At 70.5% G+C, this 114,659-nt stretch carries 102 protein-coding genes, 1 tRNA gene and 1 pseudogene (1 of these 104 only partly in view); 58 read left to right on the top strand and 46 right to left on the bottom strand.

From position 1 onward, the window contains the following. The first annotated feature begins 317 nt into the window (after positions 1–317). From OOJ91_RS00250 to OOJ91_RS00265, 3 genes are all read left to right on the top strand, one after another. Positions 318–575 (top strand): hypothetical protein, encoded by a 258-nt coding sequence (locus OOJ91_RS00250; protein ID WP_266241186.1) that lies wholly within the window; start codon positions 318–320, stop codon positions 573–575. A gap of 327 nt (positions 576–902) precedes the next feature. After that, positions 903–1,328 carry a hypothetical protein gene (locus OOJ91_RS00255; protein ID WP_266241188.1) on the top strand — a complete coding sequence of 142 codons (426 nt, stop codon included), beginning with the start codon at positions 903–905 and terminating at the stop codon, positions 1,326–1,328. Between the two features lie 1,161 nt (positions 1,329–2,489). Beyond that, positions 2,490–3,572, top strand: coding sequence for a helix-turn-helix domain-containing protein (locus tag OOJ91_RS00265; protein ID WP_266245213.1), 1,083 nt, complete (start codon positions 2,490–2,492; stop codon positions 3,570–3,572). 894 nt (positions 3,573–4,466) lie between these two features. On the opposite strand, the gene OOJ91_RS00270 is transcribed toward OOJ91_RS00265, so the two are convergent. From OOJ91_RS00270 to OOJ91_RS00300, 7 genes are all read right to left on the bottom strand, one after another. Then, complete coding sequence (locus tag OOJ91_RS00270) at positions 4,467–5,003, bottom strand: FHA domain-containing protein (RefSeq protein ID WP_266241190.1); 537 nt, start codon at positions 5,001–5,003, stop codon at positions 4,467–4,469. Next, a complete protein-coding gene (locus OOJ91_RS00275; RefSeq protein WP_266241192.1) occupies positions 4,991–5,629 on the bottom strand; it encodes a 4Fe-4S cluster-binding domain-containing protein in 639 nt (212 codons plus the stop codon). The genes OOJ91_RS00270 and OOJ91_RS00275 overlap by 13 nt, the downstream gene beginning before the upstream one ends. Then, positions 5,626–7,482, bottom strand: coding sequence for an AAA family ATPase (locus tag OOJ91_RS00280; RefSeq protein ID WP_266241194.1), 1,857 nt, complete (start codon positions 7,480–7,482; stop codon positions 5,626–5,628). Before OOJ91_RS00280 ends, OOJ91_RS00275 begins: the two co-directional genes overlap by 4 nt. After that, complete coding sequence (locus OOJ91_RS00285) at positions 7,479–8,789, bottom strand: hypothetical protein (RefSeq protein ID WP_266241196.1); 1,311 nt, start codon at positions 8,787–8,789, stop codon at positions 7,479–7,481. Before OOJ91_RS00285 ends, OOJ91_RS00280 begins: the two co-directional genes overlap by 4 nt. Next, a complete protein-coding gene (locus OOJ91_RS00290) occupies positions 8,786–11,077 on the bottom strand; it encodes a protein kinase domain-containing protein (RefSeq protein ID WP_266241198.1) in 2,292 nt (763 codons plus the stop codon). The genes OOJ91_RS00285 and OOJ91_RS00290 overlap by 4 nt, the downstream gene beginning before the upstream one ends. A gap of 66 nt (positions 11,078–11,143) precedes the next feature. Then, positions 11,144–12,607, bottom strand: coding sequence for a toll/interleukin-1 receptor domain-containing protein (locus OOJ91_RS00295; RefSeq protein WP_266241200.1), 1,464 nt, complete (start codon positions 12,605–12,607; stop codon positions 11,144–11,146). A 2-nt stretch (positions 12,608–12,609) separates the two neighbouring features. Beyond that, a complete protein-coding gene (locus OOJ91_RS00300) occupies positions 12,610–14,676 on the bottom strand; it encodes a BTAD domain-containing putative transcriptional regulator (protein WP_323178396.1) in 2,067 nt (688 codons plus the stop codon). A 22-nt stretch (positions 14,677–14,698) separates the two neighbouring features. Between OOJ91_RS00300 and OOJ91_RS00305 the strand changes: the two genes are divergently transcribed. The 4 genes from OOJ91_RS00305 to OOJ91_RS00320 all read left to right on the top strand — a co-directional run bounded on the left by OOJ91_RS00305 (position 14,699) and on the right by OOJ91_RS00320 (position 18,397). Continuing rightward, the gene (locus tag OOJ91_RS00305; RefSeq protein ID WP_266241204.1) at positions 14,699–15,184 is read left to right on the top strand and encodes an HIT family protein; all 486 of its coding nucleotides are present in this window, start codon (positions 14,699–14,701) and stop codon (positions 15,182–15,184) included. A 218-nt stretch (positions 15,185–15,402) separates the two neighbouring features. Further along, positions 15,403–15,837, top strand: coding sequence for a hypothetical protein (locus OOJ91_RS00310; RefSeq protein WP_266241206.1), 435 nt, complete (start codon positions 15,403–15,405; stop codon positions 15,835–15,837). Positions 15,838–15,976: 139 nt separating this feature from the next. Then, a complete protein-coding gene (locus OOJ91_RS00315; RefSeq protein ID WP_266241208.1) occupies positions 15,977–16,900 on the top strand; it encodes a hypothetical protein in 924 nt (307 codons plus the stop codon). 696 nt (positions 16,901–17,596) lie between these two features. Further along, positions 17,597–18,397 (top strand): leucine-rich repeat domain-containing protein, encoded by an 801-nt coding sequence (locus OOJ91_RS00320; RefSeq protein WP_266241209.1) that lies wholly within the window; start codon positions 17,597–17,599, stop codon positions 18,395–18,397. 541 nt (positions 18,398–18,938) lie between these two features. Here the strand turns inward: OOJ91_RS00320 and OOJ91_RS00325 are convergent. Beyond that, positions 18,939–19,691, bottom strand: a complete 753-nt coding sequence (locus OOJ91_RS00325) for an SDR family NAD(P)-dependent oxidoreductase (RefSeq protein WP_266241211.1) — start codon at positions 19,689–19,691, stop codon at positions 18,939–18,941. A 63-nt stretch (positions 19,692–19,754) separates the two neighbouring features. On the opposite strand from OOJ91_RS00325, the gene OOJ91_RS00330 reads away from it, so the two are divergent. From OOJ91_RS00330 to OOJ91_RS00340, 3 genes are all read left to right on the top strand, one after another. Beyond that, positions 19,755–20,144 (top strand): winged helix-turn-helix transcriptional regulator, encoded by a 390-nt coding sequence (locus tag OOJ91_RS00330; protein WP_266241214.1) that lies wholly within the window; start codon positions 19,755–19,757, stop codon positions 20,142–20,144. 724 nt (positions 20,145–20,868) lie between these two features. After that, positions 20,869–22,044 (top strand): metallophosphoesterase, encoded by a 1,176-nt coding sequence (locus tag OOJ91_RS00335; protein ID WP_266241216.1) that lies wholly within the window; start codon positions 20,869–20,871, stop codon positions 22,042–22,044. Positions 22,045–22,801: 757 nt separating this feature from the next. Next, the gene (locus OOJ91_RS00340; RefSeq protein WP_266241217.1) at positions 22,802–23,296 is read left to right on the top strand and encodes a hypothetical protein; all 495 of its coding nucleotides are present in this window, start codon (positions 22,802–22,804) and stop codon (positions 23,294–23,296) included. A 43-nt stretch (positions 23,297–23,339) separates the two neighbouring features. Here OOJ91_RS00340 and OOJ91_RS00345 read toward each other — a convergent pair whose 3' ends face one another. From OOJ91_RS00345 to OOJ91_RS00365, 5 genes are all read right to left on the bottom strand, one after another. Continuing rightward, positions 23,340–24,140 (bottom strand): B3/B4 domain-containing protein, encoded by an 801-nt coding sequence (locus OOJ91_RS00345; protein WP_266241219.1) that lies wholly within the window; start codon positions 24,138–24,140, stop codon positions 23,340–23,342. 73 nt (positions 24,141–24,213) lie between these two features. Further along, entirely contained in the window at positions 24,214–26,373 is a 2,160-nt protein-coding gene (locus OOJ91_RS00350) for a hypothetical protein (protein ID WP_266241221.1), read from the bottom strand. Between the two features lie 54 nt (positions 26,374–26,427). Continuing rightward, a tRNA-OTHER gene (locus OOJ91_RS00355) sits at positions 26,428–26,556 on the bottom strand. A gap of 326 nt (positions 26,557–26,882) precedes the next feature. After that, positions 26,883–27,086 carry a transcription antiterminator/RNA stability regulator CspE gene (cspE, locus tag OOJ91_RS00360; protein ID WP_043326981.1) on the bottom strand — a complete coding sequence of 68 codons (204 nt, stop codon included), beginning with the start codon at positions 27,084–27,086 and terminating at the stop codon, positions 26,883–26,885. Between the two features lie 495 nt (positions 27,087–27,581). Next, the gene (locus tag OOJ91_RS00365; protein WP_266241231.1) at positions 27,582–27,854 is read right to left on the bottom strand and encodes a hypothetical protein; all 273 of its coding nucleotides are present in this window, start codon (positions 27,852–27,854) and stop codon (positions 27,582–27,584) included. A 76-nt stretch (positions 27,855–27,930) separates the two neighbouring features. Here OOJ91_RS00365 and OOJ91_RS00370 point away from each other — a divergent pair, with 76 nt between their 5' ends. Then, positions 27,931–28,224, top strand: a complete 294-nt coding sequence (locus OOJ91_RS00370; protein WP_266241233.1) for an NIPSNAP family protein — start codon at positions 27,931–27,933, stop codon at positions 28,222–28,224. 14 nt (positions 28,225–28,238) lie between these two features. Here the strand turns inward: OOJ91_RS00370 and OOJ91_RS00375 are convergent, their stop codons facing one another. Beyond that, entirely contained in the window at positions 28,239–29,081 is an 843-nt protein-coding gene (locus OOJ91_RS00375; RefSeq protein WP_266241235.1) for an aminotransferase class IV, read from the bottom strand. Positions 29,082–29,295: 214 nt separating this feature from the next. On the opposite strand from OOJ91_RS00375, the gene OOJ91_RS00380 reads away from it, so the two are divergent. Next, entirely contained in the window at positions 29,296–30,327 is a 1,032-nt protein-coding gene (locus tag OOJ91_RS00380) for a DUF1611 domain-containing protein (protein ID WP_266241236.1), read from the top strand. 4 nt (positions 30,328–30,331) lie between these two features. Here OOJ91_RS00380 and OOJ91_RS00385 read toward each other — a convergent pair whose 3' ends face one another. Together OOJ91_RS00385 and OOJ91_RS00390 are read right to left on the bottom strand one after the other, a co-directional pair. Further along, positions 30,332–33,901 carry a WD40 repeat domain-containing protein gene (locus OOJ91_RS00385; protein ID WP_266241237.1) on the bottom strand — a complete coding sequence of 1,190 codons (3,570 nt, stop codon included), beginning with the start codon at positions 33,899–33,901 and terminating at the stop codon, positions 30,332–30,334. 194 nt (positions 33,902–34,095) lie between these two features. Continuing rightward, entirely contained in the window at positions 34,096–34,869 is a 774-nt protein-coding gene (locus OOJ91_RS00390) for a gamma-glutamyl-gamma-aminobutyrate hydrolase family protein (RefSeq protein WP_266241238.1), read from the bottom strand. Positions 34,870–35,102: 233 nt separating this feature from the next. On the opposite strand from OOJ91_RS00390, the gene OOJ91_RS00395 reads away from it, so the two are divergent. Beyond that, positions 35,103–36,455 (top strand): hypothetical protein, encoded by a 1,353-nt coding sequence (locus OOJ91_RS00395; protein WP_266241239.1) that lies wholly within the window; start codon positions 35,103–35,105, stop codon positions 36,453–36,455. Positions 36,456–36,579: 124 nt separating this feature from the next. On the opposite strand, the gene OOJ91_RS00400 is transcribed toward OOJ91_RS00395, so the two are convergent. Further along, the gene (locus tag OOJ91_RS00400) at positions 36,580–37,899 is read right to left on the bottom strand and encodes an FAD-dependent oxidoreductase (protein ID WP_266241241.1); all 1,320 of its coding nucleotides are present in this window, start codon (positions 37,897–37,899) and stop codon (positions 36,580–36,582) included. On the opposite strand from OOJ91_RS00400, the gene OOJ91_RS00405 reads away from it, so the two are divergent. Then, on the top strand, positions 37,898–38,410 hold the full coding sequence (locus tag OOJ91_RS00405; RefSeq protein WP_266241243.1) for a MarR family winged helix-turn-helix transcriptional regulator: 513 nt from the start codon (positions 37,898–37,900) through the stop codon (positions 38,408–38,410). The two genes, OOJ91_RS00400 and OOJ91_RS00405, sit on opposite strands and share 2 nt — an antisense overlap. 77 nt (positions 38,411–38,487) lie before the next feature. Here OOJ91_RS00405 and OOJ91_RS00410 read toward each other — a convergent pair whose 3' ends face one another. Genes OOJ91_RS00410 through OOJ91_RS00420 form a run of 3 tightly spaced genes read right to left on the bottom strand, consistent with a single transcriptional unit; the run spans position 38,488 to position 40,880 of the window. After that, positions 38,488–38,970 (bottom strand): HIT family protein, encoded by a 483-nt coding sequence (locus OOJ91_RS00410; protein ID WP_266241245.1) that lies wholly within the window; start codon positions 38,968–38,970, stop codon positions 38,488–38,490. A gap of 8 nt (positions 38,971–38,978) precedes the next feature. Then, positions 38,979–40,247 carry a nucleotidyl transferase AbiEii/AbiGii toxin family protein gene (locus tag OOJ91_RS00415; protein WP_266241247.1) on the bottom strand — a complete coding sequence of 423 codons (1,269 nt, stop codon included), beginning with the start codon at positions 40,245–40,247 and terminating at the stop codon, positions 38,979–38,981. 3 nt (positions 40,248–40,250) lie between these two features. Continuing rightward, positions 40,251–40,880 (bottom strand): hypothetical protein, encoded by a 630-nt coding sequence (locus tag OOJ91_RS00420; RefSeq protein WP_266241249.1) that lies wholly within the window; start codon positions 40,878–40,880, stop codon positions 40,251–40,253. Positions 40,881–41,254: 374 nt separating this feature from the next. Between OOJ91_RS00420 and OOJ91_RS00425 the strand changes: the two genes are divergently transcribed. Beyond that, positions 41,255–41,899 carry a hypothetical protein gene (locus tag OOJ91_RS00425; RefSeq protein ID WP_266241251.1) on the top strand — a complete coding sequence of 215 codons (645 nt, stop codon included), beginning with the start codon at positions 41,255–41,257 and terminating at the stop codon, positions 41,897–41,899. Positions 41,900–42,022: 123 nt separating this feature from the next. Here the strand turns inward: OOJ91_RS00425 and OOJ91_RS00430 are convergent, their stop codons facing one another. Together OOJ91_RS00430 and OOJ91_RS00435 are read right to left on the bottom strand one after the other, a co-directional pair. Further along, complete coding sequence (locus OOJ91_RS00430) at positions 42,023–42,157, bottom strand: hypothetical protein (RefSeq protein ID WP_266241253.1); 135 nt, start codon at positions 42,155–42,157, stop codon at positions 42,023–42,025. Between the two features lie 277 nt (positions 42,158–42,434). Beyond that, a complete protein-coding gene (locus OOJ91_RS00435; protein ID WP_266241255.1) occupies positions 42,435–44,477 on the bottom strand; it encodes a HelD family protein in 2,043 nt (680 codons plus the stop codon). A gap of 880 nt (positions 44,478–45,357) precedes the next feature. On the opposite strand from OOJ91_RS00435, the gene OOJ91_RS00440 reads away from it, so the two are divergent. The 3 genes from OOJ91_RS00440 to OOJ91_RS00450 all read left to right on the top strand — a co-directional run bounded on the left by OOJ91_RS00440 (position 45,358) and on the right by OOJ91_RS00450 (position 48,395). Then, a complete protein-coding gene (locus tag OOJ91_RS00440; protein ID WP_266241257.1) occupies positions 45,358–46,110 on the top strand; it encodes an MBL fold metallo-hydrolase in 753 nt (250 codons plus the stop codon). A gap of 217 nt (positions 46,111–46,327) precedes the next feature. Beyond that, entirely contained in the window at positions 46,328–47,455 is a 1,128-nt protein-coding gene (locus OOJ91_RS00445; RefSeq protein WP_266241258.1) for a hypothetical protein, read from the top strand. A 97-nt stretch (positions 47,456–47,552) separates the two neighbouring features. Continuing rightward, complete coding sequence (locus OOJ91_RS00450) at positions 47,553–48,395, top strand: aldo/keto reductase (RefSeq protein ID WP_266241260.1); 843 nt, start codon at positions 47,553–47,555, stop codon at positions 48,393–48,395. An 18-nt stretch (positions 48,396–48,413) separates the two neighbouring features. On the opposite strand, the gene OOJ91_RS00455 is transcribed toward OOJ91_RS00450, so the two are convergent. Both OOJ91_RS00455 and OOJ91_RS00460 read right to left on the bottom strand, forming a co-directional pair. Then, complete coding sequence (locus OOJ91_RS00455) at positions 48,414–48,542, bottom strand: hypothetical protein (protein WP_266241262.1); 129 nt, start codon at positions 48,540–48,542, stop codon at positions 48,414–48,416. A gap of 87 nt (positions 48,543–48,629) precedes the next feature. Next, positions 48,630–48,800, bottom strand: coding sequence for a TMEM175 family protein (locus tag OOJ91_RS00460; RefSeq protein ID WP_266241263.1), 171 nt, complete (start codon positions 48,798–48,800; stop codon positions 48,630–48,632). A 145-nt stretch (positions 48,801–48,945) separates the two neighbouring features. Here OOJ91_RS00460 and OOJ91_RS00465 point away from each other — a divergent pair, with 145 nt between their 5' ends. Then, the gene (locus tag OOJ91_RS00465; RefSeq protein ID WP_266241265.1) at positions 48,946–50,124 is read left to right on the top strand and encodes a MalY/PatB family protein; all 1,179 of its coding nucleotides are present in this window, start codon (positions 48,946–48,948) and stop codon (positions 50,122–50,124) included. 37 nt (positions 50,125–50,161) lie between these two features. On the opposite strand, the gene OOJ91_RS00470 is transcribed toward OOJ91_RS00465, so the two are convergent. The 11 genes from OOJ91_RS00470 to OOJ91_RS00520 form a co-directional block, all read right to left on the bottom strand. Beyond that, positions 50,162–52,009, bottom strand: coding sequence for a glycoside hydrolase family 15 protein (locus OOJ91_RS00470; protein WP_266241267.1), 1,848 nt, complete (start codon positions 52,007–52,009; stop codon positions 50,162–50,164). 112 nt (positions 52,010–52,121) lie between these two features. Continuing rightward, positions 52,122–53,186 carry an LLM class flavin-dependent oxidoreductase gene (locus tag OOJ91_RS00475; protein WP_266241269.1) on the bottom strand — a complete coding sequence of 355 codons (1,065 nt, stop codon included), beginning with the start codon at positions 53,184–53,186 and terminating at the stop codon, positions 52,122–52,124. A 69-nt stretch (positions 53,187–53,255) separates the two neighbouring features. Further along, on the bottom strand, positions 53,256–54,491 hold the full coding sequence (locus tag OOJ91_RS00480; RefSeq protein ID WP_266241270.1) for a vanadium-dependent haloperoxidase: 1,236 nt from the start codon (positions 54,489–54,491) through the stop codon (positions 53,256–53,258). A gap of 59 nt (positions 54,492–54,550) precedes the next feature. Next, on the bottom strand, positions 54,551–55,612 hold the full coding sequence (locus tag OOJ91_RS00485; protein ID WP_266245214.1) for an aldo/keto reductase: 1,062 nt from the start codon (positions 55,610–55,612) through the stop codon (positions 54,551–54,553). Between the two features lie 24 nt (positions 55,613–55,636). Then, the gene (locus OOJ91_RS00490; protein WP_266241272.1) at positions 55,637–56,968 is read right to left on the bottom strand and encodes an LLM class flavin-dependent oxidoreductase; all 1,332 of its coding nucleotides are present in this window, start codon (positions 56,966–56,968) and stop codon (positions 55,637–55,639) included. Between the two features lie 2 nt (positions 56,969–56,970). Continuing rightward, on the bottom strand, positions 56,971–57,708 hold the full coding sequence (locus OOJ91_RS00495; RefSeq protein ID WP_266241274.1) for an ABC transporter ATP-binding protein: 738 nt from the start codon (positions 57,706–57,708) through the stop codon (positions 56,971–56,973). Next, entirely contained in the window at positions 57,684–58,520 is an 837-nt protein-coding gene (locus tag OOJ91_RS00500) for an ABC transporter permease (protein ID WP_266241276.1), read from the bottom strand. Before OOJ91_RS00500 ends, OOJ91_RS00495 begins: the two co-directional genes overlap by 25 nt. Further along, positions 58,517–59,581, bottom strand: a complete 1,065-nt coding sequence (locus tag OOJ91_RS00505; protein ID WP_266241278.1) for an ABC transporter substrate-binding protein — start codon at positions 59,579–59,581, stop codon at positions 58,517–58,519. Before OOJ91_RS00505 ends, OOJ91_RS00500 begins: the two co-directional genes overlap by 4 nt. Next, positions 59,582–60,094 (bottom strand): flavin reductase family protein, encoded by a 513-nt coding sequence (locus OOJ91_RS00510; RefSeq protein ID WP_266241280.1) that lies wholly within the window; start codon positions 60,092–60,094, stop codon positions 59,582–59,584. It abuts the gene before it with no gap. 363 nt (positions 60,095–60,457) lie between these two features. Continuing rightward, the gene (locus OOJ91_RS00515; RefSeq protein WP_266241281.1) at positions 60,458–61,117 is read right to left on the bottom strand and encodes a haloacid dehalogenase-like hydrolase; all 660 of its coding nucleotides are present in this window, start codon (positions 61,115–61,117) and stop codon (positions 60,458–60,460) included. Continuing rightward, positions 61,114–61,995 carry an oxygenase MpaB family protein gene (locus tag OOJ91_RS00520; protein WP_266241282.1) on the bottom strand — a complete coding sequence of 294 codons (882 nt, stop codon included), beginning with the start codon at positions 61,993–61,995 and terminating at the stop codon, positions 61,114–61,116. The genes OOJ91_RS00515 and OOJ91_RS00520 overlap by 4 nt, the downstream gene beginning before the upstream one ends. A gap of 79 nt (positions 61,996–62,074) precedes the next feature. Here OOJ91_RS00520 and OOJ91_RS00525 point away from each other — a divergent pair, with 79 nt between their 5' ends. Then, a complete protein-coding gene (locus OOJ91_RS00525) occupies positions 62,075–62,752 on the top strand; it encodes a uridylate kinase (RefSeq protein WP_266241283.1) in 678 nt (225 codons plus the stop codon). A gap of 33 nt (positions 62,753–62,785) precedes the next feature. Here the strand turns inward: OOJ91_RS00525 and OOJ91_RS00530 are convergent, their stop codons facing one another. From OOJ91_RS00530 to OOJ91_RS00540, 3 genes are all read right to left on the bottom strand, one after another. Further along, entirely contained in the window at positions 62,786–63,835 is a 1,050-nt protein-coding gene (locus tag OOJ91_RS00530; RefSeq protein ID WP_266241284.1) for an SMP-30/gluconolactonase/LRE family protein, read from the bottom strand. 99 nt (positions 63,836–63,934) lie between these two features. Then, entirely contained in the window at positions 63,935–65,443 is a 1,509-nt protein-coding gene (locus OOJ91_RS00535; RefSeq protein WP_266241285.1) for a family 43 glycosylhydrolase, read from the bottom strand. A 228-nt stretch (positions 65,444–65,671) separates the two neighbouring features. Next, positions 65,672–66,187, bottom strand: a complete 516-nt coding sequence (locus tag OOJ91_RS00540) for a GNAT family N-acetyltransferase (protein WP_266241286.1) — start codon at positions 66,185–66,187, stop codon at positions 65,672–65,674. A 182-nt stretch (positions 66,188–66,369) separates the two neighbouring features. Here OOJ91_RS00540 and OOJ91_RS00545 point away from each other — a divergent pair, with 182 nt between their 5' ends. From OOJ91_RS00545 to OOJ91_RS00555, 3 genes are read left to right on the top strand one after another with little or no spacing between them, the layout of a single operon-like run. After that, a complete protein-coding gene (locus tag OOJ91_RS00545; RefSeq protein WP_266241287.1) occupies positions 66,370–67,083 on the top strand; it encodes an alpha/beta fold hydrolase in 714 nt (237 codons plus the stop codon). 44 nt (positions 67,084–67,127) lie between these two features. Further along, positions 67,128–67,586, top strand: a complete 459-nt coding sequence (locus tag OOJ91_RS00550) for a GNAT family N-acetyltransferase (protein ID WP_266241288.1) — start codon at positions 67,128–67,130, stop codon at positions 67,584–67,586. 55 nt (positions 67,587–67,641) lie between these two features. Next, the gene (locus tag OOJ91_RS00555) at positions 67,642–68,238 is read left to right on the top strand and encodes a VanZ family protein (RefSeq protein ID WP_266241289.1); all 597 of its coding nucleotides are present in this window, start codon (positions 67,642–67,644) and stop codon (positions 68,236–68,238) included. A 74-nt stretch (positions 68,239–68,312) separates the two neighbouring features. Here OOJ91_RS00555 and OOJ91_RS00560 read toward each other — a convergent pair whose 3' ends face one another. Beyond that, positions 68,313–69,665, bottom strand: coding sequence for a PLP-dependent aminotransferase family protein (locus tag OOJ91_RS00560; protein ID WP_266241290.1), 1,353 nt, complete (start codon positions 69,663–69,665; stop codon positions 68,313–68,315). A 569-nt stretch (positions 69,666–70,234) separates the two neighbouring features. Between OOJ91_RS00560 and OOJ91_RS00565 the strand changes: the two genes are divergently transcribed. From OOJ91_RS00565 to OOJ91_RS00635, 15 genes are all read left to right on the top strand, one after another. Then, on the top strand, positions 70,235–71,533 hold the full coding sequence (locus OOJ91_RS00565; RefSeq protein WP_266241291.1) for an anthranilate synthase component I family protein: 1,299 nt from the start codon (positions 70,235–70,237) through the stop codon (positions 71,531–71,533). After that, on the top strand, positions 71,530–72,123 hold the full coding sequence (locus OOJ91_RS00570; RefSeq protein WP_266241292.1) for an anthranilate synthase component II: 594 nt from the start codon (positions 71,530–71,532) through the stop codon (positions 72,121–72,123). Before OOJ91_RS00565 ends, OOJ91_RS00570 begins: the two co-directional genes overlap by 4 nt. Further along, entirely contained in the window at positions 72,120–72,830 is a 711-nt protein-coding gene (locus OOJ91_RS00575) for an SDR family NAD(P)-dependent oxidoreductase (RefSeq protein ID WP_266241293.1), read from the top strand. Before OOJ91_RS00570 ends, OOJ91_RS00575 begins: the two co-directional genes overlap by 4 nt. Positions 72,831–72,895: 65 nt before the next feature. Then, positions 72,896–74,320 carry a phenylacetate--CoA ligase family protein gene (locus OOJ91_RS00580; RefSeq protein ID WP_266241294.1) on the top strand — a complete coding sequence of 475 codons (1,425 nt, stop codon included), beginning with the start codon at positions 72,896–72,898 and terminating at the stop codon, positions 74,318–74,320. Continuing rightward, on the top strand, positions 74,304–74,954 hold the full coding sequence (locus OOJ91_RS00585; protein ID WP_266241295.1) for a prephenate dehydratase: 651 nt from the start codon (positions 74,304–74,306) through the stop codon (positions 74,952–74,954). Before OOJ91_RS00580 ends, OOJ91_RS00585 begins: the two co-directional genes overlap by 17 nt. A gap of 84 nt (positions 74,955–75,038) precedes the next feature. Further along, positions 75,039–76,277, top strand: coding sequence for an amidohydrolase family protein (locus tag OOJ91_RS00590; protein WP_266241296.1), 1,239 nt, complete (start codon positions 75,039–75,041; stop codon positions 76,275–76,277). After that, entirely contained in the window at positions 76,277–77,566 is a 1,290-nt protein-coding gene (locus OOJ91_RS00595) for an MFS transporter (protein WP_266241297.1), read from the top strand. Before OOJ91_RS00590 ends, OOJ91_RS00595 begins: the two co-directional genes overlap by 1 nt. After that, complete coding sequence (locus OOJ91_RS00600; protein ID WP_266241298.1) at positions 77,563–78,351, top strand: B3/B4 domain-containing protein; 789 nt, start codon at positions 77,563–77,565, stop codon at positions 78,349–78,351. The genes OOJ91_RS00595 and OOJ91_RS00600 overlap by 4 nt, the downstream gene beginning before the upstream one ends. Continuing rightward, on the top strand, positions 78,348–79,583 hold the full coding sequence (locus OOJ91_RS00605; protein WP_266241299.1) for an ATP-grasp domain-containing protein: 1,236 nt from the start codon (positions 78,348–78,350) through the stop codon (positions 79,581–79,583). Before OOJ91_RS00600 ends, OOJ91_RS00605 begins: the two co-directional genes overlap by 4 nt. Further along, positions 79,574–80,794, top strand: a complete 1,221-nt coding sequence (locus OOJ91_RS00610) for an MFS transporter (protein WP_266241300.1) — start codon at positions 79,574–79,576, stop codon at positions 80,792–80,794. Before OOJ91_RS00605 ends, OOJ91_RS00610 begins: the two co-directional genes overlap by 10 nt. Positions 80,795–80,820: 26 nt before the next feature. After that, positions 80,821–82,125: a TrpB-like pyridoxal phosphate-dependent enzyme gene (locus OOJ91_RS00615; protein WP_266241301.1), complete on the top strand. Its 1,305-nt coding sequence runs from the start codon at positions 80,821–80,823 to the stop codon at positions 82,123–82,125. Between the two features lie 55 nt (positions 82,126–82,180). Next, positions 82,181–82,885 (top strand): flavodoxin family protein, encoded by a 705-nt coding sequence (locus OOJ91_RS00620; RefSeq protein WP_266241302.1) that lies wholly within the window; start codon positions 82,181–82,183, stop codon positions 82,883–82,885. Next, entirely contained in the window at positions 82,875–83,222 is a 348-nt protein-coding gene (locus OOJ91_RS00625) for a cupin domain-containing protein (protein WP_266241303.1), read from the top strand. The genes OOJ91_RS00620 and OOJ91_RS00625 overlap by 11 nt, the downstream gene beginning before the upstream one ends. Next, positions 83,219–83,584, top strand: a complete 366-nt coding sequence (locus OOJ91_RS00630) for a chorismate mutase (RefSeq protein ID WP_266241304.1) — start codon at positions 83,219–83,221, stop codon at positions 83,582–83,584. Before OOJ91_RS00625 ends, OOJ91_RS00630 begins: the two co-directional genes overlap by 4 nt. Next, entirely contained in the window at positions 83,584–85,044 is a 1,461-nt protein-coding gene (locus OOJ91_RS00635) for a UbiD family decarboxylase (protein ID WP_266241305.1), read from the top strand. The genes OOJ91_RS00630 and OOJ91_RS00635 overlap by 1 nt, the downstream gene beginning before the upstream one ends. Here OOJ91_RS00635 and OOJ91_RS00640 read toward each other — a convergent pair. Beyond that, the gene (locus tag OOJ91_RS00640; RefSeq protein ID WP_266241306.1) at positions 84,989–86,500 is read right to left on the bottom strand and encodes a PLP-dependent aminotransferase family protein; all 1,512 of its coding nucleotides are present in this window, start codon (positions 86,498–86,500) and stop codon (positions 84,989–84,991) included. The genes OOJ91_RS00635 and OOJ91_RS00640 overlap by 56 nt on opposite strands. A 113-nt stretch (positions 86,501–86,613) precedes the next feature. Then, entirely contained in the window at positions 86,614–87,108 is a 495-nt protein-coding gene (locus tag OOJ91_RS00645) for a MarR family winged helix-turn-helix transcriptional regulator (protein WP_266241307.1), read from the bottom strand. Between the two features lie 149 nt (positions 87,109–87,257). Here OOJ91_RS00645 and OOJ91_RS00650 point away from each other — a divergent pair, with 149 nt between their 5' ends. Together OOJ91_RS00650 and OOJ91_RS00655 are read left to right on the top strand one after the other, a co-directional pair. Further along, entirely contained in the window at positions 87,258–87,686 is a 429-nt protein-coding gene (locus OOJ91_RS00650) for a DUF6069 family protein (protein WP_266241308.1), read from the top strand. Between the two features lie 153 nt (positions 87,687–87,839). Continuing rightward, positions 87,840–88,067 carry a hypothetical protein gene (locus OOJ91_RS00655; protein WP_266241309.1) on the top strand — a complete coding sequence of 76 codons (228 nt, stop codon included), beginning with the start codon at positions 87,840–87,842 and terminating at the stop codon, positions 88,065–88,067. A gap of 153 nt (positions 88,068–88,220) precedes the next feature. Here the strand turns inward: OOJ91_RS00655 and OOJ91_RS00660 are convergent, their stop codons facing one another. After that, positions 88,221–88,661 (bottom strand): DUF6223 family protein, encoded by a 441-nt coding sequence (locus tag OOJ91_RS00660; protein WP_266241311.1) that lies wholly within the window; start codon positions 88,659–88,661, stop codon positions 88,221–88,223. A 220-nt stretch (positions 88,662–88,881) separates the two neighbouring features. Here OOJ91_RS00660 and OOJ91_RS00665 point away from each other — a divergent pair, with 220 nt between their 5' ends. The 3 genes from OOJ91_RS00665 to OOJ91_RS00675 all read left to right on the top strand — a co-directional run bounded on the left by OOJ91_RS00665 (position 88,882) and on the right by OOJ91_RS00675 (position 91,650). Further along, complete coding sequence (locus OOJ91_RS00665; protein ID WP_266241313.1) at positions 88,882–90,000, top strand: sensor histidine kinase; 1,119 nt, start codon at positions 88,882–88,884, stop codon at positions 89,998–90,000. Further along, positions 89,997–90,659 carry a response regulator gene (locus tag OOJ91_RS00670; RefSeq protein WP_266241314.1) on the top strand — a complete coding sequence of 221 codons (663 nt, stop codon included), beginning with the start codon at positions 89,997–89,999 and terminating at the stop codon, positions 90,657–90,659. Before OOJ91_RS00665 ends, OOJ91_RS00670 begins: the two co-directional genes overlap by 4 nt. 82 nt (positions 90,660–90,741) lie before the next feature. Next, a complete protein-coding gene (locus tag OOJ91_RS00675; protein ID WP_266241315.1) occupies positions 90,742–91,650 on the top strand; it encodes a hypothetical protein in 909 nt (302 codons plus the stop codon). A 372-nt stretch (positions 91,651–92,022) separates the two neighbouring features. Here OOJ91_RS00675 and OOJ91_RS00680 read toward each other — a convergent pair. Next, a pseudogene (locus OOJ91_RS00680) lies at positions 92,023–92,415 on the bottom strand (helix-turn-helix domain-containing protein); the annotation flags it as partial. A gap of 352 nt (positions 92,416–92,767) precedes the next feature. Here OOJ91_RS00680 and OOJ91_RS00685 point away from each other — a divergent pair. The 7 genes from OOJ91_RS00685 to OOJ91_RS00715 all read left to right on the top strand — a co-directional run bounded on the left by OOJ91_RS00685 (position 92,768) and on the right by OOJ91_RS00715 (position 103,055). Beyond that, positions 92,768–93,586: a basic amino acid ABC transporter substrate-binding protein gene (locus OOJ91_RS00685; RefSeq protein WP_266241318.1), complete on the top strand. Its 819-nt coding sequence runs from the start codon at positions 92,768–92,770 to the stop codon at positions 93,584–93,586. Positions 93,587–93,662: 76 nt separating this feature from the next. Beyond that, on the top strand, positions 93,663–94,457 hold the full coding sequence (locus tag OOJ91_RS00690; protein WP_266241319.1) for an amino acid ABC transporter permease: 795 nt from the start codon (positions 93,663–93,665) through the stop codon (positions 94,455–94,457). A 5-nt stretch (positions 94,458–94,462) separates the two neighbouring features. Beyond that, on the top strand, positions 94,463–95,302 hold the full coding sequence (locus OOJ91_RS00695; RefSeq protein ID WP_266241320.1) for an amino acid ABC transporter ATP-binding protein: 840 nt from the start codon (positions 94,463–94,465) through the stop codon (positions 95,300–95,302). Between the two features lie 234 nt (positions 95,303–95,536). Then, entirely contained in the window at positions 95,537–96,541 is a 1,005-nt protein-coding gene (locus OOJ91_RS00700) for a multicopper oxidase domain-containing protein (RefSeq protein ID WP_266241322.1), read from the top strand. 18 nt (positions 96,542–96,559) lie between these two features. After that, positions 96,560–100,507, top strand: coding sequence for a ThuA domain-containing protein (locus OOJ91_RS00705; protein ID WP_266241324.1), 3,948 nt, complete (start codon positions 96,560–96,562; stop codon positions 100,505–100,507). Between the two features lie 8 nt (positions 100,508–100,515). Continuing rightward, a complete protein-coding gene (locus OOJ91_RS00710; RefSeq protein WP_266241326.1) occupies positions 100,516–102,045 on the top strand; it encodes a cupredoxin domain-containing protein in 1,530 nt (509 codons plus the stop codon). Positions 102,046–102,077: 32 nt separating this feature from the next. Further along, positions 102,078–103,055 carry a hypothetical protein gene (locus tag OOJ91_RS00715; RefSeq protein ID WP_266241327.1) on the top strand — a complete coding sequence of 326 codons (978 nt, stop codon included), beginning with the start codon at positions 102,078–102,080 and terminating at the stop codon, positions 103,053–103,055. 218 nt (positions 103,056–103,273) lie between these two features. On the opposite strand, the gene OOJ91_RS00720 is transcribed toward OOJ91_RS00715, so the two are convergent. Next, the gene (locus OOJ91_RS00720) at positions 103,274–103,978 is read right to left on the bottom strand and encodes an SDR family oxidoreductase (RefSeq protein WP_266241329.1); all 705 of its coding nucleotides are present in this window, start codon (positions 103,976–103,978) and stop codon (positions 103,274–103,276) included. 113 nt (positions 103,979–104,091) lie between these two features. Here OOJ91_RS00720 and OOJ91_RS00725 point away from each other — a divergent pair, with 113 nt between their 5' ends. The 7 genes from OOJ91_RS00725 to OOJ91_RS00755 all read left to right on the top strand — a co-directional run bounded on the left by OOJ91_RS00725 (position 104,092) and on the right by OOJ91_RS00755 (position 111,018). Then, a complete protein-coding gene (locus tag OOJ91_RS00725; protein WP_266241331.1) occupies positions 104,092–104,469 on the top strand; it encodes a MerR family transcriptional regulator in 378 nt (125 codons plus the stop codon). A 136-nt stretch (positions 104,470–104,605) separates the two neighbouring features. After that, on the top strand, positions 104,606–105,664 hold the full coding sequence (locus tag OOJ91_RS00730) for a pectinesterase family protein (protein ID WP_266241333.1): 1,059 nt from the start codon (positions 104,606–104,608) through the stop codon (positions 105,662–105,664). A gap of 74 nt (positions 105,665–105,738) precedes the next feature. Beyond that, the gene (locus OOJ91_RS00735; protein ID WP_266241335.1) at positions 105,739–107,253 is read left to right on the top strand and encodes a cellulose binding domain-containing protein; all 1,515 of its coding nucleotides are present in this window, start codon (positions 105,739–105,741) and stop codon (positions 107,251–107,253) included. A 35-nt stretch (positions 107,254–107,288) separates the two neighbouring features. Next, positions 107,289–108,557: a cellulose binding domain-containing protein gene (locus OOJ91_RS00740; RefSeq protein WP_266241337.1), complete on the top strand. Its 1,269-nt coding sequence runs from the start codon at positions 107,289–107,291 to the stop codon at positions 108,555–108,557. Between the two features lie 71 nt (positions 108,558–108,628). Next, positions 108,629–109,714, top strand: coding sequence for a sensor histidine kinase (locus OOJ91_RS00745; protein WP_266241339.1), 1,086 nt, complete (start codon positions 108,629–108,631; stop codon positions 109,712–109,714). After that, the gene (locus OOJ91_RS00750; protein ID WP_266241341.1) at positions 109,711–110,367 is read left to right on the top strand and encodes a response regulator transcription factor; all 657 of its coding nucleotides are present in this window, start codon (positions 109,711–109,713) and stop codon (positions 110,365–110,367) included. Before OOJ91_RS00745 ends, OOJ91_RS00750 begins: the two co-directional genes overlap by 4 nt. A gap of 57 nt (positions 110,368–110,424) precedes the next feature. Continuing rightward, positions 110,425–111,018: a hypothetical protein gene (locus tag OOJ91_RS00755; RefSeq protein WP_266241342.1), complete on the top strand. Its 594-nt coding sequence runs from the start codon at positions 110,425–110,427 to the stop codon at positions 111,016–111,018. A gap of 159 nt (positions 111,019–111,177) precedes the next feature. Here the strand turns inward: OOJ91_RS00755 and OOJ91_RS00760 are convergent, their stop codons facing one another. Beyond that, positions 111,178–112,272 carry an ROK family transcriptional regulator gene (locus tag OOJ91_RS00760; protein WP_266241344.1) on the bottom strand — a complete coding sequence of 365 codons (1,095 nt, stop codon included), beginning with the start codon at positions 112,270–112,272 and terminating at the stop codon, positions 111,178–111,180. A gap of 41 nt (positions 112,273–112,313) precedes the next feature. On the opposite strand from OOJ91_RS00760, the gene OOJ91_RS00765 reads away from it, so the two are divergent. Then, a complete protein-coding gene (locus OOJ91_RS00765) occupies positions 112,314–113,537 on the top strand; it encodes an MFS transporter (protein ID WP_266241346.1) in 1,224 nt (407 codons plus the stop codon). Between the two features lie 16 nt (positions 113,538–113,553). On the opposite strand, the gene OOJ91_RS00770 is transcribed toward OOJ91_RS00765, so the two are convergent. Continuing rightward, a protein-coding gene (locus tag OOJ91_RS00770) for a serine hydrolase domain-containing protein (RefSeq protein WP_266241348.1) crosses the window boundary here: on the bottom strand, positions 113,554–114,659 show its 3' portion. It continues 277 nt past the right edge of the window; the window shows 1,106 of its 1,383 coding nt (coding positions 278–1,383); the start codon falls outside the window, past its right edge; its stop codon occupies positions 113,554–113,556.

Below are 114,659 nucleotides of genomic sequence, written 5' to 3' on the forward strand. Positions count from 1 at the left end.
AGAGCCAGAATCGCCGTGACATCTCACACCCGTCTCACGGACGACCCGGGAAGGCCCGATAAGGTTCGACGTGCCTCGGACCTCCACGTGGCCATTGACCTGCACGTCCGGCACGAGACGGCATCTTCCGGCAGCCGCCGGTATGCCCGCTAGTTCACTGGGGTCAACGGGTCGTCGGTTCGAATCCGGCCGTCCCGACTGGTATTCACCAGCGGATATACAAGATCATGTGTGATCTTGCGGTAACGCTGGCGGTAACGGAGATCGCTTAACGTGGGCTGGATCCCTCGATCCCGTTGCTGCGGAGGTGCAGCCGCATGGCCGTCTACAACTACCGCCTCGCCAACGGCAAGAACCGCTGGTTCTTCATCATCGACCTCCCGTCCGACGTGAACGGGCGCCGCCAGCACAAGCGGCAGGGGTTCCCCAATCAGGCCGCCGCGCAGGAGGCGGAAGAGGACGCACGCGCGGCCTACGGCGGTGCCGACCTCGGGGCCGACGGCAAGCGTCGCTGCGGAGAAGTGGGCAGGGTTGACCGCCCGAATTTGATCAACCGGCGTGTCGGTGATCGGTAGACAGCGAGGTCTCCGGTAGATGGTTCTTCGACCAAGAAGATGTGAACACCGGAGACCTCGTGGCCAGCGTGGCCGCAACGAGGCGGCACGACCTGACCGACGTACCGTGGGCGGCGTTGGAGCCGTTACTGCCCAAGGGTAAGAAGTCGGGTCGGCCGCCGAAGTGGAGTAAACGGCTGCTCATTACTCAGCTGATCCGTGCGCGGATCGTCAAGCACTCTACGCGCATCAACAACGACTTCCTGACCACCGGTCGGCACCCTGGTTCCAACAGGACGATGGGCGGAATCCCTGACCAAGGGCTCGCGGACAGGAAAGGACAGTTGCGTGAAGGTTCGCAAAACTCAAATCTCTGGGGCTAGTAGGGCGATGCTGGTGTTGATGATTGCGGTGGTGATGGCGTCGGCGCTTGCCACACCCGCGCAGGCCGGCACGGACGACACGGCATGCACGTACTACGGATGCTACAACTACCAAGGCTGGGGCTCCGGCTATGGGGAATGGAACCACTCTGGCGATGTGATGTGGGTTTGTGACGCCTACCCGGACGGCTGGTCCGTGGTCGTCATAGCCTGGTTGAACGGCGTCCGAGCCCCAAATAAGTGGGACACCAGCGGGGCGGGGGATGGTTGCACGGAGCGATCCTACGGAGACCTCCCAGAGGGCACCGAGGTTAAGTTCCAGGCATGCCTCGGCGACTACAGCGAGACGATCATTCGGAGCTGCGGATACACGAGATGGGCATACGCGTGACACCTTGGGCAGGCCGCGTCCGTTGAGTCACGGAAGCTGGCCGGGAGCCCTTCCGTGATGGGCCCCGAGAAGCGTCGGCCACCCTGAACCTCTACACCCGGCGCTTTGACCGACGGATCAACGACGGGTTCGCTGACGATCCGCTGAGTCCGACGACGACTAACGATGCAATCAGCAAGAGGCATCCTCTCGCGAGGGTGCCTCTTCTGCGCTTGAACTGTGGTGGACGAGGCAGGTTCAGCTGGTCGTAGTATTTGATCTTGCTGGCTCGGTGGGACAGGATGTTTCTCCGTACGCGCAATGTTGACCTTGACTGACTGTGACGAGATTCCCGTGGCCTGGCCGAAGGCCTGGAGCACAAGCAGATGGGGGCCTTGATCAGCCGAACCCGTCGGTGGTCTCGCGGGAGGTCGCCCGGCACGGCGGCCGGGCCGCGGCGGGGAGCCGACACCACGTGAGCGAGCACACACCGCAGCACGATCCCCGCAATCCCGCATCCACCTCCGACACCGGGCGCAGCCTCGGCGTCCTGCTCGCCGCCCGCCTGGTCGCCGCCTACAGCCGGCCGGGCGAGGCGGTCGTCGACGTCACCGACGGCCACTCACTCGCCCTACAGCCGGCCGGGCGAGGCGGTCGTCGACGTCACCGACGGCCACTCACTCGCCCTACAGCCGGCCGGGCGAGGCGGTCGTCGACGTCACCGACGGCCACTCACTCGCCCTACAGCCGGCCGGGCGAGGCGGTCGTCGACGTCACCGACGGCCACTCACTCGCCGAGGGTTGCGGGGCCGGGGGCCGGCGGCACCACCCGGCATGGTTCACCGACGCCGCCAGCGGTGCCGGTGGGTGCGGCACCGCCACCGCACCCGGCGTTCGCCGGTCCGGGCAGCGGCCCGGCGCCGGAACCTGGGACACCGACCAGCTCGACATCGCCGCCACCATCGTCGTCGTCGGCGTCGCCAAAGGCGTACCCCGCTGGGGTTGGGTCATCGCCCTCGCCACCGCCATGCAGGAATCCCGCTGCGCAACCTGCCGTACCGCGGCCACCACAACGACCACGACTCGATCGGTACTTGGCCCACGATGTGTGGGCGAACTAGGGCATCCACTAACCTTTTGGTTATTCACGGCTCCTCGTCGTTACGCGTTGATCTCGTCAAGATGACGCCTGCCGATATATTTGGCTTTGTGAGCCTAACGGCGCAGTGCGTTCTGCGGGTGCTCGGGCAGGGCAGCCACGACGGCGTCCAGACGACGGCGGAAGCGATGATCGAGACCGTACTGAACAGCGAGAACTACCCGATCAGCGAGCGACTGGACTGGTGGAACGAGGTGTGCTCCCGACTACTCGTGCCATGCGAGGTCAACTACGACGGGGCTGATGGGTTCTGCTCGCGGCTCGGCCTGCTGGATCTCGGCGGGATTACCGTCGCGACGATTTCTTACCCTTCGCTCCGGTCGCGCCGCACCTCGCGGCACGTTCGCCAGTCCGACCCGGAGTTGTACCAGTTCGCCGTTGCGCTGGACGGCCGACATACGTTCTCTCAGGAACGCCGGCACGTGTGCCTGGATGCCGGGGACCTGCTGCTGTACGACACGTCCCATCCGAACGACTCCCAGGCGTTCGCCGATGAGCGCGGCAGGGCCGGCGTCCTGGTCGTGAACGTGCCGCGCAAGGTCATGTCGCTTCCGCCAGCGAAGGTGGACAGCCTCATGGCTACCCGGATACCGGGCGACACCGGCGTCGGGGCACTGCTGTCCCGGTTCCTCACCGGCCTGGTCCGTACGACGGACTCCTACCGGCCACTCGATGCCGGCCGCCTCGGCGTCGTCGCCCTCGATCTGATCACCGCAACGTTGGCGCATCATCTGGACGCCCCCGCCCCGCACAGCCCCCGCCAAGCCCTGATCGCCGCCATCTACTCGTACATCGAACACAACCTGGGCGCCCCCGGCCTGGACCCCCCGGCCGTCGCCGCCGCCCACCACATCTCCGTGCGATACCTGCACCTGCTCTTTCAACAGCAGGACACCACCGTCTCATCCTGGATCCGGCACCGGCGTCTCGAACGATGCCGACACGACCTCGCCGAACCGCTGCTGGACCACCGCCCGATCGGCGCGATCGCGATGCGCTGGGGCTTCACCTCCTCGGCCGAATTCAGTCGGTCGTTCCGGAGCACCTACGGCCTCCGGCCCAGCGAGTACCGCGCCGACGTCCGGGGCTGCCGCCCGGAACGGTGATCGAGGGAGCCGCCTTCCCGCGCTACCGGCGAGGGTGCACTCGCTGTCAACGGCCGTGCACTTGCTTACAACGATGGGGCCCCGCGACCAACCACTTGCGATGTGGGGAGGGCTTCGGCTGCGTCGACGAGTCGCGCGACCCCCGGGTTGCGGTCGAAGCGCCTCCGGCGGGGGCGCTCCGGCTCCAGGATGGCCGGGGGCTGCGTCGGCGGGTCACGGACCGAAGGTGGTTACGGTAGGCCATCCCGCCCGCCATCGACCCGGGCAAGCCGAGCAGACCACCGCCCGACCCGCCAGCGTCCGTACGAGCCGTCAAGGTCCGCTTGACGTGGCGGGCCGGGCGGAGGCCCGCTCCCCAGGAGGGTGGGTCGATGGCAGACGGGATGGCAGGGTCCGCCGTGGTCGAGGCGTTGACGCCCGGCAGACTCAAGCGCCCTTGAGGATATGGCCAACGATCGAGGAGCAAGGCAGGCAACCCGGCAAGGAGAGCGTTCGTGCAACGTCCCGGTCGAGTTCCCATTATCGCGCTGACCGTTGTTGCCACGTTGGGGCTCATCGCGGCGACCGGCTGGTGGGCCGTGACAAGCTACGTCGATGCCTTTGTCTATCCCGGTGGCCCTTGCTCAGACGCAGAAGCACAGCTGACGGATGAGCTCAGGTCCGATCCCATGCTGGTTCAAGCTTTCCCAGATTCGAAGCTGCAGACGGCGGACAGCTTCGAACCCTGCAGGGGGTGGGGTAGCAACTACTGGGGCGGGGCGTTCGTTGCTCGCTGCGCTCAGGAAGGCGGCCGATGAGCTGCGCTGGTATCACGCCCGCCCCGCCCCTTGCCCCGTTCGGAAGGCCGGAAGTTGAGTATCCGCTGCGCCGGGGGGGGGGCGATTGGTCGGGTTGTCACTCGACCTGAAACGTCGCGGTCGATGCGAGTCGCAGGGCGGCCCCAGATCGAAGTGGGTGGCGTACGCCGGGTTCAAGCCGCCGTTGGTCCAGCCAGGTACCGTTCGTGGAGTACAGGTCGGTCACCGTCGCAGCCCCGTCCGGTGCCGTCGTGACAGCCGCGTGTCGTCGCGAGACAGCGTCGTGGCCGGACAGCGCGGCCGCCGCGGGCGAGCCGGGGTCCCGACCGAGGATCAGGGTTCCTCCGGCCTCGAGCACTGTCTGCCACGGCGGGTCGAGCAACGCGATCGTCAGGACGGTTTCGAGCACACTGAGGCAGTGCGGGCACATCCGGCTCCCCGGCGGACACGCCGTTCCGCACGACGGACAGGTGATGTCCATGGCGACCGGGTCGATCGGCCGCGGGGTGACGAGGTTGCCGGCCTCGATGACCGCCGAGACGGCGGTGAGGTTCGCATAGCAGTCCGGGTTCCCGCACACGATGTCATCGGAGCCGACCGGTTCGCCGCAGGCGCGGCAGATCAGCCGCTCCATGTCGATTCCCCGACGCCGATGCCGCGGGCTCTCAGATGATCGGCGATCTGGTCGAGCTCGCCGGGCCGGGGGATCCCGACCAGCCACAGCCGGCCGTCGAGTACGCCGGTCTGCAAGCCTGCCCGGACGAGCTGGGCGGCCTCGCCGTATCGCTGGTGGCCCAGCGGGCTGAGGGTGATGACGCGTTGGTTCGCCGAGCCACGCAGTGGGGTGTCGCCGTTGTTACGCCGCTCGACGTACCTACCCGCGACCACGGCGTCGCAGCTTGCGCGCAGCTCTGGCAGCCGTGCGGCACGCGACCAGCCGTATCCCGTGTAGAGCAGGATGTCGATCGGCCTGGTGTGCCGCCAGGTGGCTATCCCGCGGAGGAGCGCGGCGAGCGCGACCGGCTGCTGGAGCGGTTCGCCGCCGGAGATCGTCACACCGTCGATCCGTTGAGGAAGCGACGTAAGCCAGTCGAGCACCTCCTCGACGGGGACCGACCGGTCGGGGCGGCGAGGCCAGGTGTCCCGGGCGAGGCAGCCGGTGCAGGCGAGGGTGCAGCCTTGCAGCCAGATTCCGGCTCTCCTGCCGTATCCCAGGGTGGTGACCGGGTGGTGGAGGCGACTGATCTCGATGGTCGTCATGACAGCTCCACGGTGATGACGCCGGCCTGACGCCGCCAAGCCATCACGACGAGCGACGTCGTGTCGCCGGACGCCGGCGCGTCGCCCGCCGGTGCCGCCAGTCGGTCGAACAGGGCGCGGGCCAGCGGGTTGACGAGCGCGGTCTCCAGGGTGGAGCCGATGCCCCGGCCGCCTCGGGCCAGGTCGCGCGTGCACTCCCTGAGCACGCGCGCATGGACAGGCTGGTCGAGCGTGACCGACACGTGGTGTTCTTCGCTGAGGCGCCGAAGCACGTTGCCGAGTTGGAGTTCGAAGATCTGTTCGGCCGCTGCCGGCCCGATGAAGTCGAACACCACGATGTTGTCGCCGAGGCGGTTGAGCAGCTCGGGTCGACCGAGGACCCGGGTGAAGTGATCCTCGATCGCTGCCCGCACGATCGCCTCGACCTGGTCGTAGGGAGTGCCCGGCGTTGCCGTCGGCGTCAACTGGCCCGTGCCGTCGTCGACGTACATGCCGAGGTTGCTGGTGAAGATCAGGATGCATTCGGAGAAGTGGACAGTACCGCCGCGGCCGTCGGTGAGCCGGCCGTCCTCGAGGATCTGCAGGAACTTGTCGAGGATGCGCGGATGGCTCTTCTCGATCTCGTCGAACAGAATCACCCGAAAGGGTTGCTGACGCACGGCGTTGGTGAGTTCTCCGCCGGCTTCGAAACCGACGTAGCCCGGTGGAGCACCGATCAGCCGATCGCCGGCGTGCTCGGCGGAGAACTCGCTCATGTCGAACCGCAGGTAGGCCGCCTCGTCGCCGAACACCACATGGGCCACTGCCTTGGCCAACTCGGTTTTGCCCACCCCTGTCGGACCGGCGAAGAACAGAACTCCGCGCGGGCGTGACGATGCCCGTGCCGCATGGGCGCCAGACAGGCCGAGAGCGGCGCGTTTGAGGATGTCAAGGGTTTTGGTCACGGCTTGGCGCTGGCCGATGATCCGCTGGGGCAGGGACCGTTCCCCGTCTCGGATCCGGGTGGGCAGGTAGTCGCGGCGCCAGGGATTGTCCAATACCCCGAGCTTGAACGTTCGGGTCGCGTCGGGCCATTGCTCCGGGCTCAGCCCACGATCGCGTGCCAGCCTGGTCACTTCGATCATGCCCTGCAGGGTGAGTCCTTCGGACTGCTCGGCGAACGAGCGAGCCCGCTCGTGCAACGTCGCGTCGGGGATCTGGCTGTGCAGCAGCCGGCGGGCGCAGCGTTCGCGATCGCCGTAGTCCGGTCTGGGCAGGCTGATCACGCGGATCCGGTCCTTGCCCGCGGTCAGCCAGGCCGGCAGGTCACTTTCGTTCTCCACCAACCAAATCACCGGGTTGTACAGGCTCTGGGTCCGACCGGATTCGGCCGCGACCGGCCGCGCCGACCGGGCCAGCTTCTCCATGCGGCGCAGGAACTGCCGCTCGGCGTCGTCCGGATCGCTCGGATGCCGCAGCAGGTGCGCCGCTCGGACGATGGCTGCCGCCCGCACATTGGTGCGTGGCTGGGCGATCGCGGCGAGCTGGACGAACAGCGCACCCAGGTCGGGCGTCGGGCCGCCGGGGCGATACCCGTCGTCGAGGAGGGCACGGGTGGCAGTCGTCACGTCGCTTCTGCCGATCTGATGCACGGCACCAGAATCGATCAGATCATGATCGAGTACGAACGTGTAGCCGCTCCGGTCCAGCAGCTCACGTATCACGTCGGTGAGGGACAGCAGCCGCACCCCGCTGGGCGTGTCGATGAGGTACGAATCGTGGGCGTTGCCCCACAACACGTACTGCGACTGGGTCGGCAGTGTCGCGTGCAGTTCGCGGGCGAACGCCGGCCAGCCCGCGAGGTCGTCGATCACCGTACGTCTCCCTCCGCCTCGCGGCTTCTGAGCCGGCGCCGGGGCTCGGTGCGCTGCCGCGGAGCCGTGCGGGGCGTGGGTTCGGCGCCCGGGTGACGCAGCTCGGTGTGCGCGCACGGCAAGCCGGCCTCCCGGAGACTGGCCAGTGCCTGTTCCAGGTCGGCGCACCAGCGGTGCTCGGCTGCCGCGTCGGCGTGGGGGTTCTCGCCGGGTCCGGTCCGGTAGACCATCGACTGCATCCTGCGTGCCCCTGCGTCGACTTTCAAACGCACCAGGTGGTCCGCGTCGTCGGGTCGGCTCACCGCGAGCCTGCCCGTGCTGGGTTGCCCGACGCTGAACTCGGTGCCCACGCTGTAGCCCATCTCGGTCAGCGCGTCCGCCACAGCATCCTGGACCGCGATCGCCAACGCTCGCTCCTCCATCTCCGACCGCAGTTGCTCAACCTCGTTCAACAATTGGTCGTTGAGCTCCGCCCGGCCGGACACCACGTCGACGAGGCCCGCCCTGGCCCGGTGTAGGGCGCCGGCGTCAAGATCCTGCTGCGCCGCGTACGGTTCCATCGCGTCCAGCAGTTCCGCCGCGACGACGGCGTCCGAGCGACGGACCCGCGCCCGCTTGTTGGCCTCCTGCACCCGCAGTTGCACCTGCCGCAGGCGCGGCCGTCGCTCGTCGGGCCGGCGCCAGACGTCAGCGGCGGCGGCCTCGGCTCTGGCACGGTCCTCAGCGGCGGCCATCGGGTGCAGGCCCGCGAGGATGCGCACCACGGCGGCGGCGGGGTCCGAACCACCGCCGGGCAGCGGCTCCGGCTCGTCAATCTCGTCCGCCGCGGTCCGCAGCGCCGCGGCCGACACCGGTGGCAGCAGGTCCGCGAGACCCCGTGCCGCGGTGACCGCCCGGGCGGCGGAGGCCCGCCTGAACACTCCCTCCAGGACCCGGTCGACGTCGTCGCACCAGGCGTCCCAGACCGATTCGGGCGCCGAGTCGGAGGGCTGGGCCAGCGCGGGCTCCGCCGGCAGTCCTTGCTGTGCGAGGGCGGACGCCGCATACGCCGCGTCGACCCGGGCGGCCGCCCGGCGTTCAAGTCGCAGTTCCCAGGCGTGGACGGCCTGATCCCGCTGCGACTCCTGGGCGGCGACGGCTTGCCGCCGCGCGGTGGTGTGTGCCCGGATCCGCGCGTTGCGGGCGGCTGCCTCGCCTGGGCTCACCTCGAGTAGCCTGCCGAGTGCCGCCGTGGCGCGGATTCCGACGACGGTTGCGGTGCCGATCACGGCCCCCACCGGGAACACCACCACACTGCCAGCGCTCATTCCGCTTCCCTCCCGTTTCGCCGCTGAGTGAGTTCGCTGCCGAGCAAGTCACGGCTTCGTTGTCGACGGACCTGACCGAAACGCCATATCCGGGTGCCGGTCCAGCCGAGATGCACCACCGGCCCGATGAGCGCGACCATGGCGACGGCCAGTAGTCCCGCCGACCAGAGGAACGGAACGCCGCAGCAGCAGGCCAACGTCAGCACACCGAGCAGCAGCGGCGGAGCGCCGCCCCGGACGCGGTTGGCGCCCCTGCGAAGCGCTGCCCAGCCGGTGGGCACGCGCCGAGCCAGCCACCGCATTCGGTCGAGCACGGACCAGCGCGGATGGTAGAAGGATCCAGCCCGCACCGCGAAGCCGACCTCGGCCAGGGTGGGCACCAGCCATTCCGCGACGGGGACCGACCAGTGTCTGATCACGAGACGTGGGTCGGGAAGAAGATGGGGCAGGAACACGGGAGCGGCGACGGCCAGCGCCCAGATCAGGGAGGCCGCCGCGGCGAACAATAGGGCCTTCGGCCGTCCGGCCTTGAGCTGCTTCAGTTCCTCGTCGAGAACGCGCTGTCCCCGGGTACGGGCCTCGACGATGCCGGCGCACTCCTGCACGGCGGCGGGGACGACCGTCAACACACACAGCGCGCTGGCCACGTCGGTCACCGGAGGCAGTGCCTCGAACCAGTCCAGGTGCTCGGTAATTTCTCCGCGATCCCGAACCGCGCTGTCCAGCAGCGGTCGCAACCGATCCGGATCGGCGGCGACGCTGAGCAGGACGGCCCGGTGCTCGGTTCGGCGGGCCGCCAGCATCGACGAAGCCTGTGGTGGCAAATCGACCCGGGTGGCGAGCGCGTCGAGGTCCTGTGCCGAGCTCCGCCAGCGTGTGTCCACCTGCACGAGGGCCTGGCCGTCGCCGAAGTCGGCGAGCACCGGCAGGAGCGAGTATCGCCACAGGTCGCGGACCGCCGTGGCCGCGCGGCCGTCCGGCTCCCTCACCGCCACAGCCGCCGCATCGGCGAGGTGCTCCGACCCCACTCGCAGCCCCAGGTAGGTCGCCGGTTGCCCCCGGTCCAGCCAGCGCAGCAAATGCACCATTCGCACATCGGGGGTGTGATCCGGGTGGGTCAACGTCTGGTCGATCAGCCGGATCCGTTCGTCGACATCGTCGTCGAACTGCTCCAGCCAGGCGCGCAGCACGCGCCACCCCTCGCCTGGGTCTTTTCGCGTGCCGACGCGTCGCAGGAACGTGTCCGCCGCGTCGCTCCAGTGGGCCGCCATCGCGCGTGCGACCTGCGAGCGGGTGCGGTAGGGCACCCCCTTCAGGATCAGCGGCGCGGCACGTGACGTCGAGGCCGGACGGTGCACCTCGGGCGATCCGCCGGACAGCCACCGCCGGACCTGCGCCTCGCCCCACCGATGGTCTGGGTCGCTGACCAGGAGCCCTTCGCAGAGAAGCCGCAGCCGGTGGTCCGCGACACCGTCGACGGATGCGCCCCGGACCGTCACCTCGTGCTGGATGATTCGCTCGTCGAGACCCTCGAACGGGGCTTGGCCGGTGGCCAGTTGTCGGACCACCACACCGACGGCCCACCAGTCGCCCGCCGGGGAGTAGGCGCCGGCGAAACTCTCCGGCGCCGCGTAGGCGAACGTCACGCCGCGGCTGGTGAATCGCACCGATGCTGGACCGAGGTACCTGCTCAGTCCGAAGTCGGCCAGCGCCAGCCGGAGGTCCGGCGGAAGGCTCCGGACCATGATGTTCGACGGTTTGAGGTCGCCGTGCACGATTGTCGCCGAGTGCAGTTCGCCGAGCGCCTCGGTCAGCTCGGCGACCACGTGCCGCAGCAGTTCCGGCGGCATCGGGCGGGGGCCCTGGTCGACGAAGTCCGCCAGGGTGCCAGCCGGTAAATACTCGGTCAGCTCCCAGCGCCGACCCTCAGCGACACCGAAGTCGATGGGCGTCACCAACCTCTCGCTGCGCAGCCCGATCAGCCGGTCGACCGCGTCCTCGTCGATGACGATCCCCGGTCGGTAGATCTTCAACACCCGGTCGTGGCCCGCCGTGTCGCGCAGTAGAAAGACGTCGGCCTCCGCGCCCGCCGGCAACGCCGCGATCACCGACCAGCCCGACACCCGGTCGGGCAGCCGCAGCAGACCGGCGGTCACCGGTACGGCCACATCGGACTCGGCCGGGTGCTCCCGGCGTGTGGCGGGAACCTGTGGCCCGGGGTCGGCGGCCCGATCGGCCTCGCGGCGCGTCGGCGGCACGTCACCCTCGGCAGGCGGTCGCGGGTTCACCTGCCACCTACCGCCCGCTCGATCGCGTCGTGGCGTGGTGACCCGTCGCGCTCGCGCCAGCTCTGCTCATGGTGAATCCCCTACGGACAGCGGGTGCGAACCCGCGGACACCGACTGATGACCGGCGGCCAGCGTGGTCTCAAGCTCGCGCAGAAAGGAGTCGATCTCATCCGCGATCCTGTCGGTTCTCAGTCGTTTCACGCGCACGTACAGCACCCACGCCAACGGCCCGAGGATGGGGACAACAACAGCCACCACGACACCGCCCACGATCCAAACCGGGCTCGCACCGTGACGACTGAGTGCCCACGGAAGCAACAGGGAGGGGAGAGTGGCGGTCGGAAGTTCAAGCGAGATGAGGAAGATGAAGAAGCTTTCCATCGACTTGATCTGGTTGACCCAGCCTCGCCGAGTCTCCTCGCGCAGACCGTTCATCGCCTCCTCGAGGCGCCCGTGCAGCCACGCGGTCTGATCGCGCTCCAGGCGGGACAACGGCAAGGATCGGGAGGCCGAACGTTGCCGGTACTGTGCCATCACCCGGAGGGCGCGGCCGCCGGCGGCCTCACCGCGGACCGGGACAGCCGGCGGCCACTGCCGTGCAGCCTGCTCAAGGATGACGTAATAGCCACCCAAAATCGGCACGGCCATAAACACCAGGACAAATGAGATCAGAAAGCTGAGGCCGCCTTCCCCGGTCGCATTAGGGGCCACCACCACGCCAAGAATCAGTCCCAGGATGAACGTCATCGTCATGCCCTGCCCCAGCAGCATGGCTGCCGGGTTCGCTACCAAGAGGGCGCGTTCGAACCTGTTCAAGGATTCCGCCAGATGCAGCGCTGCAGCTAGTAGGACAACAGGCAACAGGCAGACGAGAAAGACAAACAGTGCGTAGGTCTGCAAAAACCCGAGAATTGAATCCGATTCTGATTCTTTTGCTTGTGAGTAGTACGGAACGGTGGCGAGGATCGCTGGTCCGACCGCACCGGCGAGAATCCTCGTCAGCCGTCCGGAGACTCCGGACTTCTTCGCGGGCTCCTCGGGCGGAATCCAGGTCGGGCGGACGTGCGCCTCCAGCGCCTCGATCAACCGGATGACGTCGAGGCGGAAGGTGCCGTGCCGGATACGCTGCGACTGGCGTGCCGAAAGGTCACGCATGTCCGCCGGAAGGTCATCCGCCACCGGGACAGGGGTCTCGCCCAGCAGGACCGGCACGACAACCATGCCCGGTAGCCGCAACGCCTCCGCGATCTCCCAGCGGACCCAGTCCTTTGCCGGCCGGGTCGCCCGATGCCGGGTCTCCGCCAGCCAGCCGGGACCGATGATGGCGATCAGCACCTCGGCGTCCCTCAGCCGGGCCCGGAGCTGGCTGGGGTACCGCTCGCCGACGGGGATTGACTCCACATCCAGGAACACCTCGGTGTCCCCGAAGTGCCGCCGGAGTCGGTCGGCGAGCGCCTCGACCAGAGCGGGTTCGCTGTCGTCGCCGGCCTCGCGGAAGTGGCGACGATAGTTCATGAAGATGCCGCTCATGCTCACCCGATCCGTCGGGTGGAATTGTCGGTCGGCTCAAGGCCGTACGCGTCGGCTCGTGCCGCCGGCGTCAGGACCTCGGTGAGCCGGGCGGTCAACGGTGCGACCGTGGGGTCCTGGTACCAGCGGGCCAGCAGCCGACGCAGTCGGCGCAGGTCGGTGCGGATGGTCGCCGAGTCGACCAGTTCGATGCCGTCAAGCACGTCCGGAGCGAGTTCCAGGGCCGCATCGAGGTGGCCGGCGCCGACGTGGGCGAGTAGTCGGCGAACGCCATACCGGGCGCGGGCCCGGCTCGCCGCCGGGCTGATCCTGAGCACCTCCCGATCGAGGATGTGCGCCGCCTCCCGGTACGACCCGAGATCGACAAGCCCCCACCCCTGCACAATCGCCGCCGGATCCGGCATGTTGCCCGACCCGAACACGGGCATCCCGCCGGCCACCTGTCGGTGCGCCCGACCCACCTCCACCACCGCCGCGTGGAAGTCGTCCGACCTGCCGATGAGGGCGGAGCCCTGAGCGACCCGTTCCAACGCCAGCCGCCGGAGTTGCGGCGGAGCGGCCGCGTCCCTCACCACTGGTGCGACAGCGATCAAGGTGCGTGCCGGATCGTCGTCGTAGAGGGCGATATCTGCCTGACGGATTGCGAACAACCGGCCGAAGTCCCCGTCGCCGCCAGCCGCGGCAAGAGCGACAGCAGTGCGGGTCCATTGGAGACAGGCCGCGTCATCGCCGGCCTCCTGTGCCATCCAACCGGTGAACTCGGCGTACCTGGCGGCCAGTCGAAGAATCTCCACGCGTTCGGCCAGCATGCTGACCTCGGCGAGCCCTCGCAGGGTCCGCACCTGCGCGGCGAGGGTCGGTAGCAACAGCCGAGGGCTGGTCGTCTGCGCCGCCTGCCGCATACGGCGCAGCAGTTCTTCGAACGGTGGCGCACCGTCAACCGGGTGGTCCGGCAGCGTCGGCGGAAGCCACGCCGCGGGCAGTGGGACCGGATTCGGGTCCGTTCCCCGGGACAGCGCCACGGCAGACCGGGCTCGCGGAGGCCCCGACGACTGGGAGCTGACCTCCAGGGCCGCGTCGTTGCGGAGGATCATCACCTGCAGCTGTCCCAGGTGCGGGTTGGGAGTCAGCCCCAGCTCGGCGAGCCGGTGGGCCAGATGCTGGTATTCCCGGAGGGCGTCTGCCTGCCTACCGCCGCGGTACAGCGCGACCATCAGTTGCCCGACGAGTCGTTCCCGCAGGGGGTGTTCGGCGACCAACCCCGTCAGTTCGGAGGCCATCGCCTGGTGGTGACTCAGTCGCAGGTGGACCTCCGCCCGCTCCTCCAGGCCGCAGATCCGGCGCTCGTCAAGCTTGGCCGCCCAAGCCTCGATCCAAGAGGTCCGCACCCCGTCGAGCGCCACCGCTCCCCGCCACAGGCTGAGTGCCTCGTCGTACGCGTCGATCGCCTCCTGGTCCTGGTGGCGCCCGCTGAGCCGACGAGCCTCGTCGAGGAGCTTGTCGAAGACCAGCGCGTCGAGATCGGTCCGGTCGACGTTGATCTGGTAGCCCTCCGGGGCTCCACTGATCCGCTCTCCTCCGACGTCTCCGTGGAGTTGGCGCCGCAACTGCCAGACGCAGTTCTGCAGTTGTCGTCGCGCCGTCGCGGGAGGGTCGTCCCACACCACCCGGACCAACCGACCGTGCGTCACCAGCCCGTTCGGCCTGGTTAGCAGCCCCGCCAAAATCCTCCGCTCCCGATGACCACGCAGGACGACAGGGCGGCCGTCCCGGAGAGCCCGCAGCGGACCGAGCACCGAAAACTTCACTGGGGCCTCCACGCATAGGAGAACTCGAATATACGTGGTCATCTCTCCGACCACCTCGGCAATTCGGGCCGCCCAGACCACCCTGCTCGCTGGCGGAAGGCACTTCTGCGGTAGCGGCATGGCGCCTTCACTCCCTCCACCACGCGTCGGCTCTTCCACCTCGACTGAAGCAGAACCGGGCGCGGTATGGGAGCAGCGCGTACCAGAACGGTGAACACGTCGATGCCGGAGAAATTCGACTCTCGCATCTGATGGGAACATGCGGCAGAAGAGGGGCGAACGGATGAACGACGACGTCGGGACCTGCGTGTTCTGCCAGATCGGTGACGGCACGGCAGCGGCTCTGCGGATTTATGAAACCCCGCAGACGATGGCTTTCGTCCCGCTGCTGCCCGCAGCCGCCGGGCACACTCTGGTGATACCTCGAAGGCACGTGACCGACCTGTGGGCCTTGGCCTCGGAGGACGTCCAGCCGCTGATGGACACCGTTCTCGACGTGTCCCATGCGATCAGAGAGGCGCTCGCGTCGGACGGTCTGAACCTGATCATTTCGGCCGGCCAGGCTGCCTCACAGACGATTCCTCACCTTCACATACACCTGGTTCCCCGCTGGCACGGGGATCCGATCCAGAGCATCTGGCCGGCGCGGGGACCCACAATCGACAGGGCCCGGCTTGAGCGGACCGCTCAACGGATCCATGCCGCCATGCCGCCCCGTTCCCGGGCACCCCCGCCCGCAGCAGGGGGACGACATGTCGGCCAGGTCTGACACCCGGACCGTGACGGTCATCTGAGCCGCGCCACGCGGGTAAGGCCGCCGACCGCGTTCGGGAAATGCGGCGGTGGCCGGTCCGTTCAGCGCCTCCGCGGATCTTAACGTTTGCCCTATGTGCTGGCCGCTCAACGACGATCGCCAGCGGAAAGGTGCAAGGACCGAACCAATTTGCGAATGCCCGGCCGTATGACCGGGCGCCAAGGGAGGAACTCGTGAAACTCAACCGAAAAGTCCTGCACGGACTCGTCACTGCGGTCACCGCCTGCACCGCCACGCTGATCGCCTTCCCCGAATCAGCGTCGGCCGGAGTCGAAACCAACTGCACGGTCCGCTCCGGCGGTCCGGTTGTCCTGTACTACGGCCAACAGCAGCAGGGGGCCTCCATCTGCCTCAACGGTTGGATCAACGACATGAAGAGCCCGGCACTCTACTTCGGGCCGTCCGGGTCCGGCCACGGCACCCGGGTTTGGAACAACGCCGGCTCGGCGTCGAACTACGACACGAGCTGGCGGCCGCTGATCTGGTCCGAGCCCGGCATGACTGGCGCGGTGTACGCGCTGGGCGTCTGCTGCGATCAGGGTAGTGCGCCGTACAGCCTCGCCGGTCTCACCAACAACAACCGGTCGCTTTCCTGGTCCGCCAACTAGCCACCATCCAGACACGTCAGACCCTCGTGGCACGTGATGCCGCCGGCCCTGCCGCGGCGGCGTCATGTGCCACCGATAGCAGCCGGGGGCAGCGAACATGGCATTGCACGGACGAAGAACCGCCCGATGGGGCGCACTCATGCTGCTGCTCGCAACCGCGGCGGCTTGCTCCCCCGACCCCGACGGCACAGGTGACCATGGTGGCGTGGGTGGGATCACAATCAGCAGTCCACCCGCGGTCACCGACATGCGCAGCGCCGACGGTGTTGCGGGACTGGTCCTGCCCATCGAGGCGTACCGGCTCGACGGCGAGCAGCGCGTCACACTGAACCGGGCTCGATCCATCCTCGTCAACGACTGCATGCGACGCTTCGGGATCGATCGCGGACGTCCCGCCGCAGCCACCGGCGGCGCGGGCCCTGAGCCGATGTCGCGCCGGTACGGCGTCACCGACCCGGCCGTCGCCGCCAGGTGGGGGTACCACCTCGCACCGGGCGAAGGCACCATCGCTCGCACAAAGCCGGGTGCCGCCGTGCCGCCCGCCGAAATGCTCGTCTGGACCGGCAGCGAGGACGGCCGCCCGGCACTGGCCGGTCAGCCCACCCGCACCTACCAAGGGCAGGAGGTGCCAGTGGGTGGCTGCGCGGGCGAGGCGGGCCGTAAACTGCAGCTCACGAGTCCCGAGGACATCGCCGAGCACCTTGTCACCTCGATCGACTTCAACGCTTTCGACCAGGCGCGGGCGGACAACCGGATGCGCCAGGTGTTCGGCAGATGGTCTGCGTGCATGCACGAACAGGGCTACAACTACGTCGACCCGTTGACTGCTGCGGCAGCTGCGGATCTTCGACCGGCCACGCCCTCATCCGCCGAGAAGCGGACCGCGACCGCGGACGTCGCGTGCAAGATCCGTAACAACGTCGTGGGCGTCTGGTTCTCAGTCGAGTCCGCGTACCAGACCGCGATGATTCAGGCGCGCGCCCAGGATCTGCGCGCCGCCCAGCAGAGGATCGCGGTCGTGGTCCGGAACGCGCAAGCCGTGCTCGACCACCTCGAAGGGTGATCGGGCGCGGAATACCAAAACTAGGTCTGATCCCCGCAGCACCCGGACGGCGACCGCGAACCCTGCTGCTGGCCAGCGCGGAGACGTTCGCGGCACCGCTCGATGGCACGCTGCCCACTCATCGGCGCTGTCGGCCGGGTGAGAGTCGTGCGATACCGGTCGGTCTGCACGGTCGCGGCGACCAGCTCCTGCTCGCGAAGGAGAGTCCCTGTCGTTCCTACGAGATGGACGAGTGCGGAGAGACCAGGGTCGGCCCGGCGCGGCGTCCGGATGTGCTGTCCGGACTCATTGGCGCCCGGCTCACGGACGGCGCCGTGATCGTCGGCCAGAACGTCGACGAGGTCTGTGCTGGTCTCGTGCTGCGATTCGAGAGCGGCGACCTCGTCATCGGCAAGCTCGGCGACGAGTGGCTTCTCGCCGTCGACTCGGTGCCGGCGGCACGGCTCACTACTGGACCGTGCAGCCCTTCGTGCACGGCGGTTGCCGGTAGCGGCTACTTCTTCATCTCCCAGCGGATCAGGCTGCGCAGATCACGACCGTGCCGCCGGGGCGCGCCGGCTCGGTACATGCCGGAGTGCTGTCGGCCTGGTGCTTCGCACCCGACAGCATGAGCGTCCAGCCGGGAGAACGTGCCGCTTTCTGGGGTAGCCGATGACAGCACGCACGTGGCTGATGGGTGCCGATAGGGTCCTCGGCGTGGACGCGAACGAGATCACGCCGCAGCGGGTTCCCAATCGCTTTGCAGATGCGGTCGGACCCAAAGCAGGGGGTCCGGCCCGCGATCACTGCCACTGCGTCGGCCACTCGGTCGCGACCCGGCCGAACAACGTCGTCTTCCATGCGGACCGCCAGGACACCGAGGCGGCGGGTTGGCGGCATCTGCTGGCGCTGATCGACGAGGCCGCAGCGGATGGGCGGACGGTGTTCGAGCCGTTCGTGGAGCTGACTGCGCCTGAGCGGCGGCAGATCGTCACGCTACCGGCGACGATCGCGAAGCTGACGGCCGTCAAACGTCTGGTGCTCTACGGCACGAATCTGGTTCGCATCCCGTCTGAGATTGGGTCAATGACCAGCCTTGAGGTCTTCGAGCCGTACACCTCCCACCGGCTGCATTGGTATCCGTACGAGCTGACCAGATGCACGAAATTAGCCGACAGCACGGTGAGCACGCGCGTCCTCTATGGCAACTTCAAGTTCCGTCCGCCTTTTCCACGGCTGCGGGCAGCGAGCCGTGCAGTTGAGGCGGAGTTCGCCGCGCTCGACCCAGCCGTGTGGGGCTGCGATGCGGTGCGAACCTGCAGCGTCTGCGATGGGCCGGTTGACGGTGAGCTTCGCCAAGTCTGGATCTCCGGCATGGTCGCCACCGACGTGTTGCCGTTGCTGGTAAACGCATGTTCCGCGGCCTGCGTGGCGGCACTGCCGCAGCCCTACCCTGGCTACCTCCCGACGCCGCACACCGGCGGCCCGGACATCGTTCAGCCGGCCGCCAGGCGATGAGGCTGCTACCACGAGACCACCCGCAAGTGTCGATTGGCGTGCACTTGAGCAATGCGCGGGCCACCGGAGCCGGGTCCGGCTGGGGCGTTCGGGTGATCAGTCTGCGCGGTCCAGGTGCGCCCGAGCGGAGCGTTCCGATTTTTGGCCGGCGGTCCGCCTGTGGGGGCGAAGAGCCCACAGGCACTTGCGAGTGTCCTTCCCAGGGTCCGAGCTTCGCCGCTGCACCGCTTGTCGTGTCCGTCGTCGCCGACGGCGCTGCGACTCTCGAGCCGCCGATGGTGTGAGCGTCGTCGGTTGCCCGTCCGGAGGTGACGCGGTTGGGCCTGTCCGCTGCTGCGGGGGGAGCCATCGTCCGTCCTGTCGACGGTTGGCCTGCGGATCGCATGTTCAGGGAACTGGATGGAACGGCGCGGGTTTGTTGGCTTGTGGTGGGGACTGGCTGTGGTTGGCCAGGCGTGTGGTGGCGCGGGCTTCGGCGCATGGTGCTCAGGGTCGGGCCTTCGGGCAGGTTGATTGTCGGTCCCCGAACTGCTGCTGCCGGTCATCGCTGACCACCGCTGGCGAATAACACTTCCCCAGTGATCCAGCGGGCGGCGTCCGAGGCCAGGAAGGTCACCACGGGCCCGTAGTCCTCCGGCGTGCCCAAGCGACCCAACGGGATGTCTGCGATGGCGGCCTCAGCAGCGGGCGAGCCGATGAAGCCCGCTGCCCGGGTGCCGTCGGTGTCCGAGGCGCTCGGTGCCACGGCGTTGACCCGGATGCCGCGCGGGGCCAGTTCCTTGGCGACGATCCGGGTGATCGAGTTCAACGCGCTCTTGGTGCCCACGTACACCGCGCTGTAGGTCGGGTGGCTGGATGTGCCGGCCGTAGAGACGTTGACGATGGACGCCGAGGAGCCGAGGTCCTCCTGAGCGGCGAAAGCCTGCATTGTCAGCACCGGGCCGAGGAAATTGGTGTCGACCTGCCGGTGGAAGTCCTCGTCGGTGACAACGGACAAGGGGGCGAACGTGGCGATGGCCGCGTTGTTGACCAGGACGTCGACAGGTCCAAATGCTTTTCGGGCGGTGGCGAACAGCGTTCGGACGTCTTCACGGCGACCGACGTCGCCTTGGACGGCGATCGCGCGTCCGCCTGCGGTGATGATGTCCTTGACGACGCGTTCGGCGCCGGTGGCGTCGGTGCGGTAGTTGACGATCACCGACGCGCCCGCCGTTGCGAGGGTGGAGGCGAGGTGGGCCCCGATGCCCTTGGAGGCGCCGGTTACGAGGGCTGTGTGGTTCTGCAACTCGGTCATGCTGCTGAGATTAAGGAAGTTGCTCACTTCCAGTAAGTACGCACTATTTCGTAAGCTGCTTGCATGACAGTGAGTCCGCAGCTTGAGTCGGCGTATCGGCTGCTGGCCGGTGACACCTTCGACAGCCGTTGCCCCTCGCGCGCAATCGCGGATCAGGTGACCACCCGCTGGGGTACGTTGATCATCGCCGCGCTGATCACCGGCCCGCACCGCTTCTCCGCGCTGCACCAGCGCATCGGCGGCATCAGCCAGAAGATGCTGTCGCAGAACCTGAAGTCCCTCGCCCGCTCGGGCCTTGTCGATCGGCACGTCGAGCCGACTACACCGCCGCAGGTGACCTACTCCCTCACCGCGCTCGGGGAGAGTCTGGCGGCACCGCTGTGCGGGTTGCTGAGCTGGTTCGGCGCCCACACCGACGCCATGCTCGAGGCCCAGCAACGCTACGACAGCTAGGCATCCCTCGTGAAGCGGCGCGGAGGGTTGACGAGTCCGGCCGCCGGCTCACTGAAACCCCGATCGCCTGGTCCAGCGCTGAACCGGCCGGAGCGTTCTTGTAGCCGGCGGGTTACCGGACGTCACTCTCCTAGCCGCAGAGAATGCGCGCCAGGCCTCCCATGAGCCGTCATCCTGCGTGAGTTGAGGATCCGGCGGCGGCAGGCGGAACCCTCTCAATCAGCGTTGGCGCCGAAACTCACGAACATCGAGAGTGATGAAATCTCGCTGGCCCCCGAACTCAGCGACATCTGGCGCCGGAACTCGCGAGCAAAGCGAGAGCGGTGTAGGCCCGGATGGTTGCGGTCGAGTCCGGTGAGTGTGTTCTCGGCTCACCAACGCCATCGACGAACTCGGCGAACCCGACGTCCTAGTCTACAACGCCGCCGTTCTGGCACCGGACAAGCCGACCCTGCCCACGCCCCGGGTGGGCCGCCTGGACAAGCGTCAACAGCACCGGCGCGAAGACTGCAACCGACACTGTGCTGCCGCGCCTGCGGGGCGGGCGCGGATCAGGCGCAGACTCTCGGCCGGGGCGTTGCCCGCCACCCGCTGACCGTGCCTGAAACGAGGCACCCTCGGGTCGCGGGTCGATTACCTACGGGGGCGGGTCCTTCACGGTTTCCGGCGTGGTCGATCCGGCCCGGACCGTGTCATGCTGCACGGACCCGAACGGAGGACGACGATGGCTGCTGGCGATGCCGTACAGGTGCGGCCGGCGCGAGGGTCGCTGCGACCGCTGGTGTCCGGGGCGACGCTGGTCGCGGTCCTGGCGTTGCTGTTCGGGCTGCCGTGGTGGACGTTGACGGTGGCGGCGCGGTGGCCGGCGCCGGTCGTGGCCGCCGGCACGAGCGTGTTCGTCGTCGCGCTTGTCGCGTTCCCCGTTCTGATGTATCTCGGGCACGGCCGCCGGCGGCTGGACGCGGCGGCCCGGGCGGGGGACACCCTCCTTGGCCTGGTCTGGATCCTGTTCGTCTGGGCGCTGCTCGGCAACGTGGCCCGGCTCCCGCTGGCCGCCGCGGGGGTCGCCGATCCGGTGCGGTCCCGGGCAGTGGCGGTCGGCGCGGCGGTCGTCTCGGTCGTCCTGGCCGTCTGGGGGTACGCCGAGGCGATGCGAGTGCCCCGGGTCCGGCGGGTGGACGTCACAGTGGATCGGCTGGGTGCCGGTCTCGACGGCGTCCGGGTGGTGCTGCTGACGGACACCCACTACGGACCGATCGACCGGGCCCGCTGGTCCGCGCGGACCACCGAGGTGGTCAACGGGTTGGGCGCCGACATCGTCTGCCACACCGGCGACATCGCCGACGGTACGGTCGACCAGCGCCGCGCGCAGGCCGCGCCGCTGGGAGCCGTCCAGGCGCGGCTGGCCCGGGTGTACGTGACGGGCAACCACGAGTACTACGGCGAGGCGCAGGGCTGGGTCGAGCACATGCGGGCCCTCGGCTGGGAGCCGCTGCACAACCGGCACCTGGTGGTGGAGCGGGGCGGCGCCCGGCTCGTCGTCGCCGGGGTGGACGACGTGACCGCCGCCTCGTCCGGCGTCGCCGGTCACCGCGCCGACCACGCCGCGGCGCTCGCCGGCACCGACCCGCGGCTGCCCGTGCTGCTGCTGGCGCACCAGCCCAAGCAGATCGACGACGCGGTCGCGGCCGGCGTGGATCTGCAACTGTCCGGGCACACCCACGGCGGCCAGATGTGGCCGTTCCACTACCTGGTTCGGCTCGATCAGCCAGTCGTGCAGGGCCTCAGCCGGCATGGCCAGACCCAGCTCTACACGAGCCGAGGGACCGGTTTCTGGGGTCCGCCGTTCCGGATCTTCGCGCCGAGCGAGATCACCCTGCTCACCCTCCGAGCGGGGTAGCCCCGACTGGGCCAACACCTACCGCCTCACCTGAACGTGCTCCGGACCCGCTGGCTGTCCCCAGGCCCCGGGATCCGCCCCCATGCACCCGATGCCCAGTCGCCTCGCTTGGTCAATGCGGCGCTCACCGACAGACCGAGGCACAAGACCTCCAGGCAGGGCCTCCAGCCGACGGCCGTGTCCCGGATCGACCGCGTGCAGCGGGGGATGAGCATCGGCAGGTAGGGCCGGTGCACGTCAAGGAACAGCGAGGGACGCTGCGTAAGGGCGGACATGACCCGAGGGGCTAGCCCCGACCCCGCCAACGGCTGCCTCCGCTGTCCCGCGGCCACTCGTCTCGTTGCTGTTCCGTGCCGGCCGGGGGCCACCGATGGCGACCACGACAGCGGCGGCGCCGGGCTGCTGCCTCTCACCGGTCCTTCCCGCTCCGTGCGGACCGATGAGCACGGCATCGACGGGGCTCCTAATCCGCGGGTTCGGGTTCCGAGACCCTGGCGGCGCACCAGCAATTATGGCTCTGGCATGCTGGCTTCCCACCCGGCCAGAGCCTTCTCGTGCCGGTCGTGCTGTGAGCCTGATGGGGGACCCGATGTCGACGCGACCTTATCTACCCTCGACCGTTGCGCTGGTCCTCTCCGGTTGCCTGCTGATGACGGCCTGCGATGGCGGCAAGGCTGAGGAACCGGACCCGATTGCAGCGACAACGCCACCGACGACGGCCCTGGTGTCGCCCACGCCCACGCCCACGCCCACGAATGTGAGCAACACCGCGGAGTTGCCGCCGATCGAGCTGCCCAGCGGAGCGACGAACATCTTCGAGGACCAGCACACAGGTGATCCGGTGAAGGACGCCGTCCTGTTCGACAACCAGCAGTGGGTCAACTCGTTGGACGAGGCGATCCTCAAACGGTCGGACAAGACGACGGCGATCGGCTTCTACAGCACCGACAGGGCTCTCGAGGGGTCGGTCACCTACGTCCGCGGCTATCTCGGAAAGGGCGACACCTGGGTCGGCGTGACGCGCTTCTTCGACCGCAAGGTAACGCTTGTCGCTGACGGCTCCGCCAACTTGATCTACTGCTCCGACGAGAGCGACTCGTACATCAAGAACAAGGCGGGCAAGGTGGACCACAACGCGACCACCGCTAAGTCCTACGTCCTTTACAACACGAAGCTCGTGAAGAACAAGCAGGGGATCTGGCAGACCATAAGTGTCCTGGCCGATCGGGGTGCGAAGCAGTGCCAGCCGTAAGGAACTCACGCGCGCCTGCACTGTGACACGTCGCCGTCCGCACTCAACTGTGCGTCGACGGGTGCGTCGCACCGAGCGGGATGGGCGGCACGTCGTACGCCGGGACCGGCCCCGTCAGCACCGCGTGCCCGGTTGGCGCCGGCCACGTCGTACCCAGTCGCGCGAGGAGCGCGGTGAGCAAGTCGGCGGCCGTGGCGTGCAGCGCCTCCGCCACGATGAGCACGTTGGTGGTCTCCGCTCGGACCGCCGAGTGGCAGCTTTGCCGGTTGGTCCAACGCCGCGCGTGCGCCCGTCCCGCGGTGTCGGCGAAGATCACTTTGCCGGGCTCCGGCCGCTCGGTCGTGCCGGCGAAGGTGAGGTGCTCCTCGTCTGCGCGTGCGTGCCGCAGGGTCAGGTCGCCGCTGATGCGGTTCGTGTCGAGCACGGCGACCGGGATGGCGTGAGCGACGGAGATCGCGTTGCAGAGGTCGACCAGCGGGTGCAGGCGGGGCAGCGAGCCGTCGAGCCGCAGACGCCGGGGCAGCGCCTCGGAGGCGCACCGGTACTGGTGGGTTTCACGGCGAGCCCGGCGAAGGCGCTGCCACGCCTGAATCTCCGGAAACCCCGCCTCGGGGTCGACGGTCAGGCGGGCCTTCGCGCGGGCGGTGAACTCGTCGATCTGGGGCGCAGGACGGAACAGCAGCTGACCCTTGACGACAGTGGGACCGCGCCGCAGCAGCAGATTCTGGCCGAAGAGGCTGCTGCTTGAAGGTGGCGTCGCGCTGCCTCGCCAGGTCGGATCAGGATGGTTATCGATTCCTGTGGTGCGAGAGCCGAGGAAAGCGCGGAAGCTGGATAGCCACATCCTCCGCTTGCGCGGAGGTTCCCGAGTTGAACGGAAATAGAAGGAAGCGCCCGCATGGCCTCGGCTGTCGCCGTTACCCAGGGATCAGCTCACTGAGCCGGTCAAGTGTATACACCTCCGACCCGTCTGGCAGATCCTCAGGCGCCTGAATGCCGATGAACGTGATCGGCTCGTCCGGTCGCCGGCCGTCCCATGTCGTCACCTCGGCCCGTGCCCGCCACCGGTCGACAAGGTAGGACACGGTGAGGTAGCGCCGCTCCATCAGTGCTCGTACTCGGTCGGCTGTGGTGAATGTGTTGTCCTCCACCCGGTTGAACGAGGGCGAACCCGGCAGGTACAGGTGAAGCCAGACGGCCTGCCAGCCGTCCTCGCTCCTGGCGAACACCATCGGCAGCGCGATCCGGCCCTTGCCGCGCAGGTGCGAACGCGCCCGGACCGTCCGCGCGTCGAAGGGGGCACCGAACTGGTCCCGTGTGCGGGCCTGATACCCGAACATCGACTCGGCGACCTCGTCGAACGACTCACCTGCATAGATGAGAACCTGCGGAACCACATAGCGTCCGCCGGTCGTCAGGGGCACATCGATGAACTCGGTCGCCCCGTTCGTCGCGTCGGTGATGTCGCCGGAATGCACCACGCCATCGTGGCGATAGTTCGTCCACGACACCTGGCCCGCACTGTGGAACTCGTCATCCAGCAGCAGCACCGACAGGTCGTAGTCGGTACGACGACTTGCCTGGCGCCAGTGTGTGAAGAACCGCAGCAGCTCACCGGACACCGACGCCCGGGAGCCCCTCGGCAAGACCGCGAATCCGCCTTCGGCCGCCTTGCCGGACAGCGGCAGTGCTACGTCGAACACCTCGGGGTCCACCACCAGCGGTCGCTCCGGCCGCGGCAGCCGGGCGCTGATCTCTGCGTCGAGGAGCGACGACAGTTCGGCCACCAGCGCGGCCGGCAGCGGCGGCCGCTCGTCGGGACCTACCCAGGCGCTGCGCGAGCGGCTTGCGTACATCCGGGCCGACACGGGCGTCAGCCGGTTGTCGACATGCTCCCGCAGCGAGAGCAGCACCCGGCCCGACGCCGAGCCAAGCGCGCCGGCGATTGCGTCGACTACACCGCTACGCTCCGGCTCCGATGCCAGCCGCAGCAGCCGGTCCGCAGATCGCAGGAGTAGACCCGGCGCCGCCGACAGCACCGAGGTGGCCGAACCGATGGCTCCGGCGCGGATCGCCGCCTCCGCGTGACCGGCGAGGGTGCGTACTCGCCGCTCGCCACGCGCGACCTCGAACACCGCCTGTGCGTGCGGCCACTGGTCGTACTCGTGCGGATGCAGCCGCTCTCCGAGCCGCTTCCACCGCTCCGCGTAGCGCACGACGTCACCGAGCTTGCCGGGACTCGCGCCGACGACGTCGTTCAGCGCGGCCAGAAGCATCCGCCGTTCCGGGCGCCGGAAGGCGCGGAATCGCGTGGGTGTCACGAGCGATGCGTCCCCGCCGGAGACCTGGCAGGCAAGACGCAGCACGTCGGTAGTCGTGTCCACGCCGACCAGCGGCCGGCCGAGGACGAGGCGGATCCCGTTGAGCACGGCACGGTTCTCCCGTACCGGGATCTCGGCCGGCTGCGCGCCGTCCACGCAGGCGACCGCGAGCTCGCTGAGGATCGCGAGGTCCGCCTCGCCGTGCGGCGTTGAGCTACCCGCCAGGGCCAGATACAGCCGCGTTGCCTCCACGTCGGCGGCGTCGCCAAGGCGCAGCAAGGTCACCCGGTCACCGGCTGCGGTGATCAGCTCGTCGTGCGCGGCCAACAGCTCGGCATAGGTGTGCTGGTAGGTCCCATAAGCCGGCAGGTCCAGCAGGTTCACCGCACCCGAGGCGACGGCGTCCCGCAGCTGCTCGTCGCTTGCCGTGCCTCCGCCGGTGAAAACGGCCGCCCGCAGCCGTTCCGTCCAGAACTCGGCAGTGTCCGGCACGTCATCAGGGAAACCGATGAAGTAGGCGTTGTGCCGGACATGGTCGCCCACCAGTTCGCGTACCGCCGAGACGACCAAGGCGGCCAGATCCATCGCCGGCGCCGGCGCCAGGGCGCCGATGTGCTCCAGCAGAGCCTGCGACGCCGAGAACCCAACATCGAGTAGCGCCACGTCCAGTTGCCGGGCCACCGGCGTGCCATCGCCAGCCGCGCCGGTGCTGGCCGGCACGCGCAGGGTCTTCTGGATGATCAGCTTCTCGAGCACGTGGTTCCCCGTTCCGGTCAACTCCGGCTGTTGCCGGCCCGCAGCCGCGCACAGTGGGTCGCCGGGGACTCGAACCCCGAACCCTTCGATCCAACTAGGAGAAGGAAGCGCACCCATCACCGCGCAAGCGGAGAGCGGACGCACTACTCAGTCGAATGCTCTAGCCAGTTGAGCTAGCGACCCAGATGTCGATCATCGCACCGGCCGGTCCGACATGGCTATCCCGTTTCGAAGTCGCCACCGGACGCGGCGGACATGGGAGTGCCGCCCCGGCGGTGAGACGGAGGACAGCAGTAGCAGGGGCAGGCCGAAGCAGGCGATGACGACGACGCCGATCCATTTCGCCACAGGCGGCGGTGGTGCTGCGGCGCTCGTTTGCGTCACCCACTCGCTACGCCGAGATGGCCGGGCTTCTGCCGATCGGACGATTGTGAGATGCCGTGGTGAGCGCATGAAACGCCGAACGGCGGCCCGCTGAATCAGTCGGGCCGCCGTTCGCAGAGTGTGGATCAGAGCGGGCGGATGTTCTCCGCCTGCGGGCCCTTCTGGCCTTGGGTGACGTCGAACTCCACCTTCTGATTCTCGTCGAGGCTGCGGAAGCCGCTCGCCGAGATCGCGGAGAAGTGGGCGAAGACGTCGGCGCCGCCGTCGTCCGGGCTGATGAAGCCGAAGCCCTTGTCGGCGTTGAACCACTTCACGGTACCTGTAGTCATGTCTGCTCCTCGCAGGCTGTTAGAGACCGCACTGTGCGGACCCTTACGCCGCCGCGTTGATCGCCCGCGTCGAAACGACACGAAAAACGAAAAGCGCCTGGAGGGGTTTCAGATGCCCCATCAGGCGCTAAAAAACGTCTACGGAAATCAAAACTGCAACTCGGCTACCGTAGCACATGATCCGTCGTCGACTCCCCAGAGGTGAGTGGACCCGGTCCTGCCTACCTCGTCGATGCTGCCCGGCCACGACCGTGAAGCGAACGTCGGCCAGGCCGTCAACGCCGCGACGACGGAAGTGACGGCACACCACGAAGGGTTCTGTCCTGGCTTGAACGTGCCGTCGCCAAGCATCTGAGCTCGGATGACGGTTTCGGGGTACGGCTCGGCCAGCCGGGGCAGCCGACGCTGCATCCCATCCTCACCGGCCGAACGGCGGCGGGCCCGGCCTGGGACAGTGAGACCAGGCCGGGCAACGCCAGGAGGCAACGGAGAGCCTTAGCTGTGCTGCGGGATGTCCGTCGTGTACGCCAGCTCGCGGCCCGCCTCCACGTCGGAGGTCAGCGCATCGATCCGGGCCACGCCACCGGCCGACCCGCCGGCCACCACGAACCCGGTGCCGTCGAACTCCTCGGCCACGTGCAACTGCGGCGCCGGGCGTCCCAAGGCGGTCAGCAGGTAACAGAGGTCGGTGTGGAGAGCCCCGAACCAGTCCGGCAGCGGCACTCGTGCCCGACCGGTCTGGTCCAGCACCACCCGCCCGTACCACATTACCGATCTTGACGGGAAGCTGAGACGTTGGGACGGCGTATCGTCAGGGCTTGCGGTGCCGAGGTGGGGGTGGGACGTGACGACGCAACTGCGGATCTATACCGTCCGGCCGGGACGGCTCGACGCGTGGGTGACGGCCTGGCGGACGCTCGTCGTACCCCTGCGCCGGCGCTTCGGCTTCGAGATCTCGGGGTCCTGGGTCGATGCCGAGCGTCAGCAGCACATCTGGCTCGTGTCGCACCCCGGTCCGCAGTCGTTCGAGGAGGCCAACGCCGATTACTGGCGCTCGTCGGAGCGTGCCGCGATGGGCCTGGACCCCCACGACTACCTGATCGGCGAGGATGTCCGCACTGTCGACCCGGTGCTGTGACGGCGGGCGGCCCGTCAGATCTCGGGATAGCCGATCAACCGCCTGGCCTCGCCCAGGAGCGGGGACGGCGTCAGCGGACGCCCGTCGATTTCGGTGGCGGCCAGGATCCCACTCAGCGACCCGGTCAGCCACACGCCGTCCGCGTGCGCCAACTCGTCGGGGGTCACCAGGGCCTCGTCGGTGCCCAGGCCGAGCGTGGCCGCCTGCCCGATGAGCGCGCCCGACGTGGTGCCGGCGATGATGCCAGACCAGCCCGGCACGGTGAACATGGTCGAGGATCGGATCCACACCAGGTTGAAACTGGGGCACTCCAGCGCGTAGCCATCGGAGCTGAGCCAGAGCATCTCCTGGGCGCCCCGGCTGGAGGCCCACCGCTGGCTGGCGGTGTGCACGGCGTACGACAGGGACTTCACGCCGCCCAACAGCCACGGGGCTTTCGCGCGTTCACCGACCGGGAACCCGACGGTGCCCGTGACGAGACGAAGGCCGCGCTTCCGGTTGACAGACGTCCAGGCTGGTACGGGCTCCACTGTGGTGAAGATGGTGGGCTTGGCGGTGCCGGCTCGCCCCCGGGTGCACACCAGACGTTGGACAGCCTCGACGTCGCGGGGCCAGGCCGCCGCGACGTCGAGAACGAAGGTGCGCAGCGCGTCCAGCTTCGGTAGCGGCAGCGCCAGGCTGAGCGCCGACCGGGACAACCGGTTCAGGTGGGCGGGCAGCAGTACGGGCTCACCCCCGGCGAGGAGCCACGCCTCGAACGCCCCGTCGCCACGCAGCAGCCCCGGGTCGTCGGCATGGACGATCGGCGCGGCCGGGTCGACCAGGCCGATGCCGAAGACTGCCACAAGCCGGTCCATTGCCGCACACTCCTTCGCCACACTGCCAGGAGTGTGCGGACAGTCCTGGCCTGCCCTCGGTCGGAGCGCCGCCGCCGATTGTGCCGCTCGGCCGCATTGCCGTTGGCCTATGCTATGACGGGCCCCAGCCACTTCGCGCTCAGCAGATTGATGACTGATGCAAGCACCCACCGGGAACAGGGAAACGACCTCCTCCGCTCTGGATCCCGTTGCCGTGTGGACCGATGGTCGGCTGGGTCTGCCTGGCACCAAGACGGCGTCCGGCCTCATCCTGACCGGCACGCGGTGGACCGTCGCCTGCGTGGTGGACGCACGCCACGCAGGCGCCGATGCCGGCGTGGTCCTCGGGGTCGGGCCGCTTGGCGTGCCCGTGGTGCCCGATCTCGCCAGCGCCCGCCGAGCCGGTGCCCGTAGCGTGGTGATCGGCGTCAACTCGATGGACGCGCACACGGTCGTCCCGGCCCGGCTCAAGGCTGTGGCCGTCGACGCGATCCGGCACGGGCTCAACGTCATCTGCAGCACACACGCCCGGCTGAACGACGATTCCGACCTGGTCGGCTTGGCCACTGCCGCCGGTGTCGAGCTGGTCGACGTGCGGGGCGACGGCCCCCGGGAGACGCTGTCGGCCGACCTGTCGGTTGACGCGACGGTGCTGCTGACGACCGGCACCGACTGCGCCGTCGGCAAGATGACGACAGCCCTCGCGGTACACCGCGAGGCGCTCTCCCGGGGCATGCGTAGCGCCTTTTTGGCGACCGGGCAGATCGCGGCCATGTGTGGTGCGGACGCGGCGGTGCAGGTCGACCGCATCTTCGCGGACTTCATCACTGGGGCCGTGCAGCGTGCCGTCCACCGCCTGGCCGACGCGGGGCACGAACTCGTCGTCGTCGAGGGGCAGGCGGCGACGTTGCACCGCGTCTACGGTGGCAACTCGGTCAACCTCCTTTATGGAGCGGCGCCAGACGCGATCATCATGTGCCATGACACCGATCGTCAGGTCCGGGCGATGTTCCCCGGCCTACCGGTCCCGCCGGTGACCGATGAACTCCAGACGATCGCGGACCTCTGTCGCCGCGTCGGCATTGCCGCCACGTTGGCCGGGTTCTCGGTCTTCGGTGGCAGTCCGTTCCACGAGGAGGAACGCTATCCCGTGCCGGTTGTCGACACCCGGGCCACCGGCGCCGCCGCCATCCTGCTGGACTCCGTCCTGCGGCTGACTCGGCACACCGAGCGCGACCGACGATGAGGGGTCACTGCTGCGCGGGCGACTCGTCCGGCAGCGAGAGCATGTGTGACTGTCGCTCTCCCGCGGACAGATGTCGGAACACCCGGTGTCGGGCTCGGCTCCGGAGGTCGTCGATGTCGGGCTGGACCGACCAGATTCGGGCCGACTTGTCCAGCGAGGCTGTGAGCAGCGTCCGCCCGTCGGCCGACCAGGCGACCGACGTCACCCGATCCACGTGTACGCCGACCACCCGCGACTCCGCGTCGTCAAGCGCGCTCCAGACCCGTACGGTGCGGTCGTAGGAGCCGGTGGCGATCTGATCACCGGACGGCGACCAGGCGACCGCGCGTACCCGCCCCTCGTGGCCTTCCAGGGTCCGGATGTGCCGACCGGTGCGAGGGGCCCAGATCCGGCAGGTCCAGTCGGCCGAGCAGGTGACGACGAACTGTTCGTCAGGTGAGAAGGCCAGACCGTCCACCCAGTTGTGGTGGCCGCGGAGGACGGCGAGTTCCTCGCCGGTGGAGCTGTCCCAGACCCGGGCGGTACGGTCGTCCGAGGCCGTGGCGATCATGCGTCCACTCGGCGACCAGGAGACGCGGACCACCCAGTCGGTGTGGCCGCGTAGTTGCAGCAGCCGACGGCCGGTCGTGGCGTTCCAGATCGACGCCGTGCCGTCCCGGCAGGCCGTGGCGATCCGTGTGTTGTCCGGGGCCCACATGAGACCCTCGCAGATCGTCTCTTCGTCCAGCCGGAGGTATGGCTGGACGCTGTCCGGGCGCCACAGTTGCACCGAGCCGTCGTTCGAGCACGAGCCGAGGCGCTGCCCGTCGGGTGCCCACGCCACCCCCCAGACGGTGCCGACGTGCCCGGTGAAGGTGCTGACGACTTCGGACGCCGCGTTCCAGACCCGGACCGACCCGTCGTCCGAGGCGGTCGCGATCCGGGATCCGCCCGTGGCCCACGCCGCCGCGCGAAGCCCGCCGGCGTGCCCGGTGAACGCCTGTCGTTCGGCACCGCTGGGCAGTATCGACCAGACCCGGGCGGTGTGGTCGCTTGAGGCCGAGGCGAGCGCGGTGCCGTCGGGCGACCAGGCCACCCCCCACACGGCGTCCTCGTGACCACGCAGCGCGGCGATCTCCCGGGCGTCGCTGACGTCCCAGATCCGTACGGTGCGGTCGCTGGAGGCGGAGGCCAGCGACCGTCCGTCGGGTGACCAGGAGACGTCCCAGACGAAATCGGTGTGTCCACGGATCAGCAGCAGTTGACGGCCGTCGGTGACGTCCCAGATCCGGATCGTCTGGTCGCCCGAGGCCGTGGCCAGCCGTCGCCCGTCCGGGCACCACGACAGGCCCTCGATGAAGTCGTTGTGCCCCCGCAGCACGGTCTGCTGCTCACCGGTGGCGAAGTCCCACACGATGGCAGTGCGGTCGTGCGACGTCGAGGCGAGCAGCGTGCCGTTCGGCGACCAGGCGAGGCCGTAGACATCGCCCGTGTGCCCGCGCAGGGTCGCCGTGTGGTCGCCGGTGTCCGTCCGCCACACGTGGATGTGGTGGTCCTGTGCGCCTGCGGCGACGTGCTCGCCGTCCGGCGACCAGGCCGTGCCACGGATCAGGTCGTCGGCGCCGTAGAGGGTCGGCGGCGGATCGTCCGCGCCCACCCGCCACAACTTGACCGTACGGTCCCGGGAACCGCTGGCGACGCGGCGCGAGTCGGGCGCCCAGGCGATGGCCTCCACCATGGCGTCGTGACCGGTGAACTCGGCGATCGCCCGGCCGGAGTTGGGGTCCCACACGCGGATGGAGTTGTCCCGGGAGCCGGTGGCGATCAGGCGGCCGTCCGGGGACCAGGCGATCGAACGTACGGTGTCGGTGTGCCCGGAGAGCACGCGTCGCAGGTGGCTGAAGGCGAGCGCGGACATGAGGGCGCGTTCGATCAGCGGCGTGATGGGCGCCTCGGCGATCGCCGCGATGGAGAGCAGGATCGACAGCTCCGGAAACCGTTCGGCATTGGCAAGGACGTACCGGCCGATGTTCTCCGACACGCGACGCAGGAAGGCCAGGTCTCGGCGCTTCGACTGCTCGATCAGGGCCCGGACCACCTCGCTCGCCTGGCCGAGCGCCTCCAGACCGGCGAGCCACTGCTCGGCCAGCGCCAGCCGCTGCCCGGTCAGTAGGTAGTCGTCGCTACGCCCGGAGTGCTGCCAGTCGGCAGCCCACCGCTCCAACTCGGAGCGCCGACGGAGGTGCTCGGCCCGCGTCTCGACCTCCTGCCGGAGCGGCGCCCAGAGTCGGAACAGCGACTCGTGCGCTACCTCCACGACTGATTCGCCGTCCTGTACCTTGCTGACCAGCAGCCTCGCGTCCACGAACGCGGCGACGACATGGCGCTGCTCGGAGCTCAGCTCCCCCAGAGCTACAGGTCGTTTGGTCGCCTCGTTGGAGTCGAGCGAGACGAACCGCAGCAGGGTCGTCAGGATCGGGGCGATGCCGCCTTCCCCGCGTAGCTCGGTGACGACCTGGTCGGCCTGCCGGGTGAGTGCGCCACCGACCCCACCGGTGGCGAGGTAGGCCTTCAGGCTCACCGCGGCGCCAGGCCGGACCTCGAAGAAGAGCTCCTGCAGCAGGTACGCCAGCAGCGGCAGCGCGTCGGTCGTGCCGACGTCGGCGATGATCCGGTTGACGACCAACGGCTCGAACGTCATACCGGCGATTCGGGCCGGCTCCTCGATGATCGCGGTGAGGTACTCCGTCTTGATGGCACCGATCGCGACGGGATTCTGGAACAGCGCCGCCATGTCGCTGTCGAGGAACTGCGCCAGGTATTCGATGCGCATGCTTGCGATCACCGACAACCGGGAGTCGGCGGCCAACAGGCGCTCGACGATCTCGAGAAACAGGTGCCGGTCGCTCTCGCCGGACAGTGTGAACAGCTCTTCCAACTGGTCGATCACCAGGAGCACGTGGCCGAACCGGCGTCCCATCCCTCGGCGGATCGTGGCGACGTAGTTCGCCGCGCTCGCCGGGTTCTCCCGTATCGCCCGGACGATGACCGGCATGGCGACCGGCTCCGGGAGCGCCTCGGTGATGGCCTTGGCCAGGTTCGTCACAGGTGCGCTGCCCGGGTTGATCGTGGGCAGGCTGATCCACCGCCGGGTCTTGAGCGTCGGAACGACACCCGCCTGCACAAGCGACGACTTCCCGCCGCCGGACGAGCCAACCACCACCAGCAGCCGCTCACGAGGGTCCGCCGAGGCAGCGAGCATCCGCCCGACGATGTCCGAGATCTGCTGGTCCCGACCGAAGAAGACGGCGGAGTCCTCCTCCCGGAAGGGCTCCAACCCGGGGTAAGGCGGCCGGCGCGGATCCCAGTCGGAGCGTTTCGGTTTGGGATTCGCCACGACATGGAGAACGACCTGCCCGACGACGAGCAGGACCACGATCGCGACGAACGCCGGGATCGCCACGGACTGCAGAACCCGCAGGTACGTGGGCGGCTCACTCAGGTTCGTCAGATAGTTGCCGATCAGACCGAGCAGGCTCGTGGCCAGAATCAGCGCGACGTTGAGATACAGCGCGAGTGCACGTTGTCTCTTCACGCCGACTCCGAGTCCAACAGAACGTGCCCCGAGGCGAACCCCGTGCCGCCGTCGTCAGTGCCCGGGGGAGCCGAGAATGCGTACGCCTCGCCCATGGTATCGCTTCGATGTGTCAACGGCGCAAGGCGACATCTGTCGCCAAGCCGTCCTGTGGCGCCCTGCCCGACACGTCGCCACCTGGGCGGCGGCCCGTGTCAGCGAGTGGACCCGCCGTTGTGTCGGGTCCGGCAGCGCCCGCCGAACTCGGCCAGGAGGGCCAGGTCCAGCGGGCTGCGGGCGGTGTGCTGTTCGAAGTGCCATTGAACGCCGAGCACGAATCGGTGTGGCCGGTCGACGGCGATGGCTTCGATCACGCCGTCGGGTGCGAACGCTTCGACGCTGACGCCGGCCGGCAGCCGGTCGACGACCTGCCAGTGTTGGGAGTTGACCATGAACTCCGCGCTGGGTGGGTAGCCGAGCAGACTGGCGAGGTGGCCGCCCGGGGTGAGGGTGACGGGGTGAGCCGGGCCCCACCGGTCGTCGTTCTCATCGGGTAGCCGCCGGTGGCTACCTGTGGGGTCGGTCTCGCACAGGAGCCCGCCGCTGTGCACGGCGATCTCCTGCATGCCCCGGCAACTGCCGAGCACCGGCAGGTCGGGCAGGTGGGCCGCGGCGGCGAGCAGAGCGCTGGCGACGGCATCGCGCGCAGGGTCGTAGGCGCGGTCCGGCCATATCGGCGTGCTCGTGTCGAAACGGGCCGGGTGTAGGAAGGACGGACCACCGGGCAACACGAGGCCGTCGAGGACCGACAGGATGGCGGCGGCATTGTCCGGCTCGGTGGCCGGGATCAGTACGGCGGCAACGTCGGCGTGCCGAGCGAGTTGACTCACGACCGTCCTGTTGACGTGCGAGTAGGTGGTGCCGGTGGCGCTCTGGCTGGTACAGGCAAGCACGCCGACGACGGGGGTGGTACCTGTTGGCGATCTCACGTGGTCAGCCTCTCGCCCCAGTGCGACTCACGACAAGCGACAGTGACCACGCGGCGGCGGGCCGCTCGCTGTCATTGATGGCTTCTCTATCCTCGATGCGACGGGACCAGATAGGAATACCGATGCGATCATCGCAATCCCGGAAGGGACCAGATCCACGGCGGCTGGCGGCGGACATTCTCCACGGCGACTCGGAACTACACGCGCAGAAGGAAGCGACGGCGGATCGCGGGGTGTGGACCATCGCTCGACGGTCTGTCCTGTTCGACGACTACAGCGCGATTCGACTCATGAATCAAATCCCGTACCCGGACGGGTTTCAGCTCAGAGCCCGGCTGCGCGCCGGAGACGACGACATCATCGTCTGTCGGCCACGGCCACCAGCTGGATTCGACGAGTACTACTCGGGGCGCCTCGGGCTGGGTGATCCGGACTGGTTGCATCCCGACTCCGCCACCGACCTGTGTTCGGCGGCATGGAGCGACAGCCGTACGTCGGCCGTCCTGGTCGAAGCCGCTCGCGGCGGCGCCTGTCTGCATCCCTACCACGCGTCCGAGGCGGCCTGGCAGCTCGCTGAACGCATGTCCCACGCCGCGCATCGATCGGTGCCAGTGCTGGGGCCGCCTCCGCGGTTGTGCCGGTTGGCGAATGACAAGTCCTGGTTTCTCAGTAGAGTCGCGGACCTGCTCGGCGCCGATGCGATCCCCCGGCTGCGGCTGACGCGCCGTTTCGTCGACTTCCCGGCCGTGATCGAGGAGATCTCCCGACACTCGCCCAAACTCGCCGTACGGATACCGGACTCCGCCGGCGGTCTGGGCATGCGCGTCTTCGCCACCGACGCCCTGCGGCGGCTCGACCGGCAGGCCCTCATCGCCTGGGCCGGCGACGTCTACCGCGACCTGGGTCTCCGAGATGACTCGGCCGTGCTGGTGACCGGCTGGGAGGAGACACTCGCCGCACCCAGCATCGAGGTCACGATAGCGCCGGGGGAGACAGCGCCGCCGATCTGTGGCCGGGTCATCGATCAGAGCTTCACCGACGCCGAGCGGTCCCAGTTCGGCGGCGGCGTCGCCGGGGCTCTGCCGCTCACGATCGTGCGCCGCCTGCGCTCCCAGGCCTCGACGATCGCGGTGCTCCTGCAAGCACTGGGATATCTCGGACGTCTGTCGTTGGACTTCATCGTCACCGGCCGGTCCTTCGCGGAGGCGGAAGTTCGGGTCGTCGACTGCAATGCCAGGTGGAGCGGCGGCTCGGTATTGGGAGCCATGGTGGACCGCCTCTTCTCCGACGGAGTACCGCCGTACGCCTTCGGCGCCCTGCGGAATCCGCACCTGCGTTCGATTCCGTTCGACGTCCTGATCGAGCGTCTCGACGGCAGGCTCTGGGATCCGTCCACCAGGCGTGGCGACCTGCTCGTGCACAACGTGGGTCACCTCGCGGCGTCCGGGCGGGTCGACATCGTGGTGCTCGCCGACAACGCCGAAACGGCCCGGCGTCGCCTGGCAGACCTGTCGCGCTCGGTGGCGGACGGCACCGCCACGCCGCTCTTCGCAGGAGACGCTGAAGCTGGCCCGGCCATCTCGTGAGTAGTGCGGTATGTCGTTCTGGCGTTCCGAGGCCGTCAGTCGAAGAGCCTTCCGAGCAGGGCGGATTGGCCGGCGGCCAGAACGTGTCCCTGGGTCACAGGCTGGTGTGCGACGCCGAGGCCCGTCAGCGGTCGTTCGCGGCGGGCTGATCGTCTATCGGCCGGTCGAAGTCGATGCGGTGGTCGTACAGCCAGGCGAACGCCTCTGGGGTATTGAATTTTCTCATGAGCAGGGGGAACGTCACGTCGCGCAGGACGCGACTCACGCCTGTGGCCGCCTTGCTGCGGTTGACCTGTCTGGCACCCGCCAGCACCTTGCCGACCCGGTCGGCGCGCAACCGTTGGTACGCGTCGAACGCCGCAGGCGGATCGACTCGGTCTCGCACACAGCGGGCCAGTTGCACGGCGTCCTCGAAGGCCATCGACGCGCCCTGGCCGGAACTGGGTGAGCTCACGTGTGCCGCGTCACCGATCAGGACGACGCGTCCGCGGTGCCACCGCTTCGGGGCGCGCATGTCGTGCATGGGAAACCACGTGTAGTCCGGCGGTGTCGCGCGGATGAGCGGCGCGGCCGGCGACCTGTCCTCGGCAAAGGCTTCCAACAGTCGCTGTTGCCATCGCCAGCCGGAGGTCGCGGCCAGGTCGGCTGCGGTGGGTTCGTCGGCCCGGGGCAGATTGGCGAACCACCAGACGCTACCGTCCGTACTGGCGATGGAGGCGAAGAATGCCCGCCTGCCGAAGACCATGTTCATCACACCAGGATCGAATTGCGGTGTGACGTCGCGGGTGATCCCGCCCGTGCCGATGAGCCCGACGTATCGGGGTCGTGGTGCGTGCGGGGCTACGAAGCGCCGGGTCGTCGACCCGATGCCGTCGGCGCCGACGAGGAGGTCGCCGACAGCTTCCGTGCCATCGGTGAACAGCGCTGCGACCTGGTCACCGCGGTGTTCGACGTGGGCCAGGCGCTTGCCGTGGTGGATGGGCACGCCGCGGCGGAGGGCCTCCTGACGCAGCGCGGCGTACAGGTCGTAGCGTCCAATGACGATCGGGAGCGTCCCGTCGGCCAGCGGAGTGCCGGTGTGTCCCTCGCCGAGGCGTCTGCCGTTGCCGAGCCACATGACGCCTCGGGGTACCGGGAAGCCAGCGTCGCGGACGACTGTGTGCGCGTCGAGCGTGCGCAGCGCGTCGAGGCCGTTGAGAGAGATGCCCATGCTGGCCCCCACGTCGTGGGCCGTGGTGGCGTACGCCTCGTAGACGGTGGCGTCGATTCCGACTTTCTGGAGTGCGATGGCGGCGGTGGGACCCGCGACACCGCCGCCGATGATCAGTGCGTGAGTCATGCCCTCTCGTTCCTGTTCTAGGCTCTCGACGGGGTCATCCCACTCGGGAAGTAACTTCCCCAAGAAGTAACTTCTTGGGGAAGTTATCTGGAATGAGGTGAGCATGTCAACGGGGCACGAGGCGCTCGTGGCGGCTGCCTGGGTGGAGATCCCGCAGTTCGTCAGTGCCACCGCGCTGTTCCAGTCGGCTGTCGCCGACCAGCTCGGCGTACCGGTCAACGACCTGCACTGCCTCAACCTCGTCAGCGCGGGTCTCGCCGTCACACCCACTCAGCTCGCCGAACGGATGGGCATGACCACCGGCGCGGTGAGCAAGATGCTCGACCGGATGGAGGCGCAATTCCTCGTCCGCCGCGAGCATGACCCGAACGACCGCCGCCGGATCACCGTGCACACCAGGCCCGACCGGGCCGACGAACTGGCCGCGCTCTACCAGCCGATGGCCGCATACCTGACCGAGCGCATCGCCGGATTCACCGACGACCAGCTGCGCCTGCTGACCGACTTCGCCCGCACCGGCCGCGACGTGGCGCTGCGCGAGGCCACCCGGCTCCGCGAGGGCGGCAGGCCACATTCGACGCGGAAGCGCCGGCCGCCGGATGGACTACCGCGCTGATCGCCCGGCGTTGCGGAAGCCCATCCGTGCAGGGGGAACCCCCTCCCGCCGTCGACGCGGGGTGACGCACCTGCCGATCACCGCGGTGGCGCCGCCGAGGTCTCGGAGCGTCCGAGGTAGGAACGCAGGGCAGCGGACACCCGGGTCACCTCGGCGGGTGTGACGGCGGGCTGGTCAGGCTTGCCGAGGAGGCGGAAGACCCGGGGGCCCTGGAAATGATGGGGCAGCCCACCAGCGCGGGGCACGACGTGGAAGTGGACGTGTTCGAAACCTGCCAGCTCGGCGAATTGCGCGATGTAGGTCTTCGCGCATCCGGTCACCGTGTGCAGTGCTCGAGACAGCCGGATCTGCCAAGTCCCCAGCGTGGCGGCCTCCTCGTCGGTGAGGTCGGCGATGGTGACGACGTGCCGGCGTGGCACCAGGACGAGCCAGCCGGCGACTGCGGCACCGATCGCGTGACTGACCCGCCAGTTGTCGTCGGAGGCGATCCAATTCTCGGGGCGGCGGTTCGAATTCTCGGCGTTCTGCCCACACGACAGGCAGGATGACGGCGCTGACATGACGCTCCTCATCGTTGCGGTGGGGGCTGGTCACGGCGCTGTTCGGGCCGGAGCCGCTGGGCGGGCGGTGGCGGGTCACCCCTGCCGGGCTGGGCGGCCCGTTCACCTGGTCTCTCTGCCACCTGCGGGAAAGCCAGCAGAGCCGCCGAGCGCCGCTGCTGCGGTAGCGTCTGCCAGCCGCGGCTCGGATTCCAGACGGCGTCGTCGGGTGCGGCTGCGAGGGCATCGGCAAAGGACCCCACCCGAGCGCGCATCTGCTCGAAGGTCGGGTAGTGCCCGAGTTGAACGGATCCTTGGCGGAGGGCTTCGTACTCCCTGGCCCAGGGAAGTGGCGTCAACCCGCCGGCGTCCTGCTCGCGAAAGAGCTGGTACGGCACCGGTAGCCGTTGCAGGCCGATGCGGGGCATGTTGTGGTTCTGTTCCGTGGCCTGCCGGAGCGGGCCGGCCCGGAAAGGACAGGTCTCGATCATGTAGTAGATGTCGAAAAGGTCCTTGTACCGGTGGAAGGCCGGTGGGCGGTCGGCGTTGCGCGAACTGCGGGGCACGCCGGCCAGGTTGCAGATCTTGTCGGCCATCGCGTCCGCATTCGGAGTCAGCAACGGCACCAAGGGCTGGAACCCGGGGATCTGGAGACCCAGCACCGGGCGCTGTGCCACCTCGGGTGGCTGGGTGACCGCCTTGTACGGGCTCAGGTCGACTTCGACGGTCAGTGGACTGTCCACCGCGGGCGGCCGCAGCACGCCGTACCGGGGGTTGATCGGCTGGGCCGTGATCTGTCCGTAGACCTTGCCGTTCTCCGGCACCGTCCGCATGGCGGAGATGCTGTACCGCACGAGCCCGCCCAACCCGATACCTGCGGCGGTTCCGGGCTCGGCCTCCGGGGCGGCGACCGTCCGCAGGGCGGCGGCGAGGCGCTCGGTCAGATGGCGGCGATCGCCCACCTGGCCCTCGTCACCGACGAGGGCCAGGTCGACGTCGAAAGCCGAGCGGGTCATCACGTACGCCGCGTCGACACCGCTGGCGGATGGGCCCAGGCCGGTCCTGGCGCCCGGCGGTACCCGCGCTGGCAGGCCCGTGGATCCATACAGCATCCAGGAGACCCCGGCCACCTCGTGGAACCGGCTCGCCACGTCCGCCTTCAGCAGGTGCTGCAGACCGCGGGCCGTGTCGAACTCCGGGATGTCGGCATGTGCGGTGACATGACGGCGCAGGTCCGCCCAGGTCGGGAACGCCGCACGGAAATCCGGGCCGATGTGCCCCGAGAGAGGCTCGGTCATCGGTCACCCGTCCAGGTGGTCAGCCGCGTCGAGCCAATGCCGCAGAGTCGCCGACGGGTCGGGGTGATCCGGCGCGAGCCCGGCAGCCAGCGCTTCCTCGGACACGTGTCCCGCCGACATCAACGCCCAGGCGACACGGCCGAGTTCCGCGCCGTCGAGACGGCCCGTCGCCGCCAGGTCACGAAGGGTCTGTACGGGTGTGGTGACCGGCATGCCGTGGCGTTCCGTCCACTGACCCTCGGTGAGGGCGCCCACGTGGAACTGCACCTCGGGCGGCACGGGCCCGGCCGGGCGGTGCGGCACGGTGAACTCGACCTCGGGGCCCGGCCCCGCGCCGACTCCCCAGAGCCGCGCCGCTGCGGCGTGCGAAACGACGCCGCACCGGGGGCCGACCCGTTCCCATCCCGGAGTCGCCGGGTCCAGATCCAGCCAGGCCGCGTACAGGCGGGGCGTCAGGTGGCGGCCGCCGGCCCGAAATCGTACGACCGTGGCCGAGACATGCTCCACCAGGCCGGCCGCCGATAGTTGCTGCAGGTCGCCCGGCGGTATGACGGCGGCCGACTGCGCGTGGGTGAGGTAGCCGAACTGGCCATCCGCCACGTCGGCCAAACGAGCCAGCACATCGAGTTCCACGAGTGGATCGTATCGGCGCCGGCCAGGTCCAGTGGCCCGCTGACCGGACACTCGGATCCAGTCTTCGGACAACTCTCTCGGTGGTCTGGGTCAACGGGGTCGGTACGACGGTAGCCACTCGATCGCTGCGGTACGAGCATCGCGCGGCGGGCGTCGTCCACCTCGGGCGCCGGGGCGTCTCCGGCTCCCTGCCCTTCGGTCAGCGGTTGGCGGCGGATCGGGGTCGCCCGATCGGCACCGACCGGGGCATGATCCTCTACGCACCGAATCCGGTAGATCCTTTGGCCCAGCGAAGTCTCGGCCGCGCCGCTCAGGAGAACACTTTGCGCTGCACGACATGCGGAGCCGAACTCCAACACCCCGGCCAGGGCCACGTGTGCCGGTCCTCAACACCTCCGCCCGGGCCCAGGACAACAGGCTGGAACGTCGCGGCCTGGTTCACAATCGGGTTCGCCGTCCTTTACATCCTGGCCGCGGTCGCCGCGGCCGTCTTCGGCAGCATCCCGAGCGACAGTTCCCGGCCCGCGTCCGGCACTGCCGCAGCGATCGGCTTCGTCCTGACGAACCTGGTCCTGTTCGCCGCCATCATCGGCCTGGTCGTCAGCGGGCTGATCTGGGGCCGCGGCGCCCGCCAGCTCGCCGAGGCGCACGGCTCCCCGGGCCGCTCGTACAGCCGCCACTGGGGCGCGCGCGTATTCACCTCCTGCCTCATCATCAGCGCCGCCGTCGCCTGGTTGGCCACCGACCGAACCGCCCCGGCGGTCCTGTTCGGTCAGGCGGCCCTACGCACCCTTGGAGCCGCTGCGCTGATCGGGGGCATGTTGCACAGCCGGGCGCGAGTTTTGCGGCTGATGGCCCACGTCGACCGAGTCGTCGCCGGGCACTACTCGCCGGTGGCCGCGCAAGTTCCGGCGTGGCCGCTGTCGCCCACTCCGACCAGCGACGACTGGAACGCCGGCCAGTGGGACCCGGACGTGTTGCGTGACATCGAAGCCCGCCGTCACCGGAACGGAACCTGATCCGGAGGTGCGGCGGTCTCCAGCGCGCTGCCGCACCTCTACGGCGGCGGCAGGTGGGGATCCGACGATCGTCAGCCCCCACCTTCATCGCCGCATGCGAACAACTGGGCGATGCTGTCGGCGTCAGCGACCGGTGGGCACGATGTTTGAGGAACGCCCGTTCTGCTCGTCGCGCTTCAGGCGCTTCGCAGTCTGCTTCTCCTTGATCGTCTTACCCTTTTTCTTGACGTTCGCCTTGCTCGTCGAGTCCTTGGACATGATCGAACCTCCTGGAGCAGGTCGGTGAACGTGCGGCGTGGAACTCGCCTGATCGCGCCTTGCAGGTGACGGAAGACCCGCGCGGTGGGCACGAAGTCCTCCACTGCACGCCGACCCTACGCTGTTCCACCTGGTCCTTGCTGTTCAGCGGTATACCTCAGAGGTATGAATATGACTCTGAGGTATACCGCTGACCACCGCATCCGCCCCCTCGGAGGTGACCGACGGTCACCGCCGGCCGCGCCCAGCGCCCCAGCCATGGTGAGGAGTTACTCGTCTAGCGCGGCGCGAGTATCAGCTGTCCGAGTTCCTGGGTGCATCGGGTGAGCGCGACGTAGAGGCCGTTCCAGCCGCGCGGCTCGGCGGCGATGCCCTCGGGGTCGATGAGGAGCGTCGCATCCCACTCCAATCCCTTGGACTGGGTGGCGGTGAGCACTGGCACGTCACTCAGCACATCGTGGAGTTCGGCGATGCGGTCGGCGGGTGCGATGACGCCGACGGTGCCGCCGTGCCACCGTTGCTGAAGCTGCCGCACGGCTTCGGCGGCAGCACCGGCAAGCTCGGCGGGTGCGACAGTGCGTTCCCAGGGGGCGATGCCGGCGGAGCGTACCGCTCGTGGCGGTGTGTTGTGGCTGCCAGCCTTCGTCAAGACCGGTCCGGTGAGGCTCATGACCTCGCGCGGGGTGCGGTAGCAGATGGTGAGTTCCGCTGCGGTCCAACGGTCTCCGAAAGCGGCCCGCACTGCCTGTGCCCAGCCGGTGTGCCGGTGGGCCGCCTCCGCCTGGTCGATGTCGCCGACGGCGGTGATGGAGCGACTGGGACAGCGCCGGAGAACCATCTGCCACTGCATCTCGGACAACTCCTGCGCCTCGTCGATGACGACGTGGCCGTACACCCAGCCACGCTGTCGGCGCGCGCGGTCGGCGACGAACTCGCCCTGTGGTTGCGGCGCGTCGACCTCGCCGAGCAGCTCGGCCAGGGCGTCGAGCAGAGGAATGTCGCTGGCTGCCCATCCGGCGGGCTCGTCCGTGACGGCGGTGATCTCCTCGGGGACCAACTGCGGGGCGAACCGGGCCAGCAGGGTGCGGTCGGTCAGGAGGTTTCCCAGCAGGGTCTCGGGGTCGAGGGTGGGCCACCACGCCTCGACGAAGCGGGCGATGGTGGCGTTCTCGGCGATCCGGGACCGAAGGTGCTCGATCTCCTCATCGGACAGCAGCCCGTTGACGTCGCTGCCGGTGGACGTCCGAGCGGACTGGTGGTCGTGCCCCATGCTCTTGTCGACGCGGGCGAGGATGTCCTCGAAGCCCTCCTCCATCTCGTCCATCAGCGCCTCGCGCTGCTCGGCGACGACATCGGCGAGGAGGTGGTGCACCTGCTCGGCGAACGCCGCGCGGGCGCGGTGGTACGGGCGTCCCTGCGTCGCCGAGGTGAGCGCCTGCGCCACGGTTGTGGCCGGGATGACGTAGAAGTCGCCCTCCCAGCGCAGCTTCAGCTCGCGTGGCCGGGGGAGCAGCGACGCGACGTAGCTTTCGAGCGCGGGTTGCCAGAGGGCGCGGCCCTTGATCTCGGCGAGGTGCCGGCTCTCGTCGCGGCCCACCCGAACGCCGGCCAGCAGGGTGTCGCAGGTCGCCGAGACGACCGCGGTCTCACCGAGGGCGGGGAGCACCTGGGCGATGTACTGCAGGAACCGTGGCGACGGGCCTAGAACCAGGACCGCCTGCTCGGCCATTTTCCGGTACGTGAACAGCAGGTACGCCACGCGGTGCAGAGCGACAACGGTCTTGCCGGTGCCGGGGCCGCCCTGAACGATCAGTGGGCCGGTCGCCTCCGCCCGGATGATGTCGTCCTGTTCGCGTTGCAGCGTGGAGATCGCCGTCGACATGCGGCCGGTGCGCCGCTGGTCGAGGGCGGCCAGGAGAGCGCCTTCGCCGACGAGGTCCGCCGTCGCGGTTCCGTCGAGCGGCTCGTCGTCCACGCCGACGACGGCCGACCCCGCGGTGCGGATGTGCCGTCGCCGTGCCTGACCCTGCGGGTCGACAGCCGTCGCGGTGTAGAAGGGTCGAGCTGCGGGAGCGCGCCAGTCCACCAGCAGTGACTCACCGTCATCGCCGTCGTTGCGCAGACCGACACGGCCTACGTGTCGTACGGTGCCGTCAAGGCCGTCGAGGCGGCCGAAGACCAGCCCCTCCGCTGCTCGCCGGAGCTCGTCGTACTGCTGGCGGAGCATGCGCTGCCGGGCCCGCTCCAATGCGTCCAGGGCCTCTGACGACAGCTCGACCTGGAGGTGCTCGGCGAGCCTGTCGCGGCGGGCCGTGGCCATGTCGAGAAACGCCTGTTCCTCGGCTACCGCGGATCGGCGCGCGACGTCCTCTGCGATTACGGTCGGCGGTTCGCCTTCCGGTGTTACGTCGTTGACGCTAGGAGTGCCATTGTTCAGAGCAGACTTCCGGCGCATTCGCAAGTCCCCGTATTGGTGTTCCTCGGCCCGGATGAGCCGCAGTCCGGTCGGCGGCAAGCATAGAGATGGGTTTCCCTCGTCGGCCAGGAATTCCGCCGGCAGAGATGGGAATCTCAATGCCTTGCAGTGCCCGGGTCACCTGTGGCCTCAATCAATCCACATTCGCTCATTGACAGTCCGGTCCTTATCTGACCTGCTGGCCCTGGTCGCGCTCCTCGACGCGCTGCGGAGCCGGGGACGTCCGCCGGAACTTCCCGCTTCGCCGATCGGGCGGGGGGCAGCCGATGCTCGCGACTCCGAGGCGTGACGTCGCGGCCGTTGCCGCGTCGAGGGACCTTCCACCGTCCGACCGCGCTGTCCTCCGATTGGGCGCGGGCCGTGAGAATCCGACCGGAGGCATTACCGGGTTGAGCCATATGCCTGTGAGTCATAGATATGACTCACAGGTATATCGCTTATCAGACCGAGACGCCGGGAAGCCGCCACGCCGGATTCGTTCACATCGGCCGTGTCCGGACGCGATCCGAGCGAGCGCGCCTGAGTGCCGCCAGGACGTCGTGGTCACCCGACCGCACGGCGGCCGGCGCCGAGCCGTGTCACCTACCGACGCTGCGGGCCGGTAGGCGACGAGAGATCCGCGCGACCGGCTCCGGGACGACGGGACGTGCGAGGTGCCAAGAGGGCACTTCGCGTTCGGGTGCGCAGGCCGGAGGGGTGGCTGGCGCTCTGGCATTCTGTGCGGATGCGACGGGTCACCGTGCTGGGCAGCTCTGGTGCCTTTCCCGAGCCGGGGCGTGCCTGTAGCGGCTTCGCTGTGGACTGGGACGGCTACCGCCTGGTGCTCGACCTGGGTTACGCCACGCTTCCGCGGCTGCTCGGGCACTGGCCAGATGGCGCGGTCGACGCTGTCGTCGTCACCCACGAGCACCCCGATCACTGTGTCGACCTGCACGGGTTGTTCCGGATGCGGTTCTACGGCGCGGTCGATCGGCCACGGCTGCCGTTGTACTGCCCGCCGGGCGTGCTCGACCGGCTCGGCGGCCTGGAGCCGGACGTCGACCTGCACGCGGTCTTCGACCTGCATCCGCTGCCCAGTGTCTACCGGGTGGGACCCTTCGACCTGACCGGGCTGTCCCTCCCGCATCACGTGCCCAACGCGGGCGTTCGCATGGAGGCCGACGGGATCGTCGTGGCCTACTCCGGGGACACCGGTCCGACCCCAGTGCTTGCCGAACTCGGCCGCGACGCCGACCTGTTCATCGTCGAGGCCACCGACCGCTGCGGCGAGGCGGACCGACCCACCCGCAACCTGATGACCTCCACCGAGGCCGGTCACTGGGCTCGTTTGGCGGGCGCCCGTCGACTGATGCTCACCCACTTCTGGCCGGGCAACGACCGGGCAGCAGCAGTGGCCGCCGCGCAGCTGGAGTTCGACGGTCCGGTGCTGGCGGCCGAGGAGGACCTCACCGTCATGCTCGGAACACCAGATAGCTGACCGCCCCTCGTCACGATGTGCGCGACTGGTCAGGGTTGGTGCTGCCGAGCGCCGGGTTCGCCCATCTCGGTGGTGCAAATCAGGATTAAGGGCCGGAACGGTCTGCGAGATGTAAGCGTCAAGGAGGTTCCGGGCGCTGCTCGGGTTCGTGGTCCATGCCGACGCCAGCGTTGATGACGATGGACGGCGTTGAGCCCGGCGAGCGGGAGGAGCACCGGTGACCCACAACGAACAGCACCGCCCGGAGATCATCGTCGGACTGGTGGCGACCCCACCCGACCATCCGGCCCGGGTGGCCGCGCCGCTCACCGCCGAGTTGGCCGCCCGACTCGCCGAGCGGGTGGACGCGGACGTGCGGTGGACGGTCCGGGAAGGCTGGGGCGAGGTGGCGCCGCGCCGCGACGGCGGCGCTGAGGCGCTGCTCGACGATCTTGCCCGACGGCGTGCCGACGACCACTGGGACATCGCGATCTGCCTGACCGACCTACCACTGCACGCGGCGCGGATGCCGCTTGTCGCGCAGACCTCGGCCCGGCGTCGGGCCGCGATGGTGTCCCTGCCCGCGCTGGGACTGCATCAGCTGCGAGCGGCCCGCGCGGCCGTCCCGGATCTGGTGAGCCGGGTGCTGACCGACGCATCCGACAAGCGGGTGAAGTCGGCGGGTTGGGCGCCGGCCGAGATGGCACGCCGAATCCGCGCCGTCGACAAGGTGGTCGGCGGGGCCGACGGCGGGGAACTGCGCTACGTCGCCTCGGGGCTGATCGGGCGGGCACGCCTGGTGACCGGCATGGTTCGAGCCAACCGCCCGGGGCGCGCGCTGCTGGGCCTGTCCAAGCTGCTGGTCGGCGCGTTCGGCACGGCGGCGTTCGCGCTCACGACTGACACCATCTGGCAGATGGGCGATGCGCTCGGCGGACTCCGGCTTGCCGTGATCATGCTACTCGGGCTGGTCGCGTTGGTGGCCTGGCTGATCGTCGCGCACGGCCTGTGGGAGAGGCCGGACCGGGGGACGCCGGTTGAGCTGGCTCGGCTGTTCAACCTGGGGACGGTCCTCACCCTCACGCTGGCCACGGCGGTGTCCTACGTGGTGTTGTTCGTGGGGACGGCGCTCGCCGGGGCGCTGCTGATCGACACATCCGTGCTGGAACAGACCCTGCAGCGGCCGGTCGATCTCGCCGACTATCTGACGCTCGCCTGGATCACCAGCTCGCTGGCCACCGTGGGTGGCGCGATCGGCTCCGGGCTGGAGAACGAGGAGACGGTCCGGGCCGCCGCCTACGGCTACCATCCCGAACCCGACGGCTGGCGGGACGAGAAGGACGGGCAGCGGCATAGCGGAAGCTGAGCTGGACTGGTGGCAGCAGGGCCACGAGGGTGTTCTGCCTGTTCCAGCGGGTATCACAAGCACCCTGATGGCATTTTGGGCCTCCGGAAAGGTCGACATGACTCTCGCAAACGGCGCGATCACGCTTCCGTCCGGCCAGACCATGCCCCTGCTGGGCCAGGGAACCTGGTACCTCGGCGAGCGACCCGAGCGGCGACAGGACGAGATGACCGCCCTGCGCACCGGGATCGACCTGGGCATGACCATGATCGACACCGCGGAGATGTACGGTGACGGCGCGTCCGAGGAACTCGTCGGCGAGGCGATCGCCGGACGACGCGCCGACGTCTTCCTGGTCGACAAGGTGCTGCCGTCCAACGCCAGTCGACAGGGAACCGTGCAGGCCTGCCGCCGCAGCCTGCAACGACTCGGCGTCGACCACATCGACCTCTACCTGCTGCACTGGCGCGGCGCGCATCCACTCGCCGAGACGATAGAGGCGTTCGCCGAACTCGTCGACGCCGGCGACATCGGGCAGTGGGGTGTGAGCAACTTCGACCTGTCGGACATGACCGATCTCCTTGATGCGGGCGGAAGCGCCTGCGCGGTGAATCAGATCCTGTACAACCTCACCCGCCGAGGTCCCGAGTACGACCTGCTGCCGTGGCTCCGCGAGCACCGAATCCCGGTGATGGCGTACTCGCCGATCGAGCAGGGTCGGCTGCTCGGCCACCCCCAGGTCGCGGAGGTCGCCGCCCGGCACGAGGCCACGGCAGCTCAGGTCGCGCTGGCCTGGCTGCTGCGCCAGGAGATGGTCGCGGCCATCCCTCGATCGTCCAAGGCCGAACACACCCGGGAGAACGCGGAGGCGCGCGACGTACAGCTGGCCGAGGAGGACGTGGCGGCACTCGACACGGCGTTCCCGCCGCCGACCGGCCCGCAACCACTCGAGATGCTGTAGCCACCGACCTGTTCGCCCTCAGTCGTGTGGTGGCGGAGGGCGGCCGGTGATCCGGCGGGTCACCCGCAACTGGTACAGGCCGGCGCTGGTGATGGCGTAGAACACGGGTAGGAGGAGGAAGATGACCAGGCCGACCAACGGCGCCACCAGGTAGCCGATCAGCCCCGCGAGGACGTACAGGACGACCCCGGCGAGGGCCCGGAACCGCTCGACGTGGAAGAAACCGCCCTTGCCCTAGGACGGCCACTGGTCGAGCAGGCCGAACAGGAGGCGCCCGGGTGGAACGTCCGGCACCCGGAGGTCCAGGACCAGCAGCGTGATGATGATGGCGAAGATGGCATCGCTGAACGCCACGGCGCGGCTGGTGTCCGACCGAGTGCCCAGGTTCGTGTCTGGCTCGCTCACCGGGCGCGCCTACCCAAGGTCGTTAGTGACAAACAGCCGGCAGCCTGGTCGCGAATGCAGGGCGAACGAGGTCGACGCGCGACAGCGGCTCGTTCTCCCGTTGAGGGGGCCGACGCGCTGCGGGCTCGCCGAATAGGCTTCGACAATGAGTGGCGTGCTGAACCGTCCGCGGGACGTGGTGAATCCCCTTCGCCAGCTCACGATCGACCAGCTTCGGCAACGGACGAGCCTCAAGTGGCGGGAGTACCCCGACGACGTACTGCCGCTCTGGGTGGCCGAGATGGACGTGCCGCTGGCCGAGCCGGTGGCGCGCGCGATCACCGACGCCGTCGCGCGCGGCGACACCGGTTACCCGGCCGGCACGGCCTACCCGCAGGCGCTCGCGGAGTTCGCCCGGCGGCGGTGGGGTTGGGACGGGCTGGCCGTGGAGCGCAGCGCGCTGGTGCCCGACGTGATGCACGGCGTCGTCGAGGCGCTGCGACTGGTCACCGAGCCGGGAGACGCGGTGGTCGTCAACTGCCCGGTCTACCCGCCGTTCTACGAGTCCCTGGCGCACGCCGACCGCCGGATCGTGGAGGCGCCGCTCGGCGAGGACCTGCGGATCGACCTCGGCGCGCTGGAGGACGCGTTCCGGCGGGCTCGCGCGGGCGAACGCCCGGCGGCGTACCTGCTGTGCAGCCCGCACAACCCGACAGGCGTCGTGCACAGCGCTGCCGAGTTGACCGCCGTGGCCGATCTGGCCCAGCGGCACGGGGTGCGGGTGGTCGCCGACGAGATCCACGCTCCGGTGGTGGCGGGGGGAGCGCGGTTCGTGCCGTACCTCTCGGTGCCCGGCGCGGAGAACGGCCTGTCGCTGATGTCCGCCTCCAAGGGATGGAACCTGGCCGGCCTGCGCGGTGGGCTCCTCGTTGCCGGCCCGGCCGCGGCGGGGGACCTCGCCCGCGTCCCGATCGGGGTCAGCATCGGCACCAGCCACCTCGGCGTGATCGCCCACACCGCGGCCTTCCGCGACGGCGGCGAGTGGCTCGACGCCCTGGTGACCGGCCTGGACGACAACCGGCGGCTCCTCGCCGCGCTGCTCGCCGAGCACCTGCCGGCCATCCGCTACCAGCCCGGTCAGGCCACCTGTCTCGCCTGGCTCGACTGCCGCGCCCTGGGCCTCGGCGACGACCCCGCGGCCGTGTTCCTCGACCGTGGCCGGGTGGCGCTGAACTCCGGTACGACCTTCGGCACCGGCGGAGGCGGTCACGTCCGACTGAACCTGGCAACCTCGCCGGAGCTGATCACCGAGGCGGTCCGCCGAATGGCCCTCGCCGTCGGGTGAGACGACCGCGACGTCTGCGCACCGGAGGGTGCTCGTGCTACCGGCGCCTGCGGGCGTCGGCCTCGGTGTCGAGCAGGTCGTTGAGCGTCAGCGCTGAGTTGATCAACGAGAGGTGGCTGAACGCCTGGGGGTAGTTGCCGATCTGCTCCCCGGTCGCGGCGATCTCCTCGGCATAGAGGCCGAGGTGGTTGCTGAAAGTGAACATCTTCTCGAACGTGAGTCGGGCGTCGTCGAGGCGGCCGGAACGGGCCAGCGCCTCGACGTACCAGAAGGTGCACATGTTGAAGGTCCCCTCGTGGCCAGGGAGACCGTCGGGGGAGTGGACAGGGTCGTACCTGTGCACCAGGCTGTCGGAGACCAGCTCACGCTCGATCGCGTGCAGGGTGGACTGCCACAGTGGGTCACTCGGCGTGACGAAACCGACCGCCGGCATGGCGAGTAACGCCGCGTCCAGCACGGTCTCGCCGTACGCCTGCACGAAGGTGCCGCGACCCCTGTCGTAGCCGCGGGCCATGACCTGGTCGTAGATGCGGTTGCGTTGCGCCGTCCAGCCGGCGATGTCGCCGGGCCGGCCGGTCCGCATCGCGAGGCGGACGGCCCGGTCCAGCGCGACCCAGGACATCACCCGCCCGAAGGTGTAGTTGCGGGGGTGGTGACGGCTCTCCCAGATGCCGGCGTCGGCCTGATCCCAGTGGGTGCAGAGCCAGTCGACAAGTCGGACGGTGCTCTTCCACACCTGGTGCGAGACGCGGATGCCCTGCTCGTCGGCGAGATGCATGGCGTAGAGCGCCTCGCCGTGGATGTCGAGCTGGAGTTGGTCCGCCGCGCCGTTGCCGATCCGGACCGGCCGCGAGCCGCGGTAGCCCTCCAGGTGGTCGAGGACCTCCTCGTGCAGGTCGGAGGACCCGTCCACCCGGTACATGATCTTCAATGGATCCTGGAGGTCGCCGGCCTCGCGGATCCGCTCGTCCAACCAGTCCATGTACCGGCTGACCTCCTCGGTGAAGCCGAGGCCGAGCAGCGCGTGCACCGAGAACGACGTGTCCCGCACCCAGGTGTAGCGGTAGTCCCAGTTTCGGGTCCCGCCCACGAGTTCGGGCAGCGCGGCGGTGGGCGCGGCGATCATCGCGCCGGTCGGGGCGTACGTCATGAGTTTCAGCGTGATGGCGGAGCGCTCGACCATCTCCCGCCAGCGGCCGGTGTAGCGCGAGCGTTCCAGCCAGCGCCGCCAGTAGTCCCGGGTCCACTCGAACATGCCCTGGATCTCTTCCGCCGGGATGACCCGCGGCTCGGTGGCGCCCGTCTCCAGGACCACCCCGCCCGTGTCGCCCTCGTTCAGGGTGCCGTACGCGACGAGGTCGCCACCCTCCAGGCGGACGTCGCCGTGTTCGGAGATCAGCCGCCGGGTGGGGTCGACCGGGTTGAAGGTGAGCGATGCCGTCCGGCCGCGAAAGACGTAGCCGTTGTGGTGGCGCTCCAGCTGATGCTCCTCCCGGGCGTAGTCGAACCGCGGCCGGCACTCCACCCGGAAACGCATGCTGCCCCGGACCATGGTGACGATGCGGACGAGGCGGTGCGCGTCGGTGGCCCGCTCGCCGGTGACAGGCATGAAGTCCATCACCTCGGCGACGCCGTCGGCGCTGATGAACCGGGTGATCAGGATGGGCGTGCCGGGGAGGTAGAGCTGTTTGGTGACGTACCGCACGTCGTGTGGGGCGATGCGGAAGTAGCCGCCCTTCTCCTTGTCCAACAGCGCGGCGAAGATGCTCGGCGAGTCGAAGCGCGGCGCGCAGAACCAGTCGACAGTCCCGTCACACGTCACCAGAGCGGCGGTCTGCAGGTCGCCGATGAGTCCGTGATCCTCGATCGCCGGATAGCTGTCCACGTCTCTCCCCGGTTCGGCTGCGTCCTGCGCATCGAACCTAGGTGGAGAACTGTCGGCTTCAGGCGAGATTCATGTTCAGCCACCCTGTCGAACACGTGCGGGCGGCTCGCGCTCAGTCGCGCAGTAGCGGCAGCAGGTGGTCGCCCTGGCGTCCGATCTCCGGAAGGTAGGGCGTGTCGGACAGCACGAAGTGCGTGACGCCCAACGCCTGATACCTCCGCAGCGACCTCGCCACGTCCTCGGCGGAGCCGACCAGCCAGGTGGTGCCCGCCCCGCCGCCGCCGTACCTGCCGGGAGCGGTGTAGAGATTGTCGTCGAGCACGTCGCCGCGCGCGGCGAGGTCCAGCAGCCGCTGCTGACCGACGGCGGCCCGCCAGGTCCGGTCCCGCGTGGCGACGCCGTTGCCCGCCGCCATCCGCGCCACCTTGGCTTCGGCGTCGGCCCAGGCCTGGTCGGTGGTGTCCCGCACCAGCGTGGTGATCCGTAGCCCGAACTCCAGCGGGGCGTGCTCACGTCCCAGCTTCTCGCCGAGCAGTCGGAGACGTTCGATCCGCTCGGCGACGCCGTCGAGCGGCTCGCCCCAGAAGAGTTGGACGTCGGCCTCGGTGGCGGCCACCTCCTCCGCGGCGGGGGAGGCGCCGCCGAAGTAGAGCCGGGGGTGCCGGCGCTCACCGCGGACGACCGGCCGCAGCGCCACGGTCGAGTCGCTGACGCTGAAGTGCTCGCCCCGGTAGGTGACGTTCTCCTCGGTCCAGAGCCTGCGGACGAGCTGGAGGAACTCCCGGGTGCGGGCGTAGCGGTGGGCCTGGTCGCCCTCGCCGTCGCCGTACGCCGCCAGGTTGTCCTTGCCGGAGACGATGTTGATCAGGACGCGGCCGCCGCTGAGGTGATCGAGCGTCGCGGCGGCGGAAGCGAAGTTGGCGGGCCGCCAGTAGCCGGGCCGGATCGCGATCAGCGGCTGGAACGTCGTCGTCCGGGCGGCAAGCGCGCTGGCGACCGTGAAGGTGTCGGGCCGGCCCCAGCCGGTGCCGAGGAGCGCGCCGTCCCACCCGTGCTCCTCCAGGGCGCGGGCGTGGCTGGTGAGGGTCTGCAGGCTGTTGTGGTTCTCGACGACGTCGTCGCCACGATGGCCGGGGTCGACCTGATTCGGGATGTACCAGAGGAATTGAGCGCTCATCAGCGACGGCCTTCCTGAGAAGAGGGAACCGGGCGGGGCGGCGACGCGCCGCCCCGCCGAGGAGCAGGGTCAGTCGAACAGCCGGGCCGCGTTGCGAACGGCGTGCGCGGCGACGTCCCGGCCGAGCCGGACGCCGGCCTGGTCGGCAGTACGGGTGTGGATGCCCGACCACACGCGGGCGTCGAGGTTCTCCTGGGTGGGCCGATGCCAGTCGGTGTAGGTCCGGGTGACGCCGGGTTGGGTGGGGCTGGTGATGGCGTACGCCTCCCGTGCCCGCGCCCCGGTCAGGGCGGTGAGCACCCCTTCGGCGGCACCGGCGTAGGTGTTGTGCCCGCTGGGATAGTCCGGGTGCGCGGGGGTGTCGTGCAGCGGCGTCCAGCCGGGGTCCCCGTCGGCCCGGATCGCGGTGACCGGCCGCCAGCGCAGGTAGGCGTACTTGGTGTCGGAGGTCGCGATCTGGGTGTCGACGAGTGCGACGTGGAAGACGGCCACGAGGCTCGCCCGCCCGGCGGTCGATCGGGTGGACTGGGCGAGCGCGGCGCGCAGGATGCCTGTGTAGAGGGTCAGCGAGGAGCCGAGCCAGAACGTCGCCGTGTCGGTCTGCCGCGGTGTGCGTACCGTGCTGTCGGCGGCGCCGTACGCGCGGACCTCGGCGAGGTCGGCACGGTAGCGTGCCGATCCCAACGCCGGCGGCGGCCCGAGCCGGTACCGGTCCGCGCGGTCGAGCAGGAACGGCGTGGCGTACCGGCTTCCGGCCTGTTGGGCGGCCGTGAAGCTCGGTGGGGTGGGCTGCCAGATCCCCGGTGCGGCCGGGGGAGCGGGGTACGGCGTGTTGACCGAGGCGGGATCGAGCCCGTCGCCGGACCGCTCGGCGACCAACGAGCGGGCTTCCCGCTGGCCGGCGGCGTGGCCGCGATCCTTGGCGCGGCCGTCGGGGATCCGGTCGAGCGTGGTGCGTAGCGCCGCGTCGAGCGTGGGCGTGGCGTCCGGGACCAGGGCGCTCAGTGCGGTGTGCACGGCGGACGCCAGCGCGGCGTCCTGGTAGGCGGGCGAGGCGGGCGCCCTCCGGACCGCGCGGGCCGCGGCGAGCCAGCTGATCGCCCACGCGCGGTTGTTGGTCACCTGCGGGCGGGTGCCGGTCGCGACGGCGGCCGCGGTGACGTCGTACCACTCGACTGTGGTGTCGATCGTGGTGGCGGCGGTGGCGGCGGTGGCCGGCGCGGCGAGGGAGATGCCGACGGTAAGCGCGGCGGCGGCGATCCCGGCCGCGCCGCGGCGCCAGCCACGACTGGTGAGCAGGGCCATGGTGGGGGTTCTCCGTTCGGAGGTTCGTGGGGTGCGCATGAGAGGCGTCGGACCGCCGCTCACCGGGTCACGGCGCCAGGCGGCGTCGACGACCCGCCGCGACGGCGGTACGCCGGATCGGTGAGCGCGGGCGGCTGGTAGCCGGCGTCGGCCGGGTTGAGCGTGGTGCCGGGTGCGACGATGGCGTCGATGCGGTCCAGCACGTCCGCGGAAAGCGTCACCTTCGTGGCACCGAGCTGGGATTCCAGGTGCGCCAGGGTCCGGGGCCCGATGATCGCCGAGGTGACCGCCGGGTGCTCCAGGACGAACGCGATCGCCAGGTGGATCAGGGACAGCCCGGCCTCGTCGGCGAGGGCGGACAGCTTCTCGACGGCCGCGAGCTTGGCCGCGTTGGCCGGCAGGCGCGGATCGAACCGGGCCGGGAGCCGGTCGGCGCGGCGGGAGATCGGGGCGTCGAGCCCCGCGTGGTAGCGCCCGGACAGCCAGCCGCCGGCCAGTGGGCTCCACGGGATCACCGCCAGGCCGTGGCGCTGGGCCACGGGCAGGACCTCACGCTCCACACCACGGGCCAGGATGGAGTACGGGGGTTGTTCGCTTACCACCCGCTCCCGGCCGCGCCGCTGCGCGATCCACTGGCCCTCCACGATTGCCGACGGTTCGAACGTGGAGGTGCCGAGGTAGCGGATCTTGCCCTGGCGTACGAGGTCGGTGAGGGCGCCCAGGGTCTCGTCGAAGTCGGTGCCCGGCTCCGGCCGGTGCGCCTGGTACAGGTCGATCCAGTCGGTGCGCAGCCGGCGCAGGCTGTTGTCCACCGCGCGGATGATCCAGCGGCGGGAGTTGCCCCGGTGCTGCGGGTTGTCGCCGACCTGGCCGTGGAACTTGGTGGCGAGGAAGACGTCGTCGCGCCGCCCGTCGGCGAGCGCCTTGCCCACGATCTCCTCCGACTCGCCGTCGGAGTAGACGTCCGCGGTGTCGATCGAGGTGATGCCCTCGTCGAGTGCCCGGTGGATGATCCGGATGCCGTCCTCGTGGTCCGGGTTGCCCCGTTGACCGAAGTTCATCGCCCCGAGCGTGAGCGTGCTGATCCGTACGCCGGTGTGCCCGAAGGGCCTGTGGTCCACCATCGATCGTCCTCTCCAGGGAATTCAGCGGGCGGTCGCGGCGAGCTGCCGCGCGTACTGGTTGGCCGGGCGGGGCAGGCCGTAGTGGTCCCGCAGGGTCGTGCCGGTGTACTCGGTACGGAACAGTCCTCGGCGTTGCAGGAGAGGCACGACGTGGTCGACGAAGGCTTCCAGCCCGGCCGGCAGCACCGGCGGCATGATGTTGAAGCCGTCCGCCGCGCCGGCGCGGTACCACTCCTCGATGGCGTCGGCGACCTGCTCGGGGGTGCCGGCGAAGGTGCGGTGACCGCGTCCGCCGCCGAGCCGGCCGATCAACTGGCGGACGGTCAGCCGTTCCCGCCGGGCCAGCGTGACGATAAGCGTGTACCGGCTCTTCGCGCCCTCGATCTCGTCCTCGCTGGGCAGGTCGGCGGGGAGTTCCTTGTCCAGGTCGAGGTCCTCCGGCGCGACCCGCAGGGTGGTGGCGAGCTGCTGCCGGGCGTACTCGGGTTTGATCAGCCGGTCCAGCTCCTCCTCCAGCGCCCGGGCCTCGGCCTCGGTGGCCCCGATCGCCGGCACGATGCCCGGCAGGATCTTGATGGTCTGCGGATCGCGGCCCGCCTGGGCGGCGCGCTGCTTGAGGTCGCGGTAGAAGCTCTGCGCCTCGGCGAGGGTCTGCTGGGCGGTGAAGACGGCCTCGGCGTACCGGGCGGCCAACTCCTTGCCGTCCTCGGACGACCCGGCCTGCACCAGCAGCGGGTAGCCCTGCGGTGAGCGGGGGACGTTGAGCGCGCCGGCGACGCGGAAGTGCCGCCCCACGTGCTCCGGCGGATAGAGCAGGTCGTCGTCACCCCACCGCCCGGCCTCCTTGTCGCCCAGCGGAGCGCGGTCGTCCCAGCTGTCCCAGAGCTTGCGCGACACCTCGATGAACTCGGCGGCCCGCTCGTACCTGTCGCGGTGGGCGGGCAGCCGGTCCAGGTTGAAGTTGCGGGCCGCCTGCTCGCCGGCAGTGGTGACGATGTTCCAGCCGGCCCGGCCACCGCTGACGTGGTCGAGCGACGCGAACCGGCGGGCCAGGTTGAACGGCTCGTTGTACGTCGTCGAGGCGGTCCCGATCAGCCCGATGTGGCTTGTCGCGCCGGCCAGGGCGGTGAGCAGCACTGTCGGTTCGAGGGTGCCGCCCGGCCGCCTGCCGATGCTGTTCCACAGCACCGGGCTGTCGGCGAGGAAGAGCGAGTCGAGTTTGCCGCGCTCGGCGATGCGGGCCAGGCGCGTGAAGTGCGCGACGTCGGTCTGCGCGAACGGGTCGCTCTGCGGCAGCCGCCAGGCCGCCTCGTGGTGGCCGACACCCATCAGGAACGCGTTGAGGTGCAGCATGGTCATCCTTCCGTCGGGTCGACGCCGAGCGCCCGCAACAGGGACTCCCGGTAGGCGAGGAACTGCGGCTGCCGGTGCGAGCGGGGCGTCGGCAGGTCGATGGCGAGGTCGATCGCGATGCGGCCCGCGTCGAGCAGCAGCACCCGGTCGGCGAGCGTGACGGCCTCGTCGACGTCGTGCGTGACGAGCAGCACCGCCGGCCGGTGCCGGGTGCACAGCTCACGCAGCAGGCCGTGCATGCGCAGCCGGGTGAGCGCGTCAAGCGCGCCGAACGGTTCGTCGGCAAGCAACAGTTCCGGCTCCGACACCAGGGCCCGGGCCAACGCCACCCGCTGCTGTTCGCCGCCGGAGAGCTCGGTGGGCCAGGCCCGTTCGCGGCCGGTGAGCCCGACCTCGGCGAGGGCCGCACGGCCGCGCTCGGGTGCGTCCGGCCCGCGCAGGCCGAGGACGACGTTGTCCAGGACGCGCTGCCACGGCAGCAGCCGGGCGTCCTGGAAGACGACCGAGGAGTTCTCCGGTACGTCGACGACGCCCGCTCCCCTCCGGTCACCGTCGAGGCCGGCGAGCGCCCGCAGCAGGGTGCTCTTGCCCGAGCCGCTGCGCCCCAGCAGCGCCACGAACTCCCCGGCGCCGATCTCCACGTCGAGGTCGTCCAGCACGATCCGGTCGCCGAAGCCCCGCACGAGTCCCTGGACCCGTACCGGTCGGGTCCCGGTCAGTCCGCCAGCGTGCGTCGCCATGACAGCGTCCTCCTCTGCACGAGTCGGACGAGGCCGTCGGACAGCAGCCCGAGCAGCCCGTACAGGACGAGCCCGACGATGATCACGTCGGTCTGGCCGTACTGGCGGGCCAGGTCCATCATGTAGCCGATGCCGCTTGTCGAGTTGATCTGCTCGACGACCACGAGGGCCAGCCAGGCGCCCACGACGGCGAACCGCATGCCGAGCAGGAAGCCGGGGAGCGCGCCGGGCAGCACGATGCGGCGCAGGAAGACGGCCCGCGACAGCCGCAGCGAGTCGCCCAGTTCGACGTACCGGCTGTCGATGCTGCGCAGCCCGTTGTGCGTGTGGATGTAGACGGGCACCAGCACGCCAAGCGTGATGGTGGTGACCTTCATCTGTTCACCGATGCCGAGCCAGAGGATGAGCAGCGGCACCAGCGCGAGGGCCGGGATGGCCCGCTTGATCTGGATCGGGCCGTCGAGGATCGCCTCGCCCCACCGACTCAGTCCCGCGACGAGGGCCAGCAGCACGCCGATCACGGTGCCGAAGGCCAGGCCCAGGACGGCCCGCTGGGCCGAGACGGCGAGGTTGTCCTGCAGTCGGCCGTCCGCGATGAGGTCACCGGCCGTCGTGACCACGGTCCAGGGGGCCGAGACGGTACGCGGGTCGAGCCCGCCGGTCGCCGAGCCGACCGACCACGCCGCCAGCAGCAGCAGGGGGCCGAGCGCCGCCCCGAACGGGATGGGGCGACCCGGCGTGAGCCGACGCCTCGGCCTACCCGCGCGCGCGGGTGCCGTGGCGTGGGGGCGGGTGAGGAGGGAGGCGGTCATCGGGCGCCTCCCGCTGCGAGCGCGTCCGCGGCGACGGACTCGTAGCGCCTGTCGTACAGGTCCTCGGCCCGCAGTGGCTTGTTACCGGTCTCCTTCGCCAGCAGGTCGACGGTCTCCTGGTGCCGGGCGATGGCATCGGTCCAGGTCGCCGGGATGTCGGCCACGCCTGCGTTCTCCACAAGCCACCTGCCGTCCTCGGCGGTGAGGCCCTGGTCCTTGACGTAGTACCGCTCGATCCACTCGTCCGGGTTGGCCTCCCGCCACCGCCAGGCCCGCGCCCACGCCCCCACGTACTCCCGGATCGCGGCCGCCTTGGCCGGGTCGCCGAGCACGGTGACCGGTGCGTACAGGTGGCCGGGGTCGTCGCGCAGGCCGTGCGGGATCGTGGTGCCGCCGTCGCGGGCGTACTGCGCCGCGTAGCGCCGGATCTGCACGCCCCCGAGCGGTGCGACGTCGACCTGGCGGCTGGCGAGTGCCGTCGCGTACACGTCGCCGGTGCTCGGCAGCTCGACGAGCTTGACGTCGCGCTTGCTCAACCCGGCCTGGTGCAGGGCCCGCAGCACCAGCGCGCCCTGCGCCTGCCCGGGGCTGTACGCGATCTTCCGGCCGCGGATGCCGGCGAGCGTGGTGACGGGGACTCCGGGGGCGATGCCGAGCCGGTAGATGGCGTGGTTCAGCGGGTCCTGTCGGAACTTGGAGGCGACGATCTTGGTGGGTATGCCGGTCCAGTGGGAGTGGATCGGGGGGATGTCCGCGACGGCGCCGATGTCCAGGGCCTCCGCCCGGAACGCCTCCAGGGTCTGCGGACCGCCACTGATGTTGGCGAATTCCACCTGGAACGTGAACTTCTCCACCTCGCCGGAGAATTCAAGTGCCTTCTGGTGCTCCTTGTCGCCCACCACGAGTTTCGTGCCCTTCGGCACGGCCTCCGGCAGCGGCGCGCCGGCGGCCAGCGCGGCCGTCGGTGTCTCGTCGCCGGCGCAGGCGGTCAGGCCCAGCGCGACCGCGCCGAGGGTGGCCGACAGGAACAGGCGGCGGTCGACATGACGTGACGACTTCACTTATGACTCCTTCGTGGACGGTTGCAGGGCGGCGTACCGCCCCATGTGGTAGAGCAGCGGGGCGCCGTCGCCGTGGCCACTTGTCACCGGCTCGGCCAGCACGATCGCGTGGTCACCGGCGAGCACCCGTTCGGTCACCCGACACAGCAGCCAGGCGACCGGCTCGTCCAGCAGCGGCACTCCGTACGGGCCGGGCCGCCAGCCGGGGTGCGCGGCGAAGCGGTCGATGCCGCTTGTCGCGAATGTCCGCGCGACCTCCCGCTGGTCGGCGCCGAGCAGGTGCACCGCGACGTGCTCCGCTCCCGCGACGGTCGGCCAGCTCGACGACGACCGGGCCAGGCAGAACGACACAAGTGGCGGGCGCAGGGACACCGATGTGAACGAGGTGGCGGTGAACCCGACCGGCGGGTCCCCGGCGGCGGTGATCACCGTGACCGATGCGGCCTGCCGGCGCAGCAGGGCACGGAAGGTGTCGGAATCGATGGGGGCGACCGGTTCGGCGATGACGGTCATGACGGTCCTCCTGGGCGAGAACGACCAGGGCGCGCGCCGTCCCCGGGCAGGCGGGAACACGGCGCGGCGTCGAGCGGCCGTTGATGGGGTCGCGGACACGCTGCGGCTCGTCGTCGAGGCGACGGCGTGGCGACAGGGAGAAGTCAGGAACGCGTGGTCAGCGGCAGCAGCCGCGCGCGGTGGTCCAGCCACGGCAACATCCCCGGGACACCGCGACCGCGGTGCCGTCGAGGGGATTCAGCTGGCTGATCATGGCTCTACGCTAACCAACTATTCCTACTGGGTAAATAGGATTTCAGACCCTGGGACGAACGCGGGGGATCCGAGGCTGTCGATGGCATGCGGCCCGGGCCGCGCCTGCGGTCAGCCGGCCGTCCAGGTGACGGTGCGCAGCCGGGCGCCGAGCAGCCGCCGCGCCCGGGCGACCTGCCGCCTGCTCGCGTTGACCAGCACGGCCTGCTCCGCGCCGCCGAGGAGGGGCAGATCCGACAGCGAGTCGCTGTAGGCGACCCGCCACGGCGGGGTGACCCCCTGGGCGGCGAGCTGGGTCATCTTGGTCGCCCCGTGGTTGTGCACGATCAGCTTCGGGCCGTGGATGTGGGAGGCCACCAGCTCGACCTCGGCGAGGCCGATCCCGTCGAGCAGCGCGCGCGCCAGGGTGTCCTCGCAGGCGGTGGCCACGATGACCCGGTCACCCGCGGCGACGTGGGCACGGATCATGTCGACACCCGGTGCGATGACGCGCCCGGGCTCCGCGCCGAGGTCCGCGCCGAAACGCCCGAGCGCCGCCCGCAGTTGGCCCGCGCTTTTGCCCAGCAGGCCGATCCGGCTCATCCACCGCGCCGCCCACGGGCGGGAGGCGGGAACGGCGATGACTGGCGCGAGGAGGAGGAGCAGGACGACGGCGAGCGGCAGTCGAGCGCCAGCGAAGCCGACCCGACGCATGAAGAGCCCGAAGGCGTCCCCGCGCAGCAGTACGCCGTCGAGATCGAAGATGACAGTATCGCCGGAGGCGGCCCTCATCGGTCCACCGTCGCCCGCGACTCGGGGCCGCGATCGTGGTGCGGGCCGAGTTGGCTGATCTCGTACCCGTCGGGGTAGCTCCTGGCTCTGATGCCCTCGGCGAACAGCGGGGTCGTCCGGGGCGATCCGTACCACCGTTGCAGCCGTGAGCGCGTCTTCAGTGCCGCGCGCAGGCCGGCCCGGATCGGCCACGGCGGCGCGTCGACGTTTGTGGCCCGTCGCAGCGGCTCGTCGTACATGGCGCTGACCAGCGCGTCTCCCAGCGGTGCGAGCAACCGGGGGAGCCGCGTGAGCAGCAACATGCGGGTCGCTCGCTCGATGGCCGCCGCGTCGTCGTTGGGTTGCAGGTGCGCCGCGTCGTGCGCGTCGAACCAGGTCTCGAACTCGACGTACGACCCGGGGATGTCCGTGATGCCCATCCGTCCGCCCAGCTCCCGGTAGAACAGGTACGTCGCCTGCAGTTCGTGACAGCAGGGCGGGCGCCAGCCGTACTCCTGCAACCAGCGCGTCGGGATCACCACCAGGCAGCCGAGGACGTAGCGGAAGTCGTCGTTGCCGATGTCGTACGGGCGGTGGATCTGGTTGACCCGCCGCAGCGCGTCGCGGCCACGAGGTTGGTCGAAGCCGTTGAGCACCATCTCGTACATCAGCAGGCCGGTGTCGTCGATCCGCTTCTGGGTGCGGTCGGTCAGCTCGCCGGTGGCTGTGTGCACGGCGGCGATCGCGGGGACGGAGAAGGACCGGTTGAAGGCGAGGTTGAGCCCGAGCTTCATGTCCCACGGGAACTCGCGACGCAGCATGGTCTGGTAGATGTCCAGGTAGTCGCGCTGCGGGTCCAGCGTGCGGGTCCGTTCCAGGTTGTCGTAACGGCCTCTCATCGGCGGGCGTCTCCAGACCTCGGCACGGAACGTGAGTGTAAACTCACTCCGGTTCCCAGCGCCTATGAGTGGGGTGCGCATGGCACACGACACCCGGGGCGAGGTGCTCGGCCGTCTGGCCGACGCGGTCGGGTCCGTCGCCGTCGCGCACCCGACGCGGGTCGCCGTCGACGGCCCGCCAGCCGCAGGCAAGACCACTCTCGCCGACGAGCTGGCCGGCATCCTGCGCGACCAGGACCGCCACGTCATACGCGCGACTATCGACGACTTCCTCCTCCCCCGGGCACAGCGCTATCCGCGCGGCGAGTACTCGGCCGAAGGCTGCTACTACGACACCCACGACCACGCGGCGCTGAACCGGGTTCTGCTGGATCCGCTGGGTCCGGGCGGCGACCGACGCTTCCAACCCGCGGTCTACGACCACACCACGGATGCCGTGTCGTCCCCACCGGTCACGACCGCACCGGCCGACGCGGTGCTGCTCTTCGACGGCGTCTTCCTGATGCGCCCGGAGCTGATCGATCGGTGGGACCTGCGCGTCTACGTGTCGACAGCGTTCGAGGCGACAGTGGATCGTGCCGTGCTCCGACAGCGTCGGGTGTCGTCGCGGGTCGAGGTCGAGCGGCGGTGGCGGGAGCGCTACATCCCCGCGCAGCAGCTCTACAACGCGGCGGTCCGCCCGACGGATCACGTCGACGTCATCGTGCACAACGACGACCCCCGGCGGCCGGTCTGGGAAAGAGGCCCACCGAGGTGACCGACGGTCACCGCCGGCTGCGCCCACCGCCCCTCAGTACGGGTAGCCCGGGACGTTGAGCCGCACGCTGTACAGGCCGGAGTCGCCCCACGGACCCGAGGTGACGTAGAGCGTCTGCCGGTCGGGGCCGCCGAAGGCCACGTTCGTCGTACCGGAGAAGCCGGGCCGGATCGTGCCGAGCTGGGCGCCCGTGGGGGAGTAGACGTGGACCAGCGAGTCCCCGCCCGCGGCCCAGTACACGTTGCCGGCGCAGTCGATCGTGACGCCGTCCGGACCGCCGATGTAGTTCACGAACACGCTGCGCTCGCCGATGCTGCCGTCGGGCTGGACGACGTACTTGTAGATCTTGTTCTCGGAGTAGGCGCCCACGTACAGCGTGGCCCCGTCCGGCGCGAGCGCGATGCCGTTGGGCTGGCGCAACCGGTCGTCCACGAGCGACACCTGACCGTTGGAGACGCGGAAGACGCTCGTACGACCGTTCATCTGGTCCTGGCGGTTGCCACGCTGGAAGTTGGGGTCGGTGAAGTAGGTGACGCCGTCCGACCGGACCGCGACGTCGTTGGGCGAGTTGAACGCCCGACCCTGGTAGTTCGCCGCGACGGTGCTGCGGCTCCGGTCGCTCAACCGGTACGCGGACACGTTGCGCTGGTCGTGGGTGGCGGCGACGATCTGTTGCCCGTCGGCGCTCAGCGCCAGACCGTTGCTGCCGGCGTTGGCGATGAACGTGTCGAAGGTCGACGGCGGGGTGAACCGGCGGATCGTCGACGGCTGGACGTTGTACGGCCCGGTGCCGTTGGCCATGTCGGAGAAGAGCAGGTAGCCGCCGTCGGCGACCCAGACGGGCCCTTCGAGGAAGTTGAATCCACTCCGGATCTTCGTCGCGGTCAGGGAGCTGGACGGCAGCGGCGAGCCGTACACGGCGCCCGTCGGGCAGGCTCCGGGCGGTGAGCCGGGCGGGCCGGCGAACGTGGCGGCGACCGTGGTGTGAGCGCTCACAGGGCCGGCGGCACCGGCGGGCAGCGGGGCGGCGGCGGTCGCGAGACACAGACCGGCCAGTACGGCAATTGTGGGTCGCCAGGTCATCGGGTGCTCCAATCGGCGTCGGCGGGTCGTGATGACCGGCCGCCGACGGTGTCGAGGTAGGGGACGGACCGGCAGCGTGTCCGGTCCGCCAATGGGCGGCTATTCCAGGTGGAAGGTGGCCGAGGCGCGCTCGGCGCTCGTGCTGACCGCTTCCAGGTAGAGCAGGCCGTCGCGGTGGCGCACGTAGCGGCCCGGGTAGTTCTGCGACTCCAGGGAGAGCCCGGCGCTGTCGGCCAGGCCCGCTCGGCGCTGGAAGCTCGCGTCGCTGGAGAAGACCGACGAGCCGTCGTTGCGCGCGATGGACAGGGCGAAGCCGTAGTGACGCAGGTAGTAGCCCGGGAAGTTCGTCGACTCCAGCGACACAGTTGCACCGCCGGCGAGGCCGCCGACGATGCGGAACTGGGAGTCGGCGAGGTTGGCGACGTTCGGCTCGACCCGGGCCCGGTAGTCGTAGTGCCTGATGTAGCTGGTGGTCAGATCGTGCGACCGCAGCCGGACCGGGGTGGCCCCGTCGGGCACCGGGATGCCGAAGTTGGGGCTGCCGTCGGCGTTCCAGTACAGCTTCTGCAACCTGGTGCGCCGGTTGGGATCGTTGAGCGGATCACCGCTGATGTCGCGGTAGTTGCGGTCGTGGTAGACCAGGATGTCGCTCTGCCCGTCCTCGGAGACGGTGAACGAGTTGTGGCCGGGGCCGTACTGCCCGGTGGCCGCGTTTGTGGTGAACACCGGGTTGGGGCTCTTGCTCCAGGCGGCGGCGTCGAGCAGGTTCGCGCTTGCCGAGGCGCTCAGCATCCCGAGGCAGTAGTTGGCGTCCGTGGCGCTTGCGGAGTAGGTCAGGAAGAGGCGGCCGTCGCGCTGGATCACGGCGGGCCCCTCGGCGACCCGGTAGCCGCGGGTCTCCCAGTCGTACGTCGGCACGACGAGCCGGGTCACGGTGCCGGTGATCTGCCACGGGTTGGGACCCATCCGGGCGAGGTAGACGTTCGAGTTGGTGGAGATGCCCGGCTCCTGCTGCGCCCAGGTCAGGTAGCGCACGCCGCCCGCCACGAAGGTCGAGGCGTCCAGGCTGAAGGTGTCCCAGGGTGTCGTGATCCGGCCGCGTTCGGTCCACGAACCGGTCAGCGGATTGGCGTTCGCGTTCTCCAGCACGTACATCCGGATGCGCCACACGTCGTCGGTCCGGCCGGCGGCGAAGTAGACGTACCACCTGTTGTTTATGAAGTGGATCTCCGGCGCCCAGATGTGGGCGCCCATCTCCCCGCTTGTGTGCCGGTTCCAGATCGTCGTCTCCGCCGCCGTCGCCAGCCCTTGCAGGGTGGTCGCGCGCCGCAGCACGATCCGGTCGTACTGCGGCACTGTCGCGGTCAGGTAGTAGTAGCCGTCGGTGTGCCGGAAGATGTGCGGGTCGGCTCGCTGGTTGACAAGCGGGTTGGTGTAGCTCACGGCGGGTGCGGCGTGCGCCGGCCCGGCCATCGGCAGGCCCGCCGAGAGGGCGAGCACCACAAGCACGGCGGCCAGGACCGCGCGGGGGCGTCCGGCGCCACCGCGACCGGTACGCCCCGGGCCGGTGACTCGGCGGGCGGCGGCTTCGGTGCGGTGCAGCGGCATCTGTCCTCCGTGACGTCCGTGCGCGAGAGCCGACCGGCCGCGGAAGCGGCGATCGACCCCGCGGCGCCCGCTGGGGAAGGAGCGCCCGCGAGCCGGGAATGTGACGAGCGCGTTGCGCCCACGTAACGGCCCAAGTGTTGGCGCTAACATCGACAAGTGTCAAGATGTTCCGGAAGTCGCGGGGTACCGGTCCGGCGGGTGCGCCGACGGCGCAGGAGGAGGCCGGGGCTACTGCACCCGAGCCGGTCGCGCCGCCGTGTCGAGGAGGACCTCGTACAGGTGGAGGTCGCCGTCGACGCCGACGCGGCGGAACCCGGCGCGTTCGAGCGTCCGCTGGGAGGCGACGTTGTCCGCGGTGGTGTCGGCGACGACGTGGGACAGCCCGTGACCGGCCGCGAGGTCAAGCAGGGCCGCGAGTGCCTCCGCCGCGTAGCCGTGACCACGCGCGGACGGGGAGAGACCGTAGCCGACCTCGACGCATCCGTCGGCCGGCTGGCCCTTGAAGCCGATGCCGCCGATGGCCAACCCGTCGGCGGCCCGGGTGATGCGGTAGTGCCCGAAGGGGCGCTGGTCCCCGTGCGCGGCCGTGGCGTTGAGGAAGGCCCGGACCCCGTGGACGTCGCCGTCGAACGGATAGTCGTCGGCCCAGGTGTCGCCGACTTCGGGGCGCCGGCCGACGATGCGTTCGCCCTCTGCCGCGTCGATGGGGTGCAGGCGCAGTCGCGGCGTTCGCAGTTCGGTCACGGGCAACAGGGAAGCAGCCCTGCTCGCCGGGGCACAAGCTGATTACGGCGCCGGAGCCAGCCGGGCGGGACAGCGCAGGAACCTGGGGCGGGACGGGACGTTTCGCGGGCGCGGAACGGGTAATCAGGCGTGCCGGCGCGGCCGGCTGATGAACACTGTCACGGAGCAAGGGAGTGCGTGCCATGCCCGATCCGGAGCCCACCATCGTCCTCGTGCACGGCGCGTTCGCCGACTCGGCGAGTTGGAACGGCGTGATCGAGCGGCTGGGCGCCGCGTACAACGTGGTGGCCGCCGCCAACCCGCTGCGCAGCGTCGCGGGCGACGCCGCGTACGTGCGGGATGTGGCGCACGGGACCGGCGGCCCGGTCGTTCTCGTCGGCCACTCCTACGGCGGCATGGTCATCACGCAGGCCGCGGCGGGCGAGACCTCGGTGCGGGCCCTCGTGTACGTCAACGCCTTCGCTCCGGACACCGGTGAGTCGGGGCTGTCGCTGTCCGGGAAGTTCCCCGGCAGCACGCTCGCCGACACCCTCGTGCAGTATCCGCTGTCCACCGGCGGCAACGAGATGGCGATCGGCCAGGACGCCTACCACGCGCAGTTCGCCGCGGACTCGTCGGACGACGTCGCCGCCCTGATGGCCCGGACCCAGCGGCCGATCACCGAGCAGGCCCTGAGCGACGGGCTCACCGGCGAACCGGCCTGGCGATCGTTGCCGAGCTGGTTCGTCTTCGGCGACGCGGACAAGAACATCCCGGCCGCCGCGCACCGGTTCATGGCCGAGCGGGCCGCCCCGCGCGGCCAGCGCGAGGTCGTCGGCGGTTCGCACGCGATGGCGGTGGCCCGGCCGGGCGAGGTCGCCGAGTCGATCATCGAGGCGGTCCGGGCCACCAGCTGACGCGACGCCAGCGGGCGGGCAGGCCCCGCGTAGCCTCCCCGTTCGTGGGGAACTGGGCGGTTCGGCAGGCGTCGGCGGCGGACGTCGAGGCGGTGGCCGAGTTGCGGTCCGTGGTGCTGCGGGCGGACCTGGAACGGCTCGGGCGCTACGACGAGCAGCGGGTGCGCCAACGGCTCCGGGACGGCTTCGCGCCGGCGCACACCTGGATGATCGAGGTGAGCGGCGCGTTCGCCGGCTGCGTGTCGTTGCGGCCGGCCGACGACGCGCACTGGTTGGAGCACTTCTATCTGGCTCCCCACCTGCAGGGCGGCGGCATCGGTGCGGCCGTGCTGCGCGGGCTGTTGGAGCGGTGCGACCGCGACGGCATCCGGGTCCGGTTGAACGTGCTGCGGGGCAGCCCGGCCCGGCGGTTGTACGAGCGGCACGGATTCACCGTCGAGACCGAGGACCCGGTGGACGTGTTCATGGTTCGTGAGCCGACCCCGGCCGGGCGCGACGACTGATCAACCGCCGCGGCCGCTCGCCACGTCGCGGTGGGAAGGCGGCTATGGTGCCGGGGTGGTGATCGCGGGGTGGCACGCGTGGGTCGGCTCGTTCACCGGCGTGGTGCTCATCACGGTGGCCGCACTGCCGTTGGCGGCGCTGGCGGTGTGGGTTCTGGCCAGCCGTCGGAGTGCGAACGGCGTCGCGGGGGCGTGGCGGACGTCGCTGGCCGAGTTCGGCATCGTGTACGGGACGCTGCCGTGGGTCTGGATGATCATGTTGCCGGGCTCCCGGGCGGGTGCTGTCTCCGGGCGACTGAGTCTGGTGCCGCTACGTGACCTGTTCACCATCCTCTCCGACGGAGGGCTGGTGACGCTGACGGGTCAGGTCGTCGGCAACCTGCTGGTGTTCGCGGCGTTGGGATTCTTCGCTCCGCTCCGGTTCGCGGCACTGGCGTCCGTACCCCGGATCCTGGCGCTCGCGGCGGGCTGCTCGGTCCTGGTCGAGGCCGCGCAGTACGTCCTGCGGCTGGACCGGGTGACGTCCGTGGACGACGTCCTGCTCAACGCCGCCGGCGCTGGGCTGGCGGCGCTGGCGTCGCGCCGCTGGTGGCGCGGCAGGGCCGACACGGTGTCGGATCGGCTGCGACCGGTCACGGCGTCGCGACGCTGACCCCCGCTACCGGGTTCCGGCCTCGGGGGTCCACGGGAGGCTCAGGTGCGGGTCGTCGACGCCGCAGGTCTGCTTCACGAACCGCTGCCGCCTGTCGTCTCCCGGTACGCCGCCGCGATCCCGGCCAGGCCGCGTCCCAGCTCGGGGCCGCGTACCCCGGCGTAGCCGAGGACCAGCGCCGGTGGCCTGTCATCGATTCCCAGGGCGTAGAAGCGGCCACCGCGGACCAGCACCGACCGGCGGCGGGCCGCCTGCACCATCGCCTCCTCGGCGCACCGCGCCGGCAGCATCAGGTACGCCTGGAGCCCGCCGGTTCCACCGAGGACCGTGACGTCGGGCAGGTGGCGGGTGACGAACTGCTGGACCGCCTGGCGGCGTTTCTGGACGTCGGCGCCGAGTCGGCGCAGATGCCTGTCGAAGGCGCCGGTGTCGATCAGGCGGGCGAAGGCGAGCTGTTCCAGGCCGGAGCAGCCGATGTCCCAGCCGGCGCGGACCCGCTCGACGCGTGTGGTCAGGTCGGGCGGGGTGGCCAGCCAGCCGAGGCGGAGCGCCGGGGCGAGGACCTTGCTGGCGCTGCCGGCGTAGATCACCCGGTCCGGTGCGAGGCTCTGCAGCGCCGGCATCCGCTGTGCCGGGGCGACCAGGGCGGCGTCGAAGTCGTCCTCGATGACGTAGCCGTCCACCTCCTCGGCCCACGCGACGAGGTGCGCCCGGCGTTGCGCGCTGAGCGTGGCCCCGGTCGGGAACTGGCTGGCCGGGGTGACGAGGGCGGCGCGGACCCCGCTCGCGGCCAGCGCGTCGACCCGGATGCCCTCGCTGTCCACCGGGATGCCCACCGGACGCAGTCCGGCCTCGGCGACGAACTCCCACTCGCCCGGGTGTCCCGGGTCCTCCACCCCCAGGGTGTCGTGGCCCCGGTCGCGCAGCTCGCGGCAGAGCAGCGCGAGGCCCTGCGCGAAGCCTGAAGTGATCATGAGGTGTTCGGGTCGGGTGCGCACGCCGCGCACCCGGCCGAGGTAGCCGGCGAGGGTGTGCCGGACGACAGGCAGGCCGGACGGTGGGGCGTACCCCAGCTCGCGGCGGCCGGCCGAGGTGACCACGGCGCTGACCGCCCGGATCCAGTCCTGGCGGGGGAAGGTGGAGTCGTGCAGACCGCCGGTGCGCAGGTCGCAGACCGCCGGGGCGGGCGCACGGCCGTCAGGCGTGAGCGCCGAGCCGAGGTCGGTGCGTGCCGCCGTCGCCACGGAGGTGCCCGAGCCGTGTTGGGAGACGAGGTACCCCTCGGCGCAGAGCTGTTCGTACGCCTCGACGACCACACTGCGGGACACCCCGAGGTCGGCGGCGAGCTGTCGGCTCGACGGCACGCGGGTGCCGGGACGCAGCGTGCCCTCCTCGATCTGCGTACGAAATGCGTTACGGAGCTGCACCGCGAGCGTTTCACGTGATTGAGCGTCTATTGACAGGCTTAGATTAAGGGACAAGTGGTCCGCTCCGAGATCGTCGAAGTGGTATGGACAGCGTGATCCGTGCCTGTGGAAAGTGTTGGCCGGGCGCGCAACCACTCACTGACCGGCGAATCAGGGCGTACGTTCCGAGAATGTCCAATGCGGACGTCTCCACTGCCGGTGTCCGAGTGGTCGTGCGAGTCCTTTCGTCTGGGGGGAAGGGTCCGACCTGCCGCGTCGTCGGCGGGGTCAGCGCCAACGACGGCGTGGAATCGGGCTGTTCAGAGGGGGTTCCGCAAGTGTCCCTATTGTCAACCGAGCCTGTCACGTGGCCCATCCGGTCGCATTCGGTGGCCGCGGCACATACACCATTGGTCGACTCAATTCCGATAGAGGTGACATCTGTCACACTGCCATCGGTCGATCCATTGTCGCTCTATACGACACTCGCGGAAAGTTGCGCTGACAACGATCTGTATCTCTTCGAAAGTCTCGACGGTCCCGCTCAGGACCGCCATGCCGCGGCCGTCGGCTGGGGTCTCCTCGCCGAGGTGCGGTTCATCGCCGACCGGTTGGAGCTGACAGCCGACGGTCCGCTCGCCGACGCCCTGGCCGCCGTGCTCACCGCCGTCCTGGGCGAGCCGGTCCGGCGTCGCGGCGCCCAGCAGGTCTGGCCGGTCGCCGGGCCGCCCGAGGTGTGGGCCGCCGTCCGGGCCGTGCAGCGGGCGTTCGCGGTGCGCACCACGGTCCCCGCCGACAGCTTCGCCTTCGGCTTCCTCACCACCCTGGCGTACGAGGCCGCGCGGGACATGGACGAGCTCTCCGTCGACCGGGTGGTCGACGACATCCCCCGCTGCACCCTCGCGCTGTTCCGGCACACCGTCTGGTGGGACCTGCGCGCCGGCACGGTCCGGCAGCTCTCCGCCAGCGGCCCGCACCTGCCGAAGTCCGACGGTGCGCTCAGCTTGCCGGAGCTGCCCGTCGACCATCCGGAGGTCCCGGCCGCCCCGGCGCCCAGCCTGGTTCGGGACACCGTCGACGAGGAGACGTTCGCCGCCCGGGTGAAGCAGTGCCTGCGGCACATCGAGGTCGGCGACAGCTACCAGATCCAGATCGGCCACCGGATCGACGTGGAGACCACGCTCACGCCGTTGGAGGTCTACCGGCGGCTGCGCCACCGCAACCCGTCGCCGTACATGTACCTGACCCCGTGGGCCGGCCGGACCGTCATCGGGGCGAGCCCGGAGCTGTTCCTGCGCATCGAACAGGGCCGGCTGTCGATGCGGCCGATCGCCGGCACCGCGGCCCGGGCCGCCGACCCGGAGACCGACCGCCGGCGGGTGGCCGAGCTGGCGGCCAGCGAGAAGGAACGCGCCGAGCACGTCATGCTCGTCGACCTGTGCCGCAACGACATCGGCCGGGTCTGCGTGCCCGGCACGCTAAGCGTCGACGCCATGTTCGACGTCGAGCCGTTCGCGTACGTGCACCACCTGGTGTCCACCGTCTCCGGCCAGCTCGCCGACGACGCCGACGTGTGGGCGGCGATCTGCGCGACATTCCCGGCCGGCACCATGACAGGCGCGCCGAAGCTGCGGGCGATGGAGATCATCGACGGTTTGGAGGACGAGCCCCGGGGCGTCTACGCGGGCGCCGTCGGGCTGGTGGACGTACGCGGGTACGCGGTCCTCGCGCTCTGCATCCGCACCGCCGTGCACGACGGCCAGCGCTACCGCACCCAGGCGTCTGCCGGAGTGGTGGCCGACTCCACACCCGGCGACGAGTGGCGGGAGACGCTGGCCAAGATGAGCGCCACCTACTGGGCCCTGACCGGTGCGGAGCTGCTGTCGTGAAGGTCCTGCTCGTCGACGCGTACGACAGTTTCACCCACATCATCGACCAGTACCTGCGCACGCTCGGCGCGCGGACCGTTGTGGTCCGCTCCCGGACGCGGACCAGCGACCAGCTCGCGGCCCTGCGACCGGACGCGGTGGTGCTCGGCCCCGGGCCGGGTCATCCCGCCGAGTCCGGGCACGTGGAGCTGGTGCGCGCCTTCGCCGGCCAGGTCCCGCTGCTCGGCGTCTGCCTCGGTCATCAGGCCATCGGCCTCGCCTACGGCGGGACGGTAGCGGTCGCCAAGCACCTGATGCACGGCAAGACAAGCGTCGTCACGCACGACGGTCGGGGGGTCTTCGACGGCGCGCCCGCCCCGCTCACAGTGACCCGCTACCACTCGCTCATCGTCGCGGACCCGGCGCCGCTGGCCCTGCACGTCACCGCGCGGTCGTCCGACGACGGCTACGTGATGGGCGTACGACACCGGGCCCTCGCGGTCGAGGGGGTGCAGTTCCACCCGGAGAGCGTGCTCACCGAGGACGGGCTGCGCCTGTTCGACAACTTCCTGCGCAGCGCGTCGGCGGCGCTGACGGCGGGATCGTCATGACCGACGAGTCGGCGCCCCTCGCGGTGGTCACCGGCGCGGCGGGCGGCATCGGTCGGGCCGTCACGGCGGCCCTGACCGAATCCGGGCACCGGGTGCTCGGCGTGGACGTCGACCCGGCCGGCGACCCGGCGGCGTACGCCTCGCTGGTCGCCGACGTGGCCGTGCCGGAGCAGGTGGAGCAGCTCTTCGCGGGGATCCACGAGCGGTACGGCCTGCCGGAGGTGCTGGTGAACAACGCAGGCGTCTACCACGCCCGGGCCTTCCTCGACTACGACCCGAAGACGTACGCGCAGGTGTTCGACGTCAACGTGGGCGCCGCGTTCTTCTGCACGCAGGCGTTCGCCCGCGCCCTGATCGGCGCCGGCCGGCCGGGCACGGTGGTCAACGTCGCCTCGATCAGCGGGCAGTCCGGCAGCCCGGACGCGGCGTACGGGGCGTCGAAGGGCGCGTGCATCGCGCTCACCCACAGCCTCGGCCGGGCGCTCGCCGAGCACCGTATCCGGGTCAACGCGGTCGCTCCCGGCCTGGTCGACACCCCGATGGCCGATCGGATTCCGATGCGGCGTCGAGACGACTACCGGGCCCGGATCCCGGTCGGCCGGTTCGGCACGCCGGCCGAGATCGCCGCGGCCGTCGCCTGGCTCGCCGACCCGGCCAGCAGCTACGTCACCGCCACGGTGCTTGACGTCAACGGCGGCCTGCACTGACGGCGCGTCACCGCCCACCCGCCGATCGCACCGCAGCCGGCTCACCCCTGGAGAGGATCCCGACCATGTGGCTTCCGACCACCGGACCGGCGGCCGACTTCGCCGTCGACTACCTGGCCCTGCACAAGTCCTTCTACGACCGCACCCTCGCTCCCGCCGACCTCGACGCCTGGCGCGAACGCCAACTGCGGACGGTGCTCGACCAGGTGACCACCGGCTCGCCGTTCTACGCCCGGCACCTTGCCGACGTCGACCTCGCCACGATCACCCCGGCGACCCTCGACCGGCTGCCCTTCACGACGAAGACGCACCTGCGCGAGGAGATGCTCGACGTGCTCAGCCGGCCGCTGGCCGACGGGGTCTTCTTCTACGAGACGACGGGCACCACGGGCCGCGCCACCCCGTGCCCCCGCGACGGCCGGGAGGTGGTCGCCAGCAACGCCCACGTCACCGAGTCCTGGGCGTCGATCTTCCGCCACCACTTCGGCGACCACCCGCCGCGCATCGGGCTGATGGGTCCGACCGAGGTGCACTCGTTCGGCGACACCCTCGGTGACATCGCCCGCAACGTCGGTTCGCTCAACGCGAAGATCTGGCCGTACTCGCCGGTCATCGGCTTCGCCAAGGCGTTGCAGCTCATGAAGGACCTGGAGTTGGAGGTTGTCTGCTGCACGCCGGGCGTGGCGATGATGCTGGCCAAGGCGGCCGAGCACTACGGCTACCGACTGCGCGAGGACTTCGCCGTCAAGCTGCTCTTCGTCACCGGCGAGATGTGCACCCCGGCGCTGGCCCGCAACCTGGAGTCCGTCTGGGGCGCGGACGTCTACAACATCCTGTACGGCTCGCAGGAGGCGTTCGTCATCGCCACCGCCTGCCGCAACAAGCGGATGCACCTCTCCCAGACCAACTACCTGATCGAGGTGGTGGACCCGGAGACTGGCGCGTCGCACGGCCCGCGCGGCAGCGGCGAACTCACCGTCACCATGCTCATCGACGGGGTGAAGCCGCTGGTTCGCTACCGCACCGGCGACGCGGTGATCGTCGAGGCGTCCGACTGCGACTGCGAGATGGCCGGCGACCTCGTGCAGATCGTCGGCCGCACCCTGGACCGCATCGAGCTGGGAGGGCGACGCTTCACCGCCGGCCAGATCGAGTCGGCGGTCCTCTCCGGGGTCACCGGCTCGGGCGGCTACCAGGTGGTGATCGACCACGACCCGGCTGCCGGCGGTGACCGGCTGACCGTGCGCCTGGAACTGCTCAAGGAACTTGTCGACGACCCCGCGCGGGCTGCCGACGGCGTCCGGGAGCGGGCCGCCGCCGCGCTCGGCGTACCCGTCGAGGTGGAGCTGACCGACGGGCTCGACCCGATCGTCAGCACCGGCGCCTTCGTGAGCTGGAAGGCCGCCCGGATCGTCGACCGGCGGGTCGAGGCCGACCACGAGACCCAGGTGGCGCAGCGGATGGCGGGCAACCGTGGCTACACCACCTGAGACCGTCGCCGACGAGCGGGTGCCGGCGCTGCCGGGGCCGCTCGCCGAGGCGTACGGGCGGCGCTGGCGCAGCGTGGTGGACGGCTGGGCGAGCCGGCCCGGCACCACGCTGGCCACGCTCGGCCCGCCCGGAACGTCCAGCCACCTGACCGCGGTGTTCCTCGCCGAGCGGCACGGGCTGCGCGTCGAGCTGTCCGACACCTTCGACGCGGTGCTCGCGGCGCTCGTGGACCGGCGGGTCGACCAGGCCCTCGTGCCGAGCGCCTATCAGGGGCTCACCCGCTTCCACTGGCACCGCGACCTCCGGCTGGAGGCCTACTTCGCACAGGCCACCCCGGAGTACGGGATCGCCGCCCACCCGGACCGCGAGCCGGACCCGTCCGCTGGTCAGCTCGCCGTGGCCGCCCTCTGGGAGGTCCGGCGGATCTTCACCGACCTCGCGCCACCGGCCCTACGGGACCGGGAGATCAGGTGGGTCGACGCCGACTCCACCCAGCACGCCGCCGAGATCCTCGCGGCAGGCGGTGCCGACCTCGCCGTGACCAACGCGCCCGGGGTCGACGGCCACGGCCTGCGGTGGGTGGCCCGCCGCCCGGGCGCCGAGATCGTGTGGACCCTGTTCGGCCGCCGCTGACACCAGACACCGAGAGAACCGGAGAGACACCTCGTGTCCCGACGAATGCTGCTGCACCGCGCCACGGTCCAGGAAGGACTTGGCGTGGCCTCCCGACCGCACCACAGCGTGCTGCTCGACGGCGAGCGCATCGTGGCCGTCCTGCCCGAGGCGCAGGCGCCCCTGCACGACCCGGACATCGACGTCCTTGACCTCGACGGCCGGACGGTCATGCCGGGGATGACGCTCGGCCACACCCACATCGCGTACCTGAACGTGCTCGACGGCCGGGAGATGCTCTTCAAGTACACGATCCCGGAGGTCACCCTCGGCGCCGCCGCCAACGCGGCGGCGATGCTGCGGCTGGGCTACACCGCCTTCGTCGGCGCCGGCTCGGTGGCCGGCATCGACATGGCGCTGCGCCGGGCGATCGACGCCGGAGCGCTGCCCGGCCCGCGCATCACCCCGTGCAGCCGGGACCTGATGGTGTCCGGCCCGCCGGAGCGCCGCAACCCGGCGGTCAAGCAACGCATCCCGAGCGACCTGATGCGGCTGGCCGACACCCCGGAAGAGCTGATCGAGTACGTCGACACCGAGGTCGCCCAGGGCGCGGAGATCATCAAGGTCTTCTCCACAGGCGACGACACGTTCCCCAACGGGCGCTCGCACGAGCTGCTGTTCACCGCCGAGGAGCTGGTGATCGCGGCGCGGGCGGCACACGAGCGGGGGGTCCGGATCCGCGCCCACTCGCGCGGGCTCGGTGGCATCCGCAACGCCATCGCCGCCGGGGTCGACGTGATCGACCACGCTACCTACGCCGACGACGCGGCCCTGGAGGCGATCGCCGAGCGGGGCATCTTCGTGGTGCCGAGCCTGCACCAGCCGTACCGGCTGCTCACCACCGGCACGCAGCACGGCAAGACCCCGGAGTACCTGGAGACGCTCGAGTTCCAGGCCGAGGTGGAGAACACCCTGCGCATCCTGCCGTTGATGGTGGACATGGGCATCCCCATCGTGGCCGGCGACGACTTCGGCTTCGCGTGGACCCCGCACGGCCGGTACGCCGAGGAGCTGGAGACGTACGTCAGCATGGCGGGCATTCCCGCGCCAGTGGTGCTGACCTGGGCCACGGCCAACGGCGCGCGGCTGGCCGGGCGCGGCGACGAGGCGGGCACGGTGCAGTCGGGCCGGCTGGCCGACCTGGTGGTCACCGACGGCGACCCGGCCGAGGACATCACGGTGCTGGGCCGGCCGGAGGCGATCGAACTGGTGCTGCTGGGCGGTCGGGTGGTCGCCGGGGACGCCGCCCGCTACCGCGCCGGGCAGCCGGCGGGGGTGGCGTGATGCGGCGGCCCGTGCCTGTCGTCCCGCTGCTCGCGGTCGGGGCGTTCGCCATCGGCACCGACACCTTCGTCGTCGCGGGCGTGCTGCCCGAGGTGGCCCGCACGCTGCGGGTGAGCGTCGCCTCGGCCGGGTGGGTGAGCACCGTCTTCGCCCTCGCCTACGCCCTCGCCGCGCCGGTGCTCGGCGCGCTCACCGGCCGGCTGGAACGGCGTACCGTCCTGGTGATCTCGCTTGTCGGGTTCACGCTGGGCAACGTCGCCTCGGCGCTCGCGCCCGACCTGCCGCTGCTGCTGCTGGCTCGGGTCCTCACGGCGGTGAGCGCCGCGCTCTACGTCCCCGCCGCCACCGCGTCGGCGGCCGCGCTGGCCGCGCCCGAGCGGCGTGGCCGGGCGATGGCAGTGGTGCTCGGCGGCCTCTCGGCGGCGACCGTGGCCGGGGTGCCGTTCGGCACCTGGCTCGCCGCCGACCTGCAGTGGCGGGCCACCTTCTGGCTGCTCGCCGCCATCGGCGCTGCCTGCGCGGTGGCGGTGCTCGTCGGCCTGCCGAGGCTGGCGCTGCCGCCCGGTCCGTCGCTTGCCGCCCGGCTCGCCCCGGCCCGCGACAGCCGGGTCGGGTTGGCGGTGCTCACCACCGCGCTGTTCATGACCGGCGGCTACCTCGCCCTGACGTACGTCGGGGCGCTGCTCGCGCCGGCCACCGACGGCGACGGAACCATGCTCGCGGTGCTGCTGCTGGTCTTCGGTGTGCCGGCGGTCGCCGGCACCGTGCTCGGCGGGCGGGCCACCGACCGCTGGGGCGGCCTGCCGGTGCTCGTGGTCTCGATCACCGGACTCGCCCTGGTGCTTGTCACGCTGCCGCTGACCCGGCAGGCGCTGCTGCCTGCCGCGCTGGCCATGGCGGCCTGGGGTGTCACCGCGATGGCCACGCAGCCGGCCCAGCAGCACCGGCTCTTCAGCGTCGCGCCGACCTCCGGCCCACTGCTGCTGTCCCTCAACTCCTCGGCCACGTTCGTGGGCATCGCCCTCGGTGGTTTCCTCGGCAACCGGCTGCTGCGCCACGGCGGCGCGGACGCCCTCGACCTGCTCGGGCCGGTCGGCGCCGCACTCTGCGTGCTGGCGGTGGGCACCACGCTGCTCGGCGCGCGGGTCCACGCCGACAGTCGCGACGACAGGCCGCCGACCGCCGGATTGGCCTCACCGGATCACCCCGGATTGGCCACACCCGGTGGTCGTGGCGCTGCGTACGGTCGGACCGACAATCGGACCCGAACCTCACGAGGATCACGATGACCCAGCTCAGCGACGGTGCGGACACCCTCACCGTCCGCATCGACGACCGGGTGCTGACCGCAGTGCCGGACTACGTGCTCGGCGTGCTCGCCGTGTCGGCGGTCGAGGTCGCCCCGGCGCCGCCCGCCGTGTCGGCGCTGCTGACCGCCGCCGAGGACGCGCTGCACGCGGCCGGCCTGGACAAGGCGGGGGTGGCCGGGTTGCCGGGCATCGCCGCGTGGCGGGAGGCGTACCGGACGGTCGGGGTGAACCCGAACCGGTTCCCCTGCGCCGCCGAGTCGATCGCCCGACGGGTCGCCAAGGGCGACCGGCTGCCCCGGATCAACGCCCTGGTCGACCTCTGCAACGCCGTCTCGCTCGACGCGGCCCTGCCGGTGGCCTCGTGCGCTGTCGACGGCATCACCGACCTGGTCGTCCGACCGGCCGACGGCACCGAGACGTTCCTGCCACTCGGCGCTCCCGACACGCCGGAGCGACCCGACCCGGGCGAGGTCGTCTACGCCGACGCCGACGGGCGGGCGCACTCCCGGCGCTGGAACTGGCGGCAGGGGCACCTGGTCCGCACCGAGGCGGGTCGGCACCGGCTGCTGCTCACCGTCGAGTCGGCTCACCCCGACGGCCGGGCGGAGGTCGTGGCCGCGCTGGCCCGACTCGCCGCCGCCCTCGACGCCCTGTCCGACGCCCCGCGCCAGGAGGCGGTGCTCGACGTGGGGACGACAAGCGCCGTCCTGCGTACCGCGGGCCCGCTCAGCCCTGCCGGCAACCACCAGGGGAGCCGTCAGTGAACCGCGCGATCCTGGTCATCTACCGTCCGGCGGCCGGCCGGTACGCGGCCCAGTTCCGCAGCGTGGTCGCCGCCGCCGCCGAGCGGGGCGTGACCACAGTGGCGCTGCTGCCGACCGGGCAACCGGCCGCCGAAGCCGCCGGCCTGCCCTGCTACCACGCCGACCTCGACAATCGCGAGGCCGTCCGCTCGGTCGTCGCGACGATCCTCGCCGCGCACCCGGTACAGCGCATCTTCCCGCTCTTCGAGGGTGACGTGCTGACCGCCGCGCACTGCCGCCGCGACCACGGCATCGAGGGGCTCGACCCGGAGGAGGCCCTGACCTTCCGGGACAAGAACGTGATGCACCGCCGGGCCGTCGAGCTGGGCGTGCCGGTGGCCCGCTCGTGCCGCCCCGAGACGGTGGGCGCGGTCGCCGAGTTCGCCGCCGAGGTGGGCTGGCCGGTGGTGATCAAGCCGTACGCCGGCTGGGCCTGCGGCGACACCCACCGGGTGGACTCCGCCGAGGACCTGGCCCGGGTGTGGCCGCTGATCGCCGACGACAGGCACGACTACCGGGTGGAGGAGTACGTCCGGGGCGCCGAGTACCACGTCGACTCCCTGCTGCGCGACGGCGAGGTCGTCTTCGAGCAGCTCTCCCGCTACACGTACTCGGTCCTGGAGTTCCGCGACGAGCCCGGCGGCACGGTCTCCCGCAAGCACGACCTGACCCCGGCGGAGCGGCGCATCCAGGCCGCCAGCGCCACAGTGCTGCGCGGCTTCGGGATGCGTACCGGCGTGGCGCACGTGGAGTTCTTCCTCCGCGACGACGGCGAGGTGGTCTTCGGCGAGGCGGCCGCACGGGCCGGCGGCGGCTCGATCGTCCCCGCCATCCAGGCCGGCCGGGGGATCAACCTGGCGGGGGAGTGGTGCCGCCTGGAACTGGACCCGGAGCACGTGCCGGCCGCCACCGTCGGCCCGGAGATCGGCACCGAGTACCTCTGCTCCGACAGGTACGGCCGGATCACCGCGATCACCACTGCCGACGAGCTGCGCGCGTTGGACGCGGTACGCGACGCGGACGTGTGGAAGGCCGTCGGGGACGTGCTCGCCGTGCCGACCGCCTCCAACGACGTGCTCGGCTGGTACGTCTGCGAGGGCCGGGACTTCGACGACGTCCGCGCCCGGTTCAAGGTCATCCGGGACTCCTTCGAGGTACGCACCGAGCCGGTGGGGCAGCCGTCATGTGGCTGACCCGGTTCCGGGCCCTGCCGCGCCCGCTGCGGATGCTTGTCTACGCCTCCTTCATCAACCGGGCCGGCATGTTCGTCTTCCCGCTGCTCGCGGTCTACCTCGTGCAGAGCCGGCACCTCAGCACCGGCGAGGCGGGCGTGCTGATCTCCGTCGGCAGCACCGGCCTGCTCGCCGGCAGCCTGCTCAGCGGGCCGGTCTGCGCCCGCGCCGGCCGACGCGCCGCGCTGGTGTCGAGCCTGCTGCTCAACGCGGCCGGTTACCTGGGCCTCGCCCTGGTCGACGGTCCCACCTGGACGTACGCGGTGCTGCTCTTCGTCGCGCTGGTCGGGATGGGGATGTTCTCCCCGGCGGCGAACACGCTCATCGCCGACCTGACCGAGCCCGGTGAGCGGCCCTTCGCGTACACGGTCAGCTACCTCGCCAACAACCTCGGCATGGGGGTCGGCCCGCTGCTCGGCGGGTTCGCGGCGGCCTTCTCCTATCAGCTCATGTTCGCCGGGAACATCCTGCTCGGCCTGCTCGCGGCGGCCACCATCCGGCTGTTCGTGCCGGCGGACACCAGGCGTGCCCCGACGGCGTCGACGACCGCCAGCACCGGGCGGGCCGGGCTGCTGCGCGACATCGACGTGGCGGTGCTGGTGCTCGTCTCGTTCTGCTACGTCGCGCCGCTGATCGGCCTGGAGTACACGCTGCCCCTCGCGGTCACCACAGTGCTGCACTCGTCGGTGGCGCTCGTCGGCGCGGTCTACACCATCAACAGCGTCGTCGTGGTCAGCGCCAGCCTGCTGATCGAGAAGCGGATCAAGGCGTACTCGACAAGGGTCCTGCTGATCGTGGCGGGCGTGCTCTGGTCGACCGGGATGGCCGTCCTGGTGTTCGCGTTCTCGCTGCCCGCCGTGCTGCTCTCCACTGTGGTCTGGACCCTCGGCGAGATCATCGCGTCGGTGGTGGTGCCCACCTACATCGCCGACCACGTGGCGGAGCACCGGGTCAGTGGTTTCATGGCCCTGAACGCCTTCGTGCTCAGCTCCGCCCGGCTGGTCGTGCCGATGGGTCTCGGCTTCCTCTGGCAGACCCAGGGACACCGTCCCGTCCTCCTGCTGCTCCTGCTGACCCCGGTGGTCGGCGTGGTCGCCTTCGCAGTGCTGCGGATCCGACCGGCCGTCCGGCCCGTGCCGGCACTCGCCGAACCGGCCACCGCAAGTCCCTGACACCCCACCCCGCATCGGAAGAGGCCATGACCGCGACGAAGTTCGTGCTGCCCGAGAGTGACATCCCGACGACCTGGTACAACGTGGTTCCCGACCTGCCCAAGGGCCTGCCCCCGATGCTGCACCCCGGCACCCGGGAACCCATCACCGCGGCGGACCTCGAACCGCTCTTCGCCACCGGCATGATCGAGCAGGAGTTCACCACCGAGCGGGACGTGGACATTCCCGGGCCGGTGCTCGACATCTACCGGCAGTGGCGGCCCAGCCCGCTCGTGCGCGCCCGTCGCCTGGAGCAGGCCCTCGACACGCCGGCCCGGATCTACTTCAAGTACGAGGGGGTCAGCCCGGCCGGCAGCCACAAGCCGAACACCGCAGTGCCGCAGGCGTACTACAGCAAGCTCGACGGTGTGCAGCGGCTGACCACCGAGACCGGCGCCGGCCAGTGGGGCAGCTCGCTCTCGATGGCCTGCGCGTACTTCGGCCTCGACTGCGAGGTCTTCATGGTGCGGGTCAGCTACGACCAGAAGCCGTACCGGCGGGGGCTGATGGAGACGTTCGGCGCGTCGGTCACCGCGAGCCCGAGCGACCGTACCGAGGCGGGCCGGGCGGCCCTCGCCGCCGACCCGGACTCCACAGGCAGCCTCGGCCTGGCCATCTCCGAGGCGGTGGAGGCGGCGATGTCCAGCGGCGGCGTCGCCAAGTACGCCCTCGGCTCGGTGCTCAACCTGGTGCTGATGCACCAGACGATCATCGGGCAGGAGGCGCTGCTCCAGCTCGCGATGGCCGACGACTACCCGGACATCGTGATCGGCGCGGCCGGCGGCGGTTCCAACTTCGCAGGGCTGGCCCTGCCGTTCGTGCGCCGCCAGTTGGGCGGCGGCCCGACGGTGCGGTTCATCGCGGCGGAGCCGGCCTCCTGCCCGTCGCTGACCCAGGGCAGCTACGACTACGACTTCGGCGACACCGCCGGGCTCACCCCGCTTGCCAAGATGCACACCCTGGGCCACGACTTCCACCCGCCGGCGATCCACGCCGGTGGGCTGCGCTACCACGGCATGGCGCCGATCGTCAGCGCGCTGCGGGACATCGACCTGATCGAGGCGCGGGCGGTCCCGCAGACCGCCTGCTTCGAGGCGGGCGTGCTGTTCGCCCGCAGCGAGGGGATCGTGCCGGCGCCGGAGTCCACCCACGCCGTCCGGGTGGCTGTGGACGAGGCGCTGCGCTGCCGGGAGACGGGCGAGTCGAAGGCGATCGTCTTCTCCCTCTCGGGGCACGGCCACTTCGACATGCAGGCCTACATCGACTACTTCGCCGGAAAACTGACGGACTGACCTCGCCGGGGGTGGGCGCCGCTGCGGCGTCCACCCCTCGCGACGAGCACCGGGGGTGCCATTGCACAGCGAAGCAGCGACCATCCTCGCCATCAACGGATCGGAACGGCCCGGTGGCAACACCGACCACGCCATCGCGTACGCGGGCAAGCTGATCGCCGAGCGGGGCGCGATCCTGCGCACCATCGCGCTACGCGAGCACCGGATCTCGCCGTGCAGCCCGTGCGGCGACTGCAACAGCCGTACCCTGCCCTGCCAGGTGGACGACGACGTCCCCGCCCTGGTGGAGCAGATGGCAAGCGCCGACGGGCTGATCTACGCGGCCCCGGTGCACGGCTTCGGCCTCGCCCACCTCATGCAGGTCTTCATCGAGCGGGCGGGCGTCGGCTACCTGCGTTTCACCCGGCCGCTGGCCGACAAGGTCGGCGGCATCATCGTCACCGGGCGCCGCTACAGCGACTCCTCGGTGCACAACCAGATCGTCAACAACCTGCTGCTCAACCGGATGATTCTGGTGGGCAGCGGTTTCCCCGTCCTGCTGCGCAACACCACAGGCGCTCCCGGCCTGACCGACGTCGAGGGCGTCGACGCGCTGGAGCGGATGGTGCACCGGATGCTCGACATGGTGCAACTGCTCAAGCAGCACCAGCAGGTCGACGGTGGTCCGGTCCTCCCGCGCCGCGACCGCAACGAACGCGTTCCGCGGCCCCGCCGCGCCGAAACCGTCCACACCAGAGGAGATATCGAGAATGTCCACTGAGCAGGTCGCCGCGCCGGTCGGCATCGACTTCCCGGCCACCGACTGGGAGAGGTGGGACAAGCCGGGCGCCGAGGGGCGCGTCAAGATCTCGTACGTCGGTGGTCAGCGCCTGCGCCTGCTGGAGCTGCCCCCGGGCTTCGACGAGCACCACTGGTGCCTGCGCGGCCACACCGGCTACGTCCTGCAGGGCGAGTTCACCATCCACTTCCGGGACCGGTCGGTGCCGTGTCGCCCCGGGATGGGTTTCGTCATCCCCGACGACGAGGAGCACCGGTCCCAGGGCAGCGACGCCGAGCCCACTGTCGTCTTCGTCATCGACGAGGTCCCGCAGCCGTGAGCGACAAGCACCGGATCGCGCCGCCGGCCGGCTCCCCGCCGGCCGGCGGCGTCGACGGCCCGTCCCGGATCGCCGAGCTGCGGGTCGCCATCGACGCGCTCGACCAGCAGATCGTCGCCCTGCTGGCCGAGCGCACCCGCGTGGTGCAGGAGTTGACCGCGCACAAGACGGACGAGGCGACGGTCCGGTCACCCGAGCGGGCACGGCAGGTGCTGGGCCGGGTGCACGACCTGGCCTCCCGGCAGGGCATTCCGCCGGAGGTCGCGGTCGGCACCTACCGTGCGCTCATCGACGAGCTGACCCGGATGCAGCTCGACATGCTGGCGGCCCGCCGCGCGGCCGTGCCACTGGCGGAGAAGTGATGAGCCACCGCCCGCCCGTCGACCTGCGGCACGCGCTGGCCAGCCTCGACCCGCTCCCGGGCGAGCTGGTCCGCGTCGCCACGGAGCTGCCCGCCCGCTACGGCGTCTCCGCCCACTACGCCAGGTGGGCCGGTGCGCCCGCCGCCCCGCCCACCGGCGCCGGCCCGGCGGTGCTCTTCGACCGGGTACGCCCCGACCACGGGCCGACCCGGGCGGTGCTGATGGGCCTCTACGGCACCCGTACGCGTGCCGCCGGCCTGCTCGGCTGCACGCCGAGTGAGCTGCCGCACCGGCTGCTCGACGCGGTTGCCGCCCCCCGTCCGCCGGTGCCCGCCCCCGATGCGTCCCGCTGGCCGCGCGAGACGCTGCCGGTGGATCTGACCGCGCTGCCGGTGCCGGTCCTCACCGACGAGGACGCCGGGCCCTACCTGACCCTCGGCGCGGTGCTCGCCACCGACCCGGACACCGGGGTCCGCAACCTGTCGGTGCACCGGATGTGCGTGCAGGGGCCCGACTCGCTGACCATCTGGATGGTGCCCGGCCGGGACCTGGAGCTCGCGTACCAGGCCGCCCTGCGCCGAGGGCGTCCGTTGCCTGTCGCGATCCACCTCGGCCTGAGCCCGGCGGTGCTGCTGTCCTCCTGCTGCCCGACCTCGCTGGTCCCGCCCGCGCTCGACGAGCTGGCGGTGGCCGGCGCGCTCGCCGGTCAGCCTGTCGAGCTGCTGCCCTGCGCCACCGTGGACGCCGAGTTCATCGCGCACGCCGAGTACGTCATCGAGGGCGAGCTGCGGGCCGACCGGGCGCCGGAGAGCGCGCACGGCACCGTGGCCACGCCGGAGTTCCTCGGCTACCAGGGTCGGGCGCACCCCTCGTTGCCGCTGATCCAGGTCACCGCGATCACCGCCCGGGAGCGACCGATCCTGCAGGCTGTCTCCGGACCCGGCCACGAGCAGTCGGTGCTGCTCGGCTTCGGGATGGAGGCCGCGGTGCTGGACCTGCTGCGCCGCCGGGGGACGCCGGCCCTGGCCGCGCACTGTCACACCGCGGGCGGCGGCCAGCTCATGGTGGTGCTCCAGTGGCCGGCCAAGCGCGGCCCGGAGGACGACCTCGCGGTACGCGCCGCCGCCGAGGCGGTGCTGGAGCAGTTCCGGATGGCCAAGCTGGTGCTGTGCGTGGGCGAGGACGTCGACATCGAGTCCGACCAGGACCTGTGGTGGGCGATGGTCACCCGCTTCCAGGCCGACCAGGACCTGCTGGTACTGCCGGACCGGGAGGGCTTCCCGCTCGACCCGAGCCAGCACACCGGCTACTCCCCGTCGCTGTCGGCCGACGGGCGCACGGCGAAGGCGGTCTTCGACTGCACCGTCCCGTACGCCCAGCGCGCCCGGTTCCACAGGCCCCGCTTCACCGAGCCGTCACGTCCCGCACCGCGGCGGCCAGCAGCGCCACTCCCTCGGTGATCCGGGCGGTGGGCAGCGACGCGTACCCGATCAGGAACGTCGGCTCGGTCGGCGGGCGGGTGACGAAGTAGCCCGACGCCGGGTAGACCCGTACGCCCCGCGCGGCGGCGGCGCGCACGATCTCGGCCTCGCCGACGTCGGGCGCGCCGCCCAGGGTCACCAGTACGTGCAGCCCGGCCGCCGTGCCGGAGATCCGCACCCCCGCGCCGAAGTGCTCGTACAGCGCCTCCAGCAGCCGGGCGCGTCGCTGCCGGTAGAGGCGGTCCATCCGGCCGATGTGCCGGGCGTACGCGCCGGAGGAGATGAACTCGGCCAACGCCTCCTGGGTGAGCGTCGGAGTCAGCCGGTCGGTGATCCACTTGACGCCCAGGAACGACCGGACGAGGTGCGGCGGCAGCACCGCGTACCCGATGCGCAGCGAGGGGAAGAGGGTCTTGCTGAAGCTGCCGACGTAGACCACGTCCGCGTCCTGCGGGTCGGCGGCCAGCGACGGCAACCGCTCCTGCGCGAACGTGAACTCGTTGTGGTAGTCGTCCTCCAGCACCGTGGCCCCGTGTTCGCGGGCCCAGCGCAGCAGCGCCCGCCGCCGCCTCTCGGACATGATGAACCCGGTCGGGAACTGGTGCGACGGGGTGACGTAGACCAGGCGTACCCGGGCCGGGTCGAGGCCGTGCGCGCGGACCCGGCACTCGATCTCGTCGACCCGCAAACCCTCCTCGTCGACGCCTACCGGCACCACCGCGGCCCGCGAGTAGCCGAAGATCTGCCGCAGCACGGTGTGGCTCGGATCCTCGATGATCACCACGTCGTCGGGGCCGACGAGCAGCCGGACCAGGATGTCCATGGCCTGGGTGGCGCCGCTGGTCACCACCGTGTTCTCGCGGGTGGCGTCCAGCGCACGACTGCGCCGCAGCAGGGCGGTGATCTGCGCACGCAACGACACCGCGCCCTCGGCCGGCCCGTAGCCCAGCGCCACGGCGTCGGCCCGGCTCACCGCGTCGGCGAGCGACTGCCGCCACCGGGCCACCGGGAAGCTGGCAAGCGCCGGGGTGCCGTGCCGGAAGTCGTACGTCCCGTCCGGCCTGTGCATCGGCGCCGGCTCCCACGGCTTCCACAGCGGACTGCCGGCGTCGGTGGGAAGCGGGGGTTCGGGCCGCAGGTGCGCGCGGACGGCGCGCGGGGCGGGCGCCGGCGCATCGGTGAGGGCGGCGCTGACCCGCGTGCCGGAACCCCGCCGCGAGGTGAGCACACCGTTGGCCCGCAGCAGCTCGTACGCCCGGGTCACCACCGTCCGGGAGACCCCGAGCTGGTGCGCCAGCTCGCGGCTGGGCGGCACCGTGTCGCCGGGGCGCAGTCGGCCGGCCCGCACGGACCCGCTGATCTGGTCACAGAGCTGCTGCTGCAACGGCACCGAACTGTCCCGGTCCAGTGTGACGAGGAGCTGGTCCGAACTCACCTGGACATGCTCCCCCGCTCGACGCCGACTGCGAGTCTAGTCGCGTCGGCACGCCGAACCGGCTGGTCCACGACCGACCACGTGTGGTTTCCGGCGGGCCGGCGCAGCGACGGTCAGGCGGCCCGGGAGGACCGCCGACGGACTGGACGGTCGGTCTGCACGAACGTCGACAGCCGGCCGTCGACGAGTCGACCGAGCACGTCCAGGAAGATCCCCCGGTCGCGCGACGGGATCGTGTCGAGGATGTCGCCCTGCAGCCGCGCGACGATCCGCCGCGCCTCGGCGACCATCCGCTCGCCGTCGGGCGTGACGGTGACGATGCGGGCACGTCGGTCGGTCGTCGAGGTGCGGCGTTCGGCCAGGCCCCCGCGTTCGAGCTCGTCGAGGGTGACGACCATCGTCGTCTTGTCGATGCCGCACATGTCGCCGAGTTGGCTCTGGGTGAACTCGCCGGTGCTGCCGCGATCGAGCACGCAGTAGGCCCGCGTCGAGATGCCCAGACCGGAGAGGGCGGCGGCGTGCTCCTGAGCCAGCGCGTGGGTGGCCCAGGACATCAGGAACATCAGGTCGGGCGCCGCGGCATCGGGTCCGGAGGTGCCGGTCGTCATGACGGCAGCCTAGCAACTAGTCCGTGATCCGAACTATCTCGGAGCGGAGCATTTCTCCGGGCTCGGCAGGAGGTTGAGAACGGGATAGTAAAGATCGGAACCTTCTGTTACGGTTCGATCTTCGGCCCCCTCCACAAAGGAGTCATCTCATGTCTGCGGAAGCCTCCACCCCTCGCGCAGCAGTCGACAGTGCCCCGCGCGTGCGCAACCGGGTCATCGTTGTCGTGGCCGCGGTGCTCGCCGCCGTGGTCGTGTGGCTGATCGCCACCGTCGCCGGCGCGCCGCTCACCGTCGACCAGGGCTCCGGTCCCCAGGACGTCACGGTGCTCGCCGTGATCGTGACCTCCGCGCTCGCCGCCCTGTTCGGCTGGGGCCTGCTCGCGCTGCTCGAGCGCGTATCGGCTCGCGCCACGACCATCTGGACCGCGATCGCCGTCGCCGTGCTCGTGCTGTCGCTCGTGCCGGCATCCCTTGTCGACGCCACGGCGGGCACCACTGTCGCCCTCGTGCTGATGCACCTTGCGGTCGGTGCGGTCGTGATCCTGGGCTACCGCCGGGCAGGTGCGCGGCGCGGCTGACGACGAGCGGCTGCCGCAGGTCGAGGTTCATGCCTCTGACCTGCGGCTTTGTCGGATTTCAGCAGGTGATTTCTCGCCCCGCGGATGGTACGACTAGGTGCACCTGTCGACTCGGATTCCGGGCGTCCCACTACCGCTCGGGGCGGGACGACCGTGACGGAGAGCAGCGAGAACACGGCCGCCTACGAACGCGGTGTGGGCGCCGGACGGATCGAGCAGCGTCTGCAGGGGCACGACGAGCATCTGCGCCACATCAACGGTTCGATCGACTCGATGACGCGGGCGATGCAGGCTCTCACCGAGGAGCTTCGCGCCAACGCCGCCATCCTGGGCGCAAACGTGGCCTCGGGCGCCGGGACGCCGCGGAGCGGGACAAGATAGCGGCCGTCCGCATCGAGGAGGCGGGCCTCGTCGACTCGCGCAGTACGGTCCGCTGGACGAGGTGGCAGCGCTGGGTCGCCGTCGTCGGGGCCGTCATCCTGGTCGTGAACGTCGGCCTGGGGCTCTACCTCGCGTTCGGCCGCTGACCCGTCCTCAGTTGCGGGTGCGGCTCAGCGCGAGCCCGCCGAGGCCCAGTGCGGCCAATCCCACGACGAGGGCCACGTACGCCCCACCGAGCCCGTTACCGGTGCCGATACCGCCGTCGGAGGTCGCGACGACAAGCGCGCCGAGGGCCACCCCGACCAGCCCCGCCGCCAGCGCCACTGTCGCGCCGAGCAGCCCGCTGCCGGTGCCGACGCGACTGGTGGGGCGGGCCAGGGCCAGCGCGCCGACGATCACCCCGGCCAGGCCCAGCAGGGCGGCCACGCTCGCCCCGAGTCGCCCGGCGCTCATGGTGGTCACGCTTGCCGCCAACGGCGCGGACGAGGTGTACGCGGCGGTGGCCGGCGCGGCGAGCCCGAACACCCCCAGCAGGGCGGACGCGGCAGCGGTGCACAGCAGGCGAGCCGGCTTCGGGTTTCGCGACGGGAACATGTGCTTCTCCTTCGTCGTACGTCTCGGTGGTTGTCGCTCGATCCTGTCGCCGATTCGACCGCCGGTCGTCCGGCAGCCGGATGCCTTTTCCGCTGCCGCCACCGGCGCAGGCGGCTGCCGTGCACGGCGCAGTTCCCGCCCCGACTACCGCCGGCGCGGTAGGCCCCTGTCGTTCGCGCGCAGGAGTCGCCCGCGCCTCGCCTCGGGCTAGGGTGCGCCCATGAGCACAGGGCGTGCCGCCGTGCGGGACTGGGCGATCGCCGTCGGTGTGGCGGCGGTGCTGCTTGTCGCCGGGCTGTCCGCGGACCATTCCACGATCGACAGTGAGCTGCTGGGCTTTCCGCTGCTGGCGGCCAGCGGTGTGGCGCTGGCGGCGCGTCGCCGGGCGCCCGTCGCCGTCCTGGCCGTCACCGGGCTGTGCGCGGTGGGTTACCAGGCGGTCGGTTTCGACGTGCCTGCGGTCGCCTTCCTGATCGCGGTGTACACGGGTGTGCGGGCGGGCCATCGCGTCGTCACGGTCGCCGCCGCGGTGCTGATGCTCGTCGCTCTTCCCCTCACCGCGCTCGCCCCGCCGCAGGACCTGCCCCCTGGGGAGGCGTTCGCCCGGGCCCGGGGCGCGCTGGAGGTGGCCTGGCTGATCGCCGCCGGCGCCGCGGGTGAGGCGTTGCGGCAGGCCGAGCGGCGGGCGGACGAGGCCGAGCGCACCCGGGAGGAGACCGCGCGACGCCGCGCCGACGAGGAGCGGCTGCACATCGCGCGGGAGCTGCACGACTCCCTCACCCACCAGATCTCGATCATCAAGGTGCAGGCCGAGGTGGCCGTGCACCTGGCCCGCCGACGGGGTGAGGCGGTGCCGGAGTCTCTGCTGGCGATCCGGGAGGCCGGCCGTGAGGCGAGCCGGGAGTTGCGCGCGACCCTGGAGGCCCTGCGCGACGACGACAGGAACCCGCCGCGCGGCCTCGAACACCTGCCGGAGCTTGTGGAGCGGGCCCGGCTGGCGGGGCTGGACACGACGTTGACGGTCGAGGGCGAACGGCAGGCCGTACCGGCCGCGGTGGATCGGACCGCCTACCGGATCGTGCAGGAGTCGCTCACCAACGTCGCCCGGCACGCCGCCGCGGCCACGGCGTCGGTACGCGTCGACTACCGTCCGGACGCCCTCGCGATCCGCGTCGACGACGACGGCACGGCCACGCTGGCGACGGCGCCGACGCCCGGAGTCGGGCTGCTCGGGATGCGCGAACGGGTCACCGCCCTGGGCGGTCGCCTCCACGCGGCGCCACGCGACGATGGCGGCTTCACCGTCCACGCGGAACTCCCCGTCGGCCCGCCCGCGTGATCCGCGTCCTGCTTGTCGACGACCAGGCGCTCCTGCGCAGTGGTTTCCGCGCGCTCCTCGACGTCGAGGAGGACATCGAGGTGGTGGCCGAGGCTGCCGACGGCCGTGAGGGTGTGGCCCTCGCCCGGCGTCACCTGCCCGACATCGCGCTCATCGACATCCAGATGCCGGTGTTGGACGGCATCGCGGCGACCCGACTCATCGCCGCGGACCCGGCCCTGGCAGGTGTGCACGTCGTCATCCTGACCAACTACGGCCTCGACGAACACGTCTTCCACGCGTTGCGCGCCGGCGCCGCCGGCTTCCTCGTCAAGGACATCGAGCCGGAGGACTTCCTGCACGCCGTACGCGTCGCCGCGCGGGGCGACGCGCTGCTCGCCCCGTCGATCACCCGCCGGCTCATCGACAGGTACGTCGCCGAGCCGCGCCACCTGCGGGCCCCGACCGGTCTGCGGGAGTTGACCACCCGGGAACGCGAAGCCGTCGTCCTCGTCGCCCAGGGCCTGTCGAACGACGAGATCGCCGCGCGCATGGTGATCAGCCCGCTGACCGCCAAGACCCACATCAACCGCGCCATGGCCAAGCTGCACGCCCGCGACCGCGCCCAACTCGTCGTCGTCGCGTACGAGTCGGGTCTGGTGGCCCCGCGCCACGACTGACCCTGAGCGGTCGCCGCCGACCAGGGGCTGCGCCTGGGCTTGCCGCGCGGGGTCCGGTTCGGCGCGTGCCATGATTGCGCCCATGGGCAAGCAGCAGCACGTCGGCGGGGCCGACCGGGACAGCGGGTCGGGAGCCACGGCCGACCGTCCGACCGGTGGTGGGGCGGACGCGCGGCTCGCCGTCGCACACGACCCCGCAACACCACAGATGACCCTCATCGACCTGGCGTCCGACGCGTCGGTCGCGGTCCGCAAGGCGGTCGCGGCCCGGCCGGACGCGCCCGCGCAGGCGCTGCGGTCGTTGACCCGCGACCATGATCGTCACGTCCGCGAGGCCGTGGCGCGCAATCCCGCGACCTCTGTCGGTAATCTCCTGCGCCTGGTCAAGGACGCCGACCGGTGGGTCCGTTGGGCCGTCGCCGGCAACCCGGCCTGCGACGAGTCGGTCCGCCGGGTGATGGTGGCCGCGCCGGACAAGGAGCTTCGGGGTCTGCTCGCCGAGAGCCGCGAGTTGGAGCCCGAGCTGGCCGCCCGGCTTGTCGACGACGTCTCACCCGAGGTACGCGAACGGCTCGCCACCCACACCCACGATCCCGACGTCATCGTCGCCCTGCTGGCCGACCGCACCGTCCGCGTCCGCAAGGGGCTCGCCCGTAACCCGCGGACCACCGCCGCGCAGCGCGGCGCCCTGGCCACGGACCCGTCGGTCGACGTGCGGGCCGCGCTGGTCCGCGCCCTGGAGCTGGGCGAGGAGGATCTGGCGGGCCTGGTCGACGATCGTTCGGTCCAGGTCCGGCTGGCGATGGCCACGTCCGAGATCATTCCGTCGCACGTTCGGCAGACGCTCGAAGGCGATCCCGACGAGATGGTGGCCGCCGCGGCGCGGGACTTCCGCCCGGGGGTCGGCAGCTCCCCGGTGGTGCGGGCGCCCCGCATCGGTTCCCGACGCTCCGGCACCGGCCCGGGTCGGCCCGGCCGCGCCGCGCGCTGAGGCCCGGCCGCGCCGCGCGCTGAGGCCCGGCCGCGCCGCGCGCTGAGGCCCGGCCGCGCCGCGCGCTGAGGCCCGGCCGCGCCGCGCGCTGAGGCCCGGCCGCGCCGCGCGCTGAGGCCCGGCCGCGCCGCGCGCTGAGGCCCGGCCGCGCCGCGCGCTGAGGCCCGGCCGCGCCGCGCGCTGAGGCCCGGCCGCGCCGCGCGCTGAGGCCCGGCCGCGCCGCGCGCTGAGGCCCGGCCGCGCTGAGGCCCGGCCGCGCCGCGCGCTGAGACTGCGGTAGCCGGCCCGGTCGGGCTACCGGCGCGACGCACCCGCCTGCGACGGGGAGGGCGGGGTGGCGCCGGACGTGGACGGCGACGCCGCCTCGACCGGGAGGTCGCGGCCGGCGAGACGGCGGAGAAGCTCCCGGATCTGGCGCTTGTCCGCGGCGGGGACCGCGTCGTCGAGCAACCGCCTGCGGATGCTTCCCATGTCCGCCTCGACCTCCGCCAGCGCCCGGGGCGTCACGGCGGCGTTCGGCATCGCGAGCGGCCGGATCGCGGCGGCGATGGAGAGACCGAGTGTGGCGCAGAGGCTGCGGACCTTCGCCAGCTCGGGGTAGCGCTGCCAGTCACCGGCGAGCCAGCGGAACAGCGTCGAGCGGCTCACGCCTGTGTGGTGCGCGATGTCGCCGACTGTCCAACCGTGCTCCTCGCGGGCATCGTCGACGGCCTGGCGGACGAACTGCGCGAAGGCCATCTGAGGTGTCGTGGGGTAGGTGTCCATCCTCAGTCGTGCCCTCCCACCCGGGATCGCCTCGGTGTACCCGGCTCGATGGTCAGTTCTGATCACCCATTCCGAAGACGGCGGTACCACTGATCGTCTACCAGCTTCTGTGTGGGCGCAGCGGTGGCCGGCACGGCGACCTACTCGTTCGGGGTGGGGCGGATACTCAAATGCCGATCGTCCCGTTCGTGGACGACTGTCACGTTCACGGACTGTGATGGTCGCCGCAGCACGGCGGCTACGCCGCGTGATCTGGGTACCGTTCGTCAAATCAGGTACCGTCCGCTGTCACACAGTCTTCGCACCAACCTGGCTGCCCGCCACAGGGGAGCCGAACCGGAGGGACACACTCGTGAGAGTCCGTAGCGCAGTCCGTCAGGCCGGCCTCGTCGCGGCGGTCGCCGCTCTGGCGTTGAGCGCGGGATGTGCCAAGAAGGATGACAGCGAGGTCCAGGCGAGCGGGGTCAAGCTGGTCGAGGCCGGCAAGCTGACCGTCTGCACCCACCTGCCGTACCCGCCGTTCCAGTCGAAGGACGCCAGCGGCAAGGTCACCGGGTTCGACGTCGACGTGATGGACCTGGTGGCCAAGGAGTTGGGCGTCGAGCAGACGATCATCGACACGCCGTTCGAGGGGATCAAGTCCGGTCAGGACCTGAACACCGGCAAGTGCGACGCGGCCGCCGCGGGCATGACCATCACCGCCGAACGGCAGAAGGTGATGAACTTCTCCGACCCGTACTTCGACGCCACCCAGGCGATGCTTGTGAAGAGCGGCAAGACGTACAAGACGCTCGACGACCTGCGGGGCAAGAAGGTGGGCGTGCAGGCGGCCACCACCGGCCGTGACTACGCCAAGAAGTTCGAGGCGGAGAAGGGTCTTCAGATCGTCGAGTTCGAGGACCTCGCGGCCGAGCAGCAGGCGCTCGCCAACGGCCAGGTCGAGGCCGCCATCAACGACCTGCCGGTCTGGAGCGAGTACCTGAAGAAGAACCCGGGCGGGTTCCAGGTGACCGCCGAGTTCGACACCGGCGAGCAGTACGGGTTCTCGGTGAAGAAGGACGGCAACCCGGAACTGCTCAAGAAGATCAACGAGACGCTGGCCAAGGCCAAGCAGGACGGCACGTACGACGCGATCTACTCCAAGTGGATCGGCAAGCAGCCGAGCGCCTGATCGAAGCTCACTGGGGGAGGGCGTTCGTGCTGTGCGCCCTCCCCGTCGACACACTCCGGGAAGGCAACGAGCCGACGTGAAGCTGCGACGCCGCCAGCGGGAACGACTGTCCCTCGGCATCCAGTACCTGGTCTTCGTCGCGATCATCGTCGCGGTGCTCGCCGCCGCGGACTGGGGGCGGTTGGCCGACGCGTTCTTCCGCGTCGACATCATCGAGTCGATGTTCCCGACGATCATCACCGTGGCGCTGCGCAACACGATCCTCTACACGGTGGGCGCGTTCGCCTTCGGCCTCGTGTTCGGCACCATCCTCGCGCTGATGCGGCTGTCCCGGGTGGCGCCGTACCGCTGGCTGGCGACCGCGTACATCGAGTTGTTCCGGGGTCTGCCGGCGCTGCTGGTGCTCTTCCTCGTCGGGTACGGCATCCCCATCGCCTTCCCGGAGCGGGAGATCCCCGGCGGCGTGTTCGGTTCGATCGCCATCGGCCTCGGCCTGACCGCCGCCGCGTACATGGCCGAGACCATCCGGGCCGGCATCCAGGCCGTGCCGAAGGGGCAGATGGAGGCGGCCCGCACCCTCGGCATGTCGCACGTCACCGCCATGCGCACCATCGTGATCCCGCAGGCGTTCCGGATCGTCATCCCACCGCTGACGAACGAGCTCATCCTGCTCACCAAGGACTCGTCGCTGGCCTACGTGCTGGGCGTGACGGCATCGACAATCGAGGTCACCAAGTTCGGCCGGGACATGCTCAACGACCGGGTGAACGCCACGCCGCTGCTGGTGGCCGGCCTCGCGTACCTGGTCATCACCCTGCCCCTGTCCCAGGTGGTGCGCCGCCTCGAACTCCGCTACGCCAAGGCCCGGTGACCCGCATGACGACCACCCCGTCCCGCCCCGCCGTCGAGATCCGCGACCTGCACAAGTCCTTCGGGGCGCTCGAGGTGCTCAAGGGCATCGACTTCGAGGTCGGTCAGGGCGAGGTCGTCTGCGTGATCGGGCCGTCCGGCTCCGGCAAGTCCACGCTGCTGCGCTGCGTCGACCTCCTCGAAGAGCCGACCGCCGGCACGATCTGGGTGAACGGCGTCGAGATGACCGACCCGGACGTCGAGATCGACGCCGTACGTCGGGGCATCGGCATGGTGTTCCAGTCGTTCAACCTGTTTCCGCACCTGACCGTGCTGAACAACCTCACAGTCGCCCAGCGGCGGGTGCTGCGGCGTCCTCGCGCCGAGGCCGAGCGGATCGCGCGGGCCAACCTGGAGCGTGTCGGCCTGAGCGACAAGGCCGACGCGTTCCCGGCGCAGCTCTCCGGCGGGCAGCAGCAGCGGGCCGCGATCGCCAGGTCGTTGTCGATGGAGCCGAAGCTGATGCTCTTCGACGAGCCGACCTCGGCGCTCGACCCGGAGCTGGTCGGCGACGTGCTCACCGTCATGCGCAAGCTGGCCGAGGACGGCATGACGATGATGGTGGTCACCCACGAGATGGCGTTCGCCCGGGACGTGGCGGACCGCGTCGTGTTCATGGACGACGGCGTCGTCGTCGAGCAGGGGCCGCCGCAGGAGGTGCTGGGCGCGCCGAAGCACGAACGGACCCGCGCGTTCCTCGCCCGGGTCCTCGACCCGACCCGGGTGGAGCGGCTCGGTCAGCCCGACCAGTCGCCCGAGCCGCCCGAGGCCCCCGGCTTGCCGACCGACGGCCGCCACACCGTCTGACCAGGCCACAACGCCTGGTCAATCGACGTACGTTGTGATCCCGCGGTAATCTTCCTGCAATCAGACCTGTACTTTCGTCGATGGATTACATAAGTTGGGTTCATCCATCGAAAGTTCTGAGTCTTCCGAGCGAAGTCCGCGACGATCCTCACCTCAGTCGTGCTGCCGCCTTGTGCTCGGCGGTCGACGCACCCTGCCCTCGTCGTGTCTTCGCCCGGTCGGGAACGGAGACCCATGGACGATCACGCCGTTGGCTCCCACCGCCATCTGTCCCGCCGATCACTGATCGCCACCGGGGCGCTCGCCGCCGGAGCGTTGGGCGCGTCCGCCCCCACGCTCGGTGACGCGTTCGGAGGCAGCCCGGCCCGGGCCGCCGCCGGAGTGACCAAAAAGGTCACCATCTACGCCGAGCAGTTGCCCGGCGGGCTGTTCGGGTACGGCCTCGCACCCGGCCAGGCCACCGTGCCGGGGCCCGTGCTGGAGATCTACGAGGGTGACACCCTGGAGATCACCCTGGTCAACACCACCGAGCAGCGGCTGTCCATCCATCCACACGGGGTGGACTACAGCACCGACTCGGACGGCAGCCCGCTCAACGCCTCGTTCAACAACCCCGGCGAGACCCGGACGTACGTCTGGCGCTCCCACGAGATGGTGGCCGCGGCCGGCCGCCGGTACATGCCGGGCAGCGCCGGCTACTGGCACTACCACGATCACGCCATGGGCACCGACCACGGCACCGCCGGTGTCGCGAAGGGCCTGTACGGGGCGCTGATCGTCCGCCGCCGCGGCGACATCCTGCCGGAGAAGCAGTTCACAGTCGTGTTCCACGACATGACGATCAACAACCGGATGGCCCCGGACACGCCGATGTTCGAGGCGAACCTGGGCCAGCGGGTGGAGTGGCTCGCCATCGGGCACGGCAACCTGTTCCACACCTTCCACCTGCACGCGCACCGCTGGGCGGACAACCGCACCGGAATGCTTGAGGGGCCGGCCGACCCGAGCCTGGTCATCGACAACAAGGACCTCAACCCGGGCAGCTCGTTCGGGTTCCAGGTGCTGGCCGGTGAGGGCGTCGGGCCCGGCGCGTGGATGTACCACTGCCACGTGCAGAACCACTCCGACGGCGGCATGGCCGGGATCTTCCTGGTGCGCAACGCCGACGGCAGCATGCCCCCCGGCGCCGAGGAGGCGATCCACCGGTTCCAGGGCCACACCCACACGCACGGAAGCTGACCGAAAGTGGGGACGGGGATGACCAGAGACGTACGACGAGCCCTCGCCGCGGTAGCGGCCTTCGCCACACTGATCCCGGGCGCGGCCACGGCCACGGCGGCGACAGCCGCGCCGCGACCCGCGACCGCCGCTGCGGCGGCACAGCCGTCCAGGACCGCCGTGCTCGTGTTCCACGGGCCGGTGGCCGAGCAGCAGGACCCGGTGTCGCGTGCCGTGGACACCATCCGACAGCTTGCGGCCAGTCATGACATCGATGTCACAGCCACCACGGATCCGGGCGTTTTCTCGCAGACCGGGCTGTCGGCGTACCGCAGCGTGGTGTTTCTCTCCGCGACGGGCGCCGCGCTCAACCGCGACCAGGAGTCGGCGCTACAGGGCTATCTGAAGGCCGGCGGCGGCTTCGTCGGCATCGCCGACGCCGCCCGCGCGCAGGTCGACTCCACCTGGTTCACCGGCCTGATCGGCACCCGCCCGGCGGGCGCCATCCCGGTGGCCGAGCCGGTGGCCGCGGTGACCGCAAGCGGCGAGAACCCGCCGACCGAGTCCAAGGAGAAGCTGACCGACGGCGACGCCAACACCAAGTGGCTGGTCCGCACCCCGACCGCGTGGGTGGCCTACCAACTGGCCGCACCCAAACGGATCACCGGGTACGCGCTGACGTCCGCAAACGACTTCGTCGGGCGGGACCCGAAGGACTGGACCCTGCAGGGCTCCAACGACGGGCAGAGCTGGTCCGATCTGGACCGACGCACCAACCAGACCTTCGCGGAGCGGTTCCAGACCCGCCGGTTCGACATCGCCACGCCGCAGGAGTTCACCCGGTACCGGCTGAACATCACCGCCAACAGCGGTGAGCCGCTGATCCAGCTCGCCGACCTGCGCCTGTTCACCGGCACGGCCACCGCGCCGCCGCCGACCCCCGTGAACCGGGCGGTGGTCGACATCCTGGACCGTGAGCACCCGGCCACCGCGTCGCTGCCCCTGACGATCACCAGGTCCGACCGCTGGGACAACTGGGACCCGAACCCGATCGGCAGCGTGCACACGCTGGCCCAGGTCGAGGAGCGGCACTACGACCCGGGGCAGGCCGCCAACGGCCCGTTCCACCCGGTGTCCTGGTGCCGGGACTACGACGGTGGCCGGTCGTTCTACACAGGCATGGGTCACACCGAGGGCAGTTACGGCGAGGAGGCGTTCCGCACGCACCTGGCCGGGGCGCTCGAGTGGACCACCGGCCGCGTACGCGGCGACTGCCAGGCGACGATCGCCGCGAACTACAAGGTGGAGCGGCTCACCGCGGCAAACCAGACCGGGCAGCTCGACCAGATCGGCGAGCCGCACGGGCTCACCATCGCGCCGGACGGCACCGTCTTCTACGTCGGCAAGGCCGCCTGCCCGAGCGGCCCGATCGCGGACTGGAACGACCCGAAGGTCGGCCTGGGCTGCGGCACCATCCACTCCTGGGATCCACGGACCAGGCAGGTCAAGCTGCTCACCACCCTGGAGGTGATGGGCAACCGGGGCAGCGGCTCCGAGTTGGTCAAGAACGAGGAGGGCCTGCTCGGCATCGTGCCCGACCCCGCGTTCGCCGACAACGGTTGGCTCTACGTCTACTGGATGCCGCACGAGTCGATCGACAGGGTGCAGCGGGTCGGGCAGCGCACCGTCTCCCGGTTCACCTACGACCGTCAGATGCAGACCATCGACCAGGCCACCCGCAAGGATCTCCTGAAGTTCCCGGTGCAGATCCACAGTTGCTGCCACGCCGGCGGCGGCATGGCGTTCGACGCGAAGGGCAACCTCTACGTCGGCTCCGGCGACAACAACTCCTCCGAGGGGTCGCAGGGCTACTCCGGCAACAACTGGACGCAGGAGTACCAGGGCATCTCGTTCCAGGACGCCCGTCGGACGGCGGGCAACACCAACGACCTCGCCGGCAAGATCATCCGGATCCACCCGGAGGCCGACGGCACGTACACCATCCCGGAGGGCAACCTCTTCCCGCCGGGCACCGAGAAGACCCGCCCGGAGATCTACGTGATGGGCGTGCGCAACATCGCCCGTCTCCAGGTCGACCCGGAGCACCAGTGGCTGACCGCCGGCTGGGTCGGTCCGGACGCCTCGTCGCCAAGCCCCACCCTGGGCCCGGCCAAGTACGAGACGGCAACCATCATCACGTCGGCCGGCAACCAGGGTTGGCCGTACTGCATGGGCAACCGCCAGCCGTACCGGGACCGCAGCAGCACCGATGCGACGGTGCTGACCGGCTGGTACGACTGCGGCAACCTGAAGAACGAGTCGCCGCGCAACACCGGACTGGTGGACATCCCGGCGGCCCGGGACAACATGATCTGGTACTCGCCGGACGGCGGCGGCCCGATCTTCCCGAAGCGCACCGACGGCAGCGGCCTCCCGACGTACGTCGCGGCCGACGCCACCTACACGCAGCCGTACCTGCGCGGCGGCGGGCAGGCCATCATGTCCGGCCCGACCTACCACCGCGACCGGGTCGACCCGAACAGCACCGTGGCGTGGCCTGCGTACTGGGACGAGAAGTGGTTCATCGGCGACCAGTCGAACGCCGCCAACCGGGTCGCGGTCACCGTCGACCCCGCCGGCGTGCCGACGGCCACCCCTCCGGTGTACGCCGAGTCGCTGCGCGCCATCATCCCCAGCGGCAACGGCGACACCCGGCTGCAGAGCTGGATGGACGCCAAGTTCGGCCCGGACGGCGCGCTCTACCTGCTCGACTACGGAGGCGGGTTCTTCAGCCTGAACCCCAACCAGAAGCTCATCCGGATCACCTACACCGGCGGGGCGCCCACCCCGGCGCCGGCGGCGACCTCCGTCGCGGTGCAGAACAAACCGTTGACGATCGCCTTCACCGGCTCCCGGTCCGGCGGTGTGAGCCACAGGTGGGAGTTCGGCGACGGCGCCACGTCCACCGAGGCGGACCCCCGCCACACGTACGCCACTGTCGGCACCTACACGGCGAAGCTCACCGTCACGTACGCCGACGGCGAGACGGCGACGGTGCAGACCACTGTCACGGTCGGCTGCGCGGCGCCGGACTCCCGGGCCACGGTGTGGCTCGGCGACACGGACACCGCAGTCCCCAGCCGTACGGTCGGGCAGGGCTGCACGATCAACGACCTGATCGACGACGAGAGCACCTGGCCCGACCACAACGCCTTCGTCCGGCACGTCAGCACGGTGACACGCGCGCTGCAGGACGACGGCCTGCTCAACGCCCGCGAGGCGGGCACGCTCACACGCCTGGCCGCAGCGTCCGACATCGGCCGGGACGGGCGCACCGGATACGAGCCGCTCTACGACGGCACCGCCGAGTCGCTGCGTGGTTGGCAGCAGGCGCCGACGGGGTCGTTCAGCATCCAGCCGGACGGGGCGCTGCGCTCCAGCGGCGGCCTCGGCATGCTCTGGCACACCAGGGAACTGGCGGACTTCTCGCTGAAGGTGCAGTTCCGCGACATCGCCCCGGGCGCCGGCCGCGCCAACACAGGCGTCTTCATCCGGTTCCCGGACCTGCGTACACCCCTGGAGCAGCGGCCACCGGGCAGCTGCGGGACTGTCGGGTCGGCCCGGACCTCGCCGGCCTGGATGGCGATCTACTGCGGACACGAGATCCAGATCTACGACGGGGAGACCGGCGAGCCACAGAAGACCGGCTCGGTCTACAACTTCGACCCGGTGCCGCTCGCCCAGGCCGGCATCACGCCGAAGAACGTGTGGAACGACTACGAGATCCGGGTGGTCGGGCAGCACTACACGATGATCCGCAACGGCGTGGTGATCAACGAGTTCGACAACACGCCGGGCAAGGAGTCGTCCCGGGCCGGCGACCCGCCGACCGACCTGCGGCAGTTCCTGAGTGGCTTCATCGGCCTGCAGAACCACGGTGACAACGACCTGACCGAGTTCCGCAACATCCGCGTGCGGGAACTCTAGGAGAGACCATGATCCGACGACTCACGGCCGCCGTGGCGGCGCTCCTGCTCGCGGTCACGCCGTTGGCCGCGCCACAGGCCTCCGCCGCCCCGCGCGCCGCCGCGGACCAGGTGCTGACCTGGACCGCCGACGACAACACCACACGCTACAAGTCCGTGCCCACCACTGCGGTGGCCGGTGCGGCGACGATCATCTGGGAGAACAGCGCGGCCACCGGCAACACCACCGGGATGCCGCACACACTGACCTTCGACACCAGCACCGAGGGCTACAACCACGACGTCAACCTCAACATCCTGGCCAGCCCGTTCGACGCCAACGACGGCCGCCACCAGGCGACGGTCACGCTGACCCCGGGCCGGTACCGCTACTTCTGCTCGATCCCCGGCCACAGCCAGATGGTCGGCGAACTGGTCGTCACCGACGGCGGGGGAGGCGACGACACCACGCCGCCGACGGTCACCGCCGCCGTGTCGGGTGACCGCGACGGCGACGGCAACTACGTCGGTGCGGCAACGGTGACCGTCACGGCCGCCGACGCCGGCTCGGGCGTGGAGACCGTCGAGTACCAGGTCGACGACACCAGCTTCCAGTCGTACACCCAGCCGGTGCAGGTAGGCGCTGTCGGCGACCACTCGGTGCAGTTCCGCGCGACCGACCAGGCCGGCAACACCAGCGCGGTCGGCTCGGTGTCGTTCCGGATCGTCGAGCCGACCGAGGAGGACACCACCGCGCCGGTGGTCACGGCCGCGCTGACCGGCGACCGCGACGGCGACGGCAACTACGTCGGTACGGCCACCGGCACGCTCACCGCCACCGACGCCGGCTCCGGGGTCGCCACCATCGAGTACGCGCTGGACGGGGCGGCCTTCGCCGCGTACAGCGGTCCGATCGTGGTGACCGCGGTCGGGATGCACATGCTGCACTACCGGGCGACCGACGTCGCCGGCAACACCTCGGCCGAGCAGATGGCCCACTTCACAGTCGTCGCCCCGCCGGAGGAGGACGACACCCCGCCCACGGTGGCCGCCACCGTCACCGGTGAGCGGGACGCCGACGGCGCGTACGTCGGCGTCGCGACCGTCACCGTCACCGCGAGCGACGCCGGCTCGGGCGTGGCGTCGGTCGAGTACGCGCTCGACACCGGTGGTTGGACCGCGTACGCCGGCCCGGTAAGCGTGCGCGCCGTCGGCGCGCACACCCTGCGGTACCGGGCGACCGACACCGCGGGGAACGCCGCCGCCGAGCAGTCGGCGACGTTCACGGTGGTGGCCGGCGGCACCGACGCCTGCCCCGCGTCCGACACGCGAGGCACCGTGGTCATCGACGGTGACGACACAGGCGTGGCGAACGTCGACACCGGCGACGGTTGCACGATCAACGATCTGATCGACGAACACGCCGACTACCCCGGCCACGCCGACTTCGTCCGGCACGTCGAGGCGGTCACCGCCGCGCTGGTGAGCGGCGGAACGCTCAACAAACGGCAGCAGGGCGCCATCGTCCGGGCCGCGGCCCGATCGGACGTCGGCGCATGAGCACCCGAATCTCATCGACAGGGAGTACCACGATGCCCGGACGTACCGTCGCCAAGCTGGCCACCGTGACCGCAGTCATCGCCGCCTCGGTGCTGGCCGTGGCGCCCACCGCCCACGCCGACCTGGTCACCCACTGCATCGGCACCGGCGGTGCGGTGACCGTGCCCAACGACCTGCTCGTCCCGGCCGGAGAGTCCTGCGCGCTGACCGGCACCACGATCACCGGCAACGTCACAGTCGCCGCCGGCGCCAACCTGGTCGTCACCGGTGGCCGGGTCAGCGGTGAGGTACGGGTCGCCGCCGACGGCTACCTCGACGCCACCGAGACGAGCGTCGACGGCCAGGTGGTGCTGGCCGCCGGCGGGTACGGCGTCTACCTCTCCGACGCCCGCACCGGGGCCGTGACCGTGCGGCCGAAGGGCTCGGCGACCATCGACAGCTTCCTGTTCGCCGAGGCGGCGACGATCGCCGGAAACGTCACGGTCGGCGCCGGCGAGGTCCGGCTCGACAGGGGCACCCAGGTGGAACGCAACGTCAGTAGCACCGGCACCTACTACACAGACGTGCACGACTCGTTCGTCGACGGCACCCTGTCGGTGCTCAACAGCGCCACCGGCAGTGTCGTGTGCGGCAGCGCGGTCCGGGGTCGGGCCACGTTCGCCGGCAACCTCGGCGGCGTCCAGCTCGGCCCGAACGGCGCCCTCGACAGCTGCGCCTCCGGCGGCTACTGGGGCGCTGACGTCAGCGTCACCAGCACCACCGGCGGTGTCACGGTCGACGACAACATCATCAACGGTCAGTTGACGGTGACGGGCAACAACCCGGCCGCCCAGGTGGCCGCGAACAACCGGATCCGTGGCGGAGTGACGGGCGACCAGGCCGCGGCGACCACCAACCGGGCGGCCCGGATGGCCGGCGCCGACCGCGAGGACGCCGGCGACCAGCGGGCGGAGACCCGTCGTACCTCGGCGGTGCAGGAGGCCACCGCGGCCGGCGCCGCGAAGCTCTAGAGGGGCAGGTCCTCAGCCTGGCTGGGGCGGTGGGCGCAGCCGGCGACCAGCGGTGACCGTCGGTCACCTCGGTCGGGGCGGATGCGGTGGTGAGCGGTATACCTCAGAGGCATGAATATGCCTCTGAGGTATACCGCTCAAGAGCACGTCGATGTGCCGGACACGAGGTCACGAACGACACCGCCCGGTGGTCACGAAAGGCGCACAGGCCGGGAGGGCTATGACTGTCCGATGTTGTAGAAGGCCGCCGGATCGTTGGCAAGGGACGCCTTGATGTAGGCGCTCCACTCGTCGGCGAGGACCTCGATCCGGCCGGCCTCGATGCCGTCGAGAGCGGCGCGGACGACGTCGGCGGGGTCCATCTTGTCGCCGTCGTAGTCGGCCATCATGTCGGTGTCGGCGGCGCCCAGGTGCAGCCCGGTGACCAGCGTGCCCTGCTTGGCCAGTTCGAGTCGGACGCCGTTGGTCAGGCTCCACGCGGCCGCCTTGGCGGCGGCGTAGGCGTTCGCCCCGTCATAGGAGAACCACGACAACGCCGACAGGACGTTGAGGATGGCGCCGCCGCCGTTGGCGCCGAGGATTGGGGCGAACGCCCGCACCATGTCGAGGGTGCCGTAGAAGTGGGTGTCCATCTCGGCGCGGATACCGTTCAGGTCGCCGGTGACGAGGTTGGTCCCCGTGGTGATCCCGGCGTTGTTGACGAGCAGGGTCACGTCGGAGGCGATCGAGGCGGCGTCGCGCACCGTCTGCGGGTCGGTGATGTCCAGGCGGAGCCTCTCGACGCCGGGGATGTCGATCTTTTCGGGGTCGCGGGCCGTGGCGTACACCTTGGCCGCGCCGCGCTCGAGCAGTTGTCGGGTGAACTGCCGGCCGATGCCACGGTTGGCGCCGGTGACAAGCGCGATCGAGCCTGAGATCTGCATGATGCCCTCCGTTGGGGTTCGACGATCACTCGTACGCGACCTACGCTAGAACCTGACGTTGACGTGAGAGACAAGGTCGTGTGGCGGGTGTCACCGGCAGTGGGGGAGGGGTCGTGCGGATCGGGGAACTCGCCACCAGTACGGGCGTGTCGGTGCGCGCCCTGCGCTACTACGAGGAGCAGGCGCTGCTGATCTCCGAACGCAGCGGCGGTGGCCAGCGCCACTACGGCGAGGCGGCGGTCGACCGCGTCCAGCTGATCCAGACGCTGTACGCCGCGGGCCTGTCCAGCAGGACCATCCTGGCCCTGCTGCCCTGCGTCGACGCGAAGGTCAACACCCCGCAGTCCCGCGCCCTGCTGAACGCCGAACGCGGCCGTATCGATCAGCAGATCAACCGACTCATCCAGGCCAGGGCCCGACTCGACGACGTCATCGCGCTCAGCGAGAGCCCGGCCAGCGGCTGCAACCGGACGGGCGCCGCCCTGGTCTAGCCGCTGGAGGAGATGGCGGCGCACGCGACCGTTCCCGCTTTATATTTCAGTTCGTCGATGTTAACGTTAACTTAACGTCGTCGTCTGCCGGTCGACATGAGCTTCGGCCGGGGCGCTGTGGGATCGGAGAACGCTTATGACCACATCCGGCGGGATTCGTCGTGTGCGCTCGGTGGCGGTGATGACGGTGGGCGCTCTCGCCACCGCGGTCTCGCTGGCTTCCGCCGCGTCCGCGTCCGCGACCATCACCGTGGCCGCCGACGGCAGCGGCACCTACACGACCGTGCAGGCGGCCATCGACAGCGTCGTGGCGAACAACGGCGTTCCGGTCACCATCACCATCAAACCCGGCATCTACCGGGGCGTGGTCACCGTTCCCGCCAACAAGCCCCACCTCACGTTGGCCGGCGCCGGCGGCTCCGCCGCCCAGGTGGTGATCGTCGAAGGGCACGCGTCCGGCCAGAGCAAGCCCGGTGGCGGCACGTACGGCACGTCCGGCAGCGCCTCGGTCTTCGTCAACGCCAACGACACCACGATCAGCAATCTGACCATGTCGAACGACTTCAACGAGGCCGCCAACACCCTCGACGCCGAGCAGGCCGTCGCCGTCAACACCTCAGGCGACCGGGTGCAGTTCGACAACGTGCGCATCCTCGGTAACCAGGACACTCTGCTGGTCAACGCGCCAAGTGTCAGCTCGGTCCGGCGTCTCTACGTCCGTAACTCCTACGTGGAGGGCGACGTCGACTTCATCTTCGGGCGCGGCACCATGGTCTTCCAGAACGGCACCGTGCACTCGCTCACCCGGGGTTCGTCGTCGAACAACGGCTACATCACGGCGGCGGCCACCGACATCAACAACAAGTTCGGCTTCCTGTTCTGGGGAACCGCACTGACGAGCAACGCTCCCGCCAGGACCGTCTATCTGGGCCGGCCCTGGCACCCCAGCGGCGACGTCAACGCCCGCGGTCAGGTCCTCTACCGGGGCGTCGCGATGGGGGCACACGTCCGCACCGACCCCTGGACCGACATGTCCGGCTTCTCGTGGAGGACCGCCCGGTTCGCCGAGTACGGCAGCACCGGGGCCGGCGCCGTCGTCAACGCCAACCGGCCCCAGATGAGCGCCTCCACCGCCACCCAGTACACCCCCACCGCCTATCTGGCGGGTAACGACGGCTGGAACCCGATCCGATGACGACGATTCGTTCCCACGATGGTGGTCACCGATCCGTGCCCCCGCGCGCCCGACTCGGTGCACTCAGGAACGCGGTGACGAAGACGCGTACCGCGGCCCTCATCGCCGTCGCCGCCGGGGTGCTCGCCGCAGGTCTGCCGGTCCTCAGCGCCCAGGCCGCGGTCGGCGACGGCACGCCTACCGACTCCAACATCAGCTTCGTCGGCCGGTGGAACAAGGCGAACTCCTCGGCGTACGTGCCCTACTGGGCCGGCGCGTACCTGCGGGTCGGGTTCACGGGCAAGACCGTCAAGCTCCGGCAGCGCAACACCATCCAGCTCTGGGCCAGCATCGACGGCAGGGCGTTCACGTCCTTCACCGGCTCCGGCACGATCAACCTGACGCCGACCGCGCTGGCGGCCGGCAACCACACGTTGATCGTCAGTTACCGGCAGGTGGCCGGCTCCTACACCGGCGACGCGGTCTTCCAGGGGCTGATCCTGGATTCGGGCGCGGGCACGGTCAAGCCACCGGCCCGACCCAAGCTTGTCGAGTTCGTCGGTGACTCGATCACCGCAGGCGCCACGAGCAGTCAGCTTGCCGTGACGGACTACGGCTTCAAGGTCGGTGAGAGGCTCGGCTACGACCACACCCAGATCGCGATCGGTGGCATGTGTCTGGCCGAGACGACCGATGGATGCTGGGCGCAGACGACGCGCTACTGGATGTCGTCGGGTGGCCAGGCCGGCACCGACCAGTGGGACTTCTCCCGCTACACGGCCGACGGCGTGGTGATCAACCTGGGGACCAACGACAAGAGCCACGGCGTGAGCGCCGCTACCTTCCAGGCGACGTACACCACCTTCCTCACCAGGATCCGGGCCAGGTTCCCGAACGCCAAGCTCTTCGCCATGCGGACGTTCATCGGTCGGTATGCGGCCGAGACGGAGGCGGCGGTGCGGGCCCGCAACGCCGCGGGCGACGCCAACGTGTTCTACGTGGACACCACCGGCTGGCTGCCGTCCGGCGGGCTGAGCGACTCGGTGCACCCGAACGACGCGGGCCACCAGGCCATCACCGAGAGGCTGGCCCCGATCCTCAGCGCAGCACTGACCACGACCCCGTCCCCCACGACCGCGCCGACGACTGCCGCGCCGACGACTGCGGCGCCGACGACTGCGGCGCCGACGACTGCGGCGCCGACGACTGCGGCGCCGACGACTGCGGCGCCGACGACTGCGGCGCCGACGACTGCGGCGCCGACGACTGCCGCGCCGACGACCCCCGCGGGTGGGGCCTGCGCGGTCGCCTACCGCAAGACCGGTGACTGGGGTACGGGCGCCCAGTTCGACGTGACGCTCAGCAACACCTCCACCGTCCCGGTCAACGGTTGGACACTTACCTGGTCCCTGCCGGGCAGCCAGCGGATCACGCAGTCCTGGAATTCCACAGTCACCCAGTCCGGGGCCGCGGCCACGGCGGTGAACGTCTCCTGGAACGCGGTGATCCCGGCCGCCGGTTCGACCAGCTTCGGATTCGTCACCGACAGCCCGCTCGACGGAGCGACAGGTTTCGACCTCAACGGCTCCCCGTGCGCCACCACCACATGATGGCCGGCGTCTCCGATCAAGGCAGGAGTAACCCGATGAAGCTTCGCCGATCGCGTCTCGTGGTCCTGGCGGTAACGGTCCTGACCGTCGGGGCCGGCGGGCTCGGCATCGCCACCGCCCAGGCGGCCACCCCGGCCTGCGGTGTCTCCTACCGGATCACCAGCCAGTGGGCCGGCGGGTTCGGAGCCGACGTCGTCGTCACCAACCTCGGCGGCGCGGTGAGCGGCTGGAGCGTGGGTTGGAGCCTCGCCCCCGGGCAGGGCGTGACGCAGGCGTGGAACGCCGCCGTCACGGTCACCGGCACGGCGGTGACCGCCACAAACGTGAGCTACAACGGTGCCGTCGGCTCTGGCGCGTCGGTCAACTTCGGCTTCACCGGCTCGTGGAGCGGCAGTAACCCGGTGCCGTCGTCGTTCACGTTCAACGGCAGCACCTGTGCCGGCCCGCCGGCAGCGACCCCCACCGCACCGACACCGACACCGACGCCGCCGACATCAACGCCCACGCCGACGTCAGCGCCGACGCCGACGTCGACGCCCTGCCCCGCCCCGAGCACACCGTCGGCGACCCCGTCCGCGTCGCCGACGCCCGCGCCGATCAAGGTGTGGATGGCAGGCGATTCCACGATGATGAACGCCAGTTCCTGTCCGATCGGCTGGGGCAGCCAGTTCGCGTCCTACCTCACGTCGAACGTCACGGTGCAGAACAGCGCCGTCGGCGGTCGCAGCATCCAGACGTGGCTGTACGAGGGCAATGTGACCTCCACCAAGAACTCGGCAGGCGAGTGCTCGCTCAGCTCGACCGCGTACAGCGCGCGGTGGTCGGCGATGCTGGACGCTGGCAGCGGCTTCAAGGCCGGCGACTATCTGATCATCCAGTTCGGCATCAACGACGGTGACTCGGCCTGCCCGCGTCACGTTGGCACCAACCGCTTCAAGGAACTGCTCGGCGTCATGGCGACGGCTGCCAAGGCCCGAGGCGTGAAGCCGATCTTCGTCACCCCGGTCGCGGCAATCACCTGCAGCGGCAGCACCGCCGTCGGCAACCGCGGTTTCGTCACCGAGACGACGGCCGCGGCGGCCGCCAACGGCGTACCGGTCATCGACCTGCACGCGAAGAGCGTGGCGCTCTACAACACGCTCAGGCTCTGCCCGAACAACGGTGACTACTCGACGGGCGCGGTCGGTGCGTTCTTCTGCAACGACCACACCCACTTCGAGGCCGCCGGCGCCAGACAGATCGCCGGCCTGATCGCCACAGCCCTGCGGGCGCAGAACATCCCGCTGGCCGCCTACCTGAAGTAACCGGCTCACGCGAGGCAGATACGACGTTCGTGGTACGTCGACGGGTCCGGCAGTCCGTACAGTCTGGCGGTATGCGGCGTTGGGTCGTGGAGACGATGATCGTGGCGGCCGTGGGCGTGCTGACTGCGTACCGGCTCGCGACGACGCCTGTGGCGCTTGGTGATCGAGTGCCGGACCTGTGGGCGTACGCTGCCGCAGCCGTGATGGTGTTCGTGCTGCCCGTTCGACGGCGGTGGCCGGTCGGTGTGCTGATCCTCGTCGGCGGGCTCTACCTGGCCTACCACATCTGCCACTACCCGGGTGGCGTGCCGGCGGTGCCCGCGTGGGTCGCGCTGTACTCCGTCGGTGCGGCGTCGCGGCAGCGCGTGGGTCTCATCGTCGCGGCCCTGTTCGTGCTGCTGGACGCTCAGGGGCGGGTGGCGGTGACCGGCGCGAGGCCGTTCGACGCGTCGCTGGACAGCTCGACGGTTGTGTTCGTGGCGGCGTTGCTGCTCGGCGAGGTGGTGCGCGGGCGCCGGACCCAGCTGGCGTTGCTGGCGGCCGACCAGAGCCGGGCCGCCGAGCAGCGGGTCGTCGAGGAACGTATCCGCATCGCCCGGGAACTCCACGACATCACGGCGCACACCTTGGCCGTGGTGTCGGTGCAGGCGGGCGTCGCGGCCGACGTGCTGGACGAGGATCCCGCCCAGGCCCGAACCGCGCTGCGTGAGGTGCGCCGGGCCAGCCGCGAGGCGATGGTGGAGTTACGCGCGGCGGTGGGCGTGCTGCGCGACGGCACCCCGGCGGCCGGGCCGGAGCCGCCGACGCCCACGCTTGATCGGCTGCCCGCGCTTGCAGAATCGACAGGTGCGGTCGTGACCTGCGATGGCGAGCCGCGCGCGTTGCCGCGGGCCGTGGAGGCCACCGCTTACCGCATCGTCCAAGAGGCAGTGACGAACGCGTTGCGGCACGCCGGTGCGGCCCAGATCGAGGTGCGTGTCGGATACCGTCCCGACGGACTGTCGGTGACGGTGCGCGACAACGGGCGGGGCGGCGTCCCGGTAGCCGGCAACGGGCTGCGTGGCATGGCCGAGCGCGCCGGCGGGCTGGGCGGGTGGCTTCGCGCGGGGCCGGCCGACGGCGGAGGCTTCGAGGTGCGGGGGTGGCTGCCGGTATGACGGTTCGTGTCCTGCTGGCCGACGACCAGACCCTCGTACGCGCGGGCTTCCGGGTCCTGCTGGAGCGGGCGCCGGACATCGAGGTTGTCGCGGAGGCAACTGATGGGGAGGAGGCGATAGCCCTCACCCGAGCGCACCGGCCGGATGTCGTGTTGATGGACATCCGGATGCCGGGCACGGACGGTTTGACGGCCGCCCGGCGCATCCTCGCCGATGCCAGGTTGCCCGACGTGCGCGTCGTCGTGCTGACCACATTCGAGTTGGACGAGTACGTCTTCGCGGCGCTGCAGGCGGGCGCGAGCGGGTTCCTGCTCAAGGATCTGGAGCCGGACGAACTGCGCCGGGCGGTACGCGTGGTCGCCGCCGGTGACGCGCTGCTGGCGCCCGCCGTGACCAGACGACTCATCGCCGCCTTCGCCAGCGGTCCAGGAGTGCCGGGCCTCGACAGCCTGACCTCGCGCGAGCGGGAGGTGGTCGGCCTCGTCGCCGACGGCCTGTCGACAGTGGAGGTGGCGGAACGGCTGAGGATGAGCCCGGCCACGGCGAAGACCCACACCAACCGGGCGATGACGAAACTCGGGGCTCGCGATCGGGCGCAGCTTGTCGTTTTCGCGTACCGCAGCGGGCTTGTCGGCCTACCGCGACCGCGGTAGGCCGACGCCCACCGATGGCAGATCCGGTGGGGGTACGCCGCTCGTAGCGTTCCGGTCATGTTTCTCATCCTGGGTCCGGCGTTGAATCTGCTCGCCGGCTTCTTCTGGCAGAACGACACTCAAGGCAGCACCGCCGGCACGATCATCGTGTTGTCGAACGCGTGCTGGCTCATCGGGCTGATCGGGTTGTTCGAGCGGCTGCGGGCCACCACTCCGAAGTACGTCGCGGTCGGGTTGCCGGTAACGGTGTTCGGCGCGATCGGCGGGGTGGCTTACGGTGTACAGAGTATTCATGAGGACCTGTTCGCCGTCTCCCACGCCGATGCGGTCGAACGACTTGGCGAGCACCCGTTCGCCGCGTTCGCGGTGTACTGGACGTGCGGACCGCTGTTCCCCATCAGCCTCTTCGTCCTGGGCCTCGTGCTGGCCAAGGTGCGCGTGGCGCCACTTCCGGTCGGCATCATGATCAGCCTGGGCGCGGTCGTGTTCCCGCTGAGCCGCATCACCCGGGAGGCGTCCATCGCGCACCTGGCGGACCTGTTCCTGCTGTTGCCGTTCCTCTATCTGGGGCTGCGGTCGATGTCGCGGTCCCGGGGCGTACCAGGCCCCCACCGCCACCGGGACGGCGTGGGTTCCCAGACAGGGGTCTAGGGCTTGTTTCGTAAGAACTGGCCGGCCTGCGGCGGGCCCGGACGACGACCGGCGGCAAGGCGGTTTCGCCCGGATACAACACCGGTATCCAGACAAAACCGCCTTGCCGGATCGCCGTCCGGACTCCGCCTCGGCTCGACCGCCCCTATGCAACAGGCCCTAGATCGGAGCGAGTTCCGGAATGCCGTAGTGCCTGTCGAGGACCTGCATGGCGGCGCCCGCCGCGATGACGTCCGCGCCCAGGCGGGACAGGGTCACCGTCGGGACCAGCCAGTCCGCGCGCGGCACGTCGGTGCGGACGGCCCGCTCGACCGCGGGGAGGTAGACGTCCGCGTGGCGGAGCAGATCCGCGCCGGCAAGCACGACGTGGGCGAGGTCGAGGGTCTGAAGCAGGTTGACGACGCCGACGGCCAGGACGCGAGCCGCGCGGGCGACGTCTCCGGCCTCGGTGGCGCGCAGGTGCACGACCTCCAGGCAGCCGAGGCGCCCGCAGACGCAGCGGGGCCCGTCCAGGTCGACCACCGTGTGCCCGAACTCCCCGGCGTTTGTGTGCGCGCCCCGGTGGGCGGCGCCGCCCAGCCAGAAGCCGCCGCCGATGCCGGACTCGACCATGATGAGTGCCGCGTCGCCGAATGTGGCGCCGTGTCGCCACGCCTCGGCGGTGATCCCGGCGGTCACGTCCTTGTCGAGGTGCACCGGTAGGCCCAGGTGCGCCTCGGCAAGCTCACGCAGCGGTACGTCGTGCCAGTGCCGCAGGCCGTGTGCGTCCCGGACCAGCCCGTGCGCGTGGTCGAGCGGGCCGATCATGCCGATGCCCACGCCGGTCAGGCGGCTCCGCAGCTCGGCGCCGGCGGTGATCGCCTCGATGCCTACGGACAGGGCGTCGAGGAGCTGACCGGGGGTGAAGTCGGCGGGTAGAGGGCTGATCGTGGAGTGGTGCACGGCGCCGGCGAGGTCGACCAGGACCAGTCGCAGTGTGCGTCGGGCGACGTGCGCGCCGATCGCGTACCGGCTGTCGGGGACCAGCTCGTAGACGACCGCCGGCTTGCCGATGCCCGGGCGGCGGACACCTGCGGAGCGGATCAGCCCGTCGGCGGTCAGGCGGGCGATGACCTTGGAGACCGCCTGCGGTGTCAGGCCGGTGGCGTCGACGACCGTGGACCGCTCGAACGTCCGTACGGTGCGCCCCACGGCCATGACCAGCGCCTGGTTGTAGCCGCGCAGGAACGTCACGTCGGCTGTGGTGCGCGTCATCTCACCAGCCTATTACGCAACGCTGTTGCTAAATTCGCTCGGTGAACGGACTGAGCAGAGGCCAGCGCCTGGCGGCGTTGGCGGCCCTGGCCCTGGGCGGCGTGGCGGTCGGCCTGACGGAGTTCGTGGCGATGGGCCTGCTGCCCGAGATGGCACGCGGCCTTCTCCCGCAGGAGTACGCCCGATCGTCGTCGGACGCGGTCGCCCAGGCCGGTTGGATGATCACCGCGTACGCGCTGGGCGTGGTCGTCGGCGCCCCGCTGATCGCCGCCCTCAGCGCGCGCCTGCCCCGCCGCAGGCTCGTCCTCGGGCTGCTCGTCCTCTTCGCCGTCGGCACCGTCGCGTCCGCCACGGCCCCGACGTTCGAACTGGTGCTTGTGGCGCGGTTCGTCGCGGCGCTGCCGCACGGCGCGTACTTCGGCGCGGCCGGCCTGCTCGCGGCGACCCTGATGGGCCCCGGCAACGAGGCGCGGGGCTTCGCCACCGTGCTCGGTGGGCTGACCGTGAGCAACGTGGTGGGCGTACCGCTGATCACCCGGCTCGGGCAGGCGGTCGGCTGGCGTGCGGCGTACCTGGTGATCGCCGGGGTTTTCCTGCTCACGCTGCTGGCGGTGCTGGCGGTCGTCCCGGAGGTCGCCGCGGCGGCGGACGGCTCGCCGGCCGCCGAACTGCGCGCGCTGCGGACCTCGCAGGTGTGGCTGGTCGCGGCCACCGGGGCGATCGGCTTCGCCGGGTTCTTCGCCGTCGACTCCTACATCGCGCCGGTCACCACCGACGTCGCCGGCCTCTCCGCCGCGACCGTGCCGTGGGTGCTGGTCGCGGTGGGTCTCGGCATGACCGTCGGCAACGCCCTGGGCGGCTGGCTCGCCGACCGGGACCTGCGCCGCAGCATGATGATCGGCTTCGTCGCCATGATCGTCAGCATCGGTGTGTTCAGCCTCGTCGCGTCGAACCGCGTGGGCCTGTTCGTGGGCGCGTTCCTGGTCGGCGCGACGAGCCTCTACCTCGGTCCGGTCCTGCAGGCACGCCTGATCACTGTCGCCCCCGGGGCCCAGCTGATGGGCGCGGCGCTCAACCAGTCCGCCATGAACATCGCCAACAGCCTGGGCGCGGCGCTGGGCAGCGTCGCCATCGCCGCCGGACTCGGCTACCTCGCGCCGGCCCGGGTGGGCCTGGTGCTGGCGGTCGTCGGGCTGGGCCTGGGCATCGTCAGCTTCGCCGCCGGACGTCGCCGCGACCGGGAGCCCTCCGCCGTCGCGGGCTGACGGCCACCGCCGCCGCTCAGCTGACCGCCGTGGCCAGGAGGTCGCCGACGGCGGCGCGGACGGGATCGGGATTCGCCCAGGACCAGTTGGGGTGCGCCCGGTTGGTGAGCAGGGCGAGCACGAGTCTGCGGTCCGGATCGACAAGGAACGAGGGGCCGGCGAACCCGGTGTGGCCGAAGGTACGCGAGGACGCGAGCCGGCCCATGAACCAGGGCTGGTTGAGCACCACGCCGAGACCGTGGGCGGCCGTGCGGCGCGGGCGCTCGGGGTCGACGGCCGGCTTGCCCGCGTTGTGGTTGGTGAGCATCGTGCGCACGGTGCCGGCGGACAGGACGCGTCTGCCCTGGTAGGTGCCGCCGTCCAGGAGTAGCTGGCCGATGGCGGCGAGGTCGGTGGCGGTGGCGAAGACCCCCGCGTGGCCGGCGACGCCGCCGAGGTGGTTGGCGACGTCGTCGTGCACGGTGCCGCGCAGCAGGCCGCGCGACGAGCGGGCGTCGGTCGCCACCATCCGGCTGGCCCGCGCGGCGCCGGGCAGCCAGGTCGTGGGGTTGAAGCCGGTGTCGCGCAGGCCGAGCGGACCGGTGAGGTTGGCCTTGAGCGCCTGGTCGAGTCGGCTGCCGGTGACCTTCTCGACGATCTTGCCGGCGACCATGAGCCCGACGCTTGAGTAGCGGAACGTCTTCCCGGGCACCGCCGAGGAGACCAGCGGGGTGGCGAGCACCGCGTTCCAGCGCGCCGTGTTGTCGGGCAGCCCGGTGACCTTGGCCCCCACCGGGAGGCCGCTGGTGTGGGTGAGGAGCATCTCGACGGTGACGCCGTCCTTGCCGGCGCCTGTGAAGCCGGGCAGGTAGTCGCGGACCGGCGCGCCCAGCTCGACGCGACCCTTCTCGACCTGCTGCAGCAGCAGGATCGCGGTGTAGACCTTGGTGACCGACGCGAGGTCGAAGACGGAATCGGGGCGCATCGCGACGCGTTGGCTCGCCGCGAGGAGTTTCGGGCCGGCCGCGTAGCGCAGCGCCTCCCCGACGGCGGTGTGCACAGTCGTCTTTCCGTCGACAAGCACGACGGCGACCGCGCCGGGAAAGCCGTTGTGCCTGACGGCCTGCGGCGAGGCGGGAAGGT

This window comes from Micromonospora lupini, from assembly GCF_026342015.1.
Taxonomy (GTDB): domain Bacteria; phylum Actinomycetota; class Actinomycetes; order Mycobacteriales; family Micromonosporaceae; genus Micromonospora; species Micromonospora lupini_B.

Bases quoted from the DNA above. Each gene is read 5' to 3' on its own strand.
- OOJ91_RS00575 (WP_266241293.1), top strand. From the start codon at position 72,120: ATGACCGACGAGTCGGCGCCCCTCGCGGTGGTCACCGGCGCGGCGGGC.
- OOJ91_RS00515 (WP_266241281.1), bottom strand. From the start codon at position 61,117: ATGAGGGCCGCCTCCGGCGATACTGTCATCTTCGATCTCGACGGCGTA.
- OOJ91_RS00300 (WP_323178396.1), bottom strand. From the start codon at position 14,676: ATGTTCCCATCAGATGCGAGAGTCGAATTTCTCCGGCATCGACGTGTT.
- OOJ91_RS00295 (WP_266241200.1), bottom strand. From the start codon at position 12,607: ATGAGCGGCATCTTCATGAACTATCGTCGCCACTTCCGCGAGGCCGGC.
- OOJ91_RS00710 (WP_266241326.1), top strand. From the start codon at position 100,516: ATGATCCGACGACTCACGGCCGCCGTGGCGGCGCTCCTGCTCGCGGTC.
- OOJ91_RS00760 (WP_266241344.1), bottom strand. From the start codon at position 112,272: ATGACGCGCACCACAGCCGACGTGACGTTCCTGCGCGGCTACAACCAG.
- OOJ91_RS00600 (WP_266241298.1), top strand. From the start codon at position 77,563: ATGACCCAGCTCAGCGACGGTGCGGACACCCTCACCGTCCGCATCGAC.
- OOJ91_RS00430 (WP_266241253.1), bottom strand. From the start codon at position 42,157: ATGTCCAAGGACTCGACGAGCAAGGCGAACGTCAAGAAAAAGGGTAAG.
- OOJ91_RS00495 (WP_266241274.1), bottom strand. From the start codon at position 57,708: ATGGCGACGCACGCTGGCGGACTGACCGGGACCCGACCGGTACGGGTC.
- OOJ91_RS00615 (WP_266241301.1), top strand. From the start codon at position 80,821: ATGACCGCGACGAAGTTCGTGCTGCCCGAGAGTGACATCCCGACGACC.
- OOJ91_RS00265 (WP_266245213.1), top strand. From the start codon at position 2,490: ATGACGCCTGCCGATATATTTGGCTTTGTGAGCCTAACGGCGCAGTGC.
- OOJ91_RS00610 (WP_266241300.1), top strand. From the start codon at position 79,574: ATGTGGCTGACCCGGTTCCGGGCCCTGCCGCGCCCGCTGCGGATGCTT.
- OOJ91_RS00675 (WP_266241315.1), top strand. From the start codon at position 90,742: ATGGGCAAGCAGCAGCACGTCGGCGGGGCCGACCGGGACAGCGGGTCG.
- OOJ91_RS00345 (WP_266241219.1), bottom strand. From the start codon at position 24,140: ATGTGGCTATCCAGCTTCCGCGCTTTCCTCGGCTCTCGCACCACAGGA.
- OOJ91_RS00695 (WP_266241320.1), top strand. From the start codon at position 94,463: ATGACGACCACCCCGTCCCGCCCCGCCGTCGAGATCCGCGACCTGCAC.
- OOJ91_RS00415 (WP_266241247.1), bottom strand. From the start codon at position 40,247: ATGACCGAGCCTCTCTCGGGGCACATCGGCCCGGATTTCCGTGCGGCG.
- OOJ91_RS00325 (WP_266241211.1), bottom strand. From the start codon at position 19,691: ATGACCGAGTTGCAGAACCACACAGCCCTCGTAACCGGCGCCTCCAAG.
- OOJ91_RS00335 (WP_266241216.1), top strand. From the start codon at position 20,869: ATGGCTGCTGGCGATGCCGTACAGGTGCGGCCGGCGCGAGGGTCGCTG.
- OOJ91_RS00480 (WP_266241270.1), bottom strand. From the start codon at position 54,491: ATGGCCCTGCTCACCAGTCGTGGCTGGCGCCGCGGCGCGGCCGGGATC.
- OOJ91_RS00755 (WP_266241342.1), top strand. From the start codon at position 110,425: ATGTTTCTCATCCTGGGTCCGGCGTTGAATCTGCTCGCCGGCTTCTTC.
- OOJ91_RS00650 (WP_266241308.1), top strand. From the start codon at position 87,258: ATGTCTGCGGAAGCCTCCACCCCTCGCGCAGCAGTCGACAGTGCCCCG.
- OOJ91_RS00740 (WP_266241337.1), top strand. From the start codon at position 107,289: ATGAAGCTTCGCCGATCGCGTCTCGTGGTCCTGGCGGTAACGGTCCTG.
- OOJ91_RS00705 (WP_266241324.1), top strand. From the start codon at position 96,560: ATGACCAGAGACGTACGACGAGCCCTCGCCGCGGTAGCGGCCTTCGCC.
- OOJ91_RS00440 (WP_266241257.1), top strand. From the start codon at position 45,358: ATGCGACGGGTCACCGTGCTGGGCAGCTCTGGTGCCTTTCCCGAGCCG.
- OOJ91_RS00665 (WP_266241313.1), top strand. From the start codon at position 88,882: ATGAGCACAGGGCGTGCCGCCGTGCGGGACTGGGCGATCGCCGTCGGT.
- OOJ91_RS00500 (WP_266241276.1), bottom strand. From the start codon at position 58,520: ATGACCGCCTCCCTCCTCACCCGCCCCCACGCCACGGCACCCGCGCGC.
- OOJ91_RS00720 (WP_266241329.1), bottom strand. From the start codon at position 103,978: ATGCAGATCTCAGGCTCGATCGCGCTTGTCACCGGCGCCAACCGTGGC.
- OOJ91_RS00700 (WP_266241322.1), top strand. From the start codon at position 95,537: ATGGACGATCACGCCGTTGGCTCCCACCGCCATCTGTCCCGCCGATCA.
- OOJ91_RS00745 (WP_266241339.1), top strand. From the start codon at position 108,629: ATGCGGCGTTGGGTCGTGGAGACGATGATCGTGGCGGCCGTGGGCGTG.
- OOJ91_RS00635 (WP_266241305.1), top strand. From the start codon at position 83,584: ATGAGCCACCGCCCGCCCGTCGACCTGCGGCACGCGCTGGCCAGCCTC.
- OOJ91_RS00465 (WP_266241265.1), top strand. From the start codon at position 48,946: ATGAGTGGCGTGCTGAACCGTCCGCGGGACGTGGTGAATCCCCTTCGC.
- OOJ91_RS00625 (WP_266241303.1), top strand. From the start codon at position 82,875: ATGTCCACTGAGCAGGTCGCCGCGCCGGTCGGCATCGACTTCCCGGCC.
- cspE (WP_043326981.1), bottom strand. From the start codon at position 27,086: ATGACTACAGGTACCGTGAAGTGGTTCAACGCCGACAAGGGCTTCGGC.
- OOJ91_RS00315 (WP_266241208.1), top strand. From the start codon at position 15,977: ATGCTGCTGCTCGCAACCGCGGCGGCTTGCTCCCCCGACCCCGACGGC.
- OOJ91_RS00410 (WP_266241245.1), bottom strand. From the start codon at position 38,970: ATGTCAGCGCCGTCATCCTGCCTGTCGTGTGGGCAGAACGCCGAGAAT.
- OOJ91_RS00285 (WP_266241196.1), bottom strand. From the start codon at position 8,789: ATGAGCGCTGGCAGTGTGGTGGTGTTCCCGGTGGGGGCCGTGATCGGC.
- OOJ91_RS00580 (WP_266241294.1), top strand. From the start codon at position 72,896: ATGTGGCTTCCGACCACCGGACCGGCGGCCGACTTCGCCGTCGACTAC.
- OOJ91_RS00250 (WP_266241186.1), top strand. From the start codon at position 318: ATGGCCGTCTACAACTACCGCCTCGCCAACGGCAAGAACCGCTGGTTC.
- OOJ91_RS00330 (WP_266241214.1), top strand. From the start codon at position 19,755: ATGACAGTGAGTCCGCAGCTTGAGTCGGCGTATCGGCTGCTGGCCGGT.
- OOJ91_RS00475 (WP_266241269.1), bottom strand. From the start codon at position 53,186: ATGAGCGCTCAATTCCTCTGGTACATCCCGAATCAGGTCGACCCCGGC.
- OOJ91_RS00510 (WP_266241280.1), bottom strand. From the start codon at position 60,094: ATGACCGTCATCGCCGAACCGGTCGCCCCCATCGATTCCGACACCTTC.
- OOJ91_RS00375 (WP_266241235.1), bottom strand. From the start codon at position 29,081: ATGGACCGGCTTGTGGCAGTCTTCGGCATCGGCCTGGTCGACCCGGCC.
- OOJ91_RS00750 (WP_266241341.1), top strand. From the start codon at position 109,711: ATGACGGTTCGTGTCCTGCTGGCCGACGACCAGACCCTCGTACGCGCG.
- OOJ91_RS00660 (WP_266241311.1), bottom strand. From the start codon at position 88,661: ATGTTCCCGTCGCGAAACCCGAAGCCGGCTCGCCTGCTGTGCACCGCT.
- OOJ91_RS00520 (WP_266241282.1), bottom strand. From the start codon at position 61,995: ATGAGAGGCCGTTACGACAACCTGGAACGGACCCGCACGCTGGACCCG.
- OOJ91_RS00595 (WP_266241297.1), top strand. From the start codon at position 76,277: ATGCGGCGGCCCGTGCCTGTCGTCCCGCTGCTCGCGGTCGGGGCGTTC.
- OOJ91_RS00545 (WP_266241287.1), top strand. From the start codon at position 66,370: ATGCCCGATCCGGAGCCCACCATCGTCCTCGTGCACGGCGCGTTCGCC.
- OOJ91_RS00525 (WP_266241283.1), top strand. From the start codon at position 62,075: ATGGCACACGACACCCGGGGCGAGGTGCTCGGCCGTCTGGCCGACGCG.
- OOJ91_RS00490 (WP_266241272.1), bottom strand. From the start codon at position 56,968: ATGCTGCACCTCAACGCGTTCCTGATGGGTGTCGGCCACCACGAGGCG.
- OOJ91_RS00715 (WP_266241327.1), top strand. From the start codon at position 102,078: ATGCCCGGACGTACCGTCGCCAAGCTGGCCACCGTGACCGCAGTCATC.
- OOJ91_RS00275 (WP_266241192.1), bottom strand. From the start codon at position 5,629: ATGACGACCATCGAGATCAGTCGCCTCCACCACCCGGTCACCACCCTG.
- OOJ91_RS00535 (WP_266241285.1), bottom strand. From the start codon at position 65,443: ATGCCGCTGCACCGCACCGAAGCCGCCGCCCGCCGAGTCACCGGCCCG.
- OOJ91_RS00450 (WP_266241260.1), top strand. From the start codon at position 47,553: ATGACTCTCGCAAACGGCGCGATCACGCTTCCGTCCGGCCAGACCATG.
- OOJ91_RS00435 (WP_266241255.1), bottom strand. From the start codon at position 44,477: ATGGCCACGGCCCGCCGCGACAGGCTCGCCGAGCACCTCCAGGTCGAG.
- OOJ91_RS00405 (WP_266241243.1), top strand. From the start codon at position 37,898: ATGTCAACGGGGCACGAGGCGCTCGTGGCGGCTGCCTGGGTGGAGATC.
- OOJ91_RS00530 (WP_266241284.1), bottom strand. From the start codon at position 63,835: ATGACCTGGCGACCCACAATTGCCGTACTGGCCGGTCTGTGTCTCGCG.
- OOJ91_RS00645 (WP_266241307.1), bottom strand. From the start codon at position 87,108: ATGACGACCGGCACCTCCGGACCCGATGCCGCGGCGCCCGACCTGATG.
- OOJ91_RS00270 (WP_266241190.1), bottom strand. From the start codon at position 5,003: ATGGAGCGGCTGATCTGCCGCGCCTGCGGCGAACCGGTCGGCTCCGAT.
- OOJ91_RS00365 (WP_266241231.1), bottom strand. From the start codon at position 27,854: ATGTGGTACGGGCGGGTGGTGCTGGACCAGACCGGTCGGGCACGAGTG.
- OOJ91_RS00305 (WP_266241204.1), top strand. From the start codon at position 14,699: ATGAACGACGACGTCGGGACCTGCGTGTTCTGCCAGATCGGTGACGGC.
- OOJ91_RS00730 (WP_266241333.1), top strand. From the start codon at position 104,606: ATGACCACATCCGGCGGGATTCGTCGTGTGCGCTCGGTGGCGGTGATG.
- OOJ91_RS00400 (WP_266241241.1), bottom strand. From the start codon at position 37,899: ATGCTCACCTCATTCCAGATAACTTCCCCAAGAAGTTACTTCTTGGGG.